This is a genomic window from Mariniflexile sp. (assembly GCF_041583155.1).
In the GTDB taxonomy this organism is placed as follows: domain Bacteria; phylum Bacteroidota; class Bacteroidia; order Flavobacteriales; family Flavobacteriaceae; genus Mariniflexile.
This window is the reverse complement of sequence record NZ_JBFHGK010000010.1, coordinates 1-97,552: the sequence shown is the minus strand read 5'-3', so window position 1 is coordinate 97,552 and position 97,552 is coordinate 1. Positions and strand designations below refer to the sequence as shown.

Annotated in this window: 89 protein-coding genes, 2 tRNA genes and 2 pseudogenes; 56 read left to right on the top strand and 37 right to left on the bottom strand. The window is 33.4% G+C overall.

Features of this window, described 5'->3' with window-relative positions; genetic code table 11:
- Positions 1-119 (top strand): transposase (locus ABYI63_RS05720; protein ID WP_372754367.1); only part of this gene is annotated, 119 nt, incomplete at its 5' end.
- 151 nt (positions 120-270) lie between these two features.
- Here ABYI63_RS05720 and ABYI63_RS05715 read toward each other — a convergent pair.
- Both ABYI63_RS05715 and ABYI63_RS05710 read right to left on the bottom strand, forming a co-directional pair.
- Entirely contained in the window at positions 271-1,020 is a 750-nt protein-coding gene (locus ABYI63_RS05715; RefSeq protein ID WP_372754365.1) for a uroporphyrinogen-III synthase, read from the bottom strand.
- 21 nt (positions 1,021-1,041) lie between these two features.
- Entirely contained in the window at positions 1,042-1,689 is a 648-nt protein-coding gene (locus tag ABYI63_RS05710) for a DUF4271 domain-containing protein (RefSeq protein WP_372754363.1), read from the bottom strand.
- A gap of 122 nt (positions 1,690-1,811) precedes the next feature.
- Here ABYI63_RS05710 and ABYI63_RS05705 point away from each other — a divergent pair, with 122 nt between their 5' ends.
- The 3 genes from ABYI63_RS05705 to ABYI63_RS05695 are packed head-to-tail and all read left to right on the top strand — an operon-like array spanning position 1,812 to position 4,438.
- On the top strand, positions 1,812-2,534 hold the full coding sequence (locus ABYI63_RS05705; RefSeq protein ID WP_372754361.1) for a polyprenol monophosphomannose synthase: 723 nt from the start codon (positions 1,812-1,814) through the stop codon (positions 2,532-2,534).
- Between the two features lie 9 nt (positions 2,535-2,543).
- The gene (locus ABYI63_RS05700; RefSeq protein ID WP_372754359.1) at positions 2,544-3,890 is read left to right on the top strand and encodes a dihydroorotase; all 1,347 of its coding nucleotides are present in this window, start codon (positions 2,544-2,546) and stop codon (positions 3,888-3,890) included.
- Between the two features lie 41 nt (positions 3,891-3,931).
- Positions 3,932-4,438, top strand: a complete 507-nt coding sequence (locus ABYI63_RS05695) for a DUF4296 domain-containing protein (RefSeq protein WP_372754357.1) — start codon at positions 3,932-3,934, stop codon at positions 4,436-4,438.
- On the opposite strand, the gene ABYI63_RS05690 is transcribed toward ABYI63_RS05695, so the two are convergent.
- Positions 4,398-5,405, bottom strand: coding sequence for an NAD-dependent epimerase/dehydratase family protein (locus ABYI63_RS05690; RefSeq protein WP_372754354.1), 1,008 nt, complete (start codon positions 5,403-5,405; stop codon positions 4,398-4,400). The two genes, ABYI63_RS05695 and ABYI63_RS05690, sit on opposite strands and share 41 nt — an antisense overlap.
- Before the next feature lie 168 nt (positions 5,406-5,573).
- On the opposite strand from ABYI63_RS05690, the gene tyrS reads away from it, so the two are divergent.
- Positions 5,574-6,869 (top strand): tyrosine--tRNA ligase, encoded by a 1,296-nt coding sequence (gene tyrS, locus ABYI63_RS05685; RefSeq protein ID WP_372754352.1) that lies wholly within the window; start codon positions 5,574-5,576, stop codon positions 6,867-6,869.
- A gap of 133 nt (positions 6,870-7,002) precedes the next feature.
- On the opposite strand, the gene ABYI63_RS05680 is transcribed toward tyrS, so the two are convergent.
- Together ABYI63_RS05680 and ABYI63_RS05675 are read right to left on the bottom strand one after the other, a co-directional pair.
- Positions 7,003-7,983 (bottom strand): acyl transferase, encoded by a 981-nt coding sequence (locus ABYI63_RS05680; protein ID WP_372754350.1) that lies wholly within the window; start codon positions 7,981-7,983, stop codon positions 7,003-7,005.
- A gap of 72 nt (positions 7,984-8,055) precedes the next feature.
- Positions 8,056-8,397 carry a T9SS type A sorting domain-containing protein gene (locus tag ABYI63_RS05675; protein ID WP_372754347.1) on the bottom strand — a complete coding sequence of 114 codons (342 nt, stop codon included), beginning with the start codon at positions 8,395-8,397 and terminating at the stop codon, positions 8,056-8,058.
- Between the two features lie 212 nt (positions 8,398-8,609).
- On the opposite strand from ABYI63_RS05675, the gene ABYI63_RS05670 reads away from it, so the two are divergent.
- Both ABYI63_RS05670 and ABYI63_RS05665 read left to right on the top strand, forming a co-directional pair.
- A complete protein-coding gene (locus ABYI63_RS05670) occupies positions 8,610-9,290 on the top strand; it encodes a response regulator transcription factor (RefSeq protein ID WP_372754345.1) in 681 nt (226 codons plus the stop codon).
- Positions 9,290-10,333 carry a sensor histidine kinase gene (locus ABYI63_RS05665; RefSeq protein WP_372754343.1) on the top strand — a complete coding sequence of 348 codons (1,044 nt, stop codon included), beginning with the start codon at positions 9,290-9,292 and terminating at the stop codon, positions 10,331-10,333. Before ABYI63_RS05670 ends, ABYI63_RS05665 begins: the two co-directional genes overlap by 1 nt.
- Here the strand turns inward: ABYI63_RS05665 and ABYI63_RS05660 are convergent.
- Complete coding sequence (locus ABYI63_RS05660; RefSeq protein ID WP_372754341.1) at positions 10,316-11,362, bottom strand: glycosyltransferase; 1,047 nt, start codon at positions 11,360-11,362, stop codon at positions 10,316-10,318. The two genes, ABYI63_RS05665 and ABYI63_RS05660, sit on opposite strands and share 18 nt — an antisense overlap.
- 242 nt (positions 11,363-11,604) lie before the next feature.
- Between ABYI63_RS05660 and trmB the strand changes: the two genes are divergently transcribed.
- From trmB to ABYI63_RS05635, 5 genes are all read left to right on the top strand, one after another.
- The gene (gene trmB / locus ABYI63_RS05655) at positions 11,605-12,279 is read left to right on the top strand and encodes a tRNA (guanosine(46)-N7)-methyltransferase TrmB (RefSeq protein ID WP_372754339.1); all 675 of its coding nucleotides are present in this window, start codon (positions 11,605-11,607) and stop codon (positions 12,277-12,279) included.
- A 2-nt stretch (positions 12,280-12,281) separates the two neighbouring features.
- Positions 12,282-12,911 (top strand): lysine transporter LysE, encoded by a 630-nt coding sequence (locus ABYI63_RS05650; RefSeq protein WP_372754337.1) that lies wholly within the window; start codon positions 12,282-12,284, stop codon positions 12,909-12,911.
- A gap of 3 nt (positions 12,912-12,914) precedes the next feature.
- A complete protein-coding gene (locus tag ABYI63_RS05645; RefSeq protein ID WP_372754335.1) occupies positions 12,915-13,244 on the top strand; it encodes an MGMT family protein in 330 nt (109 codons plus the stop codon).
- A 209-nt stretch (positions 13,245-13,453) separates the two neighbouring features.
- A complete protein-coding gene (locus ABYI63_RS05640) occupies positions 13,454-14,593 on the top strand; it encodes a P-loop NTPase (RefSeq protein ID WP_372754333.1) in 1,140 nt (379 codons plus the stop codon).
- A complete protein-coding gene (locus ABYI63_RS05635; RefSeq protein ID WP_372754331.1) occupies positions 14,594-14,839 on the top strand; it encodes a NifU family protein in 246 nt (81 codons plus the stop codon). It begins immediately after the preceding gene.
- Positions 14,840-14,954: 115 nt separating this feature from the next.
- Here the strand turns inward: ABYI63_RS05635 and ABYI63_RS05630 are convergent, their stop codons facing one another.
- The 3 genes from ABYI63_RS05630 to ABYI63_RS05620 all read right to left on the bottom strand — a co-directional run bounded on the left by ABYI63_RS05630 (position 14,955) and on the right by ABYI63_RS05620 (position 19,673).
- Positions 14,955-15,329: a HEPN domain-containing protein gene (locus tag ABYI63_RS05630; RefSeq protein ID WP_372754329.1), complete on the bottom strand. Its 375-nt coding sequence runs from the start codon at positions 15,327-15,329 to the stop codon at positions 14,955-14,957.
- An 85-nt stretch (positions 15,330-15,414) separates the two neighbouring features.
- Positions 15,415-18,945 (bottom strand): pyruvate:ferredoxin (flavodoxin) oxidoreductase, encoded by a 3,531-nt coding sequence (nifJ, locus tag ABYI63_RS05625; protein WP_372754327.1) that lies wholly within the window; start codon positions 18,943-18,945, stop codon positions 15,415-15,417.
- A gap of 377 nt (positions 18,946-19,322) precedes the next feature.
- Positions 19,323-19,673, bottom strand: coding sequence for a 4Fe-4S dicluster domain-containing protein (locus tag ABYI63_RS05620; protein WP_372754325.1), 351 nt, complete (start codon positions 19,671-19,673; stop codon positions 19,323-19,325).
- A gap of 157 nt (positions 19,674-19,830) precedes the next feature.
- Between ABYI63_RS05620 and ABYI63_RS05615 the strand changes: the two genes are divergently transcribed.
- Both ABYI63_RS05615 and ABYI63_RS05610 read left to right on the top strand, forming a co-directional pair.
- Entirely contained in the window at positions 19,831-21,687 is a 1,857-nt protein-coding gene (locus tag ABYI63_RS05615; RefSeq protein ID WP_372754323.1) for a 2-oxoacid:acceptor oxidoreductase subunit alpha, read from the top strand.
- A gap of 2 nt (positions 21,688-21,689) precedes the next feature.
- The gene (locus ABYI63_RS05610) at positions 21,690-22,703 is read left to right on the top strand and encodes a 2-oxoacid:ferredoxin oxidoreductase subunit beta (RefSeq protein WP_372754321.1); all 1,014 of its coding nucleotides are present in this window, start codon (positions 21,690-21,692) and stop codon (positions 22,701-22,703) included.
- 76 nt (positions 22,704-22,779) lie between these two features.
- On the opposite strand, the gene ABYI63_RS05605 is transcribed toward ABYI63_RS05610, so the two are convergent.
- The 8 genes from ABYI63_RS05605 to ABYI63_RS05570 form a co-directional block, all read right to left on the bottom strand.
- The gene (locus ABYI63_RS05605; protein WP_372754319.1) at positions 22,780-24,828 is read right to left on the bottom strand and encodes a M13 family metallopeptidase; all 2,049 of its coding nucleotides are present in this window, start codon (positions 24,826-24,828) and stop codon (positions 22,780-22,782) included.
- A gap of 311 nt (positions 24,829-25,139) precedes the next feature.
- Entirely contained in the window at positions 25,140-25,715 is a 576-nt protein-coding gene (locus ABYI63_RS05600) for an electron transport complex protein RnfA (protein ID WP_372754317.1), read from the bottom strand.
- Between the two features lie 2 nt (positions 25,716-25,717).
- Positions 25,718-26,323 (bottom strand): RnfABCDGE type electron transport complex subunit E, encoded by a 606-nt coding sequence (locus ABYI63_RS05595; protein WP_372754315.1) that lies wholly within the window; start codon positions 26,321-26,323, stop codon positions 25,718-25,720.
- A 5-nt stretch (positions 26,324-26,328) separates the two neighbouring features.
- Positions 26,329-26,925: an RnfABCDGE type electron transport complex subunit G gene (locus ABYI63_RS05590; protein ID WP_372754313.1), complete on the bottom strand. Its 597-nt coding sequence runs from the start codon at positions 26,923-26,925 to the stop codon at positions 26,329-26,331.
- 2 nt (positions 26,926-26,927) lie between these two features.
- Positions 26,928-27,938, bottom strand: a complete 1,011-nt coding sequence (locus ABYI63_RS05585; RefSeq protein ID WP_372754311.1) for an RnfABCDGE type electron transport complex subunit D — start codon at positions 27,936-27,938, stop codon at positions 26,928-26,930.
- 2 nt (positions 27,939-27,940) lie between these two features.
- Entirely contained in the window at positions 27,941-29,269 is a 1,329-nt protein-coding gene (rsxC, locus tag ABYI63_RS05580; RefSeq protein WP_372754309.1) for an electron transport complex subunit RsxC, read from the bottom strand.
- Complete coding sequence (locus tag ABYI63_RS05575) at positions 29,262-30,152, bottom strand: Fe-S cluster domain-containing protein (protein WP_372754307.1); 891 nt, start codon at positions 30,150-30,152, stop codon at positions 29,262-29,264. The genes rsxC and ABYI63_RS05575 overlap by 8 nt, the downstream gene beginning before the upstream one ends.
- A gap of 6 nt (positions 30,153-30,158) precedes the next feature.
- On the bottom strand, positions 30,159-30,587 hold the full coding sequence (locus ABYI63_RS05570) for a SoxR reducing system RseC family protein (RefSeq protein ID WP_372754305.1): 429 nt from the start codon (positions 30,585-30,587) through the stop codon (positions 30,159-30,161).
- A 373-nt stretch (positions 30,588-30,960) separates the two neighbouring features.
- On the opposite strand from ABYI63_RS05570, the gene ABYI63_RS05565 reads away from it, so the two are divergent.
- A complete protein-coding gene (locus ABYI63_RS05565; RefSeq protein WP_372754303.1) occupies positions 30,961-31,290 on the top strand; it encodes a ferredoxin in 330 nt (109 codons plus the stop codon).
- 157 nt (positions 31,291-31,447) lie between these two features.
- Here the strand turns inward: ABYI63_RS05565 and ABYI63_RS05560 are convergent, their stop codons facing one another.
- The 5 genes from ABYI63_RS05560 to ABYI63_RS05540 all read right to left on the bottom strand — a co-directional run bounded on the left by ABYI63_RS05560 (position 31,448) and on the right by ABYI63_RS05540 (position 38,806).
- Entirely contained in the window at positions 31,448-32,284 is an 837-nt protein-coding gene (locus tag ABYI63_RS05560) for a DUF1853 family protein (protein WP_372754301.1), read from the bottom strand.
- Positions 32,265-33,164 (bottom strand): serine/threonine protein phosphatase, encoded by a 900-nt coding sequence (locus ABYI63_RS05555; protein ID WP_372754299.1) that lies wholly within the window; start codon positions 33,162-33,164, stop codon positions 32,265-32,267. The genes ABYI63_RS05560 and ABYI63_RS05555 overlap by 20 nt, the downstream gene beginning before the upstream one ends.
- Before the next feature lie 78 nt (positions 33,165-33,242).
- Positions 33,243-36,731: a hypothetical protein gene (locus tag ABYI63_RS05550; RefSeq protein WP_372754297.1), complete on the bottom strand. Its 3,489-nt coding sequence runs from the start codon at positions 36,729-36,731 to the stop codon at positions 33,243-33,245.
- A gap of 129 nt (positions 36,732-36,860) precedes the next feature.
- The gene (locus tag ABYI63_RS05545) at positions 36,861-38,039 is read right to left on the bottom strand and encodes an acyl-CoA dehydrogenase family protein (protein ID WP_372754295.1); all 1,179 of its coding nucleotides are present in this window, start codon (positions 38,037-38,039) and stop codon (positions 36,861-36,863) included.
- Positions 38,040-38,146: 107 nt separating this feature from the next.
- On the bottom strand, positions 38,147-38,806 hold the full coding sequence (locus ABYI63_RS05540; RefSeq protein ID WP_372754293.1) for a tRNA1(Val) (adenine(37)-N6)-methyltransferase: 660 nt from the start codon (positions 38,804-38,806) through the stop codon (positions 38,147-38,149).
- A 238-nt stretch (positions 38,807-39,044) separates the two neighbouring features.
- Here ABYI63_RS05540 and ABYI63_RS05535 point away from each other — a divergent pair, with 238 nt between their 5' ends.
- Positions 39,045-39,494 (top strand): DUF2383 domain-containing protein, encoded by a 450-nt coding sequence (locus ABYI63_RS05535; protein WP_372754291.1) that lies wholly within the window; start codon positions 39,045-39,047, stop codon positions 39,492-39,494.
- Positions 39,495-39,785: 291 nt separating this feature from the next.
- Entirely contained in the window at positions 39,786-40,250 is a 465-nt protein-coding gene (locus ABYI63_RS05530) for a DUF2383 domain-containing protein (RefSeq protein WP_372754289.1), read from the top strand.
- A 5-nt stretch (positions 40,251-40,255) separates the two neighbouring features.
- Here ABYI63_RS05530 and rimM read toward each other — a convergent pair whose 3' ends face one another.
- The 3 genes from rimM to ABYI63_RS05515 all read right to left on the bottom strand — a co-directional run bounded on the left by rimM (position 40,256) and on the right by ABYI63_RS05515 (position 42,608).
- Entirely contained in the window at positions 40,256-40,780 is a 525-nt protein-coding gene (rimM, locus tag ABYI63_RS05525) for a ribosome maturation factor RimM (protein WP_372754287.1), read from the bottom strand.
- 140 nt (positions 40,781-40,920) lie between these two features.
- Positions 40,921-41,439 carry a 30S ribosomal protein S16 gene (locus tag ABYI63_RS05520; RefSeq protein ID WP_372754285.1) on the bottom strand — a complete coding sequence of 173 codons (519 nt, stop codon included), beginning with the start codon at positions 41,437-41,439 and terminating at the stop codon, positions 40,921-40,923.
- Between the two features lie 107 nt (positions 41,440-41,546).
- Positions 41,547-42,608: a lactonase family protein gene (locus tag ABYI63_RS05515; RefSeq protein ID WP_372754283.1), complete on the bottom strand. Its 1,062-nt coding sequence runs from the start codon at positions 42,606-42,608 to the stop codon at positions 41,547-41,549.
- A gap of 180 nt (positions 42,609-42,788) precedes the next feature.
- Between ABYI63_RS05515 and dnaE the strand changes: the two genes are divergently transcribed.
- The 20 genes from dnaE to ABYI63_RS05415 all read left to right on the top strand — a co-directional run bounded on the left by dnaE (position 42,789) and on the right by ABYI63_RS05415 (position 67,909).
- On the top strand, positions 42,789-47,177 hold the full coding sequence (gene dnaE, locus ABYI63_RS05510) for a DNA polymerase III subunit alpha (RefSeq protein WP_372754281.1): 4,389 nt from the start codon (positions 42,789-42,791) through the stop codon (positions 47,175-47,177).
- Between the two features lie 281 nt (positions 47,178-47,458).
- Positions 47,459-47,776, top strand: coding sequence for a thioredoxin (trxA, locus tag ABYI63_RS05505; RefSeq protein ID WP_372754279.1), 318 nt, complete (start codon positions 47,459-47,461; stop codon positions 47,774-47,776).
- Between the two features lie 79 nt (positions 47,777-47,855).
- Positions 47,856-48,398 carry a ClpP family protease gene (locus ABYI63_RS05500; RefSeq protein ID WP_372754277.1) on the top strand — a complete coding sequence of 181 codons (543 nt, stop codon included), beginning with the start codon at positions 47,856-47,858 and terminating at the stop codon, positions 48,396-48,398.
- 125 nt (positions 48,399-48,523) lie between these two features.
- Positions 48,524-49,453, top strand: coding sequence for a DUF58 domain-containing protein (locus ABYI63_RS05495; protein ID WP_372754275.1), 930 nt, complete (start codon positions 48,524-48,526; stop codon positions 49,451-49,453).
- 159 nt (positions 49,454-49,612) lie between these two features.
- Positions 49,613-49,686 (top strand) — tRNA-Asp (locus ABYI63_RS05490).
- A gap of 351 nt (positions 49,687-50,037) precedes the next feature.
- On the top strand, positions 50,038-51,678 hold the full coding sequence (gene glgP / locus ABYI63_RS05485) for an alpha-glucan family phosphorylase (protein WP_372754273.1): 1,641 nt from the start codon (positions 50,038-50,040) through the stop codon (positions 51,676-51,678).
- Between the two features lie 337 nt (positions 51,679-52,015).
- Complete coding sequence (locus ABYI63_RS05480) at positions 52,016-54,985, top strand: PAS domain S-box protein (RefSeq protein WP_372754271.1); 2,970 nt, start codon at positions 52,016-52,018, stop codon at positions 54,983-54,985.
- A 189-nt stretch (positions 54,986-55,174) separates the two neighbouring features.
- On the top strand, positions 55,175-55,594 hold the full coding sequence (locus ABYI63_RS05475) for a hypothetical protein (RefSeq protein ID WP_372754269.1): 420 nt from the start codon (positions 55,175-55,177) through the stop codon (positions 55,592-55,594).
- Positions 55,591-56,013: an FHA domain-containing protein gene (locus ABYI63_RS05470; protein ID WP_372754267.1), complete on the top strand. Its 423-nt coding sequence runs from the start codon at positions 55,591-55,593 to the stop codon at positions 56,011-56,013. The genes ABYI63_RS05475 and ABYI63_RS05470 overlap by 4 nt, the downstream gene beginning before the upstream one ends.
- Entirely contained in the window at positions 56,003-56,392 is a 390-nt protein-coding gene (locus tag ABYI63_RS05465) for a PAS domain-containing protein (protein ID WP_372754265.1), read from the top strand. Before ABYI63_RS05470 ends, ABYI63_RS05465 begins: the two co-directional genes overlap by 11 nt.
- Positions 56,393-56,459: 67 nt before the next feature.
- Positions 56,460-58,049: a PAS domain S-box protein gene (locus ABYI63_RS05460; RefSeq protein ID WP_372754263.1), complete on the top strand. Its 1,590-nt coding sequence runs from the start codon at positions 56,460-56,462 to the stop codon at positions 58,047-58,049.
- A 512-nt stretch (positions 58,050-58,561) separates the two neighbouring features.
- Positions 58,562-60,172, top strand: coding sequence for a PAS domain S-box protein (locus ABYI63_RS05455; protein WP_372754261.1), 1,611 nt, complete (start codon positions 58,562-58,564; stop codon positions 60,170-60,172).
- Between the two features lie 178 nt (positions 60,173-60,350).
- Positions 60,351-62,309, top strand: a complete 1,959-nt coding sequence (locus ABYI63_RS05450) for a T9SS type A sorting domain-containing protein (RefSeq protein ID WP_372754259.1) — start codon at positions 60,351-60,353, stop codon at positions 62,307-62,309.
- Between the two features lie 12 nt (positions 62,310-62,321).
- Positions 62,322-63,329: a hypothetical protein gene (locus ABYI63_RS05445; RefSeq protein WP_372754257.1), complete on the top strand. Its 1,008-nt coding sequence runs from the start codon at positions 62,322-62,324 to the stop codon at positions 63,327-63,329.
- A gap of 488 nt (positions 63,330-63,817) precedes the next feature.
- Entirely contained in the window at positions 63,818-64,231 is a 414-nt protein-coding gene (locus ABYI63_RS05440) for a hypothetical protein (RefSeq protein WP_372754255.1), read from the top strand.
- The gene (locus ABYI63_RS05435; RefSeq protein ID WP_372754253.1) at positions 64,231-64,638 is read left to right on the top strand and encodes a hypothetical protein; all 408 of its coding nucleotides are present in this window, start codon (positions 64,231-64,233) and stop codon (positions 64,636-64,638) included. Before ABYI63_RS05440 ends, ABYI63_RS05435 begins: the two co-directional genes overlap by 1 nt.
- 1 nt (position 64,639) lies before the next feature.
- A complete protein-coding gene (locus tag ABYI63_RS05430; RefSeq protein WP_372754251.1) occupies positions 64,640-65,041 on the top strand; it encodes a PAS domain-containing protein in 402 nt (133 codons plus the stop codon).
- Positions 65,042-65,194: 153 nt separating this feature from the next.
- Entirely contained in the window at positions 65,195-67,057 is a 1,863-nt protein-coding gene (locus ABYI63_RS05425) for a PAS domain S-box protein (protein ID WP_372754249.1), read from the top strand.
- Positions 67,054-67,512: a response regulator gene (locus tag ABYI63_RS05420; protein WP_372754247.1), complete on the top strand. Its 459-nt coding sequence runs from the start codon at positions 67,054-67,056 to the stop codon at positions 67,510-67,512. Before ABYI63_RS05425 ends, ABYI63_RS05420 begins: the two co-directional genes overlap by 4 nt.
- 256 nt (positions 67,513-67,768) lie before the next feature.
- On the top strand, positions 67,769-67,909 hold the full coding sequence (locus ABYI63_RS05415; protein ID WP_308993201.1) for a DUF5679 domain-containing protein: 141 nt from the start codon (positions 67,769-67,771) through the stop codon (positions 67,907-67,909).
- 69 nt (positions 67,910-67,978) lie between these two features.
- Here ABYI63_RS05415 and ABYI63_RS05410 read toward each other — a convergent pair whose 3' ends face one another.
- Positions 67,979-68,785, bottom strand: coding sequence for an HAD family hydrolase (locus tag ABYI63_RS05410; RefSeq protein ID WP_372754244.1), 807 nt, complete (start codon positions 68,783-68,785; stop codon positions 67,979-67,981).
- Positions 68,786-68,951: 166 nt separating this feature from the next.
- On the opposite strand from ABYI63_RS05410, the gene ABYI63_RS05405 reads away from it, so the two are divergent.
- From ABYI63_RS05405 to ABYI63_RS05385, 5 genes are all read left to right on the top strand, one after another.
- Positions 68,952-69,959: a LacI family DNA-binding transcriptional regulator gene (locus ABYI63_RS05405; RefSeq protein WP_372754242.1), complete on the top strand. Its 1,008-nt coding sequence runs from the start codon at positions 68,952-68,954 to the stop codon at positions 69,957-69,959.
- A 354-nt stretch (positions 69,960-70,313) separates the two neighbouring features.
- Positions 70,314-70,460: a hypothetical protein gene (locus tag ABYI63_RS05400; RefSeq protein WP_372754240.1), complete on the top strand. Its 147-nt coding sequence runs from the start codon at positions 70,314-70,316 to the stop codon at positions 70,458-70,460.
- A gap of 109 nt (positions 70,461-70,569) precedes the next feature.
- On the top strand, positions 70,570-72,411 hold the full coding sequence (locus tag ABYI63_RS05395; protein ID WP_372754238.1) for a tetratricopeptide repeat protein: 1,842 nt from the start codon (positions 70,570-70,572) through the stop codon (positions 72,409-72,411).
- An 8-nt stretch (positions 72,412-72,419) separates the two neighbouring features.
- Entirely contained in the window at positions 72,420-73,094 is a 675-nt protein-coding gene (locus ABYI63_RS05390; RefSeq protein WP_372754236.1) for a response regulator, read from the top strand.
- 350 nt (positions 73,095-73,444) lie between these two features.
- The gene (locus ABYI63_RS05385) at positions 73,445-73,921 is read left to right on the top strand and encodes a hypothetical protein (RefSeq protein WP_372754234.1); all 477 of its coding nucleotides are present in this window, start codon (positions 73,445-73,447) and stop codon (positions 73,919-73,921) included.
- Between the two features lies 1 nt (position 73,922).
- Here the strand turns inward: ABYI63_RS05385 and ABYI63_RS05380 are convergent, their stop codons facing one another.
- A complete protein-coding gene (locus tag ABYI63_RS05380) occupies positions 73,923-75,062 on the bottom strand; it encodes a glycosyltransferase (protein WP_372754232.1) in 1,140 nt (379 codons plus the stop codon).
- Complete coding sequence (locus ABYI63_RS05375; protein WP_372754230.1) at positions 75,059-75,982, bottom strand: lysylphosphatidylglycerol synthase domain-containing protein; 924 nt, start codon at positions 75,980-75,982, stop codon at positions 75,059-75,061. The genes ABYI63_RS05380 and ABYI63_RS05375 overlap by 4 nt, the downstream gene beginning before the upstream one ends.
- A 127-nt stretch (positions 75,983-76,109) precedes the next feature.
- Here ABYI63_RS05375 and ruvC point away from each other — a divergent pair, with 127 nt between their 5' ends.
- The 5 genes from ruvC (at position 76,110) to ABYI63_RS05350 (ending at position 79,700) form a co-directional block, all read left to right on the top strand.
- Positions 76,110-76,664: a crossover junction endodeoxyribonuclease RuvC gene (ruvC, locus tag ABYI63_RS05370; RefSeq protein WP_372754228.1), complete on the top strand. Its 555-nt coding sequence runs from the start codon at positions 76,110-76,112 to the stop codon at positions 76,662-76,664.
- Positions 76,664-77,815: a radical SAM family heme chaperone HemW gene (gene hemW / locus ABYI63_RS05365; protein WP_372754226.1), complete on the top strand. Its 1,152-nt coding sequence runs from the start codon at positions 76,664-76,666 to the stop codon at positions 77,813-77,815. Before ruvC ends, hemW begins: the two co-directional genes overlap by 1 nt.
- Complete coding sequence (locus ABYI63_RS05360) at positions 77,812-78,558, top strand: cyclase family protein (RefSeq protein ID WP_372754224.1); 747 nt, start codon at positions 77,812-77,814, stop codon at positions 78,556-78,558. Before hemW ends, ABYI63_RS05360 begins: the two co-directional genes overlap by 4 nt.
- Positions 78,559-78,684: 126 nt before the next feature.
- Positions 78,685-79,044, top strand: a complete 360-nt coding sequence (locus tag ABYI63_RS05355; protein ID WP_372754222.1) for an MmcQ/YjbR family DNA-binding protein — start codon at positions 78,685-78,687, stop codon at positions 79,042-79,044.
- Positions 79,045-79,121: 77 nt separating this feature from the next.
- Positions 79,122-79,700, top strand: coding sequence for a PhnA domain-containing protein (locus ABYI63_RS05350; protein ID WP_372754220.1), 579 nt, complete (start codon positions 79,122-79,124; stop codon positions 79,698-79,700).
- A 9-nt stretch (positions 79,701-79,709) separates the two neighbouring features.
- Here ABYI63_RS05350 and ABYI63_RS05345 read toward each other — a convergent pair whose 3' ends face one another.
- Positions 79,710-80,141 carry a DUF4440 domain-containing protein gene (locus ABYI63_RS05345; RefSeq protein WP_372754218.1) on the bottom strand — a complete coding sequence of 144 codons (432 nt, stop codon included), beginning with the start codon at positions 80,139-80,141 and terminating at the stop codon, positions 79,710-79,712.
- Positions 80,142-80,362: 221 nt separating this feature from the next.
- Between ABYI63_RS05345 and ABYI63_RS05340 the strand changes: the two genes are divergently transcribed.
- On the top strand, positions 80,363-80,641 hold the full coding sequence (locus ABYI63_RS05340) for an STAS domain-containing protein (RefSeq protein WP_372754216.1): 279 nt from the start codon (positions 80,363-80,365) through the stop codon (positions 80,639-80,641).
- A gap of 1 nt (position 80,642) precedes the next feature.
- Here ABYI63_RS05340 and ABYI63_RS05335 read toward each other — a convergent pair whose 3' ends face one another.
- The gene (locus tag ABYI63_RS05335) at positions 80,643-81,743 is read right to left on the bottom strand and encodes a DUF4407 domain-containing protein (protein WP_372754214.1); all 1,101 of its coding nucleotides are present in this window, start codon (positions 81,741-81,743) and stop codon (positions 80,643-80,645) included.
- 74 nt (positions 81,744-81,817) lie between these two features.
- Positions 81,818-82,678 (bottom strand): DMT family transporter, encoded by an 861-nt coding sequence (locus ABYI63_RS05330; RefSeq protein ID WP_372754212.1) that lies wholly within the window; start codon positions 82,676-82,678, stop codon positions 81,818-81,820.
- 364 nt (positions 82,679-83,042) lie between these two features.
- Between ABYI63_RS05330 and ABYI63_RS05325 the strand changes: the two genes are divergently transcribed.
- Positions 83,043-83,495: an Lrp/AsnC family transcriptional regulator gene (locus ABYI63_RS05325; RefSeq protein WP_372754210.1), complete on the top strand. Its 453-nt coding sequence runs from the start codon at positions 83,043-83,045 to the stop codon at positions 83,493-83,495.
- A 164-nt stretch (positions 83,496-83,659) separates the two neighbouring features.
- Here ABYI63_RS05325 and ABYI63_RS05320 read toward each other — a convergent pair.
- From ABYI63_RS05320 to ABYI63_RS05300, 5 genes and pseudogenes are all read right to left on the bottom strand, one after another.
- Positions 83,660-83,827: pseudogene (locus ABYI63_RS05320) on the bottom strand (peptidase dimerization domain protein); the annotation flags it as partial.
- A pseudogene (locus tag ABYI63_RS05315) lies at positions 83,823-84,324 on the bottom strand (DUF4407 domain-containing protein); the annotation flags it as partial. The pseudogenes ABYI63_RS05315 and ABYI63_RS05320, both read right to left, overlap by 5 nt.
- Before the next feature lie 83 nt (positions 84,325-84,407).
- Positions 84,408-85,268 (bottom strand): DMT family transporter, encoded by an 861-nt coding sequence (locus ABYI63_RS05310; protein WP_372754208.1) that lies wholly within the window; start codon positions 85,266-85,268, stop codon positions 84,408-84,410.
- Positions 85,269-85,383: 115 nt separating this feature from the next.
- Complete coding sequence (locus tag ABYI63_RS05305; protein ID WP_372754206.1) at positions 85,384-86,772, bottom strand: dipeptidase; 1,389 nt, start codon at positions 86,770-86,772, stop codon at positions 85,384-85,386.
- Positions 86,773-86,834: 62 nt separating this feature from the next.
- Entirely contained in the window at positions 86,835-87,794 is a 960-nt protein-coding gene (locus ABYI63_RS05300; RefSeq protein WP_372754204.1) for an alpha/beta hydrolase, read from the bottom strand.
- A 109-nt stretch (positions 87,795-87,903) separates the two neighbouring features.
- Here ABYI63_RS05300 and ABYI63_RS05295 point away from each other — a divergent pair.
- From ABYI63_RS05295 to ABYI63_RS05275, 5 genes are all read left to right on the top strand, one after another.
- Positions 87,904-87,985: transfer RNA gene (locus ABYI63_RS05295), tRNA-Leu, on the top strand.
- Positions 87,986-88,435: 450 nt separating this feature from the next.
- Complete coding sequence (locus ABYI63_RS05290; RefSeq protein ID WP_372754202.1) at positions 88,436-89,227, top strand: gluconate 5-dehydrogenase; 792 nt, start codon at positions 88,436-88,438, stop codon at positions 89,225-89,227.
- Between the two features lie 20 nt (positions 89,228-89,247).
- The gene (gene uxaC / locus ABYI63_RS05285; protein ID WP_372754200.1) at positions 89,248-90,648 is read left to right on the top strand and encodes a glucuronate isomerase; all 1,401 of its coding nucleotides are present in this window, start codon (positions 89,248-89,250) and stop codon (positions 90,646-90,648) included.
- Between the two features lie 78 nt (positions 90,649-90,726).
- Positions 90,727-92,025: an MFS transporter gene (locus ABYI63_RS05280; protein WP_372754198.1), complete on the top strand. Its 1,299-nt coding sequence runs from the start codon at positions 90,727-90,729 to the stop codon at positions 92,023-92,025.
- 301 nt (positions 92,026-92,326) lie between these two features.
- Positions 92,327-93,139, top strand: a complete 813-nt coding sequence (locus tag ABYI63_RS05275) for a polysaccharide lyase family 7 protein (RefSeq protein ID WP_372754196.1) — start codon at positions 92,327-92,329, stop codon at positions 93,137-93,139.
- A 63-nt stretch (positions 93,140-93,202) separates the two neighbouring features.
- On the opposite strand, the gene ABYI63_RS05270 is transcribed toward ABYI63_RS05275, so the two are convergent.
- Positions 93,203-94,240 carry a LacI family DNA-binding transcriptional regulator gene (locus ABYI63_RS05270; RefSeq protein WP_372754194.1) on the bottom strand — a complete coding sequence of 346 codons (1,038 nt, stop codon included), beginning with the start codon at positions 94,238-94,240 and terminating at the stop codon, positions 93,203-93,205.
- A gap of 438 nt (positions 94,241-94,678) precedes the next feature.
- On the opposite strand from ABYI63_RS05270, the gene ABYI63_RS05265 reads away from it, so the two are divergent.
- Entirely contained in the window at positions 94,679-96,721 is a 2,043-nt protein-coding gene (locus ABYI63_RS05265) for a transketolase family protein (RefSeq protein ID WP_372754192.1), read from the top strand.
- 11 nt (positions 96,722-96,732) lie between these two features.
- Positions 96,733-97,389, top strand: coding sequence for a fructose-6-phosphate aldolase (gene fsa, locus ABYI63_RS05260; RefSeq protein WP_372754190.1), 657 nt, complete (start codon positions 96,733-96,735; stop codon positions 97,387-97,389).
- Positions 97,390-97,552 lie beyond the last annotated feature (163 nt).

The following is a 97,552-nucleotide window of genomic DNA, read 5'->3' as shown; positions in this document are numbered from 1 at the left end:
GAAGTACAAATGCTTCGGCCGAAGCATTCAATGCAAAAATTAAAGCCTTTAGGGCACAGTTTAGAGGTGTTAAAAATGTAGAATTCTTTCTTTACAGATTAATTACAATTTTTGCATAAACACAACAATTGAGATTGATCCATAATATTACAAAAAAAGTGGTTGGTTGTTATAAATTAAAATCCAAAACCTATAAATCCAAGTTCTTTTTATAATAAAAAAAAGCCCGATTTAAAGAAATCGGGCTTTTGATATAAATTTTAATGAAGCTTATTTAGCTTTATTTACTTTTTCAATGTATTTTTCTAAAGCCATCGTCATAGACGGGGTTTCTGGAGCAGGCGCTGCAATGTCTATGCGTAGGCCTTTTTCTTCAGCAGCTTTAAGTGTGGTATCTCCAAATACGGCTATTCGTGTATCGTTTTGCTTAAAATCTGGGAAATTATGGAATAAAGAATCAATTCCCGAAGGGCTAAAGAATACTAAAATATCATAATATACATCAGCTAAATCAGATAAATCGGAAATAACAGTTTTATAAAAAATAGCTTGCTTCCAATTCACACCTAAGGCATCTAAAGCAGTTGGCACTTCGTCATTAACTTTATCTGTATTTGGCAACAAAAACTTTTCGTCTTTATATTTTTTAATAAGGGGTGATAACTCAGAAAAAGTACGTTTACCAACATAAATTTTACGTTTTCTGTAAACCACATATTTTTGAAGGTAAAAAGCAACGGCCTCAGATAAACAGAAGTATTTCATGCTATCTGGTACTTTAAAGCGCATTTCTTCTGCAACTCTAAAAAAGTGATCAATGGCATTTCTACTAGTTAAAATAATAGCAGTGTAATTATTTAAATCAACTTTTTGTTGTCTTATTTCTTTTGCAGATACGCCTTCAACATGAATAAATGGTCTGAAATCAATTTTTACCTTTTGTTTTTCTATTAAATCAAAGTAAGGCGAGTTTTCTATTTTAGGTTCTGGTTGAGATACTAAAATGGTTTTCACTTTCATAAGCGCAAGTCGTTTGTTATTCTATTTTGGAATGATTGCTTTGTATAAAATTATACAAGGTGCGATTTCAAGTGCGCAAAGATATAAAATAAAATAGAAGAAGTTGTATTTTATTAAATTTTGATGGGCTTTAAGAGAAGTGAAAAGACCTATTAAGACTACAATAAATAATAAGGTAACAGTTACGTAAAAAAAGGTTAACGTTGGTTTAAAACTGTACAGCAATAAAGCGTTCATGGGAATTAGTACAATACCCAAATAGTTTTTATAGCTTATTTTTTGAAATAGATATTGGTCTATCATATCATCCATTTCAAAAAGGCTACCAATAAGCCGTTCCAAAAGTACTTTTATTAAAATGTAAATACAGATGCCAAATGATATTTTAAACATTATTTCTGGTGATATGGTATTGCTTTTTGTGAAAAATTTATAGCAAATAAAAGCCAGAAGCGAAACGGAAATGATAAGGTTGGTAAAGAGTAAAGCGTCAAATTTATCGAAAAACTTTTGCTCTCTCGAATAAATTTTAAGGTACTTTGAGTTTCCTAAAACAGTTGTAAAATCATGAAACCGTTTGGGAGAGGTAGCCTTTGCTGCAGCAACAATAAAAAGGCCTGCCATTAATAAAATGGTAAAAAAATCGTTTGATATTGTTTCCCTTAACATAGTGTAAAATTATTATAAAAATATTAGATGGTGGATTAATTATTAAGGAATATTTAAAATAAATAAACGCCTAATAATGTACATTTGCTGAAATTAAACACAATTTTCAATAAAAGAAAAGCATGACTGATACGATTGTTATCATTCCAACGTACAATGAAATTGAGAATATTGAGGCTATCGTTAGAGCGATTTTTTCTCAATCTGATGACATACATGTGCTTGTTGTGGATGATAATTCACCCGATTTTACGGGATTAAAAGTACAGGAACTTCAAAAAGAATTCCCGAAAAGGTTGTTTTTAGAAGTAAGAGAGGTGAAATCGGGATTAGGAACGGCCTATATTCATGGGTTTAAATGGAGTTTAAAAAAAAACTACCAGTATATTTTTGAAATGGATGCCGATTTTTCGCATGATCCAAAAGATTTAGTTAAATTACACCATGCCTGCCATGCAGATGGTGCCGATGTGTCTATTGGTTCGCGTTACGCAACAGGTGTAAATGTTGTAAATTGGCCTATGAGTCGGGTTTTAATGTCGTATTTTGCATCCCATTACGTGCGAATAATTACAGGTATGAAAATACATGATACTACAGCTGGTTTTGTTTGTTACAAGCGCATTGTATTGGAAACTTTGAATTTGGATAAAATTAAATTTATAGGTTATGCATTTCAAATTGAAATGAAATTTAAAGCATATTTGAAAAAATTTAAAATAGTAGAAGTGCCGGTAATTTTTACTGATAGAACCTTAGGTCAATCAAAATTAAGTTCAGGTATCATATCTGAAGCTATTTTTGGTGTTATTTCTATGAAAATAAACAGTTTATTTAAAAAGTAGACACAAATTATGAAGCAAAAAACAATACTTATAAAAAACGCACACATTGTAAATGAAGGCGTTATTTTTAATGGAGATATATTAATAGAAGGAGAGTATATAAAAGAAATAAGCGAATCCATTAGTGCAAAATCCTCGGATGTGTTTGTAATTGACGCAGAAGGGAAATATTTGTTGCCAGGCGCCATTGATGATCAGGTGCATTTTAGAGAGCCTGGGTTAACTGAAAAGGCGACTATTGAAACCGAATCAAGAGCAGCAATCGCTGGAGGTATTACCTCATTTATTGAAATGCCTAATACCAATCCGCAAACTACAACCATTGAAAAATTAGAGAAGAAATTTGAAATAGCAGCTAAAACATCATCTGCCAACTATTCGTTTATGTTTGGTGGTACAAATGATAATTTAGATGAAATTTTAAAGGTCGATGCCAATAACGTTGCTGGTTTAAAATTGTTTTTAGGGTCTTCAACAGGAAATATGTTGGTTGATGACGCGGCAGTCTTAGAAAAAATATTCAAAAGTACAAAGTTGCTGATTTCGGTTCACTGTGAAGATGAAGCAACCATCCAAAAGAATTTTCAAGAACATTTTGATAAATTTGGAGATGATATTCCTGTAAAATACCATCCCATCATTAGAAGTGAAGAAGCTTGTTATTTATCCTCTTCAAAAGCTATAAAATTAGCAGAAAAAACAGGTGCAAGACTGCATGTGTTTCATTTATCTACAGGAAAAGAAACGAGTTTATTTAGCAATAAAATTCCTTTAAAAGACAAAAAAATTACAGCTGAAGTTTGCATTCATCATCTGTGGTTTACTGATGCTGATTATGATAAAAAAGGCACTTTAATTAAATGGAATCCTGCTGTAAAAACGGAGACTGACAGGGATCAACTTTGGGAAGCTTTATTAGATGATAGGATTGATGTTATTGCAACAGACCATGCGCCTCATACCGCAGCAGAAAAGAAAAACGTATATACCAAAGCGCCTTCAGGTGGGCCGTTAGTGCAACATGCGCTGCCAGCTATGCTGGAAATGCATCATAAAGGCAAAATTTCAATCGAGAAAATCGTTGAAAAAATGTGTCATAATCCGGCTATTTTATTTCAAGTTGAAAAACGTGGCTTTATAAAAGAAGGTTTTTATGCCGATTTAGTTTTAGTTGATTTGAATAATCCATGGACCGTTAAAAAAGAAAATATATTGTATAAATGTGGTTGGTCGCCGTTTGAAGGAACAACCTTCAAATCTAGAATTACACATACCTTTGTAAATGGTGGTTTAGTGTATCAAAATTCTAAATTTAGTGAAGCTAAAACAGCAAAAAGATTAACTTTTACTAGATAATGATTAAAAGACAACTCATATTTTTTTGTATTCTATTGCTTATGATATCTTGTGGGTTTGGAGGTCCTGATAAACCAAAAAACCTGATTTCTAAAAGTGATATGGTTAAAATTTTGATAGATGCCAAATTAATTGGGTCGGCAACTATTACTAACAAAAATGCCATGGAAGCCCGAGGACTAAAAATTGAAAGTTATGTTTTTGAAAAATATGGTATCGATAGTTTGCAATTTGCACAAAGTAATAATTACTATGCTTACCACTTAAGCGAATACGAAGAAATATATACTATGGTAACCGATAGCCTAGAGAAGCTTAAAAAGGATTTAAAGGCCTTGGAAGCCAAGGAAGAAAAAGAGTTGAAGAAACAAAAGGAAGATTCAATAAACGCTTTAAAAGAGAACGATACTTTAAAAAGCGATACTTTAAAAGTTGATAAGAAAAAGGAGCTTATTAAAATAAAGGAATTAAAAAAGAAGAAGTTGGATGAAAACGAAGCTGTTTTAATTACACCTGTTTCTGATAAAGAGCGCCAACTTCATAAATAGTTTTTTCTACAGACTTAAAATCAAAGTTCAACGTAACTTTAAGTTTGTTGCTACTATAATAGGTCTCAGATTTTAATGAAGAGGTCAGGTTTTTTGTAAGTTGCCTACGTTTTCCTGTTAGTTTATGGACCAACCAATCCAATCTCCAAGCGAAGCTTAACAACATAGGGCTTGCTAATTTTTTAGGTTTTTTTGTATTAACAGATTGCGCTAAGGTCTGTAAAAACTGTTTATACGTCCAGTTTTCGGCTACTAAAACAAAATTTTCGTTGGTAATATCACTATTCATAAGGGTGATCATTATAGCAGTAACATCTGCTACATCAATAAGTCCAATGGTACCTGATGTATAATATTTAAAACCTTTATGTGCTTTTTTAAATAAGCTTCCAGATCCATATTGCCAAATACCAGCTCCCAAAATCACCCCCGGATTTACAATTACGGCATTTACACCTTCTTGGGTTCCGCGCCAAACTTCCATTTCGGCACCATATTTAGTAATGGCGTAAACATTGTTGTCATCTTCGGGGTTCCAAGCGGTTTTTTCAGTAATCTGTTTGTTAGTAATTGGCTTTCCTAATGTGGCAATGGAACTTACATAACATAATTTTTTTATGTTTTCTGAAATACAAAAGTTAACAATATTGGCAGTTCCTTCAATATTAGTTTTTCTTAAAAAATGGTATTTATTAGGTTCAAAAGATACAAATGCAGCACAGTGGTAAACATGAGATATATTTTTAAAAGCTTCGGTTAACGAAGGGATGTCTAAAATATCTGCCTGAATCCATTCTATGGTATTAAAGAGGGATTCGTAGTTTTCAGTATATGTTGCGAAAACTTGCTTAACTAAATCTAGTTTGTGTTCGCTTCTATAAATGGCTCTAACCCTTTCCTTATTTTTTGCAAGCTTGTAAAGTAAATGCGAACCTACCAAGCCAGTACCTCCTGTTACTAAAATCATGTTTCAAAAATAGCAAATTTTAGTTTAGCGGCAGTTTTCGGCTGTAGATTTCATATTTGAGTTTTATCTGGCCTAATTTGTGTCATTTTTTGAACATTTAAAGTTTAAAAATGGAGGAATTATACATTGATTTTTATCTTTGCCTTGGTTTAAATAAAAACAGGAATAATGATAAAGAATTTTGTTGAAGAATTAACATGGCGTGGGATGATACAAGATAGCATGCCGGGTGTTGAAGAACACTTAATGGAAGCCATGCGATTAGCTTATGTGGGGATTGATCCTACGGCCGATTCGTTGCACATTGGACATTTGGTAGGGGTTATGGGACTTAAACATTTTCAATTATCAGGACATAAACCTATAGCCTTGGTTGGAGGTGCAACGGGTATGATTGGTGATCCTTCAGGGAAATCGGCCGAGCGTAATTTGTTGACTGAAGATATACTTAGACACAATCAAAATGCTATTAAAGAACAATTATCTCGTTTTTTAGATTTTGATAGCGACGCTGAAAATGCTGCTCTTATTGTGAATAATTACGATTGGATGAAGAATTTTTCATTCTTAGAATTTATACGAGATGTAGGAAAGCATATTACTGTAAATTATATGATGGCTAAAGATTCGGTTAAAAAGCGTTTGTCTTCAGAGTCTTCTGTGGGAATGAGTTTTACCGAATTTACATACCAATTAGTACAAGGTTACGATTTTTTACATTTATATAGAGATAAACAATGTACGCTTCAAATGGGAGGAAGCGACCAGTGGGGAAATATCACTACAGGTACGGAATTAATAAGAAGAGTTGATGCCGGAAAAGGATACGCCCTAACATGGCCGTTAATTACAAAAGCCGATGGCACTAAATTTGGTAAAACAGAAGGTGGCAATATTTGGTTAGATGCCGAGAGAACCTCGCCTTATAAATTTTACCAATATTGGTTAAATACTAGCGATGTTGATGCCGAAAAATATATTAAAATCTTTACTTTCTTAACTCGTGAAGAAGTTGAAAATTTAATTAAAGAGCATAATGAAGCACCGCATTTACGTGTACTGCAAAAGCGTTTGGCAGAAGAAATAACCACGATGGTTCATTCTAAAGAGGAGTTAGATAATGCTATTAAAGCCAGTGAGATACTTTTTGGAAACTCTACAGGTGATGATTTGAAACTACTAAACGAGAAAACATTCTTAGAGGTTTTTGATGGTGTGCCATTAACAGATGTTTCCAAAGAAGATGTTGATAACGGATTGAATATTATCGCAGCTCTGGCTGAAAAAGGAGGGTTTTTAAAATCGAATGGTGAGGCACGTAGAGCATTAAAGGAAAACTCCATTTCTGTGAATAAAGAAAAGGTTCAAGAAGATTATAATATTACGACATCGGACCTTATAAACAACAAATTTGTACTATTACAACGTGGTAAAAAGAACTATTTTGTTCTTAGAATGGTATAAAAAAAGATAAGCCTGATGAGAACATCAGGCTTATTAAATAACCAACCAACCAAAAAAAAGTAATTATTCTTTTTCATAGTTATTGTATTAGTCGCTATACTGTTTGTAAACTTACACCCAAGTATACGTTTTTTTAAAGTACCATTAAATTACAGCCGCGTATATCAGAATTATCAAAACGGCCAATAATTTCAAACGACTGGTTTTCGAAAACCCGACCTAAATCCTGAGTAGCAATAAACGAACAGGAGTTAATATTTGCTAAATCAACCACGTTAATTCCGCCTGCCCTTCCTTTAGGTAGAATGCTTAAGGCGTCTTCCGTATCTCGGGTTAAAATACGCATCCAACTAGGGCAATTAAAAACACCGTTACCTTTAGAGTAGCCTTGGCTTAATAATTCGGTCATGCCATATTCACTATGTATCGCTTCAACACCAAAACCTTGTTTTAATTGTTTGTGCAATTCTTCTCGAATTAATTCTTTTCTACGTCCTTTCATACCTCCTGTTTCCATAATAACACTGTGTTTTAGGTTAAATTGATGTGTTTCAATCAAATCTAATAACGCAAAGGAAACTCCAATAAGTAGCACTTTTTTTTCTTGTGAATCTAAACGAATTAGAGTGTCTTTAAGTTCTAAAAGGTTGTTCAAATAAAATCCACTTTCAGGATGATTGGATTGTTTAATAAAATCTTCAACCATATAAATTAATGAAGAACCTTCACGTTCCAAATACGAAGGAAGCAATGCTAAAACAACATACTCTTCCACCGCACCATAAAATTGCATGAACCCCTTTCGGAAGCTTTCTTGGTAAATTTCCAAATTGGTAACTAAATGTTTACTTGTTATACTTCCAGTGGTTCCTGAGCTTGTAAAAGTAGTTTGAACAGCTTCTTTGGAACTTAAAACATCATGAGATTTAAAAAACTGAATGGGTAAAAAAGGGATGTCATCAATTGTATTTACATCGCTAGGGTGTTTGTATAATAAATCGCAAAAAGAACGATATACACGATTTTTTTCAAACTGAAATTTAAAAACTTTTAAGGCTAAGTCGTTAAATTCATTTTCAGTTTTTATATTAAAAATGGCGTTTGTGTCAATCATAAAACAAAAGTAGATAAAATAAAAAAACGCTACCAAAAGGTAACGTTTAAAATTTATAATAATGATTACGTTTTACCTAATCACTAATTTTCTGGTTTCACTTATATTATCTTCGGTAATTTTCAAAATATACACCCCTTTGTTCAAATTGGAAATGTTTAACTCTTTTCCAGTAAGAACTGTTGTGAATATTTGTTTGCCTAAAACATCGAAAAACTCAATTTTTTTGGCAAAATTACGTCTTGATGTAATAAATATATGGGTTTTACCGTTACTTATAGGGTTAGGGTAAATGGATAAATCTTCTATATTTTGCTGCACAGAATTGCTGTTAGCATTATTTTGACTAAACCCTAGTTGGGTAGTAAAAAAAGCTAATGCAAAAAAGAAGATTAGATAGTAGTGTTTCTTCATAAATTCTGTTTAACGGAATAAAGATACTAATTATCCGCAAAAGTGATGCCAAAAAATTGTTAAAGATGGGTGTTTTTGGTTGAAAGTTTAAATTATGGTATCCAGTTTGTTACCTAAATGTTATTAATGCTATATTCTTACAAAAATTACAAGGGATTATTGTTAATAGTTTTATCTTTACTTAACGAAACGAAATTTCGTTGTTTTTAGTGATGAAAAATAAAGATATCAAAATACTATTAGTAGATGATGAACCAGATATTTTAGAAATAGTTGGTTATAATTTATCAAGTGAAGGCTACCAGATTATTACGGCTGAAAATGGCATTGAAGGTGTTAAGAAAGCAAAAAAAGAACTGCCTAATTTGATTATCATAGACGTTATGATGCCAGAAATGGATGGTATTGAAGCTTGTGAACTTATCAGAAAAAATCCCGATTTGCAAAATACATTAGTGGTGTTTTTAACCGCAAGGGGTGAAGACTACTCGCAAGTTGCAGGTTTTGATGCAGGCGCTGATGATTATATTACCAAACCTATTAAGCCAAAGGTTTTGGTAAGCAAAGTAAAAGCTTTACTACGTCGATTTAAAGAAGAAGATGTTGCCGATTCATTCAAAATAGGAAGTTTAGAGATAAATCGCGATGAATATAAAATAACGTCAAAAGGCAAAGAAATAATTTTACCTAGAAAAGAATTTGAATTACTATCTTTATTGGCGTCAAAACCAGGAAAAGTTTTTAAGCGCGATGAAATTCTTGATGCTGTTTGGGGTAACGAAGTTGTAGTTGGAGGAAGAACGATTGATGTACATATCCGTAAACTGCGAGAAAAGATTGGAGATGATAGTTTTAAAACAATAAAAGGAGTTGGCTATAAGTTTGTAGATTAATGCAGCCAAAATTTAAAAAGTCTTATCATTTTGCGATAAAAACAGCGCTCTATATTACTGTATTCATAACGCTCTTATTGAGTGTTTTTTTATACAGTTTTTACCAGCCAACTGTTTGGCATATCTTGTTGTTTGCAGTTGTAACATGTCTTTTTTCTTTTGCTATTGTTCAATTTCGTGTAGAGCGCTTTATATACCGGCGCGTTAAAAAAATATACGACGACCTTACACTGCTAGAATCCACAAGTATCAATAAAGGAACTATTACTACCGATATGCAAACGCTAACTCAAGAAATTGATAAGTTTGCACGCGATAAAAAAATTGAAATAGAAACCCTTAAAGTTCGAGAACAGTATAGAAAAGAATTTTTAGGCAACGTATCTCACGAATTAAAAACACCTTTGTTTACGGTTCAAGGGTATATACTTACGTTGCTTGATGGCGCCATGGATGACAAAAATTTAAGGGAGAAATATTTAGAGCGCGCAAGTAAAGGTGTAGAACGCCTAGGATACATTATTAAAGATTTAGATATGATTACCAAACTAGAGGTTGGTGATTTAAGTTTAAATATTGAAACCTTTGATATTGTAGAGTTAGTTAAGAATGTGTTCGATATGCTTGAAATGAAGGCAAACAAGAAGAAAATAACCCTTACTTACGATATTATTTACCCAAAACCAATCATGGTGAAGGCAGACAAAGAACGCATTCAGCAGGTTTTAGCAAATTTAGTGGTGAATTCTATTAAATACGGACGTGAAAAAGGCACCACCGAAGTGAGTATTGAAAACCTAATAAAAAATAAGGTTATTGTTAGAGTAACCGATAATGGAGAAGGCATCGAGAAAACTCACCATAAACGTTTGTTCGAGCGTTTTTATAGGGTAGATAAAAGTGGCTCTCGTAAAGAAGGTGGCTCTGGCTTAGGGCTTTCCATAGTAAAGCACATTATAGAAGCGCATAATGAGAAGATTTATGTGGAAAGCGAATTTGGTGTAGGTAGTGAGTTTTCGTTTACCTTAGAAAAGGCTAAATAAGGTTTTAAAATCGGTTTCAAAATCTAACGATTGTAAGCCTTCAAAATCTGCAGTCTTTTTAAGTTGGTCTATAGAAAATTCATCTTGTTTACAACTAGGTGCTAGTTTCAATTCCGTTAAACGTTTTGCTAAGTATTCCTGTTCAAACTGTCCAGGTGTTGGTATAAAAAAAGCTTTTTTGTTTAGTTTTGCCAAATCCATAATAGTTGTATAACCAGACCTGCAAATAACCAAATCACTTTCATTTATTGTTTTTTCTAGTTGGGCAGAGGTCATAAAATTATATATGGTTATGTTGTTTGAAACTTGTTTGGTTTGCTCTTGTTCCATTATACCTTTTATAAAAATAATGCTGCCCGAATAGTGTTTTAATTCAGCTAGAAGTTTGTTTTCTAATAACTTACGTTGTGGTTCGGGGCCTGAAAGTACAACAAGCAAGGTATTCAATGTGGTTGTAGTTTTCTTTTCAAACCGACTTAACGGTCCAATATACTTGGTAGCGATTTTGTAAGTTTTAGGATGCCCCAGCTGTCCGCTTAAATTAATAGGTCCCTCAACGTCTGGAACCCAACAAACATCAAAATTTTGTATAAATTTTCTATGTGCTTTAGTGCTAATCCATGTGGTGTTGCCACTTAAAACTTTTAATTGATGTGTTACATAAACGGAAGGAACTTTATTACTATAAACACCTAATCGGTTATCTGAAATGATGCCTGAAATTCCCTGTTTGTCTACAATCCTTTTTGTTACTTCTCTTTCAGCTTTAATAGCATTTGCAACGTTCAGGGAGTTTAAAAGAAGTTTGAATTTTAAAAACTTACCGTTTTTTGTATAAGTGATGTTGTATGATGGTAATTCAAAAAAGCATAATTCCGGAAACTCTTTTTTTAAAAGCATTAAAGCAGCGCCATCACTAGCAATAACAGGCTCAAAATTCTGTAAAATTAAGGCCTTTATAATCGGGATAGAGCGTGTTGCATGACCCAGTCCCCAGTTTAAAGGCGCTACTAAAATGCGTTTTTTCATCTGTATTTATTATGGCGTTACCACAAGGGTCGGGCTTTTCGCTTTATCTTTTTAAAAGGTGAATTTCAATAAATATTATGTGGTAATCAGTAAAAAAATGCCATCGAATGGTGTCTTCCAGTCCACTTTTAAAAAGGATATCGCTGCAATCCCTAACGCAACTTTAAAGTAAATTCAAAGATAAGAATATATGTGCTTAGTTATATTTCCTTAATTTTACCAAATTATTTTAAAAATTACCCGTGGGAAGCAAGAATAAACAGAGACGATTTAGAGAGAATGAAACCTTTAATAATGTATACCAACCAACAAGGGATGAGTTGGTAAATAGCGAATACCCATTAAAAGGCCAATGGAATAAAGAGGTGTTTAAAAATGATAACCCCTTAGTATTGGAGTTAGGTTGTGGTAAAGGAGAGTATTCGGTAGCCTTGGCAAAAAAGTATCCTAACAAAAATTTTATAGGAATCGACATTAAAGGGGCTCGTTTTTGGCGAGGAGCCAAAACGGCAGTAGAAGAAAATATTTCTAATGTTGCCTTCTTACGTACGCAAATTGAATTAATAGATCATGCCTTTGCAGAAGCAGAGGTAGATGAAATCTGGATAACCTTTCCGGATCCACAAATTAAATACAAACGAACGAAGCATCGTATGACCAATGCTGAGTTTTTAAAGCGTTACAAAACCATTTTAAAAGCAGATGGTGTGGTAAACCTTAAAACCGATAGCGAGTTTATGCATGGTTACACGCTGGGGTTATTACATGGTGCAGGGCATGAGGTTTTATATGCTAATCATAATGTATATAAACAAGAAGGAAGTCCAGAGGAAGTAACTAGTATACAAACTTTTTACGAATCGCAGTATTTAGAACTAAACAAACCAATAACTTATATTAAGTTTAAAATAAAATAAGTTTGGACATAACAGTTATCTTTTTATTAGGCTTAATAGTGGCTTTGCTTGGTGTAATTCCACCAGGATTGCTAAACATGACGGCTGCTAAAATAAGCTTAAAGGAAGGACCTGTAAGAGGTGTTATGTTTTCAATTGGGGTTTGTATTGTTGTTATAGCACAAACATATTTGGCGGCCATTTTTGCTAGGCAATTGAGTAATCATTTAGAGATTGTAGATGTGCTTCAACGCGTTGCATTCGTTATTTTTGTACTTATCACCATATACTTTTTATTTATCGCTAAAAAGGAGCCTGTGGAAGTTGAAGAACCCGCGCGATGGAGTAAAAAAGGCAGATTTTTTCAAGGTGTGTTTTTGTCAAGCATTAATATATTTCCAATTCCTTATCAGGCTTATATGACCATTACGTTGGCATCATTTAATTTATTAGATTTTAGCCAGATTAGTATCATCTCTTATGTAGCTGGTGCAGCTATGGGTACCTTTGTAATGCTTTATATTTATATGTTTTTCTTCGACAAAATAAAAGGTAAATCCATTACATCTCAAAAAAGTATGAACTATCTTATTGGTAGTATCACAGCTATTATTTCCATAATAACATTAATCAATATTATTAAAGAAATGTAGGAAATGAAGCAGGAAACGCTTAGTTTTTTTGATAAAGTTTATGAAGTTGTAAAACAGATTCCCTACGGTCGTGTAACTAGTTATGGAGCAATTGCATGTTATTTGGGTGCAGCACGTAGTGCACGTATGGTTGGTTACGCAATGAATGGGTCTCATAATAAAGAGGTGCCTGCCCACCGGGTTGTAAATCGTAAAGGTTTATTAACGGGTAAACATCATTTTGAAGGAACTAACTTGATGCAACAGTTATTGGAAAGTGAAGGTGTTGAGGTGGTAAACAATCAAATTCAAAATTTTGAAATTGTTTATTGGGATCCTTCAAAAGAATTATAAATATTTATTTTTCAATTAAATATTCAATCATTCCATTATCTCATACAAAATATTATCATAAAAACTTATAACTTAAGTCATTTGTCTTCAGTCTTTATTGACTATATTTGTGGATTAGAATGATTCTTAATAAAATTAAATTTAATTAGATTTATAGGAGTTTAGTCTTTTGTTTAACACCTTATAAATCAGGTCTATTACATATAAAAATGAAGCTTAATAAACAAGATATACTTAAAGCGCTAGAAACTATTACAGTGGCGGGTGAAGGGCAAAACATGGTAGAAAGTGGTGCCGTAAAAAACGTAATCACTTTTGGAGATGAGGTAATTGTTGATATTACCATTACAAACCCTAGTTTACAAGCAAAAAAACGTACTGAAGTTGATATTTTAAAAACAATACATGAACTGGTTTACGAAAAAGCAAAAATAAAAGTAAACGTAACAGTTGATGCTCCAGAAAAACCAAAAGTAAACGTAATAAAAGGAAATCCTATTCCTGGAATTCAAAATATTATAGCTGTGGCTTCAGGTAAAGGTGGTGTTGGAAAATCTACAGTAACTTCTAATTTGGCTGTTTCTTTGGCGAAAATGGGTTTTAAAGTTGGGGTTTTGGATGCCGATATTTACGGGCCATCTATTCCAATTATGTTTGATGTAGAAGCTGAAAGACCGCTTGCAGTAACCATTGATGGGAAGTCTAAAATGAAACCTGTTGAAAATTATGATGTAAAAGTCCTTTCTATTGGGTTTTTTACGCAACCAAACCAAGCGGTTGTTTGGCGAGGTCCTATGGCGGCGAAAGCTTTAAATCAAATGATTTTTGATGCACATTGGGGTGAGATTGATTTTCTGCTAATTGATTTACCTCCTGGAACTGGCGATATTCATTTAAGCATTATGCAGTCTTTACCTATTACCGGAGCAGTGGTGGTAAGTACTCCTCAAAATGTAGCTTTAGCCGATGCTAAAAAAGGAGTTGCGATGTTCCAACAAGAAAGTATTGATGTTCCTGTTTTAGGAATCATTGAAAATATGGCCTATTTTACACCTGCGGAATTACCAGAAAATAAATACTATATTTTTGGAAAGGAAGGTGCGAAAAACTTAGCTGAGGATTTAAATATTCCATTTTTAGGTGAAATACCATTAGTTCAGAGTATCAGGGAAGCTGGTGATGTAGGTCGTCCAGCAGCATTGCAAACAGGTACGCCTTTAGAGCAAGCCTTTGAGAAATTAACACAAAATGTAGTGCAAGAAGTAGTAAAGCGTAATGAAAGTTTACCCCCAACCGAAGCTATTAAAATTACAACAATGGCAGGATGTTCAACAGTTAATAATAAATAAATGACGTCAGAAGAAATAAGAGATAATGTTGAAAAAGCCTTAGAAGAAATTCGTCCGTTTTTACAAAGTGATGGCGGTGATATTTCATTATTATCTATTGAAGAGAATGATACTTTAGTAAAAGTACAGTTACAAGGTGCATGCGTTGGATGCAGTGTTAACCAAATGACACTAAAATCGGGTGTTGAAATGACAATAAAAAAGTACGCACCTCAAATAGAGCGTGTAATTAATATACAGTCATAATTACCTATTGAATTTTATAAAAACAGCCTTTAAATTGAATTTTTGTAATTCAATTTAAAGGCTGTTTTATTTGTTGATATGTTTGCCTTTTTTTGAAGTGTAAACAAATTTATTCTTAAATAATTCTTTCTTGTCTAAGTAGTGTGTCTAGGTTATTCGCCACGTCAAAACATTTGCTTACTATTGAAACTTCATTACAAAATTTTAAATCGGTATTCTGTGATTGACATTTAAAATCTACCAAGTTTAATTTACTAAAATTTTTATTTATTTTTTTGCACTGCTCATAAAGACTATTAATAGTTGTGTATTTCTCATGGTTTACACCATTTTTTAAGAGATAACCTCTTAAATAATTTTCAATAGCAAATTGTGAATTTTTACAAACAAGGAAGGATACAATATCTTCTTTAGGTTTATATAGTTCTTTGTTTGCATCATTCAGTTTCTTTGCTGCATTTACAAAATAGTCAATGGGTTCTTTGTCCATAATGTGTGATTTTAATTTAGAGCCCTCCATGCTACAAAATTATAGCATGGAGAAACACTACTTTTATTTGTTAATTAATATGTATTTACATATCTCTGTATAATTCTAAACGTTCCCATTTAGAATGAACTTCATCTTGAGCTTGATTTAATAATTCGGCTCCTAAAGTTGCATTTTCTTTTACCACCCTGTTAAAACGAGCTTCGTTATACATAAAGTCGCTTAATGGGATGCTTGGTGCTTTAGAATCCATGCTGAAACGTTTTCCTTTTGGTTTAGAAGGATCAAATCTAAATAGCGGCCAATATCCAGAATCTACAGCTTTTTCTTGTTGTGAAATTGCGTGTTTCAATTCGTAACCATGCTCACCACAGTGTGCGTAGGCAATAATTAAAGATGGACCAGGATATGCCGCAGCTTCTTGAATTGCTCTAAGTGTTTGCATGTCCTTGGCTCCCATTGCTATTTGAGCAACGTATACATTTCCATAAGAAATTGCTTGTAAAGCCATGCTCTTTTTGCTGGTCTTTTTACCGCCAATGGTAAATTTAGCACTAGCTCCTAGTGGAGTCGATTTTGATGCCTGACCTCCAGTGTTTGAATAAACCTCGGTATCCATTACCAAAATATTTATATCTTCTCCTGTTGATAATACGTGATCTACACCACCGTAACCTATATCATATGCCCATCCGTCTCCACCAAATATCCAAACGGCTTTTTTACGTAAATATTCAGTTAATTGGTTTAATTTAAGAGCATCTTCGTTATTAATGATTTCTAATGATTTCTTAAGTTCGGCAATATCAGCATGTTTTTTAGCTTTTTCAATTTCTGTTGCTTCAGGATTGTTTAAAATATTATTAACTAATTCACTTCCAACTAACGGTTCTAACGATTTTAATAAATCTACCGCTATTTCTTGTTTTTTGGTAAGTGCAAGTTTCATGCCTAAGCCAAACTCAGCATTGTCTTCAAACAATGAATTTGCCCAAGCTGGACCTCTACCGAATTCATTCTTCTTGTAAGGTGTTGTTGGTAAATTACCACCATAAATAGAAGAACATCCTGTTGCATTGGCAATCATAATGCTATCGCCATACAACTGCGTAATCATTTTTATATAAGGTGTTTCACCACAACCTGAACAAGCCCCAGAGAACTCAAATAATGGTTCTAAGAATTGCGAGCCTTTTAGGTTGGTAATTTGCAACGCAGTTCTGTCGTTATATGGCAGGTTAACAAAATAATCCCAATTAACGTTTTCTTCTGCATCAACTTCAATTTTCTTATGCATATTAATAGCTTTGAAGTTGTCCTTCTCTTTAGAAACTGCAGGACAAATGGCCACACAAAGATCACAACCTGTACAATCTTCAGGAGAAACTTGTAAAACATAGGAATCATTTTCTTTAGAGAATGGTCGTCCTATAGCTGCTGCTCTTTTTAAAGAGGTTGGGAAACTAGCAATATCCTCGTTAGAAACTACTTTAGATCGAATTGCTGCGTGAGGACAAATGGCAACACATTTGTTACATTGTGTACATAAATCTGCGTCGTCCCAAACAGGAATAAAATCGGCAATTCCACTTTTTTCGTATTGAGTAGTTCCTGTTGGGAAGGTGCCATCCACTGTAAAGGCACTTACAGGAAGTTCATCTCCAAATCCAGCTAATATTTTTTCTAAAACATCAGTAACGAAACCATCTGGCGCATTTCTCATGGCTGATGATAATTCTTTTTCGCTTGTTAATACTTTAGGATAATCTACTTGGAATAAATTTTCTAATGCTTTATCAACGGCATTAAAATTCATTTTAACCACTTTTTCTCCTTTATGAGAATACGATTTTACAATGGCATCTTTAATTTTTTGAATAGCTTCCTCTCTTGGAAGAATACCAGAAATAGCGAAGAAGCAGGTTTGTAAAACAGTATTGGCGCGTTTTCCTAATTTGGCATCGTGCGCCACTTGAGTCGCATCAATCACATAAAATTTAGCTTCTTTTTGGATGATTCCTTTTTGAATTTCAGCAGGTAATATATCCCATATTTCATCTTTGGAATATGGCGAATTCAATAAGAACGTTCCGCCATGTTTTAATTCGGAAATCATATCAAATTTCTCTATGAAATTAAATTTATGACTGGCGATGAAATCGGCTTTATCTACTAAATAATTTGAGTGAATTGGGTCTGGACCAAAACGTAAATGCGAAATGGTTTGAGCTCCTGCTTTTTTAGAATCGTACACAAAGTAACCCTGCACATAATTATCAGTGGTTTCACCAATAATTTTAATGGAGTTTTTATTTGCCCCTACGGTTCCATCGGAACCTAAACCATAAAACATACAGTTAATGGTTTTAGTTTTGGTTTCAAATGATGGATCGTAATATAAACTAGTAAAGGTCACATCATCATTAATTCCAATAGTGAAGTGGTTTTTAGGTTTTTTATTTAATAATTCGTCATAAATTCCTTTAACCATTGCTGGGGTAAATTCTTTTGATGACAATCCGTATCGTCCAGCAACTACAGTAGGCATCTCTCTTTCACTTTCATTAAGTGCCGCAACAATATCCAAGTAAAGTGGGTCGCCAACGCTTCCTGGCTCTTTAGTTCTATCTAAAACAGCTATTTTAGTTACTGTTTCTGGTAAAACTTCAACAAATGCAGCAATAGAGAATGGTTTGAATAAACGAACAAAAATAACACCCACTTTTTCGCCGTCGGCTAACATCACTTCCAATGCTTCTTTTACTGGGCCTTCGGCTGATCCCATGATAATAATAACACGTTCTGCTTCTGGGTGGCCTAAGTAATCAAATAAATTGTATCGACGACCAGTATGTTCGAAGAACTCGTCCATAGTTTTTTGAACGATTCCTGGTACTTTATCATAAAAAGGGTTACAAGCTTCTCTGGCTTGGAAAAATACATCAGGATTTTGAGTAGACCCTCGCAAAACAGGATTGTCGGGATCCAATGATCTTTTTCTATGTGCCATTACTTCGGCTTCAGGCATCATTGATTTGATAACATCGTCTGGAATTCCATCTATTTTAGAAATTTCATGAGAAGTTCTAAAACCATCGAAAATATTTAAAAATGGTACTCTTGATTTTAAAGTTGCTACTTGCGATATCAATGCAAAATCATGGGCTTCTTGTACGGAACCACCAAATAACATAGCGAATCCAGTTTGACGACAAGCCATAACGTCGGAATGATCTCCAAAAATGGATAGTGCATGCGTTGCAATTGTTCTTGCAGCTACGTGTATTACGCATGGCAATAATTCACCTGCGATTTTATACATATTAGGAATCATTAACAATAACCCTTGGGAAGCTGTAAAAGTTGTAGTTAAAGCACCAGCTTGTAAAGAACCATGAACGGCTCCTGCGGCCCCACCTTCACTTTGCATTTCCACAATTCGAGGCGTATTATTCCAAATATTTGTTTTGCCTTTCGAGCTGTAAAGTTCTGCGTGCTCTCCCATAGGAGACGAAGGCGTAATAGGGTAGATAGCACAAACCTCATTGGTTTTATGAGCTATAATAGCCACTGCCTCGTTGCCATCACATATTAGTTTCTTAAATTCTTTTTTCATGATAAAATATTAAGTTAAAGTCGAATTTATTTGATATTAGAAGTGTGAAAATTAGTAACTATATACATTAAAATATATGATTTATATCAGGTAATGTGATTTAAAATGAGGCAATTGAATATTTTTGGTAGGAATTGAATCTACGTGTTGGATGTTATTTATTACAATAAATAAATGATGGAGCCTCTTTATTTATTTTCTTCATAAAACACATTGATTATATATAATGAATAGGTGTAAAAAAAAATGAGGTCTTCAAAATTACCGAAGACCTCATTCTCAAAAGTATATTTTTTCAAAGTTTTTTAACCCACGAAACCTTGATAAATATACAACAAAATGAATTGTAAATATTGTTTTGCAGTTTTTTTAAAGAGTTACTCTGCGTGTAACCAAGCTTTCTTTTCTAATAAAGCGTCTTCGCTTTCAACATGATTTTCATCAGGAACACAGCAGTCAACCGGACATACAGATGCACATTGTGGTTCATCGTGGAATCCTTTACATTCAGTACATTTATCTGGCACTATGTAATAAAATTCCTGAGAGATTGGGTTGTTCATTTCATCTGCATCTACTTCTTTTCCGCTTGGCGTTTTTACCATACCACTTAAAGCAGTTTCATCTGCATAAGCCCATTCTTGGCTTGGTTCGTAAATTGCATTATTTGGACATTCTGCGATACAAGCATCGCAGTTGATGCATTCTTCTGTTATAATAATAGCCATAAAATTGATTTTTTAATAAAGTACACAACAATATTAGGTTTATTCTAACTTCCTACAAATGACAAAAGTCATATTTAAAAATAAAAAGTAGAATTAAATTTGAAAGTATCCCTATTTATTTAAATAGGCTCATTTTCAATTAATTAATACGCTTTTTATGTTATTAGAAAAATTAAAAGTGCTACCAGAAGAATTAGAAGCGGTCGTGATTCGCTTTGTAGGAGATTCCGGAGATGGCATGCAGTTAACAGGAACGCAGTTTTCCGATACCTCTGCCATGTTTGGAAACGACATTGCTACCTTCCCTAATTATCCGTCGGAAATTAGAGCGCCTCAAGGAAGTCTTTATGGCGTTTCAGGTTTTCAGGTTCATATAGGTAGTGTGGAGATTAGTACACCCGGCGATGATGTTGATTTACTTGTAGCTATGAATCCTGCGGGTTTAAAAACCAATTTATATGCAGTGAAACCAGGTCATACTATTATTGTAGATGCGGATTCATTCACTACTAAAAACTTAGAAAAAGCGCAATATAAAAGTAATCCGCTTAAAGATGGAAGTTTAAATAATTATCGGGTTATAGAAGTTCCTATGTCTTCATTAACGAAGGAAGCTTTGAAGGATCTAGATAATCTAGACAATAAAAGTGTTACTCGAAGTAAAAATATGTTTGCTTTGGGTATTGTGTATTGGATGTACGATCGGTCTCCCGAACACACCATTGATTTCTTCAATAAGAAATTTAAATCGAATCCTCTTATAATTGAATTAAATAGTAGAGTATTAAATGCTGGATATTTTTATGCCGAAACTTTAGAGCTTATACCAAATTCTTACACCATTTTACCAGCTAAAATGGAACCAGGTACCTACCGAATTATTGGAGGAAACAAAGCAACAGCCTGGGGCTTTTTAGCAGCCGCCGAGAAATCGGGTTTAGAATTATTTTTAGGGTCCTACCCAATTACTCCAGCAACGGATATTTTACATGAGCTGGTAAAACACAAACATTTTGGTGTAAAAGCCTTTCAGGCAGAAGACGAGATTGCAGGAGTAACATCGGCAATTGGGGCGTCATTTGCTGGTGATTTAGCTATTACTACAACATCTGGTCCAGGACTAGCATTAAAGAGTGAAGCATTAGGCTTGGCTATGATGGTAGAATTACCTTTAGTTGTAGTAAACGTACAACGTGGGGGCCCATCTACAGGGTTGCCTACAAAAACAGAACAATCCGATCTTATGCAGGCCATGTATGGTAGAAATGGTGAAAGCCCTGTAATAGTGTTGGCGGCAAGTACACCATCCGATTGTTTTAATTATGCCTATCAGGCGGCAAAACTGGCTTTGGAGCATATGACGCCTGTGGTGCTGTTAACAGATGGCTATATTGCTAATGGTTCTGAACCATGGAAAATAAAAACAGTGGCAGAAATGCCAGAAATTAAAAATAATAAAGTTACCGAAGTAAAAGAAAACTGGCACCCTTACGATAGAAATGAAGAAACTTTGGCTCGTAATTGGGCAATTCCCGGAACCTATGGTTTGGAACACCGCATTGGAGGTTTAGAAAAGGATAAAATTACAGGGAACGTATCTCATGTACCTGAAAATCATGAATTCATGACTAAAATTAGGGCCGAAAAAATTAAGCGTGTACAAAATTATATACCTGAATTACAAACTGAATTTGCCGATTCGGGAGACTTGTTGGTTGTAGGGTGGGGAGGCACTTATGGTAGTTTGCATTCAGCAGTAAAACAATTAAATAGTCAAGGTTATAAAAATATAGGTTTTGCTCATTTTCAATACATTAACCCATTGCCAAAAAATACAGAAGCCGTTTTGAGTAAATTTAAAAAGGTTGTGGTTTGCGAGTTAAATAACGGGCAATTTGTAAACATTCTAAAAATGAATACTAACATAACTGGTTTATTGCAATATAATAAAATACAAGGCCTACCATTTGGAAACTTGGAGTTAGTAGAAAAATTTAAACAATTAGTAAACTGATTATGGAAACAACAGCTACAGAAAGATATACGTTTAAAGATTTTGCAAGCGACCAAGAAGTAAGATGGTGTCCTGGTTGTGATGATTATGTTATCCTACGATCCATGCAAAAAGCACTTCCAGAAATGGGGGTAAAAAAAGAAGATGTCGTTTTTATTTCAGGAATTGGTTGCTCATCGCGCTTTCCTTATTACATGGATACGTATGGGATGCATGGCATTCATGGTAGAGCGCCAGCTATAGCATCGGGAGTTAAATTGGCAAATCCAAATTTAAGTGTATGGGTAATTACGGGCGATGGCGACTCTATGGCTATTGGCGGAAATCATTTTATACATGTACTTCGAAGAAATATCGATTTAAACATAATCCTTTTTAATAATCAAATTTACGGTTTAACCAAAGGTCAGTTTTCGCCAACATCTATGGTTGGTCAAAAAACAAAATCATCGCCTTACGGAAATACCCAACCACCGTTTCATCCAGGTGAATTAGCTATAGGAGCGCAAGCGCGATTTTTTGCTAGAATAGGAGGGAATACCCCGCGAGAAATGACAGAAATATTTATTGAAGCTGAAAAATTTAACGGAACATCCTTGGTTGAGGTATTACAGAATTGTGTTATTTTTAATGAAGGTTGCTTTACTAGATATACCGATAAAAACATTAGGGAAGATAAACAGTTGTATGTTGAACATGGAAAACCCATGATTTTTGGAAAGTGTAAAGATAAAGGTTTGATATTAAGTGGGTTGAAATTGGTAGTGGTTTCTATAGGCGAAGATGGCTATACTGAAGACGATATTTTAGTTCATGATGCTAAAGAGAAAGACCCAACCTTACATCAAATGTTAGTGCGTTTGGAATACCCCTTAGTTACCGGAATTATTAGAAGTTTTGATGATGTAACATTAGAAGAGCGTGAAGACAACTTAACTAAGCAAGTAAAGGCGAATTCTAAATTTACAAAAACAGATGATTTGTTTTTCTCTGGTGAAACGTATCAAGTGAAATAAATAAATTGTAAATGGCAGATTGTTTTATAAAAAAAACCTCAAGAATTTCTTGAGGTTTTTGTCTTTTATTTTAATCTTACCAAATTAAAACTCTTTTTTCTGGGGCAACATACATACCATCGCCTGGTTTTATATCAAACGCTTTATGGAACGTTTCCAAGTTTAATAAAGGCACATAACCACGATACATTGCAGGAGAATGTGGATCCGTTTTTACTTGATTTTTAATGGCTTCATCACGCATTTTACTTCTCCAAATGGTTGCCCAAGAAATAAATAAACGTTGTTCTGGAGTAAAACCATCAATTAATCCAGGGTTGCCGTTTTCTTTTAAATATAGTTGCAATCCATCATATGCAGCATTGATGCCACCAAGATCTCCTATGTTTTCACCTAAAGTAAATTTACCATCTACCTTAATTCCTGGTATTGGTTCTAAAGCTGAATATTGATCAGCTAAGGCTGTACCTAGTGCTGTAAATTGAGTTAAATCTTCTTCAGTCCACCAGTTTATAAGATTTCCATCGGCATTATATCGAGACCCTGAATCATCAAAACCGTGCGAGATTTCATGTCCAATTACGGCTCCAATACCACCGTAATTTACGGCTTCGTCTGCATTGTAATCATAAAAAGGAGGTTGCAGGATAGCTGCTGGGAAAACGATTTCATTATTTGAAGGGTTGAAATACGCATTCACTGTTTGAGGCGACATACCCCATTCTGTTTTATCAACAGGCTTATTTAATTTTTCGATATTTCTTTTGAAACTCCACTCTGAAATTAATAAGGAATTATCAAAATACGTACCGCCTTCTTCCGGACTTATAATGGTTAAAGCTGAATAGTCTTTCCATTTATCAGGGTATCCAATTTTAATGGTCATTTTATTTAGCTTCTCAATAGCACTTTTCTTTGTGTCTGCCGACATCCAAGTTAAATTGTTAATTCTAGCTTCATAAGCACGGATAACGTTTTTAATCATGTTTTGTGCTTTTTCTTTAGCTTCCGCTGGGAACATTTTTTCAACATATAATTTTCCTAAAGCCTCGCCAGTTGCACCATTAATAACTTGAAGCGCCCCTTCATCTCTTGGGCGTTGTTTGATGGCACCGCTTAGGGTTTTACTATAAAAATCCCAGTTAGCTTTTTCTAAATCTGTTGATAAATTATCGGCTGCTTTATTAAGTAGGGTCCAACGCATATAGGCTTTCCAGTCCTCAATTTTGTTTGCTGTTAGAATTTGTTGTAAAGCGTCCATATACTTTGGTTGAGACACTATTAAAGTATCTACAATTGGCAACCCAATACTAGTAATTTGCTTTTCCCAATCGATAGCGTTTGTCATTTTCTGCAAATCGGCAATCGTCATTGGATTGTACGATTTTCTTCTGTCTCTGCGTTCAACACGGTCTAATCTTGGTTTAGACATTTCAGTTTCTAAAGCCAAAATTTTCTCAGCATTCTTTTTGGCAACTTTTGGTTTTTCTCCAATAAATTGCAGCATACGTGCTATGTGTAACACATATTTTTCACGCTTCTCTTTAGAATCGGCATCTTTGGATACATAATAATCTTTATCAGGTAATCCTAAACTTCCGGGACCAACATAAATAACGTTTTTAGAACTGTTTTTGGCATCCGTTCCAACACCTATTCCAAAAAATCCAATACCGCCTTTGGAAGCCATTTCAATGGCTAGATTTTGTAAATCTGTTACATTTTTTACTGCATCAATTTTAGCAAGATAAGGTTTTAAGGGGGTAATACCTGCCTTATTCCTTGCCACAGTATCCATGATGGATTTATACAAATTGATAGCTTTACCTTGATCGGTATCCGATTTATATTGTGGGTTTTTAGAAGCTTCTTCTAAAATAGCTAGGGCATCTGCATCTGTTTTTTTTCTCAATTCATCAAAACTTCCCCAACGTGTTCTATCTGCCGGAATCTCGGTGTTTTTTAGCCAAGTGCCATTTACAAAATTGAAAAAATCATCTTTTGGACTAACGGAGGTGTCCATCAAGGATAAATCTATTCCAACCCCTTTTTGTTGTGCATAGCTTTGATTAAGGCTTAAGGCAGTAATCAAAACCATAAAAATTTTAGTAGTTTTTGAAATCATAGTATTTCTGTTGTTTTAGTTTTTTGCAAATTTATTTTTTAATTATGTTAAAATGGCGCTTTTAACATAACTATAATAGTTGTTTTGGCTGATTTGGTGCAAAAAATGCAATTTTTAAGAGGAGTAACTTTAGGTTACGTTGTATTAATTCCTTTTTATAGGTAAAGAATGAATTTAAAACACATGATTAGATTATAACCTCTTGTTAAGGTGAGTTTTATTAATTAGAATCATTAAATCATGGCAGAATCTAAAAAACAGGAAGATTTAATATTTCTATTAGAAGACAAAATAAAATCAGTCTTTAAAAATTATACTAGCCCAGTAAATCCTAAAAATGCTAATGATAAAAGTCCGGCAACTAATAAGTTAATAGGTACTCCTTTCATGCCTTCAGGAATATTTGCAAGTTCTAATTGTTCTCTAATACTGGCAAAAACGATTAGCGCTAATGCAAAACCAACGGAGTTTGAAATTGCGAAAAATACAGCTTTTAAAAGGCTGCTGTTATCTAATCCTAAGGCTAAAATAGCAACTCCTAAAACGGCACAATTGGTTGTAATTAATGGAAGAAAAACACCTAAGGCCTGATATAATGGTGGACTTACTTTTTTAAGAATAATTTCAACCATTTGAACCAAAGCTGCAATTACTAAAATGAAGGATATTGTTCTTAAATAATCCAATCCTGCAGGTATTAAAACATACTCGTGTAGGAGGTAGGTTACTGTGGTAGCTATCGTCATAACGAACAATACGGCTCCAGACATACCTACCGATGTAGAAACTTTATTGGAAACACCCAGAAACGGACAAATTCCTAAAAATTGAGATAAAACAATATTGTTTACAAAAACGGCTGCTATAATGATAATTACATAATCCATTTCTAAGATGTTTTAGATGTTAATTTGTTGAAAACAACAGTTAAATAGGCCAAGGCTATAAACGCACCTGGTGGTAAAATAAAAAGTATAAAGGTGTTAGCGTCTTCATGAACAAAGCTTGCTCCAAACAAACTGCCGCTTCCCAAAATTTCGCGAATGGAACCTAAAACCGTTAAGGCTAATATAAAACCCAGTCCCATTCCCAAGGCATCAATAGCCGATGAAAGCAAGTTGTTTTTTGATGCAAAAGCTTCAGCGCGTCCTAAAATGATGCAGTTTACAACAATTAATGGGATGAAAATCCCCAGTTGTTCGTATAGAAATGGAACAAACGCTTCCAATATCATCTCCACGACAGTAACGAAAGATGCAATAATGATGATGAAGGCCGGAATACGTACTTTGGCTGGTATTTGGGTTTTTACTAAAGAAACTACCACATTCGACATCAGTAATACAAATGCTGTAGCAACGCCCATACCTAAACCGTTGAATGCTGATGAGGTAACACCCAATGTTGGACACATACCTAGAAGCATTACAAAAATGGGGTTTTCTTTAATGATTCCTTTTAAGAAATTTTGCTTTTGATTTATTGTTTCGGCCATAATTCTTAATTTTTAGATTCAATTAATGAACTATTATTTTTTATAAAGGCATCATACGCCATTTGAGTTGCATCACAAAATGCTCTGGTTGATATGGTTGCTCCCGTAAGCGCATCTACATCGCCTCCATCTTTCTTTACTTTTAAATTGTAAGAGGCAATATTTATGTTTTTAAACTGCTGCAGAAACTTTGGTTCTGCCATTTTAGTTCCTAAACCAGGAGTTTCTTTTTGTTCTAAAACAACCACATTTTCAATTTCGCCGGTTGGTTTAAAACCAATCATGATTTTAACTAGACCACTAAATCCTTTATTGGTGGATCCTATTACTGCGGCGCCAACAAATTCATTTTTTGAATAAGCAGGATATATTTCAACACTATCTGAGGCGGTTTCAGATTTAACGAGTTTCATATCTTCTACAGGGTTGTTGTCAAAAGTTGGTAAAACTAATTTTAAGGCATTCACCTTTTTCTCTAATTTAGCTTTAGCTTTAGGTTCTAAGGTTAAGTCATTTACAAAACCTAATGTTAGTCCCGAGATTAGTGTTATCAATAAAAGAGATACCACCATGTTTATAAATGTTGATTCTTTTTTACTCATAGTTACACGATTTTAGCTTTTATTTTGGTTCCGAATCTTCGAGGCTTGAAATATTTGTTAATTAGAGGCACAAAGGCATTCATAATTATAATAGCGAAAGAAATACCTTCAGGATAGGCTCCAAAAAGCCTTATTAATGCGGTTATAAGCCCAATACCGATAGCAAAAATTACCATGCCTTTTTTGGTCATAGGGCTAGTAACTAAATCGGTTGCCATATAAAATGCACCAAGAATAGCACCACCAGATAAGATATGTATTAGTGGATTTGCATAATGCTCCGGGTCTAAACTCCAAAAAGCACCAGTAATAACAGCCATAGTTACAAGAAGAATAATTGGAATATGCCAAGAGATTACTTTTCTGTAGATTAAATAAAACCCACCAAGCAATAATGCTAAAGCAGACATTTCACCTAACGAACCTCCAGTGAAACCGAAAAGCATATCCATGGTTGATGGAATTTTAGAGCTTATTTCTGTCATGGTTTCGCCATATTGTAACCCTTCTTTAATAACTCCTAATGAAGTAGCTCCTGTAACCGCATCCACAACTGTTGTATTATTTTCAATTGCTGTTGGCCACATGGTCATTTGTACCGGGAAGGACACTAGTAAAAACACACGTCCTACCAAGGCGGGATTAAAGATGTTGAAGCCTAAGCCGCCAAAAGATAGTTTTGCTATACCAATCGCAACAAGTGCGCCAACAATAACCATCCATATTGGTAAAGTAGAAGGTAGGTTGAAGGCTAAAAGTATGCCTGTAAGTAATGCGGAACCATCTGTTATGGTTACTTCGGTTTTAAAAAGATATTTCTGAATTACATATTCGAACACCATACAAGACGTAATAGCAACAGAAGTTACTATTAACGCGCTAATTCCAAACACATATATAGAAACTAAAAAGGCAGGTATTAGTGCGATTATTACATCATACATGAGTTTTTTAGAAGTCCTGTCGGAATGAACATGAGGTGAAGCAGATACAATTATTGTTTGGTTACTCATGATTAGTTTTTTGCAGTATTTAATTTTTTGACAATGCTTTTTCCAAACCTGATATAATCTAATAATGGGCGATGAGATGGGCATACATAACTACAAGAGCCGCATTCAATACAGGTCATAACATCTTCATCGGAGGCTTTTTCAAACAGCCCTTTTTCTGATAAATTCATTAAAAGATGTGGCTCTAAACCCATAGGGCAAACATCAACACATTCGCCACAGCGTATACAATTTTTCTGTTCACCTCTACTGGCTTCTTCTTCAGAGATAACTAAAATGCCAGAAGTTCCTTTGGTGACAGGTACATCCATGTTTTTAATAGCTTTTCCCATCATAGGACCACCATTAACAATTTTACGTGTTCCTTCAGGTAAACCTCCAACTTCTTTTACTAAATCGGAAATAGGGGTGCCTATTTTTACCCAGTAATTGGATGCGTTTTCAAGTTTTTTACCTGTAACAGTAACAACACGCTCTGTTAATGGGACGTTATGCTGTATGGCTTGATAAATAGCGAAAATGGTACCAACATTATGAACAATAACGCCAACATCTAGAGGCAACCCGTTCTTAGGTACTTCTCTATTTAAAATGGCTTGAACAAGCTGTTTTTCACCACCTTGCGGATATTTTACTTGTAAAGCAGCTACTTTAATTTTATCGTTGTTTTGGGTGAGATTTTTAAAGAGGTCAATGGCATCTTTTTTATTGTTTTCAATTCCAATTACGGCTTTGTTTATATGTAAAGCGTGCATTAATATTTCGATACCAACAACAATTTCTTCAGCCTTCTCCAGCATTAAACGGTGATCGGCTGTTAAATAGGGTTCGCATTCAACACCGTTAATTATAAGATGGTCCAAAACGGTACCTTCTTTAACATTTAATTTTACATGAGAAGGAAATGTTGCACCGCCTAAACCAACAATACCATTGTCGTTAATACGTTTTAAAATATCTTTTGGTTCAGCAGTAATTTCTTTTATTAAAGGATATTCTGGCACGATACTGTTTGATTCGTTTTTGGTATCAGTCCTAATAATAATACATTGTTTTTTGTAACCACTCGTATCAATGATTAGGTCTAATTTTGTAACAGTACCAGCTACTGGTGAATGGACATTGGAAGACACAAAGCCGCCAGATTTAGCAATAACCTGACCGATTTCAACTTTGTCTTTTACAGCAACAACAATTTCTGCGGGAATACCGATATGTTGAGATATTGGCACATATACCATAGTAGGGGCAGCCATTCTCTTAATACCTTTTGATGCTGTTATCTTGTTTTCTGGTGGGTGAATTCCGCCTTTATGAAATGTTTTAAGCATCGGTTTTTAATTTTTCAGTTTCAACATTTGCTTCAACTTTAGGTTCCTCTTTTTTTACTTTTTTCGGAGGAAAATTGGTTTCTATAATAGAATGAGTGGGGCATACTTCAACACATTTTCTACATAATGTACAAGCCACAGGGTCTATATATGCTAAATTGTTAACCATAATAACGGCATCTTTTGGGCATATATCTTCACATTTGGAGCAACCTATACAAGCAACATCACATGCTTTTTTTGCAATTCCTGCTTTATCCTGGTTTAAACAGCCAACGTACACTTTTAAATCGCGCTTATTCCGTGGGCGCATTTCAATAATATCTCGAGGACATGCTTCAACGCAAGCACCACACGAAGTACATTTATCAGTAATAATCACTGGCAATCCAGTAGTTTCATCCATGTACATGGCATCGAACTTACAAACTGCTACACAATCGCCATCGCCCAAGCATCCGTATTGGCAATCGGTTTCGCCACTATAAATCATAGCGGAAATAGCACAATTTCTTGGGCCTTGATATTCGGTTGTTTTTGGGCGTACATCACATGCCCCTTGGCATCGTACTACGGCTAATGTTGGGTCTTTTTCGGCTACTTGCTTGCCTAAAACTTCGGCAACAAGTTTCATAACATCATTTCCACCAACAGGACAAAAAAGATCGGAAATATCTTCAGTGTTAACCAATTTTTCTGCAAAAGATTTACATCCAGGAGAACCACATCCACCACAATTGGCAGCAGGCAGAATATCTTCAACCTCACCTATTAATGGGTCTTCATAAACATAAAACTTCTTGGAAACGACATACAGCACTATGGCTGCTATCAACCCTAAAGAAGCGAGTAAAAAAACACTATATAAAACAGATTCAGACATACCTATTTATGTTTTTAGTATTGAAATATTAAAAGCACTTTTAAAAGTGTTTTTAAAGAAATAAAGCATTAAATAATAAGGCAATAAAACGAAAAGAGACAATATTCCGGCTACCCATTCCTTAAAAAAAGCCGATGCTATAATTAAGGTTGAAAACATCAGAATAAAAGGAAAAACATAAGCCCAAAACACCGCTTTTAAACCCAAAGATTTTTTTAGAACTAATTGAACACTCTCATTAAGTTTTAGCGATTCACAGGAGTTCAAGATTTCAACTTCCTTTGTGTTAGATTCTGAAATTCCGCAAGATGCTTTGGCACGACACGACTCACAATGCACACTTTGTTTAATTGAAACAAAAACAGAATCATCTGATATTTTAGATACAATACCAGAATGAATAAATGCGTTTTTATTCGATAATTGTGTACTCACTTTACGCCTTAAGTTAATTAAATTGAGAGCGTTAAATTAGTGCTTACATTCAGGGTAATATATGATTAATGTCAGGAAATGCTATAATTTACAGCTACAGCTGCTTAATTTATGGCCTAAAAGTTGTTATGTATATCATATAGAGCCAAAAATGCATTGACATATTAAGATTTTTTGTAAATTTAAATTTGTTAATCGTTATAATAACAGGGCTTTAAGTGTGAAATTTATATTATTCCTATTAAACCTATTAGATTTATAGGAAATAGGTTTGGTATTTATAAATTTAATTTTATTTTTGCCGAACTTTTCTTTGAGATTTTAGATAATCTTAAAGTTTGGCACAACGTATTAATTATTTAGTTTTAAAGACATGGAAAACATCACAATAAATATCACGGATAGAGACGGTAAAAAACACGAAGTATTGGCGCCTACAGATATGGCGATGAACTTAATGGAAGTGGTACGATCTTATGAGTTAGCTCCTGAGGGAACCATTGGCGTTTGTGGGGGTATGGCCATGTGTGCATCATGCCAATGTTATGTTTTAAGTGATACATCATTACCAGAAATGACTGACGATGAAGAAGCAATGCTTTCTGAAGCTTTTGATGTTCGTGGAAATAGCCGTTTGGGTTGTCAAATACAAATGACGCCAGATATGAATGGACTTGAAGTTCAGTTGGCCCCTGAATGTTAATCATTGCGATTTTATAATAGTGCTTTAGTTTACTAAGCACGTCTTATTTAATATTAATTAAGCCTAACCCTTATAGTTAGGCTTTGCTATGTATTTTTATCTATACTTATAATTGAGAGTTTAACTATTCTCTCTTATAAAAACTATAACTTAAGACTTACCACCAAATTAGAAACGCTTTTTTTAATTCCCCATTCTTAAATTTTATCCAGCATAAGGGCGAAAATTGTTGCTCAAAATAGAGTTTTGCCTTCTTTACAAAAGCATCAAATAAAATCCAATTTACATTTTGATGTGGTACAACTAACCACTCCTTTTTGTTTGGAATATAAAATTTACAATTTTCAAATTGTTGAAGTTGTGTCTCATTTATATAAAATCCAATAATGCAATCATTATTTAAAGTTTTTAGCTTAATTTTTTGGTTATCAAAAGGAACGAATAATTGCGCTTTAAAATAAACCTGTTGCCTAATTTGATTTCGGTTTAATTTAAATTGTGTTAAATATTTTTCGGTGATGGGATGATATAAAAGAGGGAGCTGCTTGTTTTTTAATTTCGTTAGTTTTTCTTTTAAAGAATCTTTTCGGTTAGGCCCTATAAAATGTTCAATTTCTGTAGTGCCAACAGAAGGATCATATAAATAAAACTTGAAAATAATTTCTAAATGAACGGGTTCTCCATCTATTAAAAGCAAACAATCTAATTCACCTAAAGTGGTTTTATTATCTTGGATTTGAATATTTTCAGCAATAAATGAAATGTTTTTATGAGATTCAAGTTCGATAGTGACAAGGCGTTCTACATATTTTCCTAAGCGTAGTTTTTCATCTATATCTATATTTATTTTGTGAATTTCTGTACTAATTTCTAATTGATGTAAATCATATACAGTATTGCCTTTCCATAAGTAGGGAGTTTTTAAAAATCCTTCGTATCTTTTCTGAATCATTTGTGGATTACTATTTAAAAAGTCAGGTCCTTTTATATTCAATTAATTTTCTTGGGCCTTCAAGTAATACTCTAACTATTTGAAGTACACCATCATCATTTGTGTCTATATACCATTTAATGAGTGAAATTTGTCCGTTTTCAATTTCAATCCCTGTTATACTTCTTGGGTGTACACAGCTTCCATCATTAAAAAAAGCTATATCACCAGGTTCAGGAAATCGGGGTCGGTGTGTATGTCCAACAATTGTAATTAAATTGTTGTTTTCAATTATCCATTTTTTGGTTCTGCGTTCTACTTTAATAAGTTCGCTATAGTTTTTAGCCGGACTTGTTGGGTCGGCAATACCCATAACATTCAGTGGTTTCCATAAAATACGAACCATAAAACGACTCCATTTCCAAAACAGATAATTCCACCAGTCTGCCTGATGTCCGTGGGTTAAAAAGAGTTCTTGTTTAGTTTCTTTATGTTTTAAAACAATGCCTTCGTGGTACTCAATTCCTGGAAATAAGTCAACATCTATTCCCAGAGTTTTATCAAAATAAGTTGAGAGGTGTTTTTTTACATAATTAGGGTTTCGGTAAACCATGTCGTGGTTTCCCCAAATCATGTGCAAACTTTTTTCTTTGTGAAATTGTTGCATCAGTATGAACACATTTTTATGGGCTTCAAAAACAGGTCTAAAAGACAAGTTTTCCCAGAGTTCATCGCCATCGCCAATTTCAACATACTGGAAACCTTCAGCATAGTAGTGCTTAAGGGCATGAAAATAAATGTTTCGATTGTTGGCAAAATCATCAGCAAAACTGTTATCTCCTCTATGGCAATCACTGAATAAAATAAATTTACTATTATCATCAAAAGGGATGATTTTAGCTTTTTTATAAGCGTTATCTAATCTTTTTTTGGCTGTAAGCATGAAGTAAATTTAACTAAAAAAGCGCCCCTATTAGGAACGCTTTTTTAAAATAATAAAAAAAAGTTTACACTTTGTAATTTATTTTCTAAATAAGGGGTCTACACCAATGGTGCCGACTAAACTATCTAGATAGGCTTCAGATTTTGCTTCAGCATAAAGTTCTTCAACAGCTTGTAAACGGTCTGTAATTTTCATATCCGAAACTAAAACTTCATTATTTGGGTTGTTAATAAATGCTTTCAAATACGCTATTTGAGATTCGTAAGAACGAATGTCTTTTTGTTGTTTGAGTTTTAATCGTTCTTTGTACCAATCGCTATTTATTACATAGTCTCTATCAAAATACTTTCTTAATTCTGGGTCGCTAATACTTTTTCCTTCATAATGGCCATAAGCCATCACATGAAGTAGAATTTTAAGTGGCGGTATGGTTGCTTCAATGCTGCCTTCTTCAAAATAACGTATAGCTACTTTTTCTTGTGCTTCAATAATATTATTGATTCCATCTACATAATCCTCCAATCCTTGCAATTCTGGTTTCAACATACGTTCGTTAAATACAGCAGTTGGTTCATCAAACAATCGATTTAAACATCTTAAAGAAAAACGTTTTGTAATTCTGTACCCTAAACGGCTTGCTAAAATGGTTTTACCTTCGTGCTCAAAATCTTCAATTTTTTCTAAACAACGATTTTCAATTAGCTTTTTAGGATCGCGATCTTCAGGAGCCATACGTGCCCAAATTTCCGGAATTAATAAACTAATATCATGATCTACCTTGTTTTCTCCTCCAACATAACCGGCTGCAGTACTAAATCCATTAGACTCTGTTAAAATATGTGATAATAATGCATTATTTAAATCTGTTGTGGGGGTTAACATATTAAATGGTGCTTTTGTTAAGGCTCCTTCAGAACCAGCTCCTGTAGTTGATGGCGATTTACCAGTTAAACTACAAATAAAGTCCATAAACAATTCGGGTGTTTCTTGGTAATGAATTGGGTTATATACCGCTAATGGTCTGATGCCAGCTGCTCTGTCTGCTGGATTGTTTCTTCTTCCTGGTAACACCGCATTTACTGTATGAATTACTGGGTCATCAGCTTTAATTCTTCGACGCAATCGAACCCCTATATCGGAGATGTACGATGCTTCCGTTTCTTCATAAAATTTATTAGGTTCTAAGTAGCGAGGGTTTTTAGTAGGCTCGCCATCTACAATTCTAGGGTGAGAAGGTAAAACGAATTGTACGTCTTCTTCCTTAGAGTCTACTATTTCCTTTATAAAATCTTTAACCGGTTGAGTATACTTATCGTAATTTATAGTGTCTTCATAAATTGCAATGGCATCTTTTTTGGTTAACATTTCATAATTTGTAAGGAACCTTCCATCTGAAACAATGTCCAATTCCGCAAGCTTATCATAACCTCTAACGATTGCTTCATCTGGTCTTTGGAATAAATGTGCTTCACAATTTACCAGTACCTTTACACTTTGGTTTGTGTATTCAGGGTTTAAGTTTTTAAATCGGTTTTTCGGTAATGTGATTGATGCGGTAATATCATCTTCCGTTTGAATTTTTTCACAAGCCGCAAAATCTGAACGTAATTTGTTAAGCATCCAATTGCCTTCTTGATTGAATCCGATACGAACATAACTACCAACAACAGGCGTGTGGTTGTATATTAATGAAGTCCCCTTAACGCCATTGATGAATTCTACGGACATCATGTCTTTCCAATTTAGGTTGGCGCCATGTGCTTGCCTGAATAAACGTTTTACAAACAAGACTAATGAACGTACATGCACGGGAATACTTCTTAAAAATTCATTGAATTCATCCGAATTTTCTTCGTTAGGGGTTAGTAATTTAACAACAGATCCTAAGGTTCTTTTTTCGCTTAAGAAAGATCGAGAAGGGGGTCTGTTAGGATCTTTAATTTTCCATCTGGTTGAATAGTTGTATTCAATAATCTCGTCAGCTTTCTTAAAATCTTCATCAATGTCATGAATGTTGAACGCATTATATGTGATGGCGTTTTGCATAGATTTAGAAATCTCTGATTTACCACCTCCTGAAACTGTACAAGGTTTATGGCAAAAAACACCTTCAGGATAGGTTTCAACCATACGCCATAAGTTGATAGATTTATGTTTTTCTAACCTAAGTTTGTTTCCAGACGGGTGTATGTATGTTTTATAAGGTGATAAGGTTAATTTTTGTTCTTCACCTTTGTATGTCCATGAGATACTATTCGTAGCCGTATTTACATAAGAGGATTCGGGTATGTAAATTAAATTCGGATATTTTTTATCTATTGCATAATTTTCCGGTTTCACTTCAATTCTATCGGCAATTAAAGTTTTAACATCTTCAAAAGTATGGTCTAAACCGTAATATTTAGCATAATCACTACAGTTTACAGTTTCTCCCATTACGCGCCTAGCATAGGCAATGGCGCCACCAGCATGTTCTTCTTCAGCAAGACCAAATAGGTTTGCGGAATAACTGATTTGTGTTTTTATCTCTTTTTTTGAGTATCCGTAATAGTTGTCTGCTATAAGCGTTACCACAACGCCGCTATCATCTCTACATGTAATTTTAAATGCGCTACCGTCATTATATAGTTCATGTTCATCGTTCCAGCACATACCATCTTTTTTCTGGCGGTCTGTGGCATCGTTAAAATGAGGTAAGCCTAAGTCTTTCTTTTTAAGCGTTAATAATTGTGGTGCAAGAACGATACAGCCAGTATGGCCTGTCCAGTGTACAGGATCCAATGCCGCATCGTTATGAGCTAAATTAGGATCGCCAGCATTACCAAAAATAGCTTCCACAAAATCTAGGTTACTTACTAGAGAGCCTGGAGCAAAAAAGCGAACTTCCATTGATTTTTGAGCAATAACGCCTGGTACTTCAGGGCAAACCGTTGGTCTTAAGAGCATAGATACTATGGTTTTAGCCTGCTCTTTCTCTTCTTGGTTTGAGGTTAGCGGAAGTGTTTTTAAGTCTTCGGAAGGATTAAAGGCAGCATGTAGGAAGTGTGCAAAAACTATTTTAGGCACTTCCTTTTTATCAAAAGGAACTGGTAATGGGCCTTCAACAATATGGAAGGTTCCTTTTGTGGTTCGTTTATCGTGTAACGGATTGTTTAAAATACCTTGTTTAAGTCGGATAGAGGTTACTAAATCACTTTTAAATGAGGTGCCGTCTGGTGGTAAACTGGCTTCTCTAGCTTGTCCTTTTTTAGACAGAATTAAAGTGTTGTTTGGTAACTTGCATGGTTTGTCAATGGATACATCTTTTAAATAAGCATCAATAAAATTTTGGATTCTTGAGTCAGCGGGGGCAAGATGGTTTCCTAGAAGTCTCGATTTTTCTCTAAGACTCATTATTAGTGGTCTTGTAGTTTTTTCAAACTCTGGATCGCAAAATTTTTCTTTGCTATCTTCACGATCTTTAAACGTTGGTTGGCCTAAATAAGCCAATTGTAGATTGATAAATTGAATAGTATCTCTCCTAGTTTGTTTACCTGTTTCGTTCCCCATTTTAATGTTGTTTTCCATTTTAAATCAATTGTGCTTTAAAAATTTATATATCCTATTTAAGCATATCGTTTCCAAAATTAATATCAAAACTTTTCAATAAAGATGACATTTATCATAGGTTCACTATGCGTTTAAAAGTTTTAAGGGTTATTTAAATGCATTTAACCCTGTAATATCTAGGCCTGTTATTAGTAAATGAATGTCGTGTGTACCTTCGTAAGTTATAACACTTTCCAGGTTCATAGCGTGTCGCATAATCGAATAATCGCCGGTAATTCCCATCGCGCCTAATATTTGTCTTGCTTCACGGGCTATAGTAATAGCCATTTCTACATTATTGCGTTTTGCCATAGAAATTTGTGCAGAGGTTGCTTTATTCTCATTTCGCAAAACACCAAGGCGCCAAGTAAGTAATTGTGCTTTGGTAATTTCGGTTATCATTTCGGCTAATTTTTTCTGTTGTAATTGAAATTGCCCAATTGGTTTCCCGAATTGCAAACGTTCTTTACTGTATCTTAGTGCGGTATCATAGCAATCCATGGCGGCACCAATGGCTCCCCAAGCAATGCCATATCGTGCGGAATCTAAACAACCTAATGCGGCACCCAATCCAGATTTATTTGGTAACAGGTTTTCTTTAGGAACTTTTACATTGTTAAATATAAGTTCGCCAGTAGCTGAGGCTCGTAGCGACCATTTGTTGTGCGTTTCGGGTGTTGTAAAGCCTTCCATACCACGTTCCACAAGTAGGCCGTGAACACGATTATCTTCATCTTTAGCCCATACTACAGCAACTTGTGCGAATGTTGCGTTGCTTATCCACATTTTAGCGCCATTTAAAAGATAGTGGTCTCCCATATCTTTAAAATGAGTGACCATACCACTTGGGTTACTACCATGGTCGGGTTCGGTTAAACCAAAACAACCCATCCATTCGCCAGTGGCCAATTTTGGTAAATATTTTTGACGCTGTGCTTCATTCCCATATTTCCAAATAGGATACATTACTAAGGAGGATTGTACTGAAGCGGTGCTACGAACGCCCGAATCGCCTCGTTCAATTTCCTGCATAATTAGGCCGTAGCTAATTTGGTCTAATCCAGCTCCGCCATATTCAATAGGAATGTAAGGTCCAAAAGCGCCAATTTCAGCTAAACCATTAATAATTTGTTTAGGAAATTCCGCTTTTTGAGCGTAGTCTTCAATAATAGGTGAAACCTCACGTTTTACCCAACTCCTTGCGGCATCCCGTACTAATTTGTGCTCATCGGACAATAATTCGTCAAGATTGTAATAATCCGGTGCTTCAAACAAATCTGGTTTCATTACTATTTGAATTTATTAGTGTTTTAAACAAAATATGTATTAACAACACTACTTTGCCGACAAAACACTATCGTTAGTCTCAAATTTAATGAAATCTTGTAAGTAATTTACATTTTTAAATAGAAATCTTTTGTTAAGCTTATATAGTCTTCGGTGTATATATGGCGGCTAATTTCAATAATAAGGGTTTCTATTTTAGTGTCGCATTTGCGGAACGAGAATTCCATAAGGCTGCGTTTAATTTCTGAAGTAGGTGTGCCTTTTACATGTAAAATTTTATTTGGATATAACTTGAAACTAGAAGCTAAACTAATAAAAGTAGCTTCTTCTTTAAAAGGAATGATAACAGAAAAAACACCTTCTTCGGATAGTAATTTTGAAACACTTTCAATTAAGTGATCAAAAGGCATGGCCTCGCTAAAACGTGCTAAATCGCGTTGTTCACTTTCCGATTTATAATTTTCTGAATAAAATGGCGGGTTAGAAACTATTAAATCATATTTATCTTCAATCTCATCAGTAAATTCTTCAAGTGAGGCATGGTAGCAAAACAATCGGTCTGCCCACGGGGATGCTTCAAAATTTTCAACACATTGTTCGTAAGCATCATCATCTATTTCAATGGCATCAATTATTTCAGCGAAGCTACGTTGTGCAAGCATTAACGAAAGTATTCCGGTGCCAGCTCCAATATCTAGAACTGCAAAGGGATTTGTTTTGATAGATGCCCAAGCCCCTAATAAAACCCCGTCCGTTCCAACTTTCATGGCACATTTATTTTGGTTTATTGTGAATTGTTTGAAAGAAAAAGGAGAGGAAGCCATAGCTGAATGTTAAAAATTTAAGATTGAATTTTGAAAAAAGGATCAAAAAGCCTTGAAAAATATTAAACTCTGTTAAAAAATATTTTCTTGTTAAATACGTTATTAATTTTGTATGATAGATGTATAATTAATACCCATCTTTAAATAAGGTATTGAAAGTGCTAAACTAAAAATAAATTGTATGAAGTCTGCAGAAAAAATTTTAAAGAAGCTCAATAATTTATTGGTAATGAATTATGAAGTTGAAAAAATTTATTTAGGTGCACTTGATTTGGCTACTAATGATAATTTAAAAGCGTTTTTTACAGAACGTGCTTTTGAGAGAAATGAATTTAGTAGACAATTAAGAACAGAAATAAATAAATTGAAAGGGGAACCTATACAGTTAGGTAAGGTTAAGGGTGATTTAAAAAACTTTGAAACGAAATTCAAAAACCACCTTTTAATAAATAACGAGGACGATTTAATGACAGAGGTTTTTAAACTTAAATCATTATGTATTGATGGATATAATGAATTATTGATGCAAATCAATTTGCCATTATCTACGTGTAAAATGCTGGTAAAACAACGTGATAGCATTTATAGTAATATGAATGCCATGAAACGACAAGAAGAGTTTGTTGTGTAATTAATGCTTGTTTAAAAATCCAATTTAAATTTTATAAGTTTTGCGCCAAGAAGCTCTGTAAAAATATCGAGCTTCTTGGCGCATCTATTTTAATTAAATAAAATTTCCGTATCTTATAAAGAATATACCGTTCATCGAAAACTTGAATGGATTTTGGGTTGGGTTAAGCTTTTTCGCTACATTGCGGCATAAAGTAAGATAAAACGACAGTGTTTTTTGTTTTTAATCGAATTAAATGTCTTTTTAGCGTTATTTTTGTTTTTAACCCCCAAATAAAAACCTATTTTAATTATGAAAAACCATGAACAAATTGTTAGCACTTTAAATAGATTACTAATTCTAAACTGTGAGACTGAAAAGTTGTTTTTTTATGCACTAGACCAAGTTGAAGGTAAGATATTAAAGAATTTCTTTAGTGTGGCTGGCTATGAAAGAAACAGATTTATTAAAGCAATAGATGCTAGTATTCGAGAAAAAGGTGCTACGCCTACATATCATGACACCTCATTAGTGGAAGAGTATATTAAAAATTCAAATTTAATAAAAGCAATAGCTTCGCAAAATGAGCAGTTTATATTAACCGAAGCAGGTAGAGTTCAAGTTTCAGATATTGAAAAATATCAAAAAATCCTTAATTATTTTGAATTTTCAGATTCCGATGAAGAGTTGTTGGAAGATCAACAAGACACCATTGTGAAATCGTTATATGGTATTGAAGTTTATAAAGATTTCTTTGCAGAGAAAAGAGCTTCCTAAATAAACTAAATATACAAATCAATCAAACCATCTGGTGTATTAACTATGATGGTTTTTGTTTTTCTATCAACTTTTACAATAAATTCATCATTCATTGGTATTAGTATTTCGTTTCCATTATTTTCAACTTCGAATAAAGCCTGCGCTGTAGAATCGTTAATTCCAACGATTGTGCCAACTTTACCGTAATTTATGTCTTCCATGTTGAAGCCTATAACTTCATGAAAATAAAATTTGTTACCTTCTAATTTTGGTAGGAATTCTAGAGGTAAATATACATCACTTTTAATCAAAGCATCGGCATCGCCTTCACTATTAACATCTTCAAATTGTACGCGTAAAAGATCAGATTTATGAAGTTGCGAACTTTCAACAAAGAAAGGGATGAGGGAGTTGCGCACATCAATAAACATGGCATCTAAGTTGGTGTATAACTCAGGTTCATCGGTGTCTAATTTTATTAAAAGTTCACCTTTAAAACTATATTTTGTTACAATTTTGCCTAAGTAAAAACAATCTTCTTTTTTCATGAGAAATGGGTTTGTGCAATAACAGTGTAAAGCTAATAAATATTAAATTACTAATGGCTCGACTGTAGTTGATGTGACATTTTTGATAAAAAAAACTCCGATACACGTATCGGAGTTTAAAAGTATAAAAAATAATTTTTTTATTCTTCTGTTTTAGCTTCTTCCTCGGTTGCTTCCTCAGCAACAGCTTCTGCTTCAGCTGCTTCTTCAACAGCTGCTGCTGCTGCAATACGCGCTTCGTTAGCTGCTTTTTCAGCTTCTAATGCTTTCGCTTTTGCTTCAGCTTGTGCTTTTGCTAAACCATCTGTTTTAGCGCCAACTTTACCTGCTTTTTCTTCTAACCAAGCTGTAAATTTAGCTTCGGCTTGTTCTTCTGTTAAAGCACCTTTTCTAACTCCACCTACTAGGTGATTTTTTAGTAAAGCACCTTTGTAAGATAAAATAGCTTTAGCCGTGTCGGTTGGTTGTGCACCGTTTTGCAACCATTGTACAGCACTATCAACATTTAAATCGATACTTGCTGGGTTTGTGTTTGGATTGTAAGTTCCTAATTTTTCAAGGTATTTACCATCTCTTTTTGATCGTACATCAGCTGCAACAATCCAGTAAAAAGGTTTCCCTTTTTTACCATGTCTTTGTAATCTAATTTTTACTGGCATAATAATTAATTATTTGAGGTTCTCGACCTCGGTTATTAATGAGGGCGCAAAGATAATCTTTTAATCCTAATAATCAATACTTTATTTAGTGTTGGAGTTATTTTTTTTTAAAAGAGCAAACATACTGGTGTTGGGACTTTTGCGTCGTTCAAAAAACTTAGTTTTCCGGTAGATGCATCAATGCTAAAAACAGAGATGTTTTCACTTTTTTGGTTTGCAACTAATAAAAATTTTCCAGTGGGATCTATAGTGAAATTTCTAGGCCAATCCCCATGGACAGGCATGGTTTGAATTTTTTCAATCGTGCCATCTAATTTGTTTCTTTTAAACACAGCAATAGAATTTTCACCTCTATTAGAACCGTATAAAAATAGCTCGTTTTTGGATAAATGAATATCGGCACAGGAATTTTTTCCTTCGTAGGTGTCTTCCAATGTAGAGTCGTAGTCAATTTGTTTAAAACCACTGTCTGTTTTTTCAATCGAAGTTATGGAGCCACCATATTCATTAATGATATAGATGAATTGACCATTTCTTGTTATGGCGAAATGTCTTGGTCCTGGATTTTCTGAGGTTTGGAAGATTGAAGGTGTCTCCAATTCATAACTATCATTTTTTAATTTATATTGATAAACAGCATTCATTCCTAAGTCTGCGATATATAAGTCGTCTCTAAAAAACTGAGCAGAATGTGCATGCGAAACTTCGTCTGTTAAGTTGTAATTAAAAATTTGGGAGGCATCATTTAGCTTTCCGTCTCTAGAAATAGGATAAATAGATGCGCTACCTCCAACATAATTTGACACAACTGCTTTGGTTCCTTGTTTGTTTAAGGCTATATGGCAAGGTCCTTTACCGTTACTGCTTACTTTGTTTATAAACTTTAGCAGGCCATTTTCTTGAATCTTAAATGAAGATACCGAGCCACCAAGACTTTCACTTACAGCATATAAAAATCTCTTGTTTGGTGAATAGGCTATAAATGATGGATTTTCGGTGGTAATAGCTAATTGTAATTCGCTAAGTTCGCCAGTTTTTGTATTGAATTGTAATTTATAAATACCTTCACTTGTGCCTTTGGTATAGGTGCCAACGTACATTGCTACGTTTTGGGCATTACTAGTTGCAGTTACTATTAAAAGCACTAAAAATAAGAGTTTAATTTTCATGGAGTTGGAATATAAGATTTCAAAAATAAGGTTTTTGCATGAACAATACTTAAGTGTTGTTGTGCTATTTTGTTTAAAACTCTTTATAACTTTCGGTTAATAAGGCGATATAATTCTGTAATTTTATAAACTGCGTTTGAAATTTCTAAACGACTTAAAAACAAACATCTATATTTAAAAATGTACTTAATTTTCGATACTGAAACTACCGGATTGCCTAAACGTTGGGATGCACCAATTACAGATACTGATAATTGGCCAAGGTGTATTCAAATTGCATGGCAATTACATGATGAAATGGGGAATTGTGTCGATCATCAAGATTATTTGGTGCAACCAGATGGGTTTAATATTCCGTATGATGCTGAGAAAATTCATGGTATTTCAACAGAGTTAGCGCAAGAACAAGGTGTTCCGTTAACTGAAGTTTTGGAGAAATTTAATATAGCTTTAAGCAAAACAAAATTTGTAGTAGGACAAAACCTGAAATTCGACCTTAATATTATGGGGGCTGAATTTGTGCGGGCAGATGTTGCAAACACATTACAAGAATTACCAGTTTTAGATACTTGTACCGAACACACAGCTAGTTTATGTCAAATTCCAGGTGGGCGATATGGGAAATTCAAATTACCCACGCTTACTGAATTACACGAATATTTATTTAAAGTGCCTTTTTCTGAAGCGCATAATGCGACTGCCGATGTGGAAGCAACTACGCGTTGCTTTTTTGAATTAATTCGGTTAGAAGAATATACAGTAGAACAGCTAGATGTTCAGCCCGATTATTTTGATAGGTTTAAAGAAGCTAATCCTATGGAGATTCAGCTTATTGGCTTAAAGCATATTAACCTAAAACAAGAAAGTGCTAAAATAAGGGAGGGTATAAAAAAAGTTGAAGGAAATACCATTTCTACGGAAGTCATTAAACAAAACATTTCCGAATTAAAGGAAGTTGATTTTGTTCACCTTCATAATCATTCACAGTTTTCGGTTTTGCAGTCTACTATCAGTGTTGCAGATTTGGTTGCAGTAGCTGCCGAGCATAACATGCCTGCGGTTGCTTTAACCGACCATGCCAATATGATGGGGGCTTTTCACTTTGTGAAAGCAGTTAGCAATCATAATAAAGGTGTTAAAGCAAAAAATGCAGCCGCTATTGAAAGAGGTGAAACCCCTAAAGCTAAAGAAATTAAACCCATAATTGGGTGCGAGTTTTTTGTTTGCGAAGACCATACCGACAAAACTAGAAAAGATAATGGTTATCAAATCGTGCTACTTGCCAAGAATAAAAATGGGTATCATAATCTGGCAAAATTATCGTCGCACGCCTTTGTGGATGGTTTTTATTACCTGCCAAGAATAGATAAGAATTTAATAGAGAAGTATAAAGATGACCTCATGGTGCTTACCGGAAATTTGTATGGTGAAGTGCCAAGTAAAATCTTAAATGTAGGAGAAAATCAAGCTGAAGAAGCCTTAATTTGGTGGAAAGAACAATTTGGAGACGATCTGTATGTGGAGTTAATGCGTCACAATCAAGAAGATGAAAATCGTGTGAATCCAGTACTTATTTCGCTCGCCAAGAAACACGAGGTTAAGTTGGTTGCCACTAATAATACCTATTATTGTAAAAAGGAAGATGCCAATGCACATGATATTTTATTGTGCGTAAAGGATGGAGAAAAGCAGGCAACACCTATAGGTCGTGGTCGAGGTTATCGCTACGGATTACCCAATCAGGAATATTATTTTAAGTCTGCAGAAGAAATGAAGCAGATTTTTAAGGATGTACCTGAGGCTATTAGTAACATTCAAGAAGTTGTAGATAAAGTAGAAGCCTACGAGTTGGCCCGAGAGGTGTTGTTACCGGCATTCGATATTCCAGACTCTTTTAAAAATGAAGAAGATTTAATCGATGGAGGGAAACGAGGTGAAAATGCCTATTTGCGGTATTTAACCTATGAAGGAGCTAAGAAACGCTATGGAGAAGAACTTTCGGAGGAAGTTATAGAGCGTTTAGACTTTGAGCTCGATGTTATTCAAAATACAGGATATCCTGGTTACTTTTTAATTGTTGAAGATTTTATTCGAGAAGCTCGAAAAATGGATGTATCGGTGGGTCCGGGTCGTGGTTCGGCGGCAGGATCGGTGGTAGCCTATTGTTTATGGATTACTAATATAGATCCACTTAAGTACGATTTGCTTTTTGAGCGCTTCTTGAATCCCGATCGTGTAAGTATGCCCGATATTGATATCGATTTTGATGATGAAGGCAGAAGCCGGGTGATGGATTACGTTATCAATAAATACGGAAGTAATCAGGTGGCTCAAATTATTACTTATGGTACTATGGCTGCAAAGTCGTCCATTCGTGATACGGCTCGTGTGCTTGATTTACCATTGTTTGATGCCGATAGAATTGCTAAATTAATTCCAACCATGTCTAAACTGAATAAAATCTTTGGTTTAAGCGAGAAGGAATTAGCGAGTAAGTTTAGGGCGGAAGATTTAGAAAAGGTGAATCAGCTTTTAAATATTTCCGAAGGTGATGATTTAGAAGCGGAAACGATAAACTTAGCTAGAACCCTTGAAGGATCCGTAAGAAATACGGGAATTCATGCTTGTGGCGTTATAATTACGCCAGATGATATTACCAAATTCGTTCCCGTCTCCACGGCAAAAGATTCCGATTTATATGTTACCCAATTTGATAACTCGGTTGTTGAGGAAGCTGGATTATTAAAAATGGATTTCTTGGGGTTAAAAACATTAACCTTAATTAAGGACACCGTTAAAATTGTAAAGGCAAGACATGATATTTTACTCGATCCGGATAATTTTCCGTTAGATGATGTTAAAACTTATGAGTTGTTCCAACGGGGAGAAACGGTCGGTGTATTCCAATACGAGTCACCCGGAATGCAAAAACACCTTAAGGAATTAAAACCAACCGTTTTTGAAGATTTAATTGCAATGAATGCCTTGTATCGTCCGGGGCCTATGGAGTATATTCCAAGTTTTACACGACGCAAACATGGTGAAGAGCCAATTGAGTACGATTTAGATGCCATGGAAGAATACCTAAAGGAAACTTATGGTATTACCGTTTATCAGGAGCAAGTAATGTTACTGTCTCAAAAACTTGCTGGATTTACTAAAGGTGAAGCCGATGTACTAAGAAAGGCAATGGGTAAGAAGCAAATTGCGGTACTGGATAAAATGAAACCTAAATTTGTAGAACAGGCGAGTGCAAATGGCCATGATGCAAAAGTGTTGGAAAAAGTTTGGAAAGACTGGGAGGCTTTTGCAAGTTATGCTTTCAATAAATCGCACTCTACTTGTTATGCATGGATAGCCTACCAAACAGCCTATTTAAAAGCGCATTACCCAGCAGAATATATGGCGGCGGTGCTTTCCAATAACATGAACGATATCAAACAGGTTACTTTCTTTATGGAAGAATGTAAGCGTATGAAACTGGAAGTTTTAGGGCCAGATGTAAACGAATCATTCTATAAATTTTCAGTAAATAAAAATAACGCAGTTCGTTTTGGAATGGGAGCCATAAAGGGTGTGGGTCATGGTGCCGTACTAACAATTGTTGAAAACAGAAAGAAAGACGGGCCTTATAAAACAATTTTTGATTTTGCAAAGCGGATTGATTTACGTGCAGCTAATAAAAAAGCGTTCGAGAATTTAGCGTTGGCAGGTGGCTTTGATGGTTTTAGTTCAACCCATCGTGCACAATATTTTCATGATGAAGGTGATGGTATTACTTTTTTAGAAAAAGCGATTCGTTATGGTAATAAACATCAGGAAAATGAAAATTCTGCGCAAGTAAGTTTGTTTGGGGATGCCAGTAATGTGCAAATCGCCGAACCCGAAGTGCCACCATGTGAAGAGTGGGGAACTATGGAGAAATTAGCACGTGAAAAAGAAGTGGTAGGAATCTATATTTCTGGGCATCCGTTAGACGATTTTAAAATTGAGATGAACACCTTTTGTAACGCTAATTTGGCATTCTTTAAAGATTTAGAACCTTATGTGAACAGAGAATTGGTTTTTGGTGGTGTAGTTACCGATGTGCAACACCGTGTAAGTAAGCAAGGTAAAGGATGGGCTATGTTTACAGTTGAAGATTATACCGATAGTTTTGAGTTTCGCATTTTTGGTGAAGAATACTTAAAGTTTAGGCATTTTTTAATGAAAAGCAATTTTGTTTTTGTGAAATCATTTGTTAGAGAAGGTTGGGTAAATAAAGATACAGGTAAAAAGAGTGAACCTCGATTGCAGTTCAATAGTTTTCAGTTGCTGCACGATGTTATGGAGAACTATGCTAAAAAATTATCTATACAATTGGATATTAGAGATTTAAATGAACGTAAAATTGCCGCATTAAAGGAGTTAGTTCATTCACATCCAGGAAATCAGTCGCTTAATTTTGTGGTGTATGACAACAAGGAAATGTTAAAATTATCCATGCCAAGCAGAAAACATAAAGTAAAAGTTTCTCAAGAATTACTTAACGAATTACAAAATCAGGATGTCTTATTTAAATTGAATTAATTTTAGTTATTTTTTTGTAAATATCCTGAATTGTAGCAAGTATAATTCTTATATTTAGTGTTCAAAATTGAAATGCTTTATATTTCATACCTGAAGCTTCATTTTTTTTTGATGAGTAAAAGTTTTAAGTAAATAGTTTAACTTTTTTTGATCTTCAAAATTAATGATAGTACAAAACAATGTTAGTATAAAGAAAACAAATTGTTACCTTGTCAGCTTTAGTGGAAATTTTGACTAATTTTGCAGTATTAAAGTAAATTACGAATTAAAATATAAATATTATGGCACTAGAAATAACAGATGCAACTTTTGAAGAAACAGTATTAAAAAGCAGTAAACCAGTATTGGTTGATTTTTGGGCTGCTTGGTGTGGACCATGTAGAATGGTAGGACCAATCATCGAACAAATTAGTGAAGAATACGACGGAAAAGCAGTTGTTGGTAAGGTTGATGTAGATGCAAATCAAGAATTTGCTGCAAAATATGGTGTGCGTAACATACCTACGGTTTTATTGTTTCAAAATGGTGAAGTTGTAGAAAGACAAGTTGGTGTAGCGCCAAAAAACACTTACACTGAAGCTATTGATGCACTTTTATAGTCAATATAAAAAAGAAAACTTAAAAGGTTTGCCATTATGGTAAACCTTTTTTTATTTTAGATGAAAATTAAATTAAGAGATGAGTAATAAAACAAAAGTTCAAGATGCTATTGATAGCAAATTATTAGAACAGCGTAAGGTGTTTTTGTGGGGACAGGTAGATGATGCCTCTGCAAAACATGTTATAGATAGATTAATTTATCTAGATTCGTTGGGTACTGATGATATTCACTTATACATTAATAGTCCGGGAGGTTATGTAACTTCAGGTTTTGCAATTTACGATTGTATTAAATCTTTAAGTAGCCCAGTATCTACCATATGTACAGGTTTTGCAGCTTCTATGGGATCAATCATACTATCTGCTGGAGCCAAGGGAAAACGTTTTATTCAGCCACATGCACGTGTCATGATTCATCAGCCAAGTGGTGGTGCTCGTGGTCAAGCAAGTGATATTGAAATTACTGCAAAAGAAATAATCCTTACCAAAGAATTAAGTGCACAAATTTTAGCTGATAACTGCGGACAATCATTTGAAAAAGTGATGAAGGATTTCAACCGCGACCATTGGATGGGTGCTCAAGAATCAGTTGAATATGGCATTGTAGATGGCATAATCTAACCCATTAAATTATACCCTTGCTTTAGGTTATTTGCTAAACAAGTTAGGGGTATGTAACCAAATTTTTAAGATATAATTTTACCACATGTTTATTCCTCCCTTCTGGGAGGGTATGTGGGCCTATTATGAATTTACAGAACGAACTTAATAAAGCCGAAGGATTTAAAAATCTTGAACTACTTGCAAAACAAGTGGTAGAGGGATTTATTGCCGGCATGCATAAAAGTCCGTTTCACGGATTTTCAGCAGAGTTTGCAGAACATAAAATTTATAACAAAGGAGAAAGTACCAGGCATATAGACTGGAAACTGTATGCAAAAACAGAAAAGCTATATACAAAGCGATATGATGACGAGACCAATTTGCGCTGTCATATCATTCTGGATAATAGTAGTTCAATGCATTACCCAGACATGCGCTCTTTTTCCATAGAAAACCTTAATAAGATTGCATTTTCAGCCTTAGCAGCCGCTTCATTAATGCAAATTTTGAAAAAGCAACGCGATGCTGTAGGTTTAAGTATTTATAGTGACGCCTATGATTACTATGCACCTGAAAAGGGAAGTGAACGGCATCATGAAATGCTGTTGAGTCATTTAAGTGAGGCTGTTGTTTCAAAACATAAAAGTAAGCAAACAGAAACCTATAAGTATTTGCATGAAATTGCTGAAAAAATACATAAGCGATCCATGATTTTTTTGTTTACTGATATGTTTCAAACAAGTGAAGATGAAACGAAGTTGTTTGAAGCACTTCGGCATTTGAAATACAATAAACACGAAGTTATTTTATTTCATGTTTTTGATAAGCAAAAAGAGCTGATTTTTGACTTTGATAACAAACCAAGACGATTTATTGATGTTGAAACCGGAGATTATATTAACCTATATGCCGATAGTATTAAGGAAAGCTATAAAAATACGGTGTTTAATTATTTTGAAGCTTTAAAATTGAAATGTTTGCAATACAAGATAAAATATGTTGAAGCAGATATAAATAAAGGCTTTAACAACATCTTAACCGCTTATATGGTGGAGCGTAAAAAATTTGTTTAAGTTTATTAAACTTGAAATAAAGTGTGGTAACCATGGTTTAATATTTTTATTACTTATCTAGCTATAAATAAGCGCATTAAAAAATAATATAAAAAAAATCAAAAAAAAGGTTTGAGATATTAAAAAAGGCGTGTATATTTGCAACCGCAATAAAGCAACGGTCTGGTAGTTCAGTTGGTTAGAATGTCGCCCTGTCACGGCGAAGGTCGCGGGTTCGAGTCCCGTCCAGACCGCAAAAATTGCTAAAGAAGCTCTAAGAGATTAGGGCTTTTTTTGGCACTTATAAGAAGTTGTGTTGTTCCTAGAGTAATCTAGGGAGTAGTTTACCAGAGTAATTTGGTATTCCAATGAGAAGCTTTCCTTTTTTCTTTCTAGAAGATTGGGATGCTTTTTTGTTTTAAGGGGTTCTTACCTTTTAAATGTTATCCTTTAGCTATTACTAGTATGTTTTTTATTCTCAGAATCTTAAGTTATGTTTATAACCATTATAAATAACATTGAAAAGGTGATATAATTTGTGAGAATTTCATTTAAAGAAAAACCATTTTTACTACATTTAGTTTTTATTAATTATAAAAACAACTATGGAAAATATATATAGTAAATGGTATCATCCTTATACCCCTGCTAAGGAATACAAAAAAAAGGTGGCTTATTTTAGTATGGAATTTGGAATAGACCAATCTTTCAATATTTATTCGGGTGGATTGGGATTTCTTGCAGGTTCCCATATGCGTTCTGGATTGGAACTAAAACAAAACATGATAGGCATTGGGATGCTTTGGAAATATGGTTATTATGATCAGGCAAGAAACCAAGACCAAACATTGTGGTCCGATTTTAATGTAAAACATTTTGATTTCCTGGAAGATACAGGTATTGAGGTTGAGATTACGCTTCATGATAATCCGCATGTGAAGGTAAGGGCCTATGTTTTAAAACCTGAAATTTTTGGAACGGTACCTATGTATTTTTTAACCACCGATGTGGAAGGCAATGACCATTTGTCCAGAACAATTACAAATCATCTATACGATAATAATCAAGTTACTAGGGTTTCACAAAGTATTGTGCTTGGAATTGGTGGAGCCAAGGTAGTTGAAGCGTTAGGAGGTGCAGACACTTATCATTTAAATGAGGGGCATGCATTGCCGGCTTTTTATTATTTAAGAGACAGAGGTGTTGGTAAAAACCAAATGGTGTTTACAACCCATACACCTGAAAAGGCAGGGAATGAAGAACGGGAAGCGAGACATTTAAATAGATGTGGTTTTTTTGGCCGAAGACTTTCGGATGAAGAGCTTCAAAAAGAAATGGTTAATGGGGGCATGATTAATTATACAGTTTCCGCATTACGAATGGCAAAAAAAGCCAATGGAGTTTCTAAATTGCACGCTATTGTAGCTAATGATATGTGGAAAGACTATCCAGGAATATGTGAAATAATTCCAATCACAAATGCCCAGAATCAAAAATTTTGGCAAGACGAAAGTATAAAAAATGCTTGGATTGCTAAAGATACTGAAGCATATAAGAAGCGTAAGTCCGATTTAAAAAGTAACCTTGCGGCTGAGGTTTATTCTCAAACAGGTAAGGTGTTCGATCCTAATGTATTAACCATAGTTTGGGCTCGACGTTTTGCAGGCTACAAAAGGGCCGATTTACTTTTGCGTGATTTTGATCGTTTTAAACGTTTAATTTCCAACGAAAAATACCCTGTTCAAATAATTTGGGCAGGAAAACCATATCCTTTTGATTATGGCGCTATCGATTTGTTTAATCACTTAGTATATCAATGTAAAAACGAACCAAATTTGGCGGTCTTAATTGGTTATGAAATTGAGTTGTCAAAGAAACTTAAATGTGGTTCTGATGTTTGGCTGAATACACCTCGAATTACCCGTGAAGCCTCTGGAACCAGTGGGATGGCGGCAGCTATGAATGGTTCGGTTAATGTGTCTACCAACGATGGCTGGATTCCAGAATTTCAAAAAGACACCAAAAACTGTTTTGTATTACCTGCTTTAGATCATAATATGCCAATATGGGATCAGGATCAAATTGACACGGATAACTTATACCATATTTTGGAAACTAAGGTAATTCCCACTTTTTACGACCAACCCGAGGTTTGGCAAGATATTGTATTTACGGCAATGGATGATGTGATTCCGGAATTCACGTCGCATAGAATGGCGGATGATTATTATAAAAAGCTATTTTAATTCTGCTTATTTGATGTAAATTGAAAATATTATAAAAACAATTTGTAATTCTTGTTTATTGGAAGCTTTCCTTTTTTTATTTAAGAAAATTGGAAAGCTTTTTTTGTGAATAATTACTAATGATATCCGTCATATTTTAATTATAAAATTGTTTAGATTTTTGACAATAAGGCTGAAAAAAGTTTGAAAAATTGAATAATCGTTTTGCTAAAATGGTTCCTATTTTTTTTTGGAGATTTTAGTTAAAAAAGCACGTCTGTTTGTATTATTTCTTCTTCTTACAATTAAAAATATTATATTAGATAAATCTTACGAAAGATTAGAATTTAAGTTTAAAATGGAACAACCAAATGCCCTCATCTCCAAATTTGAAAAAATAAATTTATTTACAAATTTGTTTCAGAACAGCCCTATTCCTAAATCAATTTCAAGCTTAACAACAAAAAAGTATGCCTTCGTAAATCCTGCATGGGAAGAGTTTACTGGCTTTTCTCAAGAAGAAGTTTTTGGTAAAACAACTTTGGAGCTTAATTTAATGAGCCAAGAAAGCGTGCAACATCTAAGAGAGAAGTTATTAACCGAACAGGAGTTAGTCTCTTATGAAAATTTCATCCGAGTTAAAAATGGCACGGAAATACATGTTTTATTAACCATGTATGTAATTTCTGTTGATAATGAAGATTTTGTTTTAAGTTCCATTAACAACATAGATAAATTACCAGATTACCAAGAGCAACAAGAGTTAGCATTAATAAAAAATACAGAGGCTCTTTTTAAAGCGCAAAACTTTATTGTTAATTCTATTGAGGATATGACGGATGGTTTTGTATCTCTAAACAAGCAATGGGTTTATACTTACGTGAATAAAAAAGCGGCCAATATGCTAGGGCGTAAACCAGAGGAATTAATAGGCAAACATATTTGGACAGAGTTTCCAGCCATTGTTGGAAAACCATTTTATAATAATTGTTATAAATCTATAGAAACGCAACAAAGTTTTGTTTTAGAGGAATATTATGAGCCCTGGGATTGCTGGTTTGAAAATCGTATTATACCTACTAGTGATGGAGTTTCAGTATTTTTTCATGATGTAACCGAAAGAATTAGGGCTCAAAAACAGGTTAAAGAAGGGAAGATATATGCGGAAAACCTGATTAAATCCTTGCGCCAAGGAATAACAGTAATTAACGGTAAAGGTGAAATTATAGACGTAAATCCTGGGCTATGCAAAATGCTTGGCTATAAACGAAAAGAATTAATAGGGCTGAAAGCGCCATTTCCTTATTGGGCACCAGAATCATTCGATAAATTAGAAATCGCTCTTAAACTTACGTTAAAGGGTGAAGTAGGGGTGTATCAGTTTGTGTATGTTCGTAAAAATGGAGAAAAATTCCCAGTTGAGATTACAACTTCTGTAATAAAAAATAAAAAGGGTAAAACAAAAATCTTCTTTTCAACTATTGATGATATAACCGAACGAAAAAAGAATGAAGAGCTATTAATTAAAAGTGAAAAATCATTAGATAGCTTTCTTAATAATATTGGCGACCCCTTTTTTGTAAAAGATGAAGAAAGCCGAATGGTGTTGGTAAATGATGCTTTTTGTAAGTTGTTTGGAGCTACCAAAGACCAAATAATTGGTAGAACGCTAGCTGAAGACGTAGCGCCGGAAGAGCAGGACGCTTTTATGTTTATTGATAGACAAGTGCTTGCCACTGGAGTTGAAAACATAAACGAAGAAACCCTTACCATTAAAGGTGGTAAAACCCTTTATATTTCAACAAAAAAAACCAGATTTATTGATGATGATGGCGACAAATATTTAATTTGTATTATTAGAGACGTTACGCAAAAACGGTTGGCTGAACAGAAGTTATTGAAGAGTGAAAAATCATTAACGGAAGCGCAGCGTATTGCTAAAGTGGGAAGTTATAATTTGGATTTAACAACTAAAGTTGCCGAAACTTCAACTTCATTCAAAGAAATTGTTGGTATTGAGATTAATACTGAATTTACATTTGATATTTGGAAGACAATTACACATCCTGATGATTTGCTGGCTAGTGAAAAGGCACTAAAATGGTGTATAGAAACCGGAGGAAAATATGATTTAGAGTTCCGAATTATTACTAAAGACCATAACGAATTAAAATGGATACACGGTTTAGGAGAAGTTGTTTTTAAAGAAGGGATACCTGTAAATTTCTATGGTACCATTCAGGATATAACCTCTCGTAAATTATCAGAAAATGAAATAGCAAAAGCAAACGAAGAATTAAAGAAAGCTAATAACGAGTTGAACATTCTTCGTAGCCAATTAGAAGAGGAAAATGTATATCTAAGAAATGAAATCGATTTAGCCTTTAACTACGAAGAAATGGTTTACGGCAGTGTACAATTTAGCAAAGTACTTACCGAGGTTGAGAAGGTAGCGCCCACTACTGCTACTGTTTTGTTGTTGGGTGAATCTGGAACAGGTAAAGAGTTGTTAGCTAGGGCGGTGCATAATATAAGCCTAAGAAATAACAAGCCGTTAATAAAGGTTAACTGTTCGGCTATTCCAAGAGAATTAATTGAAAGTGAGTTATTCGGACATAAAAAGGGTTCGTTCACAGGTGCTTTTAGTGATAAAATTGGGAAATTTGAATTAGCAGACGGCGGAACCTTATTCTTAGATGAAATAGGTGAATTGCCATTAGATATGCAGCCAAAAATCTTACGGTTTTTGCAAGAAGGTGAAATTGAGGTAGTTGGAGGTTCGATCTCTAAAAAGTTGGATGTTAGGGTTATTGCAGCAACAAACAGGAACTTAAAAAAGGAAATTGAAAACAACAGGTTTCGGGAAGATTTGTATTTTAGATTAAACGTATTTCCTATAGTTGTACCTCCACTGAAAGATCGAAAAGATGATATACCACTATTGGTAGAACATTTTGTTGATAAATTTAATAAGGCCTACGCCAAACATATTAAGTTCATTTCTGATGATGCTATGCACCAGTTAAAAGAATATAATTGGCCAGGAAATATTAGAGAATTAGAGAATTTAATAGAAAGAGCTGTAATCTTATCGGTTAATGAAACACTTGTAATTCCTGGTTTTGAGTCCGAATCTCAAAAAACTAAAATAACAAGTCATACCAAAAACTTATCCCTAGACACGGCCCAACGCAATCATATTATTCAGGTGTTAAAACAATGCGATTGGAAAATTAGTGGTCCTAAAGGCGCAGCTGTTTTACTAGAATTAAAACCAAGTACATTGCGGGATAAAATGACCAAATTAAACATAGTAAAACCTTCATAAAATAACGGTATTCCGTTAATTTAGGTCAATTAAGGGTTTAAAATAACGGTATCCCGTGAGTTCTGTAATTCACTGTATTTTCTCATTAAAACTTAAATATTTAAAAATCAATTAGATAAGTATTATGTGTAGCGCATAGTTGTGCTTTGGCACACCAATTGTCATTCAATTTTAAAATGAATTACAATTATGAGTGAACAGATACTGTGTAGAAAAGCTAAATTTTGGTTTAATGAAGGGGTGCTATTCTGTGAATTTATACCTCATGAAGCCGATGATCATTTTAGTGTACATTTTTTAGATGATTTTTTAGAAGCAATAAGTACCTTGTCCAAGGATGGCCATTTTCCATTGGTTATCGATCTAAGAGCTCTTAAAAACAAATGCGCATTATTAGCCATTGAATTATTATCTGAAAATCCTGAACTCAACTCTTTTATTCTTTCAAAATCATTCGTAGTGAGTTCTTGTATTATGAAACTGAATGTAATCTTGTTTATCATGAATCAAGACTCAGTTATCCCCAATAAAGTATTTACTAACCTTGAAAATGCTATAAAGTATTCTTTAGAAACCAATTGTGTTTTCAATACCCAAAAATCAATATGACCAATAAAGATGATTTTATAGAACTCGAACGCTCCGAATTTTGGACCGAAACTGGTGTTTTATTTTGTAAAATTAGAAACCCTGATGAGAACATAAATTTAAGTGAAGAAACAGTTGATAAGCATTTGCAAGCTGTAATAGATTTATGTGAAGGTCAAAAAAAGCCATTTTTAATAGATTTAAGAAATACACATGGTACTTTTTTAACATCAGGCGCTAAAAAATTATCTAGCGATACTAAGCTTATTCAGTTGTGTCTGGCTCAGGCATTTGTTGTGGACTCTTTAAAAGTAAGATTGCTAATAATGTCCTACAAAAGAATTTACGAACCAATTACTCCCTTTGAAATATTTAATAATTACAATGATGCTCTGGAATATGTGCAGAATGTGAAAGAACAGCAAAAAGATGTCGAATAAAGATTTTAATTGGTGCGAAAAATCAGAACTTGTCGCATCTCAATTTATTGGAACAAATATGGCTATATCGGTATCCGACAATTACGGCCGTATTGTTTATGTTAATAATATATTTTGTGAGATAACCGGATATCAGGAAAATGAACTTTTAGGAGTGGTAAATAGCTTGTTTTCTTTAAATCTTCAAAATGATGAGTTTTATAAAAATTTATGGGAAACTATAAAAAATGGCTTTGTTTGGTGTGGTGTACTAACTAACAAGGCAAAATCAGGTGAGCTATTTTGTTTGGAAACCACTATCGTACCAATTAAAAATAGTGAAGGCAATGTAGAAAGCTTCGTGTCCATGTATAAAGATGTTTCTGAAGAGAAGCTCTAAAACAGATTTCAGCGGTATGGAGTTATTAGTTATAGTGAGTTATGTGTTATAGCGAGAAAATCGGATTATGATTGAAGATTTTAAAACAATGCAAATGCTTTTAGCGGAGATAGAAACGCTTAAAGAAAAAGCCATTCAGTCCAATAGACTAAATGAATTAATAGTTGAAAATTCTACCGATGCCATGGTAAGTGTGGATCACCTTGGGGTTATTTTGTCTTGGAATCCTGCTGCCGAAAGAATTTTTGGATTTAGTGCTAGTGAAATTATTAATAAAAGTATTTATGAAATAATATCCGATAAAAGTGAAATAAAACATCAGCTTTTAGGTCAGCAAATTGCCAAAAAAAACTTTGAATTAATGGCCATTCGAAAAGGCGGTGAAGAGTTTCCGGTAGAACTTTCTTTTTCAGATTGGCAATTTGATGGTAATAGAAATTTTGTTTTCGGTTTTAGGGATATCAGTGAGCGAAAGGCTAATGATTTCTTGATTAAAAAACTAGATCTGGCAATAAAAAACTCCAACGACATTGTTTTAATGACGAATCTTGATGGAATAATTACTTATGTTAATCCTAAATTTACGCAAATTTATGGTTACCAACCTCATGAGGTAATCGGGAAGCATACTCCTAGAATTCTTAAAGTTTCTGGTGGTTCAGATTGGTTTGAAAGCCTTTGGGCAACCCTTAAAGAGAAGAAAAGTTTTAAAATGGGCCATTACCAAAATAGAAAAAAGGATGGCAGTTTCATAGATTTAGAGAGTACTATCGACCCTATTCTTAATGACGAAGGTGAGGTTATTGGATATTTGGGGATTCAGCATGATATTAGTAGCAGAATTAAATATGTGGCTAAACTAGAGGAAGCTATAGAAAAGGAAAAAGAATCGGACAGAATAAAATCGGAGTTTCTGGCAACCATGTCTCACGAACTCAGAACACCACTTAATGCTATAATAGGATTATCTGGACTTATAGATGCCGACTCGCCATTGAATGAGATTTTGGAATACAACCAAATTATTCATAAAAATGGGGAACATTTACTTAAGCTTATTGAAGACTTATTTAATATTTCCTTAATTGAATCGGGTAAAGTGAAGGTGTATAAAAGACATTTTGAGTTGGCTAATTTATTTGATGAAGTTTATATTTTAATGAAGGAACATCAGAAAAAATTAGGGAAGACTCATATAAATTTCAATTTAAAAATTCCTGATGAATATAAGCATATGCGTATATATGCTGATGATTTTAAATTGAAACATATTTTAATAAACTTGATAAAAAATGGTTTTAAATTTTCGGAAAATGGCGATGTTAATTTTGGATTTAATGTGCGCGAAACCGCTGGTGAGGAGTTTGTTACTTTTTTTGTGAATGACACAGGAATAGGTATAGATCAAGAACATTACGATTTAATTTTTAAAGGCTTTACGCAAGTCAATAATTCGTATAATAGGATTTATGATGGCATAGGCGTTGGGCTAACTATAGTGAAAAAGCTGTTGAAACTATTGGATGGAAATATCTGGATAGAATCAAAATTAGGTAATGGAAGTACCTTCTTTTTCTCTTTTCCTGTTGTGAACACGGAATGCCAAGTTATTGATAGTCACGTAAACAATACTACATTGTTGAGTGACTTTAAATAATAGGATAAATATAAAAGCCTTAAACTATTTAATAAAGCAATTGTCGGTATGTTTTTTAAGAATCGAAATATCCGGATTAATGCTTTGTTAAATACCGTCATTTATGGTTCTTAAATTTGGTCCCGTATGGGTTTTAGTAAATAGCGAAATTATATCTCAATTATTTTTAATTAATAGCAAAATTAGCGGTCTGTAAAAGGGTCGCTTTTTTTATTTGTGGGAGGCTTAATGAGTTAATTAGTGTTAAAAAACAATGTTTATATTGGCTTTTCTTTTCTTTAATTCATGTCTGTATTGTATTTAAACTGTAATATGACAATTGTCAATGCCTATCAATTAATAACGCTGTTATTTTGTCAGATGAAATTATAAATTAATGATGACGAAAGGTGAGCAAAACGTATTGTGTTTGTTAATTGAAGTTTCTATTGCCTAAGGATAACGTTTTTAACCCAATAGTAACGTGTGTTTTTTTTGTCATTAAGTTTAGTAGAATTAAAATTTAGTAAAAGATGGAGAAAAATGACAAGGAAACTATTGAAATGCTTTTGGCAGAGAATAAAATACTTAAAGAAAAAGTACTTAAGTCTGAAAAACTAAATGAGGCTATAGTTGAAAATGCAACGGATGCAATGGTTAGTGTTGATTATGATGGTTTTATTTTGTCATGGAATCCGGCTGCGGAAAGAATGTTGGGGTTTCAATCCAACGAAATTGTAGGTAAAAGTATATTTGAAATTATATCAAATAAGTTTGAAATAAAACGCCAAATTCTACAAGGTTATTTTACTCAAGGGCACCGCAAACATATTGCAAAAAACTTTGAATTATTAGCCATACGAAAAGATGGTAAAGAAATTCCTGTAGAACTTTCTTTTTCTGATTGGCAGTTAAGAGGTAATACCTATTTTGTTTTTGGGATTAGGGATATAACGGAACGCAAGTCTAATGAATTTTTGTTGAGAAAATTGGATTTGGCAATGAAAAATTCAAACGACATCGTTATAATGACAGATCCTGATGGCATCATAACCTACGTGAACCCGCAATTCACAAAAACCTACGGTTATACTGCTTGTGAAGTTATAGGACGGTTTACCCCTCGAGTTTTAAAGGGATGCAACGATGACGATCGTTTTAAGTTGCTTTGGCAAACCCTTAAAAACAAGAAAAGTTTTAAAATGTCCCATTATCAAAACAAAAGGAAGGATGGTAGTTTAATTGACTTGGAAAGTACTATAGATCCTATCTTGGATAGTGGCAATAACGTTATTGGGTATTTGGGAATTCAACATGATATTTCTAAAAGGATTAAATATATAGCAGAACTTGAAGCAGCTATAGAAAAAGGCAGAGAATCGGATAAATTAAAGTCGGAGTTTTTGGCAACTATGTCTCACGAACTTAGAACACCCCTTAATGCTATAATAGGATTATCTGGACTTATAGATGCCGATTCGCCTATGAATGAGATTTTGGAATACAACCAAATTATTCATAAAAATGGGGAACATTTACTTAAACTTATTGAAGACTTATTTAATATTTCCTTAATTGAATCGGGCAAAGTGAAAATTCATAATAAAAAAATTGGTTTAGCTGATTTGTTTGATGATGTTTATTTGCTAATGAAAGACTATCAAAATACAATAGGAAAAAACCATATAAAATTTAATCTAAAAATTCCTTCAGAATATAAACATATTACCATTTATATTGATGAGTTGAAACTAAAACACATTTTAATAAACCTCTTAAAAAATGCGTTTAAATTTTCAGAAAATGGTGATGTAAACTTAGGGTTCAACGTGTGTCAGGAAGATGGTAAAGTTTATATTACATTTTTTGTTTCTGACACAGGAATTGGTATTGAAGAAGCGCATTACGATTTAATTTTTAAAGGCTTCACGCAGGTTAATAATTCTTATAACAGACTACATGAAGGTTTAGGTATCGGGCTTACAATAGTTAAGAAGTTGGTTAAGCTATTGGATGGTAATATCTGGATTGATTCAGCTATAGGAAAAGGGAGTACCTTCTTTTTCTGTTTTCCTATTATTAATTCGGAAAGTCAGAATGTTAACAGCGATGGATTTACTGCCAAGTTATTAAGAAACTTCTAGACCTAAATATATTGTACGAAAAAAACATACTCAAGCGTTTATAGTATTAAATAATCGATAAAATACATTTTACTTGGGTAAAAAACACAATATATAGTCAAACATGATAAATGTCATGTAAATAACCCGTCCGGAATTTTAACTTTATATGTAGCAACAACCAAATAGGGTATTGGTTATGAATATAAAAATTTTGGCGTTTTATTGCCTTTGCTTAGTAATCTCGAATTCTACTTTTGCGCAAATTGTAAACGAAGGAACTTTAAAAATATCACCATCAACTTCGGTGTATTTTGAAAATGCATATGTAAATCAATCAACAGGGATTCATGTAAATGATGTAGATCTATATTTTAATGACAATTTTGTTAATAATGGTGTGGCGTCCTCTGCTTCTGGAACAACCTATTTTAAAAGTTTGGCAAATGACGTTTTAAATATAAGTGGGACACGCGATAGTATTCAGTTTTATAATTTAGAAGTTGATGTTTATGGAGCGTCTAAAAAAGGGGTTTATGTAGCAGATAATATAGGTGTTGTAGTAACCAAAAATTTAAATTTGGTAAATGGAGATTTGCGTTTAGCAGGCAATTCTCAATTAGTTCAAAAACAGATAGGGGCCAATACAAATACGGTTATTTCAGGAAGTTTATTAAAAGATCAACAAGGAACTTCAAACGGTTATGCTTATAATTATATGTCGTCTCCAACTACTAATAATACTGGTACTTTTTCATTATATGGTGGCTTGTATGATGGTACAGATGCAGGTTTAAGTCCATTTTCACCCCAACAAATTTTATTTAATTCTGGTTCGCCTTACAATGGTGCATCATCTGTTTTAAATGGCAGTGGTAACGTAGTTACACCTCTTACAGTAAATACTAGATGGTTATATATGTTCCCGCAAAATAGTAATAGTTACTATGGGTGGAAACAAATTACGAGCAGCACAGCTATTAATCCTGGATATGGATTTTCAATAAAAGGGTCTGGTGTAGTTGGTCAAAATTATGTTTTTAAAGGTGTTCCTAATAATGGTGATATAACATTTCCAATACTATCAGGGCAAAGTGCATTATTTGGTAACCCATATCCTTCGGCTATTGATGCTAATAAATTAATAGCAGATAATCTTAGTGTTTTTGATAATATACAATTTTGGGTTGATGGCGGTTCAACTTCGCATTATTTGGCCGATTACCAAGGTGGGTATGCTGTTTATAATTTAACTGGAGGTGTGGCGCCATCATTAATTAGTACAATATCAGGGCTGGGTACCTCTTCAGGGGTGATTCCCAAACGCTATATTGCAGTTGCTCAAGGGTTTTTTATTGACGCTATTTCTAATGGAAATGTTGTTTTTAGTAATTCGCAACGCGTATTTAAAACAGAAGACGGTGTTATTTCAAGTTTTTATAAAACTACTGGCCAAAAAAATGAAAAGGTTGCGGATACAGATAAAAAATATATAAGAATTGGTTATAATAGTCCTGAAGGCTATCATAGGCAACTATTGCTGGGATTTTTGCCAGGAACAACGGCAGATTTAGGTGTTAACCTAGGTTATGATGCGATTCCTTCCACTACACGAGATAATGATTTGTTCTTTATAATAGATAATGATTTTTCGAAAAAATATATAATTCAAGGCGTTGGAAGTTATGACGCTTCATATAAGTTTCCTTTGAGTTTAATAATTAAAGAATCAGGAATTCATACAATCATGCTAGACGCGGTAGAGAATTTTCCAGATCCCGTTTACATTAAGGATAATGTGTTAAATAAAACCTATAATTTAAAAGATGCGAGCCTTGAACTTAGCCTGCCATCAGGAGTTTATAATGGTCGTTTTGAATTGGTGTTTATTCCAGAACATGCGCTGAGCATAAAATCGAGTATAGAAGAAAATATACAAGTTTATTATAAAGATAATACGATAGTAGTAAACAATAAAAAGCTTTTAAGGTTAAATAATGTGTTGGTATACAATATGTTAGGTCAGTATGTTGTTGAACTTAAAAATGAAGTATTAAATAAAGAACAAATTGAAATTCCATTACAGCATTCTCAAGGTGTGTATTTAGTTGTAGTACATTCAAACGAGGGAAGCAAAACCTTTAAAATAGCCAATTAAAAAATTATTAAAATGAAAAGCATTTATACTTTAATTTTCAAATGCGCACTAATCGCTTGTTTTTTTATCACTTATTCCGTTAAATCACAAGTGGGTATTGGTACAAATAGCCCGGATAGTTCATCTATGCTAGATATTCAGTCTTCTTCAAAAGGAATTCTTATTCCTAGAATGGATTCAACTCAAAGAATGGCCATTGCGAGTCCGGTAACAGGTTTGTTAGTTTTTGATACCACTACGCAAAGTTTTTGGTTCTATAAAACTAGTTGGACAGAGCTATCTGATAACGCACCAGATAAAATGGTAAACGAAGAAGGTGATACAAGAATTGAAGTTGAAAAAACGCCCGATGATGATAAAATACGCTTCACTACGAACGGTAGTGAACGAATGACAATTGACGACGCAGGAAATACCAGATTTGGAGACGGTACTAATAATACTTATATAGGAAGTGATGGGTCTTTGAGTTTTGAAGGTACTGCTACAAGGTTTGATGATTTAAAAGTACCAGTAAATACGGTTCAAATAAAGAAAACAGATATTACCGATGTTGAATACGACGTGTTTAAAGATAATACCGCCGCGCTATTTTTTCCTTACAATAAAGAGCCTTCCGTGGTTTTTAGTGTTCAATTGCCTCATGGGTGGAAAGAAGGATCAACCATTTATCCGCATGTGCATTGGTCCTCCAAGTCGGATGTCGGGTCAAATACTGTTGTTTGGGCTTTAGAGTATACATGGACTAATGTTGGTGCTGTGTTTCCAAATACTACAACTGTAAGCGGAAGTACTTTGGTGCCTTCAAATGGAGGTTCGGTTAGTGCGTATGAGCATGCTATCACTCCTTTAGGGGCCATTGATGGTACTGGTAAAGAAATTTCTAGTATGTTAATGTGTAGGCTTTATAGGTATACTACAAATGCTAGTGATACTTTTAACGACTATGTTGCTTTGTTGGAAATTGATTTTCATTATGAAATTGATAGTGATGGTAGTAGAACGGAGTATGCCAAATAGCAAATTATAATATTATAATTCCAAATGAAACCTGCTAATAGGGTGTTGCTAGTTGTATTTTATTGAAAGTAAATATAACTATCTTTCTTGTCGTAATTTTACTAATACTAATGAATTTAGATTTTATATGGTATTTTAAATTACATTTTATAGCAATTAAGGAAACCCAATTTTTTAACTAGAATTAGAAAAGTAAAATTATAATATAAGCTGTCCTATAAAGGGTAGCTTTTTTTTTGGATTATTTTCTAATGAAGCTTTATAATTTTATTTTGAAATGTACTGATTATTAGGAAGTAACACTCACGGAATACCGTTATTTCAAAATTTTACATCAAAAAAAGTCACGATATACCGTGACTTTTTTTATGTCTGTGTTTTTGCTTAAAAAACATATATAACTGAAAATCAGACACTTGAAATTGTTTCTTTTGTGTTTGGCATACTTTGGCACATCAATTGTCTTTTAGTTTGTAATTCAAATAGTTATGAGCAAAAAAGTTAAATGTGGGAATGCAGAATTTTGGCTAGACAGTGGAGTGGTTTTTTGCCGGTTCATGCAAAAAGAGTCTGTTAATAATTTTAATACGGAAAATTTAAAAGATTACTTCAGTGTAATTGACAAATTATCAAATGGGCGGTATTATCCATTAGTAATAGATCTCAGAAATCTTGGTGATGGTTATGTGTTTTCCGTAGTAAAAAAACTTTCCAGGAATTTGGAGCTTAAAACAATAGTGCTGTCTAAATCTTTTGTGGTAAGTTCATTCGCTACAAAATTTGGTTTAGCCATTTTTAACCTCATTCCCGACCCTATAATACCTAATAGAATATTTTGTTCTTTCGAAAAAGCAGTTCATTATTCTTTAAAAACTAATTACATATTTAATTCAGAACAATAATGACTGATAAAAGCGATATTATAGAAATAGAACAGTCTAAGTTTTGGATAGAAGACGATGTTTTGTTTTGTGAAATTTACAATCCTGATGAAAACAAATACTTGGAAGAGAGTACAATTGACACTTATTTAAAGGTTATTAATGATTTGTGTAAAGGTAAAAGTATGCCCTTTCTAATAGATTTTAGAAATACCAAGGGTACTTTTTTGCGAGCAGCTGCCATTAAATTGTCTAATAGTGAGGTTCATAAAAAAGCCTGTTTGTGTGAAGTCTTTTTGGTAAACTCTTTAAAGATGAAATTGTTAATTGCTACTTACAAAAGGATTTATGAACCTATTAAACCATTCAAAATTTTCGAGAATTATAACGAGGCTTCGGAATATGCCGCAAAAATAAAACATCAATAAAATGGATTCAAAAAAAGATTTTAAGTGGCGTGCTAAATCTGAGTTGGCTATTTCACAATTTATAAATACAAATTTACCTATTTCGGTATCGGATTCCTACGGACGCATTGTGTATGCTAACAATCACTTCTGTAAAATTACTGGTTATGAAGAACAGGAACTTTTAGGGGTTATAAATAGTTTGTTTTCATTAAAAAGGCATAAAGATAGTTTTTATAAAAATTTATGGGAAACCATAAAAAATGGATTTGTTTGGAGTGGTGTGATTAAAAATAAATCTAAAACAGGCGAAATGTTTAGTTTACAAACAACAATAATACCTATAAAAGATAGCAAAGGAAAAATAGAAAGTTTTGTATCCATGTATGTAGATGTGTCGGAACTGAACATTGAATTAACTTAACAAAGTTAGTTAGTCCTTTAGAGGAGTATTTAAAAGTAAAGCGAACATAAATAGTATTGGTAAATATTTTTTTGTCTAGTTTGTCTAAATATGATTTAAATCAAAGATTATCAGGCAATAAAGACGTTTTTTTAACATCAATTTTTAGAGTAAATGAAATTAATTAAGCAGCGGGTTTGGAGAGATAATTCAGAAAACATTTTAAATGATTTTCTAGAAAATCAGGCTAGTATGGCTATTACCGATACTATGGGTAGAGTTATATATGCGAATAATAAATTTTGCGATCTTGTTGAAATTGCTGAAAAACGAATTTGTGGTGAATTAAACCCCATTTTTATGTCTGAACACCATGCTAACCCCGTTTACAAAGAGATGTGGAAGACTATTAGAAGTGGTAAAATTTGGAAAGGTTTGCTTTCAGGTGTTATAAATTCTGGTAAGTTGTATAAGTTGGAAGTAACCATTTTGCCTGGAAAGAACAGTAAAGGAGACATTGATAGGTTCATTGGGTTTTATTTTGATGTAGAGCCTAAATCCGATGTTTTTGCTAATATTAATAGTAATGAAGTCAAATCTGAATCTTATCCCAATAGCATTGCAAAGTCTGCTTTTACAATCAATTCTTTTGGAGAAATAACATACTCTAGTCAAGGGTTTCGCAATTTAAGTCCCGCTGAGGTGGAAGGTTATAGTTTTTATAGTTTCATTACGCCCATTTTTCATGATATGGTTAAGCATATTATAAAAGATGTTTTTGAGACAGGTAAGCCAGATCAATTCGAAACTGTAGGAGTGAGCTCGGAAGGTGTAAATACCATTTTTGTATCACAAATCGGTCCAGTAATCAATAATAGAGGGGTTGTGGTTTCTGCCACCATATCAACCCAGGAAGTTAGGGATTTAAGTAAGGTTAATAAAAATTTAATGGAACGGGAAGCAAAGTATCATGCCCTTTTTAAAAACATGAACGCTGGTATTCTTGTAGTGGTAAATGAAGCAGGGAGAATTACCGAATGGAACCATTGTGCAGAACGTGTTTTTGGTTATTCTGAAAAAGAAGTGATGGGAGAGTATCTAACAAAATTAATAGCAAACCCAAACAAAAAAACGAGCCTTATTAAAATGTTTAATGCGGTAAAAGACCTTGAGGATTTTGCAAGCAGCGAGATGATTGAAATGAAGGGATTGAAAAAAAACGGATCCGAATGCATCGTAGAATGCAGGCTTAGTAAATGGGAAAATGATGGCGCTGTTTTTTATTGTGCCATGATGCAAGATATTACCAAACAAAAGAAGTTAGAAAGCAAATTGAAGAGCAAAACAAAGGAGTTAGAGTTGTTTTTGTATAAATCGTCACACGACTTAAAAGCACCATTATCATCCGCAGAAGGATTGTTAAATCTTATAAAACAGGAAGAAGTGAATGATGAGGTGCTTAATTTAACTTCAATGCTCGACCTAACATTAATTAGAGGAAAAGGTTTAGTAGATAGTTTAATATTAGCATCTGAAATTTCAGAAAGAAAAAAAAATGTTGTAGCTATCAATTTTACTGAAATTGTTTCCGATGTTTTAAAATCATTAAATGTCTTTGAAAGTTATTGTGCTATAGATTTTGAAATAGCTGTAGAAGATGCTATTGAGTATTATTCCAGCCCAGAGTTAATAAAGTCTTTGTTTTTAAACCTAATACAAAATGCCATTAAATACCGAGTTCCCAATAATTATTCACGAAAACCTAAAATTTCAATCCAGGTTAAAGAGAGTCAAAATACCATAAAAATTGAAATTTGCGATAATGGTATAGGTGTTTTAAAAAAGAATTTATCAAAAATATTCAACTTATACTATAGAGAAAATATTGAAGAAACGCCTGGGTTTGGGCTAGGGCTATACATTGTAAAAAATATAGTTGAAGATTTAAAAGGAGTAATTAGAGTTAATAGTAAAGTAAATGAGGGAACTTGTTTCAAAATTAAATTAAATAAAACTAAATACGTAAAAACAGCATGATACCAATTAAAAATGTAATGTTAGTGGACGACAATAAAATTGATTTATTTGTCTCAAAAAAAATAATAGAAAAATATGATGAGAATCTGAGAGTGATTTATTATCAAAATCCGTTGTCTGCTTTGGAGTATCTCCAAATTTCTCTACGGAAAAATAATTTAAACCACTTAACTAGACCCAACGTTCTGTTTCTAGATATTAATATGCCAGAGTGTAATGGTTTTGAATTTTTGGATAAGTTAAGTAAAATGAATTCTGTAGAGACTAAAAATTTAAAAATATATATGCTGTCATCCTCCTTGTCTTTAAAAGATTTGAATAAAGCTAAGTCGTATTCATTATGTTCAGGTTTTATAAATAAGTCTTTAACTATTGAAAAGTTTCATGAAGTAATTACCGTTAATTCTGAAGTAAACAAGGTTCCTAAAACGCCAGTGTTAAAAAAATGCATGTAAGCTTTTGCTGGGGAATTTCTTTAATTTTGTAGTTTTTTATAAAGGAAATAAAGTTTTTACTCATTGCTGTTTTTTACCCTAAAATCGCCTGTAAAATGCTTGCTATTGCTGTAATTTGAGCCTTTGTGCTTATAAAATCAAAGTTAAGAGGGAATTTTTAAAAAAAATATGGATAATCTTGATTTTTTACTTGCACGCACTTGGAATAAAACTTACATTTATAAATAATTATTTAAAAATATAAAACCAATTAATCATGGAAGGATATTGCGTAAAGTGTAAAGACAAAAAAGAAATAAAAGATGCAGCTGAAGTTACTATGAAAAACGGAAGAAAAGCAATGAAAGGCAAATGCCCAACTTGCGGTACTGGAATGTTTAGAATTTTAGGTAAATAATCTTATAAGTCTAGTTGATTTTTTAATAAAGCACAGGTTTTGATTTTGTATAAAAAAACTTGTGCTTTATTATATTTTGTAGTTAATAAGTTGGTCTAATATCAACTCAACGCCTTCTTCTGCGTTACTTTTAGTTTTATAACGCGCTATTTTTTTTACGTCTTCATGGGCGTTTTCCATTGCAAAGCTAAAATCTGCTAATTCCAGCATTTGTAAATCGTTATTATAATCTCCAAAAACCATAGTTTCTTCTTTAGTAACTCCCATTTGTTTTTGAAGCATGCTAAGCGCATAAGCTTTATTGGAATCTGTATGCGAAATATCTAACCAATTTTTGCCAGATACAATAACTTGCATACTTTGTTTTAACCCATTTATATGTGGTAAAATATGTTGTTCTGAACTTTCAAAATGGTAAACAGCAATTTTTAAAAATTCATCGTCTTCAACTTTTGTTAAGTCTTCAACTACAGTGTATTCAGAATAATAGTTGTTGAATTTTGAAACAAAGTCAATATCAGTGGTCTCAATATAAGCCGATTTTCTTCCACACAAAACAATGTAAGCATTTGATATTGATCGAAGTATATCTATAGCTTTTAATCTATTTTCTCGAGTTAGAGTTAACAAAACATGTTCTTTATTACCATGTTTCATCATGCCACCATTTTCTGCAATAATAGAAATCTCATCCTTTATAGGGTTTAATTTTTCTATAATACTTTGGTATTGACGCCCACTCGCGGCAACAAAATGAATATTTCGTTTTTTTAGCTCGCTAAATTGATTAAAAAACCGAAAGCTAACTTCGCTTTTTGGGTTAAGCAAAGTGCCATCCATATCGGAAACTACTAATTTTATTTTTGAAAAATTCATACAGAAAATTGATGTACAAAAATACTATTCTAAAATTTAATATATGTTAGTTTAATGTAATCTATTTGTTTTTCATGAAAAAAGTGGTCTATATTTTCTTTACTATTATTTTGATGCATCTATTTTTGTAAATTGCGTAAAAATTAAATTCACACATCAGCAAAGTATGGTTACCTTAAAGCAATTAGCAAAAGAGTTAAATGTTTCAATTTCTACAGTTTCTAAAGCTTTAAATAATAGCGAGGAAATTGGTGAGGAAACCATTAAGCGTGTTAAAGAACTTGCCGAGTTATATCATTACAAACCCAATAAAGTAGCGCTTAGTTTGAAACAAAATGCGACTAAAACTATTGGTGTTATAATTCCGGATATTTTAAATCATTTTTTGGCCAAGGTGCTTTTTGGTATAGAAAGAGAGGCTTCTAAGTATGGTTATAATATTATTACTTGTATTTCTAATGAATCGTTAGAACAGGAAAAGGAAAGTTTGCGTTTTTTGGCAAATGGTAGTGTTGATGGGTTTATTTTATCGTTGGCAGAAGAAACTCAAGTTAAAAATGAAATTGATCATTTTAAAAGAACTATAAGTCAAGGGTTGCCTATTGTAATGTTTGATCGTGTGGCACACGATGTGCTATGTGATAAGGTAATTGTAGATGATTTTGATGCAACTTATAACGCAACGAAAACACTGTTTCAAGAAAAAAGAGCAAAAATTGCTTTTATAACTACTTTGGATGGCTTGAGTGTAGGCAAACTAAGAGAACGCGGTTATAAAAAGGCTATTTTTGATACCTCGGGAGGAGAACCTTTAATTTTGAAAATTAAGAAAAAGGATGATCACCAAAAAAAAATCATGTCTTTCTTCAAGAAAAATCCAACGATTGATGGTGTTATTGCTGCCGATAGTTCCTCGGGAATTATTGCTATAAATACAGCATTAAAGCTAGGTTTAAAAGTGCCAAAAAATATTTCGGTTATTGGTTATGCCAGTAAGTCGGATTCCTATCATACCATTCCACAACTTACAACCATTCGCCAGCATGCAAAAGAAATTGGTGCAAATGCTGCGCAAATGCTTATTAATAGGCTTCAAAATAAATCGGTTGAAATAGATGTTAAAACTAAAATAGTTAAAACAACATTAATTAAAAACAAGTCAACTTTAAGGTAATTTCAACCATAAATTCAGATTTGGTTTACAAAATAGTGTATTTTGTCGAATAAATGAAGTATTTTAGCGTTTTACTTTGTTTATATGCGTTTTTATAATATTTTAGCTGCTCCTAATAAGCCATAAATTCCCTCGGCATATTAAGGAGAATTAATCCATTTTTCGACTGAAAAGTCATATTCCCTCAATTAAGTATTTTTAAAAGTCTGTGCGTTTTTTTATGCATTCGATTTTAGTTAATTATCCATTTTTTTCCCTCTAACACAGGTTTTGGATTTACAAAATCTTCGTTATCGTTTTGTATTTAATAGTAAAAAGTAAAAAATAATAATTCAACCCTAAAATCAAATAATTATGAAAGCCCTAAAAATTACACTAATTGTAGCAGTTATTTTCGCATCATTCACTTCTTGTACTAAACAAGATTTAAACGAGGACGATGTTTTACAATCTCCAGAAACTGAAAATGTTCTTTTTACAGGTGGTGATATTGATGAATAAAAAAAAATAGAATGTTTTTACCTTACAAAAGCTCTTTACTGAAATGTAAAGAGCTTTTTTTATAACAAAATTATAAATACTTTTGAGGGAATCCTTAATTATTCCCCTATTGAAATTTAAAGTATTTTATATAGTAACAATTTTATACTTTTCTAGTTATTCCTTTGGTCAGGAAAATTATACTTTTAAAAAAATAGATTCATTAAGATTAACAATTGTTAATGATGCAGAGCAAGATTCTACGGCAATAGCGGGAGCAAACTACACCATTGCCGAATTTTACAGAAAAGCAACTCCATATGCCGACAGTGCTTTTTATTATTACCACAAGGCAGAAAAAATATTTAAAAAATTAAATTCTAAATACGAGTTAGCATTAACCTTGTACGGAATTGCAGTTATACAAAAAAATGAAAAAGATTTTATTGGTAGTGAAGTATCTTCGGTAGAGGCTCTATCCATTTTAGAATCGTTGTATGAAACAAAGGAAGTTTCGGTTTATAAGTCTTTTATTTATAATAATTTAGGTATTGTTTTTAAAGAATTGGAACAATATGATGAATCGGTTAAATATCATAAAAGGGCTTTAAAATTAAAAGAAAGTTTAAAAGGTGATAATCAGGAAACTATAAACGTTTCAAAAAATAATATTGGTAATACCTATAAGAATGCCAAGCAATTTGATTTAGCAATAAACTACTACAATCAAATTTTATCGGATACTGATTTCATAAAGGATCACCAAAGGATGTACGCACTGGTTTTGGATAATTATGCACACACCCTATACCTTTCCGGAAACCACAAAGAACTACCAGAATTGTATTTTAAAGCCTTAAAAATTAGTGATAGTATCGATTATAGAGGTTATAATTCCATAATAATTAATCAACATTTAGCAGAATATTTTAATGATAAGAATAATAAAGATCTGGCCAAATATTATGCATATGTGGCTAAAAATATTTCTGAGAAATATCATAACGATGATTTATTGAAATCGCTGTTATTGCTTTCAAAAATAGAGCAAGGCGATAAAGCCGTTGAGCATTTAAAGGCATACATTCGTTTAAATGATAGTTTACAAAAAAATGAACGTGCGATAAGGAATAAGTTTGCCAGAATTCGTTTTGAAACAAACCAAATAGAACAAGAAAATGTGCAAATTGCGAAAGAGCGTTTATGGCTTTTGATTATTTCTGTGGTGATTATTTTTGCATCGTTTTTATTGTATATAGTTATTAATCAGAGAAATAAAAATAAGGAGTTGAAGTTTATTCAGCAGCAGCAAGAAACTAACGAAGAAATTTACAACTTAATGCTTTCTCAAAATGAAAGAGTTGAAGAGGCCCGAACTTTAGAGAAAAAGCGCATTTCAGAAGAGCTTCATGATGGTGTTTTAGGCCGCCTTTTCGGAACCAGACTGAGTTTAGATAGTTTAAACATGAGTAGTTCGGCAGAAGCCATAAAAACAAGAGAACAATATATTGTTGAGCTTAAAACTATTGAAGATGATATTAGAAAAGTATCTCATGAATTAAATACCGATTTTGTTTCAGGTTCTGGGTTTATCGATATTATTAAAACATTGGTTGAAACACAAAGCGTAATCTATAACTTTCAATGTAATTTAGATAGAGATGACTCTATAAGTTGGGATGAAGTTTCAAATAAGAAGAAAATACATATATATCGAATTATTCAAGAATCCTTACATAATATCTATAAACATGCCAATGCTACACAGGTTAATATTAGTTTTAAATTAAAAAATAATGTAATTTGGCTTACATTAACGGATAATGGCTCTGGTTTCGATGTAAATAAAGCCAAGTCCGGTATTGGTTTAAAAAACATGAACTCCAGAATAAAGGAAATAAATGGCATAATAAGTATAAAATCTGAAAAGGATGCTGGTACAACGGTTACTATTCAAGTCCCAATTATATAATCTCTAGTATGAACCAAAAAATTAAAATTTTAATGATTGATGACCATCCAATGATTATTGAGGGTTATCAAAACACATTGCAGTTTACCAAAAAAGAAAGTCAGATTTTAGAAATAGATATTGCAAATAATTGCGATGAAGCCATTGCGTTTATGGACAAATCTGTAGAAAGACAAATTCCTTACAATGTCTTATTTGTTGATATTAGTTTACCACCATCAACTGATGGTTTAATGACTTCAGGTGAAGATCTTGCATCTTATGCTCGTAAAATATTGCCCAAAGCCAAAATTATAATATTAACTATGTTTAATGAATCCTTCAGAATTCATAACATTATTAAAACCATCGATCCGGAAGGTTTTTTAATTAAAAGTGATTTAACTTCAAGCGAATTAGCAAGTGCATTTCAAGCCGTACTTAATAATCCACCATTTTATAGTGGAACTGTAAATAGTTTTATAAGAAAAGCAATTACCAGTGATATTGTTATAGACGAAAAGAATAGAAGGATACTTCATCTGTTATCACAAGGAGTGAAAACCAAAAATTTAGCATCACATTTAGATCTGTCTTTAAGTGCTATTGAAAAACGAAAAAAGCAGCTAAGAGATATTTTTGAGGTACAAGACGGTCAAGATGAAACACTTGTAAGTATCGCAAGAAATAAAGGATTTGTTTAATAAAGTAAGAGCTTACGTATTTTTGGAACTTTAATTTTGTTTTTTTTCAATTTTCCGACCCTCGGAAAGCCTTGCTATAACTGCAATTGCTATTTAACCCGTAAATCTGTTACGGGAAACCCGTAATTCAATTGGATTAAGATTGCCTATCTTTGTTACGTCAACACTTCTAAAAATTTGTAATCCCTCAATTTTTTTGTTGATAATAGCAATTTACATAAACCCTATGGAGGTGAGAGACCCATAGGGTTTCTTCTTTTTGTTCAGTATCTGATGTAAAAAACAATTTTTAAAAATAGTTCATGACCAAAAACCAAAAAAATCGTATTTTTCGGCCATAGTTTTCTAATATGAAGCAAATTTACGTTATAATAGTTGTCTTGTCGCTTGTATCTTGCGAATATTTTAATGTGAAAAAAACATCATCTGAAGCCATTCTAACTGAGGAATTAAAAACCTTTAATTGGAATGATGTGGATGAATATCCTTCATTTTCCGATTGCGATTCTATTGAACGTAAAGAGGAAAAAACCTTGTGTTTTACTAATAAGTTAACCACACATATTTTAGATCATTTACAAAGTAAATCGATCGTGGTAACCCGCGATGTTTCAGATACAATTCATTTAAAATTTCAAGTGTCTGAAACGGGTGTTTTATCTCTTTTAAAAATTGAAGTGGATAGTACAATTACTAAAGAAATACCGAATCTAGAGGCCTTAATTCATTCAAGTTTAGATTCTCTACCCAAAGTGTTTCCTGCTATAAAACGTGGCCAACAAGTTAAAACAGAATTTGAATTGCCTGTTATTATTCAAGCTAATTAAGCTATTTTTTAAAATGGCGTCCTTTCCATTTGTAACTTGAAAATAATGATGTGAACACCACATACATTGTAAAAAATGGATAGGCTAAAAAGGCCAATATAAAACTTCTTAAGACTCCTTTCTGATTAAAGAATATGGCCGATTTGTAAATTAAAAAGAAATCGATATTAATTTTAATTATCAGAATATATAAAAATGCTTTTAGGTTAAAATTACCTATAACTGTAAGCAGCAACAAAGCGATTATAAGTGCATTTTCCAATAAAACAATTAAGCCTGTTAATTTTCCAAACCAATTGTTGTAATTCCCTGTTTTAGCTGCCCAACGTACACGTTGGCTTATTAGCGATTCTAATTTGGGCTGTGCGTGGGTTAAAACAATAGCATGTTCACATTTTAAATAATGAAGTTGTTCTGGATACAATTTAGCAGCTTTTTCTAGTAGAAAAATATCGTCGCCACTGGCTGTATTTGTATTGCCTTCAAATCCATTTAATGCTATAAACAACAATTTTTTGTAAGCGAAATTGGCACCATTACATAAAAACGGTTTTTTAATGCCAAAACCGCCAATGGTCGTACCTTGCAAACTCAAGAGGTCTAATACTTGAAACTTATTCAAAAAGTTAGCTTTCTCAAGATAAGTAACTGGAGCTGCAATGCAGTTTACATCGTTCTTCTGAATGAATTCATCAAAACTATCCAGCCAATAGTTGGGTAATAAACAATCGGAATCGGTGGTGATAATCCATTCATATTTGGCCTGTGCAATAGCGGTAGTAATGGCGTCTTTTTTTGGTGAATTCGTTTTGCGCTCATTGGAAATAATACGAATGTCACCATCAGCCTGGTTGAAGGGCCTTTCATTTATATAGTTTTCAATAATTTCAACCGAATTATCTTCAGAGTCATCATCCACAAAAATAACTTCAAACAATGCCTTTTGATAATTTAAAGCAAGGATAGATTTCAACAAAGCGGGCAAATTTTCGGCTTCATTTCTAAAAGGAATAATAATTGAAAATTTTGTTTTGGCAGGGATATCTTCTAATTTAAAAACCTTTATTTTATCAAACCCAAAGGCAAAGCTTCCAATTAAAATAAGATAACAAATGGTAATTATAATACTGGTTAATATCATGCGCTGACTTCAGGAAGGTTAAATTTTAATACAAAATAGCTTCCAAAAATACTTGGAACTACAAAATTAAAAAGCCACATAATTGAGACTATGCTTAAAATGGTTATGGTGTTCATGCCAATAAAACTAAATAAATAAACAGCCAAACCACCTTTTATTACCACATCAAAAATAAAAATGGATGGGATAATAGAGGCTAATAAATACATGGTAGTAATAAGTGTCATGGCATGAAAGTAGGCGATTTCTATTCCGAAAAGGTTTAGTAAATAGTAAAATTGAAATGAAAAAACCAAGTATCTTAAAAAGGATAACAAAATACCAAATACCATTATGTTTTTTGGAAACTCCGTAATAAACCGTTGAATCTTGCTTGCAAAAATGCCTTTTGTAACTTTTGTTTTTCGAATTAGGAACACCAAAACTCCAACTATCATTAAACTTAAGATAGCCGTATTTAATAAGTTGAAATAATTGATAGTTATTTGATATTTAGTAATAAATAAATAGCATCCTATGCTGCCTATAACACTTGTTATACTCATTTGCTGTAAGTTACTAATAAGGTTAATTAGCATAATACGTTTTCTGAGGTCTTTGGTGTAATACATGGCTTTTACACCATATTCGCCAATACGGTTTGGTGTAAATAACGAAGCTGTTAGCGAGCCCAAAGTTTGTTCTAAAGCATTTTTAAAGGAAATGACTTTTATGGAGGATACTAATTTTTGCCATTTTAATATTTCAAATAACCAATTGCAACTGCTTAAAAGCAATAAAACAATGATGTTTTTTAATGAAATAAGGTTGTTTTTGCTTAGAAATTCCGTGAAATTTGAAAATTCTAAATCGCTATTAGTAGTCAGTTTGATGTAGATAAAATAAAAAGCCAGAACAACAATGCTTATTTTAATAAGCACAAAAAAGAATTGATTAGTTTTGTATGGCAACTGGTATAGCATAAACTTAAAATGCAAATTAAACTAATATTATAATATCATATCATTTGTTCGGAGGTTTATATTGGTTTTAAAGTTGCTTTGAAAAATGAGTAAAGAAAAAATTATATTAGGAATAGATCCAGGAACAACCATAATGGGGTTCGGACTTATTAAAGTTGTTGGAAAAACCATGAGTTTTTTGCAATTGAATGAACTTGATTTAAAAAAGTACGACGACCATTACTTAAAGTTAAAACTTATTTTTGAACGCACTATCGAATTAATTGATACGCATCACCCCGATGAAATTGCCATAGAAGCACCATTTTTTGGTAAAAACGTGCAAAGTATGTTGAAGCTTGGGCGTGCGCAAGGGGTTGCTATGGCTGCAGGATTAAGTAGGGAAGTGCCAATTACAGAATATTCACCTAAAAAAATAAAAATGGCAATTACCGGAAATGGAAATGCCAGTAAGGAACAAGTTGCCAAAATGCTTCAAAGTTTGTTAGGTTTAAAAACCTTGCCTAAAAACCTTGATGCTACCGATGGTTTGGCAGCAGCCGTATGTCATTTTTATAATGAAGGCAGAATTGAGGTTGGTAAAAGTTATTCGGGTTGGGATGCTTTTGTGAAACAGAATGAAGCTAGGGTAAAGAAATAATGGCAGGAATTTATATTCATATCCCATTTTGCAAACAAGCATGTTATTACTGCGATTTTCATTTTTCAACATCATTAAAAAAGAAAAGTGAATTGGTTACTGCCTTGGTTAAAGAGTTAAAACTTCGGAAAGACGAATTCAAAAACCAACCGGTGGAAACCATTTATTTTGGTGGCGGAACCCCTTCTTTATTAACTATTGATGAATTAGAATTAGTAATAAATACGGTTTACAAACATTATAAAGTTAAAGAAAACCCTGAAATTACCTTAGAAGCTAATCCGGATGATTTAGTGTCGGTTCGAGCCCAGTCGAGAACTATTTTTGAAGATTACCTAAAAATTGGAATAAACAGATTAAGCATCGGGATTCAATCTTTCTTCGAAACCGATTTAAAACTCATGAATCGGGCTCACAATGCTGATGAAGCAAAAGCGTGTTTGCTAGAAGCGACCAAACATTTCGATAATATTTCCATCGATTTAATTTATGGCATTCCAGGTTTAACAAACGCAAATTGGCTAAAAAATATAGAGACGGTTTTAAGCTTTAATATACCACACATTTCAAGTTATGCCTTAACCGTAGAGCCTAAAACAGCTTTAGATTCCTTTATAAAAAAAGGCGTTATAAAAAATGTGGATGATGATTTGGCTCAAGAACAATTTCATTTGTTAATTGAAAAATTAGAAGCGTCTGGTTTCGTTCAATATGAAGTATCGAACTTCGGAAAACCCAATTATTTTAGTAAGAACAATTCAGCATATTGGCAAGGGAAACCGTATTTGGGCATTGGCCCTTCAGCACATTCCTTTAATGGTTATGAGCGTAGTTGGAATGTTCGAAATAATTCAAAATATATAGCTTCTTTAGCCCAAAATATACTTCCAATAGAAATTGAAGTACTTTCTGTTACAGATAAATACAATGAGTATGTTATGACGGGTTTACGAACCGTTTGGGGTGTTTCTTTAGAGAAAATTGAGCAGGATTTCGGAAAAATGTATAAAGACTATCTTTTAGAGCAAGCCGATTCGCATTTAAAAAATGATTTTTTGTATATTGATGAAGGTAAATTGCTAGTCACAAAAAAGGCTAAGTTTTTAAGTGATGGCATCGCCTCAGACTTGTTTAAAATTAATTTGTATTGATTGCAACGATTCAACATAAATCAAAAAAAATTAGAATAGATTTATCTAAACCTCTTGATATTTCAATGCCAATGCGCGCTTCAGATACTAATGTAAACGCATGGTATTTGGACGATCCTAAAATTGAACCTGTAATAAATGAAGATTGGGTTGGTAGTGTAAAAGCTGGAGCTGCTGTAAATTTTAATAATATTTATTTTAACCCCCATGCGCATGGCACCCACACCGAATGTATCGGTCATATTACAAAGGCGTTTCATTCTGTAAATAAAAATTTAAAACAGTTTTTTTTTACTGCCGAAGTAATTTCGGTGGCAGGAGAGAAGTATATGAAAGATACTATCATTTCAAAAAAACAAATTGAATTACTTTTAAAGAACAATACTCCCGAAGCTTTGGTTATTAGAACCATGCCTAATACTAAAGAGAAAAAAAAGCGACATTACTCGCACACCAACTGGACGTACATTACCGAAGAAGCCATGGTGTTTATTCGCGAAAAAGGCATTAAACATGTTCTAATTGATTTGCCAAGCGTGGATAGAGAACGCGATGGAGGAACTTTGTTGGCGCATAAAGCGTTTTGGGACTACGAAGATAACCAGCGCTTGGATTGTACCATAACAGAACTTATTTATGTTTCCAATAAAATTGATGATGGCAGCTATATATTAAATCTCCAAATAGCGCCTTTTGAAAATGATGCAACACCCAGTAAGCCTGTGTTGTATAAAATTTTGTAGTGTGATAAAAATATTTTTTTTAATTTTTTATATGCAAATTTTAATAGCATATTATGCTAAGGTTTCGTTTGTCTTGATGATTTTAAAATGCATATTTAGGTAAATTAAGAAACTAAACACCATTTTATGAACATAGAACAAATCCGCGAATACTGCCTTAAAAAGAAAGCTGTCACAGAAGATTTTCCTTTTGATGAAGATACGCTTGTGTTCAAAGTATTAGGAAAAATGTTTGCTTTAATCGGGTTAAAAAAATGGGAATCGGGCGAAAAAGCTATCAATCTAAAATGCAATCCCGATTATGCCGAAGAACTTCGGGCAGAATATAGCTGTATCCAACCAGGGTATCATATGAGTAAAAAACATTGGAATACAGTTCAGCTTCACAATGGAGATTTACAGCCTAAATTCGTTTTGGAACTTATAGATCACTCTTATGAAATGGTAGTAAAAGGAATGCCCAAAAAATTGCGGGATACTCTTTAATAATATGGTATATTTGCAGCGCTAAATGCATATCACTCTACATTTGTAAATCAAAAAATCGTCAATCGTAAATCAACATGAGCGTAATAGAAAAACTGCAAGAAAGAAGTAATACTACTTGCGAACTTTGTACTTCAAAAACTAATTTAAAACAGTATACCATCCCGCCGTCATTAAATGAAAGCGTAGATAATAGTTTATTGGTTTGTGGTTCGTGTTTAGATCAAATTGAAGGAAACGCTGAGATGGATGCTAACCACTGGCGTTGTTTAAACGATAGCATGTGGAGCGAGTTTGTTGCGGTTCAAATTATGGCTTGGAGAATGCTTCAAAGGTTAAGAAATGAGGGATGGCCGAAAGATTTGTTGGATATGATGTATCTGGATGACGAAGCTTTAGCCTTGGCAAGAGCAACCGGTGAACACGAGGACGAAGCAAATAAAATTATTCATCGCGATATAAATGGTGTTATTTTAGAAGCTGGTGATTCGGTAGTTTTGGTGAAAGACTTAAAAGTAAAAGGCTCTAGTATGGTTGCTAAACAAGGTACGGCCGTTAGAAACATTCGATTAGATCATGAAAATGCCGAATATATTGAAGGTAAAGTTGATGGGCAGCAAATAGTAATTATTACTAAATACGTTAAGAAAACCTAATTTGTGTTTTCAACAGGATGTGTCGGCTACAATTTTCCAAGCGCCATTAATACGTTTAAAAACAAGCATAAAAATACCATCGGCATTACCAACTTCACGTTTTATATGATACTCTCCTAATACAAAATATGCATCATCGCTAATTTTAGTGATATCATTTATTTTGAAACTTAATTTACCAGTGTGAGCCTCGGTAGGATAGGCTTTTTCATAACGAATAAGGGTGTTTTCCCAGCCTTGTGTTATGCCATTTGCACCATAAAACATTAGAGAATCACTTTTCCAGTAGCCTTCCATGTAGCCTTCCATGTCATGCTTGGACCATGCAATTCGTTGCGCTTTTAAAACAGCTTGAATTGCGTCTTTATCCTCCTTTTCAGAGGTTTGCGCAAAGGTGTTATATGTAAAAATAAAGCAAAATAATAGTATTATACCTTTCATCTAGCTAAAGCGTTTAGTTTTTCTTGTCGGTAAAAATAGCTAATTCTTTATCTCGTACTTGCAACTCGTCGATAAATTTTGCATATAGATTTTGTTAAACTAAAGTTAAAATCTATTTATCGAATAAATAAGGTTAATTGGTTTGTGATTGTTATATTTACTATATACTAAACTAACTAATAGCCCGGATTTATTATTAAACCAACTAAAACTAACTAATTATGGATTTAAAAATTACAAGCTGCAACAATTTTTTTAAAATTAAAGGCAGTCTAGACAAAAACACTTTAGTAATCTTTCAAAGCGAGTTCAATAATATTTTTGACCACGTAAATTCTTTAACCATCTCAATAGAAGAAGTTACAAATATGGATCGTTTTGGGGTAAATGCTTTAACAGAACTTCATAAAGAGGCTGTTAAGCACAATAAAAGATTGTCTATTATTGGCTTCGGTTGTAAAGATTTATACAATCATTTTAAAACTGAAATTGCTGCATAAATTATAGCATATTTTTCTGTTGTTTGTAAAAAGTATCAGCTTGAAGCTGCATAAGTTCCCTCGCTTTTGTATGCTTATAATCGTAAAGTTCATCTTCTTTTTCTAAATTAGAATAAATGCGGTCGTTAATAGCAAAATCTGCTTTTAGCATCGCTTCTCGTTGGTTTTTATTTTGAAGAACGTTCGATTTTATGCCGGTTTCTTCATCTTCCAACTTGTAATCGTATGCGCCTTTTGGTGATAGTAATTTGGCTATAATTGGAGACGTTTCAATAGCTAAAAACAATAAGAAAATAAAAAATGAAGGTAACCAAGGCAATTTGCCTAAGGCATTTACGCGAGCCATCAAGCCATCAAAATTATTGATAATGGGTTGTGTAGAGGTAACTTGGGTTTCAAAATCGTTTTGCAGTTTAGCTATTTGAGATTCTGTAGCAGTAATTTTGGCTTTGTTTTCTTCTTTAAGTAATTGCAATTCGGCTAATAGGGCATCGTGTTTGTCGCGTTTTTCTTTGTAAACAGGACCTTTTCCCAATAGTTTGGTACCGGCAGTTCCTTCGGCTTCGGCAATATACGCGTTGTATAGCGCATTGACTTCAGCTTCTTTATTGGCTATTTCTTGTTGTAAGGTGGTGATGTCTTTATTTAAGGCCTCAATATTAGGGTTGAATTGTTTTGCTATTTGGTTTTTATTGGCAAGCGTTAATTCGTTTTTCTGTTCCAACAATACCTGATTGATTTCTTTTTCAAAAATTTTAAGTTCCAATGGTTTTGAAATGACGATGGCAATGATAAGGGCTAGTAAAATTCTAGGAGTTGCTTGTACAAGTTCATCTAAAACGTTTCCTGTTTTTTTAATGGTTGACACAATGTATCGATCTAAATTAAAAATGAGTAATCCCCAAATTAATCCAAATAATATAGATGTGTATAAATTGTCAAACACTGTGTAAAGAGCGTAACTTCCGGCTATAAAAGCCATAACAGCTGTAAAGAAAACGGTGGCGCCTATACCCGCATATTTATTTTGTTCGCCTTTAGAACATTGTTCTAAAATATCGGTATCTGCGCCAGAGCAAATGATGAAGAATTGCTTTAACATAATATATTCGTTTTTTGATTGATTGATTATTAGAACGTTAAAGCTGGTGTTTTGTTACAATATTCAGGAAAAAATCACTTTGTTTTAGACCGAATACTTTCTATAATCACCGTTCCAAGGATGAGTGTTCCGCCAGTATAGGTGTTGATTGATGGTGATTCATTTAAGAATAAAAAAGCAATTATAATCCCAAAAATGGGTTGAGCTGTTCCAATAATGCTTGCTGTACTAACAGAAAAATGTTTTAAACTCATTACAAATAATGTGTGGCCAATAGCCGTTGTAATAAGAGCCAGAATTATCAAGTGTGGAAGCTGTTCTGTAGTGTTCACAGTATCCATCAAGAAAATTACTGGAATGAGAAGAATGGTTAGAAATAGGGTCTGATAGGTCATTAAGGCCGAACCATGATAATTTGAAACATATGGTTTTAACATTAAATTTCTAAGAGCATAACAAACTGCCGAAAAAACGCCAAAAAGAATGCCTTTCACATAAGTGTTTTTAAAATCAAAATCTGGTGCTAAAATGTAAATTCCAGCTAGTACTATGATTCCGAGAATAACATGTGTTGAGCTGAGCTTGGTTTTGCTGAATAGGGGTTCTAAAAATGCAGTAATAACCGGAAATGTAAATAGAGATAACATTCCCAAAGCAACATTAGAGAGTTTTAAGGCATAGAAATAAGATATCCAACTAATGCCTAAAAATATAGTGCTTAAAAGGATTGTGATAAGGTCTCTCCTGGATTTAATCTTTAAATCAATTTTTTTTATTTTACAAAAAAGAAAAAGAAATAGGGCACTCAATGATGAACGCCACCAAGTTATAACAGGTATAGGTAGGTTTATGAATTTACCTAAAGACCCAGAAGTACTAATTAAAAGTGCAGCGAATAAAAGCGTTGCAAGACTAGAGGTGTATCTTTTTCTCATATAGGATTCTTAGTGATTAATTGTATACAAGCCTTTTAAAGCATGGTATTTGTGGTTTTTAAAACATCATTTTTGTTAAGCTAAATCTGCACTTATTTAGGGCGATTTAAGAAGTTCAATAAGCTCCTCTAAAAACCGTTGTTTATTTTCTTTAATGTATAATTTAATGGTATCCAAAAATAAAATTCAAAGCTTATTTTGAGTCTTCTTCTTTGTGTTGTTAAAGCTGTAAAATTAGTGTCAATTAGTTTTAAAATCTATTTTTTATATGAATACAGAAAATATATTTATATATTTGAAAAATACAGTAAATTCGAACTATTTTGTATTTTAGGACTGTATGAATTCAGAAAAATAATCTTGTATGGATAAAATCGACAGAAGAATATTAATGGAGCTTCAAAAGAATGCTAAACAAAACACTAAGGAAATTGCCAGTAAAGTTGGATTAAGCGTTACACCAACCTATGAGAGGATTAGGAAATTAGAACAACAACAGGTTATAAAATCTCATGTCGTTCTTCTCGATAGAGATAAAATTGGAAAACATGTTTTGGCATATTGCCAAGTTTCTTTACTGAAGCATCAAAAAGAACTATTAGATAACTTTAAAGAGCAAAGTTGCTTGCTTTCTGAAATAATGGAGTGTCATCATGTTTCAGGAAATTTTGATTTTCTATTAAAAGTTGTGGTAGGGAATATTTCTGAATTTCATCATTTTATCAATGAAAAACTATCTGTTGTTGATGGTATTGCAAAAATACAAAGCTCATTTGTTGTGGATCCTGTAAAGGAAAATTCTATTTTTTGTTTGTGATTACTCTTGAGACCTAACTTTTCTTTTGTCTGTCGATAACGTTAAGATCAGCTTCCATTTTAATGAAGTTTATCGATTGCCAAATGAGTGCGGTTGAAAAATATCACAAAATTAAATTAAGAAGTAAAAAAATTAAGACATGAAAACTGTCTTTTGAATTAAAATCCAAAATGCTCGTTAGGCGAGTGTATGGCGTCGCTGTTTAACCCAAAGCCCGTTAAAATGGTTTCACTTTTTAGTTCTTTCACGAAAAGCAATACAATAGGTGTGCAGCCGCCGCTACGTTGAGGTTTTTGGGTTTTTCCGAAGTTTTGTTGGTAGGCTTTACTTGCGGTTTATGTGACTTTGTAATGAATCAATATTACGGTTTAAAGCTTCAATTTTGGGAGAGAATTGTTCGGCTATTTGATTTTTGTTACTTAAAGTCAGCGCATTTTTCTCTTCCAATAACACTTGATTAATCTCTTTTTCAAAAATTTTAAGTTCTAAGAGGTTTCGCGATCACTATGGCATTAATTAGTGCTAAAATTATTCTTGGTGCGGCTTGAATTAATTCATCTGTAAAATGGCCATTTTTTTTAATGGTTGAAACGATATAGCGATCTAAATTAAAAATGAGTAATCCCCAAATTAAGCCAAAAAGTATTGCAGAATATTAATTATCGAAAACCGTAAATAGAGCATAATTAGCGGCAATTGTAGCTATTATTGCAGTAAAGAAAATCGTAGTTCCAATTCCGGCATATTTATTTTGTTCGCCTTTGGAGCAGGCGTTTAAATAAATATCGGTATCGGAACCCGAGCAAATAATGAAGAATTGCTTTAGCATAATGATTGATTTTGATTGATGGTTGACTATTAGAACGTTAAAGTTGCTATTTTGTTACAAAAAAATATTAAAAAGAATGGAAATCAAGTGTTTCTGGACCGCACACTTTCAATAATAACCGTAGCAAGAATGAGTGAACCGCCTAAAAAAGTATTTAAGGTTGGTATTTCATTTAAAAAGAAAAACGCTATAATAATTCCGAAAATAGGTTGTGAACTACTTATGATGCTAGCGGTACTTACGGTGAAATGTTTTAAACTATTTACTAACATGGTATGCCCAATGGCTGTAGTTAGCAGTGCTAATGTTAGCACATAAGGGAATTGGGTACTTATTGCTGAGGTATCCATAAAAAATAATATAGGTGCTAACATAATAGCGAGCACCGCTATTTGATAAAACATGATACTGGTACCATTATAAACAGCCGTTAGTTTTTTTGATAGGATAAGACGTAAGGAATACAATGAGGCCGATAGTAATCCTAATAAGATACCTTGCATATAGGTGCTTTCCAAATTAAATTCTGGGGCTAGAATGTAAATGCCTAATAGTACCATAAGCCCTAAAATGATGTAAACGGGATCGAATTTTACTTTTATAAACAGCGGTTCTAAAAGAGCTGTTATGATGGGATATACAAAGAGGGAGAGCATCCCGATGGCCACATTGGTGAGTTTTAAGGCGTAAAAATAGGTTATCCAATGGCTACCCAATAAAATGGCACTTATAAAAATAGTTGTAAAATCTTTTTTTGAATGTATTTTGTGGTTGTACTTTTTGTACATGATAAATGCCAACAGAAATAAGCCGCCTAATGCACTACGCCACCAAATAATGATTGGTGTTGGCATATCAATAAACTTGCCTAAAGCACCTGATGTACTTACAAATAATGTTGCCAATGTAAGTTGAATAAGGTGGTTGGAATGTTGGTTTTTCATTTGAAGTTAGCCTTCTGTGTAAGCGATTGAAGTGAAAATCCTTTTGCTTTTTTGCAAAAGATTGTAACGTAAAGCGCGACCCCCGATTTTTCATCGGGGGTTACGCCAAAAAAAATTATTTAGAAAGCTCGGTAAAGTGTTTGTAAAATAATGGAATGGTTTCAATACCCTTTAAATAGTTGAAAATACCGAAATGTTCGTTTGGTGAGTGTATGGCATCACTATCCAAGCCAAATCCCATCAAAATGGTTTTGCTTTTTAGTTCTTGCTCGAATAAGGAAACGATTGGTATGCTGCCACCGCTACGTTGTGGAATAGGGGTTTTACCAAAAGTATCTTGGTAGGCTTTACTTGCTGCCTGATAACCAACACTATCTATAGGTGTTACATATCCTTGTCCACCATGATGCGGTTTCACATTTACGGTAACGCCTTTGGGGGCAATATTTTCAAAATGAGATTTGAAAAGCTGGGTGATTTCTTCCCAATCTTGATTTGGCACCAATCTCATTGAAATTTTAGCATAGGCTTTACTTGCAATAACGGTTTTTGCGCCTTCGCCCGTGTAGCCACCCCAAATGCCGTTAACATCTAAGGTTGGGCGTATGGAGTTGCGTTCGTTGGTGGTGTAGCCAGATTCGCCGTAAACGGCTTCTATGTTTAGGGCTTTTTTATAATCGTTTAAATTGAATGGTGCTTTTGCCATCTCTGCACGTTCTTCTGGGCTAAGTTCTTCAACCTTATCGTAAAAGCCTGGAATAGTTATGTGGTTATTTTCATCGTGAAGAGTCGCTATCATTTTTGCCAAAATGTTAATTGGGTTGGCTACAGCGCCACCATACAAGCCGGAATGTAAATCGCGGTTTGGACCTGTAACTTCAACTTCAACATAGCTTAAGCCACGTAATCCGGTGGTGATGGATGGCACATTGTTGGCAATCATACCGGTATCGGAAATTAGAATTACATCATTTTTAAGTTTGTCTTGGTTGGTTTTTACATAGGATGCTAAATGTACACTGCCAATTTCCTCTTCGCCTTCAATCATGAATTTTACGTTGCATGGTAGTTGGTTTGTAGCCGTCATAAACTCCATGGCTTTTACGTGCATGTACATTTGTCCTTTATCATCGCAGGCACCACGTGCAAAAATGGCACCGTCGGGATGTAAGTCTGTTTTTTTAATTACAGGTTCAAAAGGTGGTGAATCCCATAAATTTATTGGGTCTGCCGGCTGTACATCATAATGGCCGTAAACTAATATTGTTGGTAATTTTTTATCTATTATTTTTTCGCCGTATACAATTGGGTGACCTTGGGTAGGGCAAATTTCAACGGTATCGCAACCTGCTTTTTCTAAACTAATTTTAACGGCTTCTGCTGTTTTTAAAACATCGTTTTTGTATGCGGAATCTGCACTTATGGAAGGTATTTTAAGTAATTCTATAAGCTCGTTAATAAAGCGATCTTTGTGTTCTGTAATGTAAGATTGTATGTTGTTCATGAAGTATTTTTAATGTTACTTCAAAAGTACAAAAAAGATATAGTTTTGTTTAAGTCTGCCGTTTAATCTTGTTTAATAAAACCCGCTATAGATGGAATTAGAAGCTCCGCTAGTGGTAATTTTGGATTTTTATAAGTTGCTATGTTTTTGGCTATATCTGCCTCAACTTCCTTTAAAACATGATTCATGTTTTCGATAATAACTATTTGCGCATTTTTATTGGAGTTAGAAAGCATTTCAGCATCCTCTATGCTAACCTGAATATCGGTGGTTCCTTGAACTATTAAAATAGGGATGTTTAAACTAGCGATTTCAAATTGCGGATTGTATTTAAACCAAGAAATTAGGTATGGTTGCACGCTAGGACGGAATAGAGCGTTTAGCATTTCTGGTGGATTATTAACGGTTTTTCCCTTTTCTAAGGATTCAATGATGGGGATGGATAGAGGAAAGATAAGGCCAGGTTGCTCCTTAAGTTGTTTTCTTAAAATAGTACTGGCAGGATATCCTGCACCAGCTACAGAAATAAATTTATCGGCGTTTGCTTCTTTACAAGCCATTATGCCAATTAAAGATCCTTCACTGTGTCCTAAAATTATTAAATGGTTGAATCTACTATCTTTTTTTAATACTGCGCACCATTCAATAACATCATTGATATAAGTTTCAAATCGTAAATCTAATTCATTAGTGCTGGCAGACTGGCTTTCTGCTATACCACGTTTATCAAAACGTAATGAAGAGATTCCATTTTCCGTTAAGCCCTCAGCAAGCATTTTTATAGCATTGTTAGTCATTATGGGGTTGTTGCCATTTCTATCGGTAGGCCCAGAGCCAGTAATAATTAAAACAATAGGTGTTTTTTTAGAAGAATCAGCGACCAAAAGTGTGCCTTGAATGTTTCCCGTTTTGGTAACTAATGTTATTGCTTCTTCAGTTGATTGCGAAAAAAGAATATTTCCAATACCTAAAATCAGGATTGTTATATATATTTTTCTATCTATAATAGTTAAGATTTTCAAGTGATTGATAGTTTAAGTGGCAAAATCTTTTTAAAAATATAAAAAAAGAATGTTTTTAGCCTTTAGAAGTTTGCAATTTAAAAATCTTGTTTATATTTGCAGACCTTTAGCGGGCGTGGTGGAATTGGTAGACACGCCAGACTTAGGATCTGGTGCCGCGAGGTGTGGGAGTTCGAGTCTCCCCGCCCGCACTTAATAAAGGAAAAGCCGAATTGAAAAATTCGGCTTTTTTGTTTTTTATCACAATCTTCAACAATCCTTAAGTCATAACATCTTAATCTAATCAGGTTACATTTACAAGCATGGGTTTGAAATGGTTTCAAGCTGCACTTCATTCCTTTGTAATTGAAAATCATTTAATTTAGATTCAATACAGTTTAATATAATTAGCATTTTAAAATAATTTTATTACATTTGGGTAATCGATTACAGAATAATGATATTTTGTGATTTTTTTATGTTGAAGCACTTAACATATTAAGTGTTTCTTTTTTGGTTATCAAATTGGTTGTGCCATTATTTAAATAGGTAAATAGAAGAAAGCGCATCTACCATGTTTTTTGTAACCTAAAATGAACACAAATAAAACGTTTGTTTAAAATTACTTAACTAAATATAAAATAGGAATTAAATTAAAAATTATGTCAATTAACTTATTCGATTTAACGGGGAAAGTTGCATTAGTAACAGGTGCAGTACATGGCTTAGGAATGGCTATGGCAAAAGGATTAGGAAATGCAGGTGCTACCATAGTGGTAAATAATAATACAGCAGATGCTTTGGATGCTGCAGTGGAAGAATATAGAGCTTCTGGATTTAAAGCGTATGGTTATGTGTTTGATGTAACGGATGAAAAAGCAGTGATAGAATCTATTGCGAAAATTGAATCTGAAGTAGGGCCAATAGATATTTTAATAAATAATGCGGGCATTATAAAAAGAACGCCAATTATTGATATGGAAGTTCCAGATTTTGAATTGGTAATAAAAATTGACTTAGTAGGGCCTTTTATTGTGTCTAAGCATGTAGCTAAAGGCATGATAAAACGTGGCGGTGGAAAAATTATTAATATCTGCTCGATGATGAGTGAATTGGGTAGAGATTCTGTAAGTGCTTATGCAGCAGCAAAAGGAGGTCTTAAAATGTTAACTAGAAGTATGGCTACAGAATGGGCTAGATATAATATCCAAACTAATGGTATTGGTCCTGGTTATTTTGCAACCAGTCAAACAGCTCCAATACGTGTAGATGGTCATCCATTTAACGATTTTATTATAAACAGAACGCCAGCGGCACGTTGGGGTGATCCAGAAGATTTACAAGGAGCCGCTATCTTTTTAAGTTCAAAAGCTAGCGATTTTGTAAATGGACATGTTGTTTATGTAGATGGCGGTATTTTGGCTACAATAGGTAAGCCTTCAAATGAAAATTAAAAAAAAGATAATCATCAACAATGAGTAATAAATTTATTCACGATAATTTTTTGTTAGAGAATAAATATGCTGAAGAATTATTTCATAATTATTCTAAAAATCAGCCTATTATAGATTACCATAATCATTTACCTCCCCAACAAATAGCGGAAGATAAAACCTTTGCAAACATTACGGATGTTTGGATAAATGGCGACCATTACAAGTGGCGAGCCATGCGTACTCTAGGAATTAATGAAAGGTTTATAACGGGAGATGCTTCTGATAAAGATAAGTTTTTAAGTTGGGCGAAAACGGTGCCTTACGCTATGCGTAACCCGTTATATCATTGGACGCATTTAGAATTAGCTAGATATTTTGATATTTATGATTTGTTAAATGAGAAATCTGCCGAAAAAATTTGGGAGGAAACTCAAGATAAATTAACGTCTGGTGATTATAGTTGTCGTAAACTACTTCAAAAAGTTAACGCCGAATATGTGTGTACAACAGAAGATCCGATTGATAATTTACAATATCACCAACAATTAGCTAAAAGCGATTATAACGTAAAAGTTGGTACGGCTTTTAGACCAGATAAAGTTATTTTAATTGATGCAGATGGCTATAACTTATATTTAGATACGCTTGCTGAGGCTTCGGAAGTAACTATAAATTCTTATGATGACTTATTAACTTCACTAAGAAAACGAATAGAATATTTTAATGCCAATGGTTGCCGAATTTGTGATTATGGTTTAGCTCAAATATATTTTGAAAACTATACAGAAAGTGAAATAAAGTCCATTTTTGCTAAAAAACGAGAAGGAAATACCATTTCAAGTGAAGAAGCTTTAAAATTCAAGAGTGCTATTTTATTATTTTTATGTGAAACCTACCATGAATTTGGTTGGGTACAGCAATTTCATATTGGGGCACTAAGAAACAACAATGCGCGTATGCATCGTCTTTTAGGACCAGATACAGGTTGGGATTCTATTGGCGATTATCCTCAAGCACAAAATCTTTCCGCTTTTTTAAACGCTTTAGATAGTAAAGATAAACTAACTAAAACCATTATTTACAACTTAAATCCTGCCGATAACGAAGTTATGGCTACGATGATAGGTAATTTTAATGATGGCAGCGTAAAGGGTAAAGTACAATGGGGATCTGGTTGGTGGTTTCAAGACCAAAAAGAAGGTATGACGAAACAATTAAACACCCTTTCCAATATGAGTTTAATAAGTTGTTTTATTGGGATGCTTACCGATTCTAGAAGTTTCTTGTCTTTTCCAAGGCATGAGTATTTCAGACGTATATTATGTAATCTTATTGGGGATGAAATTAAAAGAGGTGAATTGCCTAATGAAATGGAGTGGATAGGAAAAATAGTCTCTGATATTAGTTATAACAACGCTAAAGAATATTTTAAGATATAAAAAAGTAAATTTTAAAAAAACAAGTTAAAATAAACACCTAAGATAGGTGTATATTTAAAGCCAATTAAACCAGTAATTATGAATGAAACAGCAAAGATAGGTAACTATCGTTACAGAATTTTAGCACTCTTAATGTTTGCTACAACCATTAATTATTTTGACAGAAGTATTATTGGTGTTTTAGCTCCAACCCTACAAAAATTATTTGGATGGACTAACGCAGATTACGCCGGAATAATAATATGGTTTCAAGTAGCATATGCAATAGGGATGCTTTTAATGGGAGGTGTTATTGATAGATTAGGTACAAAAAAGGGCTACACTTTAGCGATTGGTACCTGGAGTATTTTTGGTATGTTACACGCCGTGGTACCAGCTTCGTTTAGTATTTTAGGATTCTCAATTGCCCGTTTTGGTTTGGGTATTGGTGAATCTGGAAACTTTCCGGCAGCTCAAAAAACAGTTGCGGAATGGTTTCCTAAAAAAGACAGAGCTTATGCTACCGGTTTGTACAATGCAGCAACAAGTATTGGGGCAATTTTAGCGCCATTTGTTATTGGATGGGTAGTACATGAAAATGGAAAGAACTGGCAAATACCTTTTTTAATTACTGGTGCTTTAAGTGCTATTTGGGTGTTTTTATGGTTTCGAGTTTATAAAAAACCGGAAGTTCATCCAAGTTTATCAAAAGCAGAATTAGAATACATTCAAAGCGATTCTGAAGTTGAAAACGAAGATAAATTACCTTGGAAGAGTGTATTTGATAAACGACAAACTTGGGCTTTCGCATTAGCAAAAACTACAGATGCTGTTTGGTGGTTTTATCTTTTCTGGGGGGCAAAATACTTATCCTTCACTTTTGGTGTTGATGTTAAAAATATAGGTGTGCCTTTCTTTGTTATTTATGCGATGGCCGATTTCGGAAGTATTTTTGGTGGTTATCTTTCTGGATTTTTTATTAAAAAAGGTTGGTCAATCAATAAAGCTAGAAAAATCACACTATTAAGTTGTGCGTTAATTATATTACCAGTTGCACTTGTGGCTATTACGGAAAGTAAATGGTTAGCTATTTTCTTAATTGGGTTAGGTGCAGCGGGCCATCAAGCATGGTCTTGTAATATCTTTACATTGGCTTCTGACGTATTTCCTAAAAAGGCCGTGGCTTCAGTTACAGGAATTGGAGGAATGTCTGGTGCAGTTGCAGGAATCGTTACATCGTTTTTATTAGGGCAAGCACTAGATTCTGCTGGTAAAGAAGGTTTCTTTTGGGCCTTTTTAATAGCGGGTTCATGTTACTTAATTGTTCTTGGCTTAGTGCATTTATTAATGCCGAAAATGACGCCTTTAGATGAAAATTTGAATTTGATAGAGAAATAATAAATTATTCTATAAGTATTAAAATCACAGTTTGTTTTCTAGAAAATAAACTGTGATTTTTTTTATTATAAAGTTTAGAGTTTAATAAATAATCGGTATAGAATTTTTAAGTTCCTAGAGGAGAGGCTGTAAGTTTTTATTTTGTGCTCATATAACCAGCCCTTTAGTGATGGGTTTATATGGAAATGATAAAAAACAGATAATCAATTTCTTAAAAAATAAATTTTGTGTTAAATTATTTGTGAACTTTGTATATTTATGAAATAAAAATAAGTATAATCATTATTTAATAATTAAAAAGATGTTAAGTATCACCTCAAAATCTAAAATTAGACCCTACCTATTAACCTTATTATTAATACCCGTATCATTAATTGCTACTGCTCAAAAGGAAGCTGGAGATATCGATTGGAAAAGCTGGAAAGTAGATATTCCTGTGGACGGTATTTCTAAAATAATTGAAGGAAAAGATATTAAAAAAGCACTTTCAAGTGGTGAATATAGAGAATACTTTAAGGAGAATTCGAACAGTACCATTGAGCTTTTGTCTAGTTATCTAGGGGCTACTGGTAAGGATGCCTTTGGGAATAAAAAACTAAATTATTCATCTAGTGAATTAGTAGAAGTATTTTATGATAAAAAAAGTGACTATAAAGAATATTGGACTAATTCTGGCAGACATATTCTAGAGTCTAGAATGAAAGCTTATAAAGTAAAAGGTTCGCCTGAAACTTGTATAGCTCGAATTATAGGTATAGATAAAAATGGAGCGAGTTATGATAAAATTCGAATTCTTTGGACAGACGGGTATATTTTCGCCGACGTAAATAGTAATGAATCTGGAGATGGGCAATATAAACAAACAAGAATAGCCAAAGTTGATAATAATATGTTCGATATTGCCTTGAAAATGATTGATGGTAGAGTTAGCTTGTCAATCTACTGTAAAGATTCGGATGTGGATAAAAAGAATTTTCCAATTGCCGAATTTAGGGATACCGAGTTTTCTCAAAATTTATTTAGAATTGGTAATTACTTCAATAACAGTAAAGGAACTGAAGATGCTGTTGTGGTGCAAATAAAATATGTAATGCTAACGCATAGTAAGAATTAGCAAATAATAAAATTGTTTTTAAACCTGTTGTTCTGTTTTGTAAATAGTGCAACAGGTTTTATTTTATGAATTGGCTAATGCTTTTGTTTTTAAAGAAGAGTCTCTTATAATTAACTCGGGTGTTAAAACAATTTTTTTCTCTGTTTTAACTTTTTTGTTTTTGGCTTCTTCTAGGAAAACCTGGGCGCAAATTCTGCCCATTTCTACTGGAGATTGATCCACGGAAGTGATAGAAAGTTCTAAAAAACGTGTAAAAGGTTCATTACTAAAACCAACAACACAAATGTCTTCTGGTATTCTTAATCCTTGTGCTTTTATTTCTTCAATAGCACCTAACGCTGTAAAATCACTAGACGAAAAAATAGCATCAGGAGGATTTGGATTTGCTAAAAGTAGTTTGGTTTTTTTTCTACCTTCCGCAACTTTACTAATAGACTCTATAACCAAACTGTCATCCAATTCCAAGCCATTGTCTAAAATAGCTTGTTTATAGCCCAAATAACGGTTTTTAAAAATTTCCATTTCACAATTATTGGATAAATGAGCAATGCGTTTGCAACCCTGATTAATTAAATGTTGAGTCGCCTCATAAGCACCTTTAAAGTCATTAATGGTTATAGAACTCACACCTTCCATGTCTCTTTTTCTATCGAAAAATATTAATGGAATCCCTTTTTTTAAAATTTTTTGAAAATGTTTTTCAGGCTCTAAACTCACATTACAAATAGACATCAAAATGCCATCAACTTGTATGTTCAGCAGCGAGTTTATTTTTTCAACTTCCAAATTTTCCTGATCGTGAGTTTGGCAAATAATAACATGATATCCCTGCGGGTGTAATTCTTCTTCAATACCACGGATTACAGAAGCAAAAAAATTGTTGTCTATTCGGGGAACGATTACGCCAACATTAAAACTTTTGCCACTTTTAAGAGCAAGAGCAAGTTTATTTTGTTCGTAATTAAGTTCTTTCGCAGTATTATTTACTAATTCACGAGTGCTTTCGCTTATTTTAGGGTTGCCATTTAAAGCTCTAGATACAGTTGCTGCAGTTATATTTAGTTTTTCAGCAATATCATAGATAGTTGTCTTCTTTTTCATCAATTTATGATGTCGGTTTTTTGGAAAATTATGAAAGAATTTAATCGTAATGTAAGTTACGGTTTTATCTTCTATTATTTAAGAAATTATTGAGTTTTAAGTAAATGCAAAGTCGAAAATTTCTATGACAAAGGTTAACTTAAATATGATAAAAAAGAAAAAATGATTCAATTATTTTTATCTAGTAGTTCTTAAACCTCTAAACATTTTTTCATAAGTAAATGCATAAATTGAAATCTATATTATTGATATTCAATATGAAAAATGGTTTTAGTTAGTTTTTTCTTAAAAGCCGCAATTATGTTCATATTTAATGATAAATAAATACCTCTATTGTCTTTAAAATTGGTGTTAGGTGAAATGTTTTGCTATTTTTGCAAAATTAATTTAAGTGGAAACCAACTAAGTTATTAGCTTTTAAAAATTAACATACAAAAAATGAACAAAAAATTAGATCAACAAGCCGCAGATAATATTCGAGCATTAGCTGTAGCGATGGTAGAAAAAGCGAATTCAGGACATCCAGGAGGCCCAATGGGTGGTGCCGATTTTATGCACATTTTATATTCTGAGTTCTTCAATTTTGACCCAACAGATATGGAATGGCCTTTCAGAGACCGTTTTTTCATGGATGCAGGTCACTTATCTACCTTAATGTATGCTCAGTATTATCTTTTAGGAAACTATAAAAAGGATGATGTTGCTAATTTTAGACAATGGGGTTCTATAACGCCAGGGCATCCAGAAGTTGATGTAAAAAGAGGAATAGAAAATACATCTGGACCATTAGGGCAAGGACATACCATGGGTGTTGGTGCTGCCATTGGTGCTAAATTTTTACAAGCTAAATTTGGAGATTGGATGAACCATAAGATTTATGGTTTTATTTCTGATGGTGGAATCCAAGAAGAAATTTCGCAAGGAGCAGGTAGGATTGCTGGTCATTTAGGACTGAATAATTTTATTATGTTCTTCGATTCGAATGATATTCAATTATCTACGGGAACAGAAGAAGTAACTTCTGAAGATACAGCCATGAAATACGAAGCATGGGGTTGGAAGGTAGTAACTATTGATGGACATAACCACGATGAAATTAGAAAAGCATTAACTGATGCCAATAACGAAACAGAAAAGCCAACCTTAATAATAGGTAAAACTATTATGGGTAAAGGTGCTGTAGCTGCAGATGGTAGTATGTTTGAAGGTCACTGCGAATTGCATGGACAACCAATTGGTCATACAGGTGCAGATTATGCAAAAACTTTAGAAAACTTAGGTGCTAATACTGAAAATCCATTTGATATTTACCCAGAAGTGGCAGCCTTATATAAAGATATTTTAAAAGCAAAAACAGCCAAAGCTGCGGATAAGAAAGCAGAAATTGCAACTTGGAGAGCATCAAACAAAGCATTGGCAGATAAATTAGATTTCTTCCTATCTGGTGAATTGCCAGCATTGGATTTTGAATCTATAGAGCATAAAGCAGGTTTAGCTTCTAGAGCAGCATCTTCAGGTGTATTAGGCTATTTAGCTGAAAACGTAGAAAACATGATTGTGTCTTCTGCCGATTTATCAAACTCCGATAAAACTGATGGTTTCTTAAAGAAAACACAGGCACTTAAAAAAGGAGACTTCAGCGGTTCGTTTTTACAAGCCGGTGTTGCTGAATTAACGATGGCATGTATTGCTAACGGTTTAGCCTTACATGGTGGAATTATCCCTGTGGTAGCTACATTCTTTGTGTTTTCAGATTATATGAAACCAGCCATTCGTTTAAGTGGTATTCAAGAATTAGGCGTGAAATATGTTTGGACACACGATGCCTTTAGAGTAGGTGAGGACGGACCAACACACCAGCCAGTAGAGCAAGAAGCACAAATTCGTTTGTTAGAAAAATTAAAAAACCACAGTGGTAACCCAAGTTTCTTAGCCTTACGTCCCGCAGATTCTGCCGAAACAAGCGTTGCATGGAAAATGGCCTTAGAAAATAAAAACACCCCAACGGGTTTAATTCTTTCTAGACAAAACATCAAAGATATTCCTGCAAAAGGAACTTCAAGATACCAAGAAGCATTAGCTGCGGAAAAAGGTGGTTATTTAGTGAAAGAAGTTGAAAATCCAGATGTGGTTTTAATAGCCAACGGTTCGGAAGTTGCAACATTGTTTGCTGCAGCTGAAATTTTAGAATCTGAAAACGGACTAAAAGTAAACATCGCTTCCGTAATCTCAGAAGGCGTATTCAGGTTACAGTCTGAAGACTATCAGGATTCTGTTATTCCAAAAAATAAACCATTATTTGGCTTAACAGCAGGCTTACCAATAAATTTAGAAGGTTTAGTAGGTGATAACGGAAAAGTTTTCGGATTAGATCATTTCGGTTATTCTGCACCAGCAAATGTATTGGATGAGAAATTCGGTTTCACAGGCGAAAAAGTAAGTCAACAAGTATTAGCGTATTTAAAAACACAACAAAACTAAAAACATAACGGATGAAATTTTTTATTGATACAGCAAACCTAAGTGATATAGCAGAAGCTCAAGCTTTAGGTGTTTTAGATGGTGTTACAACTAACCCATCATTAATGGCTAAAGAAGGTATTACAGGTGCCGAAAATATTCTAGAGCACTACAAAAAAATATGTGATTTAGTAGAAGGAGATGTAAGTGCAGAAGTTATTGCAACCGACTTTGAAGGTATGGTGAAAGAAGGTGAGGCTTTAGCGGCCTTACACCCACAAATAGTGGTTAAATTACCTCTAATTGCCGATGGTATTAAAGCTTGCAAGTACTTTTCAGATAAAGGTATTAGAACTAATGTAACGTTGGTGTTCTCTCCAGGTCAGGCATTATTGGCAGCCAAGGCAGGAGCTACTTATGTGTCTCCATTTATTGGTCGTTTAGATGATATTTCTACCGATGGATTAAATCTTATCTCTGAAATCAGAATGATTTATGATAATTACGGATTCCAAACACAAATTTTAGCAGCATCAGTACGTCACACTATGCACATCATTGATTGTGCTAAATTGGGATCTGATGTTATGACTGGGCCATTATCAGCTATAAAAGGCTTATTAAAACACCCATTAACGGATAGTGGTTTAGCTCAGTTTTTATTAGATTATCAAAAAGGTAACAAATAATATTTAGAAATATTATTGTAATATTTGTGACGTCCTGAAATAGGGATACAGAATTAATAATTTAAAGGTAGTGATTTTATGTCACTGCCTTTTTTAGTTTTATATTTTTTTCTTTTGATACTATTTTGTTTGTGCATTTGATTGGGAGTCAACATGTAATTGG

Excerpts from the sequence above, each read along its gene's own strand:
- ABYI63_RS05715 (WP_372754365.1), bottom strand. The coding sequence starts at position 1,020 with ATGAAAGTGAAAACCATTTTAGTATCTCAACCAGAACCTAAAATAGAA.
- ABYI63_RS05710 (WP_372754363.1), bottom strand. The coding sequence starts at position 1,689 with ATGTTAAGGGAAACAATATCAAACGATTTTTTTACCATTTTATTAATG.
- ABYI63_RS05705 (WP_372754361.1), top strand. The coding sequence starts at position 1,812 with ATGACTGATACGATTGTTATCATTCCAACGTACAATGAAATTGAGAAT.
- ABYI63_RS05700 (WP_372754359.1), top strand. The coding sequence starts at position 2,544 with ATGAAGCAAAAAACAATACTTATAAAAAACGCACACATTGTAAATGAA.
- ABYI63_RS05695 (WP_372754357.1), top strand. The coding sequence starts at position 3,932 with ATGATATCTTGTGGGTTTGGAGGTCCTGATAAACCAAAAAACCTGATT.
- ABYI63_RS05690 (WP_372754354.1), bottom strand. The coding sequence starts at position 5,405 with ATGATTTTAGTAACAGGAGGTACTGGCTTGGTAGGTTCGCATTTACTT.
- tyrS (WP_372754352.1), top strand. The coding sequence starts at position 5,574 with ATGATAAAGAATTTTGTTGAAGAATTAACATGGCGTGGGATGATACAA.
- ABYI63_RS05680 (WP_372754350.1), bottom strand. The coding sequence starts at position 7,983 with ATGATTGACACAAACGCCATTTTTAATATAAAAACTGAAAATGAATTT.
- ABYI63_RS05675 (WP_372754347.1), bottom strand. The coding sequence starts at position 8,397 with ATGAAGAAACACTACTATCTAATCTTCTTTTTTGCATTAGCTTTTTTT.
- ABYI63_RS05670 (WP_372754345.1), top strand. The coding sequence starts at position 8,610 with ATGAAAAATAAAGATATCAAAATACTATTAGTAGATGATGAACCAGAT.
- ABYI63_RS05665 (WP_372754343.1), top strand. The coding sequence starts at position 9,290 with ATGCAGCCAAAATTTAAAAAGTCTTATCATTTTGCGATAAAAACAGCG.
- ABYI63_RS05660 (WP_372754341.1), bottom strand. The coding sequence starts at position 11,362 with ATGAAAAAACGCATTTTAGTAGCGCCTTTAAACTGGGGACTGGGTCAT.
- ABYI63_RS05645 (WP_372754335.1), top strand. The coding sequence starts at position 12,915 with ATGAAGCAGGAAACGCTTAGTTTTTTTGATAAAGTTTATGAAGTTGTA.
- ABYI63_RS05640 (WP_372754333.1), top strand. The coding sequence starts at position 13,454 with ATGAAGCTTAATAAACAAGATATACTTAAAGCGCTAGAAACTATTACA.
- ABYI63_RS05635 (WP_372754331.1), top strand. The coding sequence starts at position 14,594 with ATGACGTCAGAAGAAATAAGAGATAATGTTGAAAAAGCCTTAGAAGAA.
- ABYI63_RS05630 (WP_372754329.1), bottom strand. The coding sequence starts at position 15,329 with ATGGACAAAGAACCCATTGACTATTTTGTAAATGCAGCAAAGAAACTG.
- nifJ (WP_372754327.1), bottom strand. The coding sequence starts at position 18,945 with ATGAAAAAAGAATTTAAGAAACTAATATGTGATGGCAACGAGGCAGTG.
- ABYI63_RS05620 (WP_372754325.1), bottom strand. The coding sequence starts at position 19,673 with ATGGCTATTATTATAACAGAAGAATGCATCAACTGCGATGCTTGTATC.
- ABYI63_RS05615 (WP_372754323.1), top strand. The coding sequence starts at position 19,831 with ATGTTATTAGAAAAATTAAAAGTGCTACCAGAAGAATTAGAAGCGGTC.
- ABYI63_RS05610 (WP_372754321.1), top strand. The coding sequence starts at position 21,690 with ATGGAAACAACAGCTACAGAAAGATATACGTTTAAAGATTTTGCAAGC.
- ABYI63_RS05605 (WP_372754319.1), bottom strand. The coding sequence starts at position 24,828 with ATGATTTCAAAAACTACTAAAATTTTTATGGTTTTGATTACTGCCTTA.
- ABYI63_RS05600 (WP_372754317.1), bottom strand. The coding sequence starts at position 25,715 with ATGGATTATGTAATTATCATTATAGCAGCCGTTTTTGTAAACAATATT.
- ABYI63_RS05595 (WP_372754315.1), bottom strand. The coding sequence starts at position 26,323 with ATGGCCGAAACAATAAATCAAAAGCAAAATTTCTTAAAAGGAATCATT.
- ABYI63_RS05590 (WP_372754313.1), bottom strand. The coding sequence starts at position 26,925 with ATGAGTAAAAAAGAATCAACATTTATAAACATGGTGGTATCTCTTTTA.
- ABYI63_RS05585 (WP_372754311.1), bottom strand. The coding sequence starts at position 27,938 with ATGAGTAACCAAACAATAATTGTATCTGCTTCACCTCATGTTCATTCC.
- rsxC (WP_372754309.1), bottom strand. The coding sequence starts at position 29,269 with ATGCTTAAAACATTTCATAAAGGCGGAATTCACCCACCAGAAAACAAG.
- ABYI63_RS05575 (WP_372754307.1), bottom strand. The coding sequence starts at position 30,152 with ATGTCTGAATCTGTTTTATATAGTGTTTTTTTACTCGCTTCTTTAGGG.
- ABYI63_RS05565 (WP_372754303.1), top strand. The coding sequence starts at position 30,961 with ATGGAAAACATCACAATAAATATCACGGATAGAGACGGTAAAAAACAC.
- ABYI63_RS05555 (WP_372754299.1), bottom strand. The coding sequence starts at position 33,164 with ATGCTTACAGCCAAAAAAAGATTAGATAACGCTTATAAAAAAGCTAAA.
- ABYI63_RS05550 (WP_372754297.1), bottom strand. The coding sequence starts at position 36,731 with ATGGAAAACAACATTAAAATGGGGAACGAAACAGGTAAACAAACTAGG.
- ABYI63_RS05545 (WP_372754295.1), bottom strand. The coding sequence starts at position 38,039 with ATGAAACCAGATTTGTTTGAAGCACCGGATTATTACAATCTTGACGAA.
- ABYI63_RS05540 (WP_372754293.1), bottom strand. The coding sequence starts at position 38,806 with ATGAAAGTTGGAACGGACGGGGTTTTATTAGGGGCTTGGGCATCTATC.
- ABYI63_RS05535 (WP_372754291.1), top strand. The coding sequence starts at position 39,045 with ATGAAGTCTGCAGAAAAAATTTTAAAGAAGCTCAATAATTTATTGGTA.
- ABYI63_RS05530 (WP_372754289.1), top strand. The coding sequence starts at position 39,786 with ATGAAAAACCATGAACAAATTGTTAGCACTTTAAATAGATTACTAATT.
- rimM (WP_372754287.1), bottom strand. The coding sequence starts at position 40,780 with ATGAAAAAAGAAGATTGTTTTTACTTAGGCAAAATTGTAACAAAATAT.
- ABYI63_RS05520 (WP_372754285.1), bottom strand. The coding sequence starts at position 41,439 with ATGCCAGTAAAAATTAGATTACAAAGACATGGTAAAAAAGGGAAACCT.
- ABYI63_RS05515 (WP_372754283.1), bottom strand. The coding sequence starts at position 42,608 with ATGAAAATTAAACTCTTATTTTTAGTGCTTTTAATAGTAACTGCAACT.
- dnaE (WP_372754281.1), top strand. The coding sequence starts at position 42,789 with ATGTACTTAATTTTCGATACTGAAACTACCGGATTGCCTAAACGTTGG.
- trxA (WP_372754279.1), top strand. The coding sequence starts at position 47,459 with ATGGCACTAGAAATAACAGATGCAACTTTTGAAGAAACAGTATTAAAA.
- ABYI63_RS05500 (WP_372754277.1), top strand. The coding sequence starts at position 47,856 with ATGAGTAATAAAACAAAAGTTCAAGATGCTATTGATAGCAAATTATTA.
- ABYI63_RS05495 (WP_372754275.1), top strand. The coding sequence starts at position 48,524 with ATGAATTTACAGAACGAACTTAATAAAGCCGAAGGATTTAAAAATCTT.
- glgP (WP_372754273.1), top strand. The coding sequence starts at position 50,038 with ATGGAAAATATATATAGTAAATGGTATCATCCTTATACCCCTGCTAAG.
- ABYI63_RS05480 (WP_372754271.1), top strand. The coding sequence starts at position 52,016 with ATGGAACAACCAAATGCCCTCATCTCCAAATTTGAAAAAATAAATTTA.
- ABYI63_RS05475 (WP_372754269.1), top strand. The coding sequence starts at position 55,175 with ATGAGTGAACAGATACTGTGTAGAAAAGCTAAATTTTGGTTTAATGAA.
- ABYI63_RS05470 (WP_372754267.1), top strand. The coding sequence starts at position 55,591 with ATGACCAATAAAGATGATTTTATAGAACTCGAACGCTCCGAATTTTGG.
- ABYI63_RS05465 (WP_372754265.1), top strand. The coding sequence starts at position 56,003 with ATGTCGAATAAAGATTTTAATTGGTGCGAAAAATCAGAACTTGTCGCA.
- ABYI63_RS05460 (WP_372754263.1), top strand. The coding sequence starts at position 56,460 with ATGATTGAAGATTTTAAAACAATGCAAATGCTTTTAGCGGAGATAGAA.
- ABYI63_RS05455 (WP_372754261.1), top strand. The coding sequence starts at position 58,562 with ATGGAGAAAAATGACAAGGAAACTATTGAAATGCTTTTGGCAGAGAAT.
- ABYI63_RS05450 (WP_372754259.1), top strand. The coding sequence starts at position 60,351 with ATGAATATAAAAATTTTGGCGTTTTATTGCCTTTGCTTAGTAATCTCG.
- ABYI63_RS05445 (WP_372754257.1), top strand. The coding sequence starts at position 62,322 with ATGAAAAGCATTTATACTTTAATTTTCAAATGCGCACTAATCGCTTGT.
- ABYI63_RS05440 (WP_372754255.1), top strand. The coding sequence starts at position 63,818 with ATGAGCAAAAAAGTTAAATGTGGGAATGCAGAATTTTGGCTAGACAGT.
- ABYI63_RS05435 (WP_372754253.1), top strand. The coding sequence starts at position 64,231 with ATGACTGATAAAAGCGATATTATAGAAATAGAACAGTCTAAGTTTTGG.
- ABYI63_RS05430 (WP_372754251.1), top strand. The coding sequence starts at position 64,640 with ATGGATTCAAAAAAAGATTTTAAGTGGCGTGCTAAATCTGAGTTGGCT.
- ABYI63_RS05425 (WP_372754249.1), top strand. The coding sequence starts at position 65,195 with ATGAAATTAATTAAGCAGCGGGTTTGGAGAGATAATTCAGAAAACATT.
- ABYI63_RS05420 (WP_372754247.1), top strand. The coding sequence starts at position 67,054 with ATGATACCAATTAAAAATGTAATGTTAGTGGACGACAATAAAATTGAT.
- ABYI63_RS05415 (WP_308993201.1), top strand. The coding sequence starts at position 67,769 with ATGGAAGGATATTGCGTAAAGTGTAAAGACAAAAAAGAAATAAAAGAT.
- ABYI63_RS05410 (WP_372754244.1), bottom strand. The coding sequence starts at position 68,785 with ATGAATTTTTCAAAAATAAAATTAGTAGTTTCCGATATGGATGGCACT.
- ABYI63_RS05405 (WP_372754242.1), top strand. The coding sequence starts at position 68,952 with ATGGTTACCTTAAAGCAATTAGCAAAAGAGTTAAATGTTTCAATTTCT.
- ABYI63_RS05400 (WP_372754240.1), top strand. The coding sequence starts at position 70,314 with ATGAAAGCCCTAAAAATTACACTAATTGTAGCAGTTATTTTCGCATCA.
- ABYI63_RS05390 (WP_372754236.1), top strand. The coding sequence starts at position 72,420 with ATGAACCAAAAAATTAAAATTTTAATGATTGATGACCATCCAATGATT.
- ABYI63_RS05385 (WP_372754234.1), top strand. The coding sequence starts at position 73,445 with ATGAAGCAAATTTACGTTATAATAGTTGTCTTGTCGCTTGTATCTTGC.
- ABYI63_RS05380 (WP_372754232.1), bottom strand. The coding sequence starts at position 75,062 with ATGATATTAACCAGTATTATAATTACCATTTGTTATCTTATTTTAATT.
- ruvC (WP_372754228.1), top strand. The coding sequence starts at position 76,110 with ATGAGTAAAGAAAAAATTATATTAGGAATAGATCCAGGAACAACCATA.
- hemW (WP_372754226.1), top strand. The coding sequence starts at position 76,664 with ATGGCAGGAATTTATATTCATATCCCATTTTGCAAACAAGCATGTTAT.
- ABYI63_RS05355 (WP_372754222.1), top strand. The coding sequence starts at position 78,685 with ATGAACATAGAACAAATCCGCGAATACTGCCTTAAAAAGAAAGCTGTC.
- ABYI63_RS05350 (WP_372754220.1), top strand. The coding sequence starts at position 79,122 with ATGAGCGTAATAGAAAAACTGCAAGAAAGAAGTAATACTACTTGCGAA.
- ABYI63_RS05345 (WP_372754218.1), bottom strand. The coding sequence starts at position 80,141 with ATGAAAGGTATAATACTATTATTTTGCTTTATTTTTACATATAACACC.
- ABYI63_RS05340 (WP_372754216.1), top strand. The coding sequence starts at position 80,363 with ATGGATTTAAAAATTACAAGCTGCAACAATTTTTTTAAAATTAAAGGC.
- ABYI63_RS05335 (WP_372754214.1), bottom strand. The coding sequence starts at position 81,743 with ATGTTAAAGCAATTCTTCATCATTTGCTCTGGCGCAGATACCGATATT.
- ABYI63_RS05330 (WP_372754212.1), bottom strand. The coding sequence starts at position 82,678 with ATGAGAAAAAGATACACCTCTAGTCTTGCAACGCTTTTATTCGCTGCA.
- ABYI63_RS05325 (WP_372754210.1), top strand. The coding sequence starts at position 83,043 with ATGGATAAAATCGACAGAAGAATATTAATGGAGCTTCAAAAGAATGCT.
- ABYI63_RS05310 (WP_372754208.1), bottom strand. The coding sequence starts at position 85,268 with ATGAAAAACCAACATTCCAACCACCTTATTCAACTTACATTGGCAACA.
- ABYI63_RS05305 (WP_372754206.1), bottom strand. The coding sequence starts at position 86,772 with ATGAACAACATACAATCTTACATTACAGAACACAAAGATCGCTTTATT.
- ABYI63_RS05290 (WP_372754202.1), top strand. The coding sequence starts at position 88,436 with ATGTCAATTAACTTATTCGATTTAACGGGGAAAGTTGCATTAGTAACA.
- uxaC (WP_372754200.1), top strand. The coding sequence starts at position 89,248 with ATGAGTAATAAATTTATTCACGATAATTTTTTGTTAGAGAATAAATAT.
- ABYI63_RS05280 (WP_372754198.1), top strand. The coding sequence starts at position 90,727 with ATGAATGAAACAGCAAAGATAGGTAACTATCGTTACAGAATTTTAGCA.
- ABYI63_RS05275 (WP_372754196.1), top strand. The coding sequence starts at position 92,327 with ATGTTAAGTATCACCTCAAAATCTAAAATTAGACCCTACCTATTAACC.
- ABYI63_RS05270 (WP_372754194.1), bottom strand. The coding sequence starts at position 94,240 with ATGAAAAAGAAGACAACTATCTATGATATTGCTGAAAAACTAAATATA.
- ABYI63_RS05265 (WP_372754192.1), top strand. The coding sequence starts at position 94,679 with ATGAACAAAAAATTAGATCAACAAGCCGCAGATAATATTCGAGCATTA.
- fsa (WP_372754190.1), top strand. The coding sequence starts at position 96,733 with ATGAAATTTTTTATTGATACAGCAAACCTAAGTGATATAGCAGAAGCT.